Here is a 115,343-nt window from a genome sequence, read left to right on the forward strand (position 1 = left end):
TGGCTTGGATTTTCTGAATAGAACTACTGTCTGCGCAAGAAAAAAAGCAAAGACTGGTTTACAGTAATGTATAGTGGAGCGCATTCTGCTATACATTTCTTTGTATAACAAGCAACTAAATTTGGAGGAAAGATGGGGATTAGATGGAAATTCAAAGAGTATTGACAGTTGCAGGTTCTGACACAAGTGGCGGAGCAGGCCTGCAAGCGGACTTAAAAACATTTGAAGAATATGGCACTTACGGTATTAGTGTGGTCACATCGATTGTGACAATGGACCCAGCGAATTTTTGGCATCATGACGTTTTTCCAATAGCAGAATCAATCATTGAAAAAGAATTGGCAACGGCATTAGCGTGTGGGCCATTTAAAGCAATGAAAACAGGTATGCTTGGAACGGTTGAAACCATTGAACAGGTGAGTCAAATGTTAGAAACAGGTGCAATTGAACAAATCGTGATTGATCCAGTAATGGTTTGTAAAGGTGAAGCAGAGGTTTTACAGCCTGAAAATGTTAGCAGTATGCGTCAATTATTGATTCCCAAAGCAACCATTACAACGCCAAATTTATTTGAAGCCAGTCAGTTAGCAGAAATGAAACCACTTGAAACAGTGGAAGATATGAAAGTAGCCGCTGCTAAAATTATTGCTTTAGGAGCCAAAAATGTTGTCATTAAGGGCGGAAAAGGGTTAACTAGTCAAGAAGCGATTGATTTATTTTATGATGGGGAAGAATTTATGCTCCTAAAATCACCTAAAATTGAAGGGAATCACAATCATGGTGCAGGCTGTACCTTTGCAGCTGCTGTAACTGCTGGTTTAGCCAATGGTTTATCGGCAAAAGAGGCTGTGATAAAAGCAAAAGACTTTGTTTATTGTGGCATTGAAGAAGGATTTGCCTTAAACCAATTTATTGGTCCAGTTTGGCACGGAGCGTACTCAAGACGTTAATTTATTAGGTGAATGAAAAGAGAAGAAAGGAAGCGCAAAAGATGAAGAAGGATGTAACGATTAAAGAAGCAATGTTTCTTTTAGTTGTTTTATTAGCAATGATTGGAACTTGTATTATTGGCTTTAAACTGCCAGCTCATGTGGCGATTTTATTTGCCTTAGCATTGGTCATTTTATTTGCTGCAGTGAAAGAAGTATCTTGGAAGACAATTCATGAGGGCATTCAGGAAGGGATTACGCCAGGTTTGGTTCCGATTATTATTTTCATTTTGATTGGTGCGTTAATCAGTGTTTGGATTGCTGCAGGAACGATTCCCACGATTATGGTGTATGGATTTAGCGTCTTGTCTGTTAAATTCTTTTTGCCAACAGTTTTTATTATTTGTGGAGTTGTTGGTGCAACGGTAGGAAGTTCCTTTACGACGATTTCAACAGTGGGGATTGCCTTTTTTGGAATGGGACAAATCATGGGATTTAATCCAGCTATTACAACTGGAGCAATTGTTTCCGGAGCTTTTCTAGGGAACAGTATTTCTCCTTTATCGGATACAGCAAATCTTTCAGCAGCAATTGCTGAAGTTGATCTATTTGAGCATATTAAAAATGAGTTGTGGACGGTTTTTCCAGCCTTCGTTCTTTCTCTTATTGCGTTTATTTCTCTTGGTTTTCATCCAGTAAAAGGTGCAGCTGGTGATGATTTACAAGTTATCACAGATACGCTGCATCAGTTTTATACGATTTCTCCAATTACGTTACTTCCTGTTTTAGTTTTATTTATTGCCGCATGGCGTAAAGTGCCTGCGATTCCTACTCTTTTAACGAGTATTGTACTGTCAATTGTGGTGCGTTACATTTATCATCCATCTACTACAATTGCTTCTGTTGGTTCTTGGATTCAAGATGGGTTTGTATCGAAAACAGGGGTTGAAAATGTCGATACGCTATTGACTCGTGGTGGGATGCAAAGCATGATGTGGTCGGTTTCATTGATTATTTTAGCCCTGTCGCTTGGTGGACTGTTAGTGAAATTGCGTATTATAGAAACGATTTTGCAACAGGTAGAGGATTTGATGAAGACAAAAGGGTGTTTGATTTTAATGACGGCTTTAAGTTCAATTGGGGTCAATTTATTGATTGGCGAACAATATCTCTCTATTATTTTGCCAGGTAAGGCTTATAAAGAGAATTATCGTAAAATTGATTTACCTGATAAGTATCTATCTAGAACCTTGTCAGATGCGGGAGCAACCTTCAATCCACTAATTCCATGGGGCGTGAGTGGTGTATTTATTGCAGGGACGCTTGGAATTGGTACGTTGCAGTATTTACCTTTTGCGTTTTTCTGTTATTTGACACCTTTATTTACCGTTTTGGTTGGATTTATGAAAAAATCTGAAAAATAAGAAGAAGCAACTGGGAATTTTTCCTAGTTGCTTTTTCTGTTGTAGTGTTTTATTTCATGTTTTAATAACCATTCCTTACGATCTACGCCTCCGCCATAGCCTCCTAAGGCGCCAGTTGTATTGATAACGCGGTGACAAGGGACAATTAAAGAAAGCTGATTTGTACCATTTGCACGGGCAACGGCACGGTAGCCTTTTGGATTGTTTATTTTTTCAGCAAGTTCTTTATAGGAAAGAGTCGTGCCAGCTGGTATTTTTTGAAGTTCGTCCCAAACACTTTTTTGAAAATCAGATCCTAGGTAGTGGATGGGAGTCGTAAATTGGGTTAGTGTGCCATTGAAATAGTTGGTTAAATCGGAGGAAATCTGTTGGATAATGGAATTGGCTCCTGGAATAATAGCAGCATGTGCTCGTTTTCGTAATTTTTCAATTTCAGTTTCCAAGCCCCTACGGTCAACAAATTCCAACAAATAAAGCGCATTTTCATCAGCGATTGCTAGCATCGATCCAAGAGGTGTTTCAATCCAATGAGCAGTGAGCAATTTAATATCAGCAGATTTTGTTGGAACGGTGCCCATTGTTCGTGTGAAGGCGTCTCGAAAGCCATTGCTTGATTCGTAACCAGTATTAAGTTGTGCGTCGATAAAGGAGGTTCCTTTACGAATGTGTTCAAAAGCAAACCCTAACCTTCTTGAACGAGCATATTCAATAAAGGTCATACCAAATTGCTTTTTAAATTGTCTGCGAGCAGTGTTTGCACTGATGGAAAGCGCATCGAAATCTCTATCTGTCCATTTTCGTTCTGGATTTTCTTCAATTGCGCGGACCAATTTTTTTACTTCAGGGGATAAGTGACTTGGATTTGAAAGAGGCAAGCATCTTTTGCAAGGGCGATAAGAAGCTAAGGTTGCCTCTTTGGCAGTTTCGAAAAATTCACAGTTTTCTTTCTTAGGTTTTCGCGCGGGACAAGTAGGGCGACAAAAAATGCCAGTTGTTTTGATTCCAGCGTAAAAGACACCTTCGAAAGTTGAATTTTTTTCAAGGAGCATTTGGTAATAGAGGTCGATTTTTGCTTGATTTGTTATCATCTGGAGCCCTTCCTTTCATTGAATAGTATAAACCGATTTTAGCATGTTCCATGTGGCGATGTACCCAAAAAATTAACATGGATATTTGATTGTTCGCTACATTTGGATTAAAAGAACGAATATAAAACGTGATTGTGATAAGAATGCTAAATGATGAATAATTAAAGTGTTCTTGTCACTAAAAAGTAGTATAATTTAACTAATATAAGTCATTGTAAGTGGAGGTAAAAAATGAAAGAGATTGTTCTTAGCAAGTCTGTTGATTTAACTGAAGGTGGATGCAATGCTTGTGGGATTGTGAAAAGTGTTTGCTATACGTTATTGGTAAATGGCAGAGAAATAGCATTAGATGGCCTGTCAGTCAATACTGTTGTAATGACGATTGTCTTAACGGAGGGGTGGAAACAGAGTTTTGAAGTTCAGATGATGGAAGAATTCACCTTATTTACTAAAGGCGTGCAACAAGTAAAATTAATTGAAGCGTACGATCAATTCATTTACGAAGGACATAAAACAATCGAATGTTCGAATAAAATCAATGAAGTCAATCAATTATTTAACCAAGTGGAAGAAATTTTAAGGGAGCTATTTGAATTAGACAACTATGTATTTAAAATCTCTGATGAAATGGAATCGAAATGAAAAACGATCTATTCTTAACTAATGATGTTTAGTTGGGAATAGATCGTTTTTTGTTTCAATTAATTGATGATAGCAATTGCTTCTATTTCAACTAAAACCCCAAGAGGTAAATCTTTTACTGCTACGCAAGAGCGAGCGGGTTTGTGTTCGTCAAAGGAGAACTCATAAACTTGATTGAATTCAGCAAAGTCTGACATATTTGCTAAGAAGCAAGTTGTTTTGATAACGTGTTGTAAATCACTGTTGCCTTCATTTAAAACAGCAGCTAGGTTTTTCATGACTTGTTCAGTTTGCTGGGAAATTGTAGCTGCGACAACTTTTCCAGTGGTAGGATCAACTGGGATTTGGCCAGATGTGTAGAGTGTGTCGTCGACAGCAATCGCTTGAGAATAGGGTCCAATCGCTGCTGGTGCTGAATCGGTATGGATTTTTTTTAACATGGAAATGCCTCCTTCTTTTTGTAAAGGTTTTCTTTTAATTTAAACAAGTATTTAAAAGAATAGCAATAGAAAAAAATAAAAAACCATCCGATAATGAGTCAGATGGCGAAAAATATTCAGGAAACTGCTTTTTAGTTAAATTTTACAAGAATCTCCTTCACAATTAGCATCAGTAGAAGCGATGGGTGCTGAAGTTGCTGATTTTTCTTTAATTTGAGCCAAAACAGATTTAAAGGTTTCAATTGGTTGAGCACCACTTAAAGCGTATTGGTCATCAATTAAAAAGAAAGGAACACTTTGAATGCCCAATTCCATTGCTTTGGTTTCGTCGACCCGAACAGGCGCTGTATATTCTGTTGAATGGATGATTTCACGAGTTCTAGCTTCGTCCAATCCCACTTTTTTAGCGATAGCAACTAATGTTTCTTCGTCATTCAAAAAAGCGGCTTCGGTAAAGTAAGCATGCATACCTGCTTCAACAAATTCATTTCCAAGTCCTTGTTCTTTAGCAAATTGTGCTAAACGATGGATGGTGAAGCTGTTCGTTGACTGCATATTGTCAAAGTCATAATCTAACCCAACGTTTGCAGCCATTTGTTGAATGTGAGCGTTATTTGCTTTGGATTGATCGTAACTAATCCCGTATTTTGTGGCAATCAATTGGTGAATGTCTTCATCGTGATGGATAGCGGTGTTTGGATCAAGTTCAAAGCTGTGAAAAATAATTTCAACATCTTTTTCATCTCCAAGAGCTGCTTCTAAATGGCGTTTTCCGATATAACAAAATGGACATACAAAGTCTGACCAAATATCAATTTTCATAGTAGAGATACTCCTTTAATTAAAAGTTTATAACTTACAAATAGTAAGCTTTTATTCATCATACAACTAAAGCATAAACCTGTCAATCAATTAAACTGAAATCAAAGTATTCGCTAATTAAAGTGCAGGTTTGTTATAATAAGTAATATTTTTAAGAATGAATAGGAGGAGAGAACTATGGGTTATTACGCTAAAATTTATCTCACAACAGTTTTTGTTTTTTTGATTATTGATTTAATTTGGTTACTATTTATTGCTAAAAATGTCTACCAAAAAGAAATTGGTCATTTGATGGGTCAAACTAAAGTACTACCAGCAGCTATTTTTTATTTGTTATTTATTGCAGGATTGATTTTCTTTGTAATCAATCCGTCACTAGAAAAAGGTTCCTTACTCACAGCGCTCATTACAGGTGGTTTTTTCGGCTTAATTTGTTATGGAACATATGATTTAACCAATTTGGCGACGTTGAAAGATTGGTCGACACTAGTTACGATCCTTGATTTGATTTGGGGTACGGTTTTAAATAGTGCCACAGCTGGGGTTGTTTATTTGATAGCAAAACATTTTCAATGGCATTAGAATAATTAAGGCAGGGAGTAAAGATGGGGGAACTAATGGAATCTAATAGAGTAATTGATAAAGAACAACTAAGATTAGCTTTTCAGCAAGGAGCTATTTCTGTTATTAATAAAAAAAAGTCACTCAATGATATGAATGTATTTCCAGTAGCAGATGGGGATACCGGAAGCAATCTGGCTTCTTTAATGCAGGGGATTATTGAAGAAACTGGACAACAATTCCAGTCTATTAAGGAAGTTTTTGATGCTGTTGCAGAAGCTGCATTAGTGAGTGCTAGGGGAAATTCGGGTATTATTTTTGCCCAATATTTGAATGGATTTGCAAAACAAATTGAAAAAGAAGCGTTATTTTCTTCATTGAATTTTGTAGAAAGTGCAAAGGCGGCTGTTAAAGATGCGTATGCCGCGATTGAAAATCCAATGGAAGGCACGATGATTACGGTTATTCGAGCTTGGGCAGAATCACTTGATGCAAAAGAAGCGGACTTGAAAATAACATTAAGTAGAGGGTTAGACAACGCGCGATACGCATTAAAGGAAACTCCAAAGCAGTTAAAAATTTTACAAAAAAATAATGTTGTAGATGCTGGAGCAAAAGGTTTTGTTTTGTTTCTCGAAGGTTTTACGGAGATGATTTGTCGACAAGGAGAAACAGAATCAATCATTGATTCAGCTCTTATTCAAGAACAGTTGAGTGTAGATGTAAGTCAGTCGCATCACCAATTTGATAGCGTTCCACTAAATCGGTATTGCACTGAGGTTTTAATCGAAGGAGAAGATCTTGTACAGGAAGAAATAAAAGCGTTACTTCAAGATTTGGGAGATTCGATGGTAGTAGCAACTGGGTCTAAAAAAGCACGTATTCATATTCATTCCAATCAACCTGCAGAAGTGATGCGCCGTCTACGCAAGATGGGGCGTATTTTGCAGCAAAAAGCGGATGATATGCTGTTGCAATTTGAAGTGAATACCAATCAAAAATATCCAATTGCCCTTGTAACGGATTCAATTGCTGATTTACCAGCAGAGTTCGTTTTAAAAGAACAAATCCATGTATTGCCTATGAACTTGATTATTAACGATGTTAATTATTTGGATAAACTCACCATTCAGCCAACGGAATTTTATGAAATGAACCGCGTCGAAAATGGCACTGCAAGTTCCTCCCAACCGAGTCTTAAAGCGATTGAAAATCTTTTTTCTTATTTAGAAACAAGGTATCAAGAAATTATTGTTGTCACAGTTGCGAGTGCTCTGAGTGGAACTTATTCTTCAATCAAAGAAGGCGCAAAGAAGTTTCAGAAAAAAGGAACCAAGATAGCTATTATTGATTCTAAGCAAAATTCGGCTGCAGAAGGGTTATTGGTGATGGAGGCAGCGGAGTGGATTGCAAAAGGAGAATCCTTTGATACAATTGTTGCCAGGGTAGTTGATGCACGTGCTACTACTAAAATTTTAGTGAGTGTGAATCAATTGGATGCTATGATTCAATCGGGAAGGTTACCTGGTATTGTCGGGAAAATTGCTCAAAAAGTTCACTTAAAACCAATTGTCAGCTTGAATGAAGAAGGTGGCGGATCTGTGGAAGGTGTGACTTTTAGCACAAAGTCAAATGAAAAACGTTTATTGAAGGAAGTAAAAAAAATGCAACGACACCATTCAATTAAACGCTATGCGATCATTCACGCAAATGATGAAAAACGGGCAAAACGGTTTGCTAATCAAGTGAAAGCTGAACTAGGATTTGAACCTCACTATTTAATGGAGATTTCTACAGTAGTTGCAATGAGTGCAGGGGAAGAATGTATTGCTATCGCTTTGTCGATGGAAGATAGGGAAATGGAGGAGATTTAAATGGGAAATGCTTATGTGTTAAGTGGTGTTTTATTAGTTATTTATTTTACGATATTGTTTATTATTGCCCAGCTATTAAATAATAATTCAATTGTTGATTTGGCATGGGGACCGGGTTTTATTATTGTGGCGTTAGCATCTTATTTTTCAACTGGAACGCCAACCTTTGCTGGAATGTGGGTAACTCTGTTAGTCTTGATTTGGGGGATGCGATTGTTTTATCACCTAGCTCGTCGTAATATTGGGAAGCCGGAAGATTATCGTTATGTTAATATGCGCAAACGCTGGGGAAATCATTTTCCGCGATTAAAAGCGTATTTAAACGTTTTTGTTTTACAAGGTGTGTTGCTTTACATCGTTTCACTGCCTATTTTATTGATAAATACGACAAAAGTTGATTCTTTTTATTGGTGGAATACAGTGGGGATTGCGATTTGGGGAATTGGTTTCTTCTTTGAAGTTGTAGGTGATTGGCAATTAACAAAATTTAAACAGCATGCTGAAAATCATGGACAGTTATTGACAACTGGGCTATGGTCATTGACTCGTCATCCCAATTATTTTGGCGAAGCTCTTAGTTGGTGGGGGATTTATGTTATCACACTAACAACAGTAGCTAACTTGTGGGGAATTATTGGACCAATTATCATTACCTTGTTGTTATTATATGTATCTGGTGTTCCACTATTAGAAAAAAAATACAAAGATCGTCCTGATTTTATCGAATACGCTAAAAAAACAGCAAAATTCTTCCCAGTTATTGGACGAAAAGGATTATAAAAAAAGTAGGTTTTCTTAAGGAATTATGAAAATTGTCTTTGATCAAATTTAGGCAGAACGCTCATTGAATATGTTAAAATAAAATTCTGTAAGAAAATGCTCTTATTTGTATCCTTAAGGAGGAATTGTAATTGATAAAAAAAGGAATTGCTGAATTTATCGGAACGTTCGTTTTGGTATTATTTGGTACAGGAACGGCCGTTTTAGGTGGAGGAATTGAAGGTGTTGGTACGTTAGCCATTGCAATGGCATTTGGTTTATCGATTGTAGCAATGGCTTACAGTATTGGAACCATTTCAGGCTGTCACGTTAATCCAGCTGTTTCAATCGGTTTGTTTGTTAATAAACGTATTTCAGCAATGGAGCTTGTGTACTACCTTGTTGGTCAAGTACTAGGTGCAATCGTTGCAACTGCAGTATTAAAAAGTATTTTAGTAGCATCTGATTTATCTGTTTCAAACTTAGGTCAAAACGGCTTTGGTAACTTAAACGCAATGGGTGCTTTTCTAGTTGAATGTATCTTAACTTTTGTTTTTGTACTGGTAATCGTGATGGTAACGGGTAAAAAAGGCAACCCAGAATTTGCTGGATTGGTAATTGGTTTAACACTTGTATTGATTCACTTGCTAGGTATTCCATTAACAGGAACATCCGTTAACCCAGCTAGAAGTATTGCTCCTGCAATTTTTGCTGGCGGCGAAGCATTGTCGCAACTTTGGGTCTTTATTGTGGGACCAATTGTTGGTGGTGTATTAGCTGCTGTTGTTGGGAAATTTGTTTTAGATAGTGAAGTAAAGTAAAAGCATACTAAAAGTAAAACCATACTGGATTTTAATTCAGTGTGGTTTTTTTAGTCACTCTATTTGGTTTGAAAACTTAAAATTAAACACATACAAAAGCTGTACCTATGTTACGCATCTGTAACAATCCATCCATTGAAAAGGGCTAAAACCCATCAAAACATAATTCATCCTTTAGTCCTATTTTAAAAATATTACATTTGTGAGTCATCTTTGAGAATTGCTAGGCGTTGAGGTGAGGGTATGATACAATATTTTAAGGTTAAATAACCGCTAAAATTTAAACATAAACTTAAAAAATATACCTATAAAAACAACGACATTTGGAGGAATTTAGTGTGAAAAACAGAATCATGACCTTTGTATTAGCAGGAACGTTGACATTATCAGCTTTAGCAGCACCAATTAGCGCATTAGCAGACGACTTATCTGAAAAAATTGAACAACAAAATTCAAAAATTAGTGACTTATCAGGTCAACAAAAAGAAGCAACAACAAGTTTAGAAGCTGTTACAAAAGAAATCGTAGTAGCAGAAGAAAAAGCAAAAACATTGGTTGCACAAAGTGAAGCGACTCAAAAAGAAAAAGAGAAATTAGAAGCAGAAATCAATGATTTAACTGCTAAAATTGACCAAAGAACAGAACAATTGAAAAAACAAGCAAGATCAGTACAAGTAAATGATGGAGATAGCTACATAGATTTCATTATCTCAGCTGAATCTTTATCTGATGTAATTGGCCGCGTTGATGTTGTTAGCCAAATGGTTTCAGCAAATCGTGAATTAGTTAAAGCACAAGCAGACGATAAAAAAGCAGTAGAAAGTAAAAAAGCAGAGACAGATTCTAAAATCGAAGAACAACGTCAAGTTTCTGGTGAATTAGAAAAGTTAAAAGGTGAGTTAGAAACGAAAAAAATCGCACAAGAATCAGCAGTTGCAACTCTTGCAGCAAGTAAAGCTACAGCAGAAGGCGAACGTGATCAATTCTTAGCTGAAAAAGCAGATGCTGAGAAAAAAGCAGCTGACCTAAAAGCACAACAAGAAGCTGCTGCTAAAGCTCCAAAAGCAGTTCCAACTTCAACCGAAACATCAAAAACAGAAACAGCAAATACCAATAATGCACCTGCAGTTGATCCAGGCGCAGGTAGCGTTTCTGGAAATACTATTTCAGCAGCCGAAGGAGCAGCAGTTGTTGCTGAAGCAGCACGTTATCTAGGCGTTCCTTACGTATGGGGTGGGAAAAGTCCTGCAGGATTTGATTGTTCTGGTTTAACAGGCTATGCATTTAGTCGTGTTCTAGGAAAATCAATCGGTGGTTATACAGTTCCTCAAGAATCATCAGGTGTTCAAGTGTCAATGGGCGCTTTACAAGCTGGAGATTTGTTGTTCTGGGGACCTCGTGGAGCTACTCATCACGTTGCAATTTATGCAGGTGGTGGACAATACATTCATGCTCCACAAACAGGAGACGTTGTGAAATACCAAAGTATCAGCGGATATGCACCTTCATTTGCAGTTCGTGTTGTAAAATAAAACAATTGAAAGCCAGTAGCTGATCGTTATTCAGTTACTGGCTTTTTTAGTTAAAGCAAAAAGTCAGCTTTTTATGTATAAGAGCAGTATACTAAAAGTAGTGTATCAGTGAAGGTAGGAGGAACAAAAAATGAAATTAAGTGTCTTAGACCAAGCTCCTGTAACTGCAGGGAATCAAAGTGCGGGGGCAATTATAAAAGCCGTGGAATTAGCGTTACTAGCAGATGAATTAGGATATCATCGCATGTGGTTAGCAGAACATCACAACACAACAACCTTCGCAAGTTCAGCTCCTGAGATTATCATTGCATATTTATCTAGTTTGACTAAAAACCTCAGATTAGGGACAGGTGGAACGATGATGATGCACTATTCACCACTAAAAATGGCAGAAGTATTTAAAACACTAAGTGCATTGAATCCAGGGAAAATTGATTTTGGTGTTGGAAGAGCGCCAGGTGGAGATATGAAGGCTATTTATGCATTATCAGAAGGTGCACGTCCTGAGTTGCGTTATCTATATAAAAAATTAGAAACAACCTTAGAGTTAATTAAAGATGCGCTTCCTAGTGATTCGCTGTATCAAGAAACAATCGCTTCTCCAAGTCAAATAGTATTACCCGAAGCGTGGCTATTAGGATCAAGTGGAGACAGCGCTAGAGAAGCTGCTAGAATGGGTGTTGGCTATTCTTTTGCTCAATTTTTTATGGGGTCTTTATCAAAAGAAATACTGGATTTGTACAAATCAAGATTTCAGCCGTCTGATTTTATGGAAAAACCAGAAATCAATGTTGCTTATTTAGCAACGGTTGCAGAAAGTTTGGAAGAAGCAGAGTATGAGGCAGCACCAGCCGATATTCAACGTTTGATGATGGCTAAAGGTGAAAAACCAGTTATTTTAACACCTGAAGCAGCAAAAAGCTTGCCTTTAACAGAGCTAGATCGAATGAAAATCCAAGAAAATCGCAAAATCCACTTAGTAGGAACACCGGCTGTCGTTGCTGATAAATTACTTCAAGAAGGAACAACGTATGGTTTTGATGAAGCGATGATTGTGAGTATTACTCATAGCCAAGAAAAGCGGTTAAACACGTATCGATTATTAGCGAAAGAAATGATATAAAAAATACCAACTAAGTAAATAAATTTTACTTAGTTGGTATTTTTAGGTTCATTCGTTTTTCTTTGATAGGCAATTTTCATTTCAACAAAATAAGGTTCAATACTTTCAATGAGCCCCGAGCGCCCAATTGTTTTACATTTGCCCCCATGAAGGATGCAACTGACAGGTAAAAGCTGATAATTTTCTTGCAAGTCATGAATATCAAAGGTTCCGACAGTTTCAATGCTGCCGATAAGTTGTTGATCTAGGATATTTAATCCGGCGTAAACGTGCAGTTGATTTTCCTCTGTCACTATTTTATAAGAAGGAATTAAGGCGTGAGTTCCGATAGCATCAAATGCAATTAGATTGCTTTTTTTTAGGAAATCGGTTACTTGTTGATCATTTAGCCCTTGATAATTTTCTTGAATGTGATGGGTTTCAAGCAAATGATCCGCGATATGTTTGAGGACTTCTCGTTGAGCATCGGTACTAGTTAGCGTTGCAGAAATCAGATTGTTCTGATCATAAATTCCAACAGGGTCATACATAACAGGAGTCCCCGGTTGTGTATGAAAAGGATTAGGAGAAATGGGTGCTGAAATATCGGCATCTTTAGGTTTTCCACCAAATATTTTTTCAATATGGGGAGAAATGTCTCCTTTAACCGTTTTGGATGTAAAGTAGTAAACAAGATTTAAAATTGAAAAATAAAGAAGCACGAGAAAAATCAGTGCAAATAAAAAGCCACGCAAGTAAAGCTGATTTTTAAATAATTGAATCGCTAAATGCAACAAATACCAATTCCCAATAAATCCCATTATCGTATAAATCTGATTTTTCAACTTAAGATTAAAGTTAAAAAAACCTAAATAATGATTGATAGCATCAAATAAACTAAACATGAACATTCATCTCCTTTCTATTGATTAGCTGTTGGATTTGTCGTATTTGTTTGTTGCTGAGTTGTATCTTTTTGTGTATTCGGCGTTTGATTAGATTGACTAGAGTCAGTCGAGCTATCAGTGGGAGCAGACTCACTTGTACTTGTGTCACTTGTTGCAGGCTCTTTTTGACTAGAATCCGCTGTGCTGTCAGAAGTTTTACCATCTTCTGTGGAGTCCTTTTTCGTAGGTTCTTCTGAGCTTTTAGTTTCTGTTGAACTAGAAGAATTTTCAGACTCATTCTTTTCAGAAGTAGCGCTGTCTATTGTAGAAGAGTCTTTTTGAGTAGGTGTTTCTTGACTCTCTTTTTGTTCTTGCCTTGGTGCCGGAGGGCTAACCCGGTTTACAATCGTGTTCGTCGCACTTAGCCCGATAACGATTGAAACAATTGCAAATGGTGTTATAAAGGGTGGTGTTCGATAAGACATAATTAAACCTTCTTTTCTTTTTGTCATTCCTATTTAGTGTAGCATATGTTTTTCAAAGGAATCGTGAATCTTTTCTTAATAAAGCAATAAGATTGTTAAAATAATTCTAAATCCAGCTGTTGAGGCAAGAGTCCAATGAATGTTACATTCATTAATTTTTGCAAGCTTTTCCCGTTGCTTGCTGCGTGCCCTCCCGAGTTGTTATTAAAGATAACAGCAACTTCATTTGATTCTTCTGTAAGCGTCAAAATATCCTGTTTAATACCTTCTAGTTCTGCTAAATTATAGTTGTAAAGAGTCCTTTTCTTTCGCCAATCAGGTCCAGAGGCATTCAACCAGCCATCAAAATTACGACCATGAAGACGATATAAAGTTAAGGCAGAGTTGGTTACTGATAAAACTTTAGGAACGCTGTTTGTTGGTGTTTGAGGTTGATCAACTACTGTGTGAATAAAGTTGAGTTCCTTTAATAATTGAAGAGTTTGTTGCTGATAGTCAATGGAATACCAAGTGTTGTTGCGGAATTCAATTGCAACTGGCAAATCTTTCATCCAAATTCGAATGTTTCTCAAGTAGGCAACATGTTCTTTTGTACAGGCGAAATACGGTGGAAATTGAAAAAGAACGGCTTTCAACCGATTTGCTGAAACCATGGGTTCAAAAGTAGCTAAGTAAGTGTCGAACATGTTTTTCTCACTCGGATAGAAATCACTCCAGTCACGATGTTTAGTCATGGTTTGCAGTGCTTTAGGTATGAATTGAAAAGTGTTAGGCGTTTTTGCTAACCAACTTTCAATACTCGAAATAGCGGGCAATGCGTAAAAACTTGTATCCAATTCTACAAATGGGAAATGAGACGCGTAGTTTTCCAATTTTTGTTGTTTGTTTAAAATCAATGTTTCGTGGTCTCCCCAACCCGTTAAACCAATGGTAATCATAAAATACCCCCTATTTTATTGGATTCTTACTATTATTGTAACGCAACTTTATGGAAATTGAAAAGAAAGGCAGGGAATTATTTCCTAGGAAATAATCCTCTTTAAAAGGAAAGCGTTTCAAGTGAAAGATTATCAGTTTTCTACTGGGCATCAATAAAAACTGATAATAATATCAGGTTCTTTTTATGTTAAGATGTACTGTAAAACTTTGTGCATTTTTAGGAGTAAAGGAATCAAAAATGCTTTAAATCCACATTTTTAAGTATCTATGATAAACTTTTACTATTAAGATAACATGGGGGCAGAAAATATGAAAAAATGGTTGGGATTTTTGATAATTGGACTTGTTTTGTTAGGAATAGTAGGCATGATGGTATTTAAAACAAATCAGAAAAGTGAAGAGAAGTTAGTCACTATCAATAATCAAGCCTTTTTAAATGTAGTTGATACTAAAAAAAGTGGGATTTTTTATATTGGACGTCCAACCTGCGCTCATTGTCAGGCCTTTCAACCTAAATTGGAAGAAGCGTTAGAAGCGACTAATAAACAGATTTTCTACTATAATACGGATGAAGCTAAAAAAGAAGACAATGTAGCATTTGAAAGAATTATTAAAGCAACTAGTATTTCTTCTGTTCCGGTGGTAATTGTGGTAAAAAACGGTGTTGTTATCAAAAAATTAGCAGAGTATAAAGATCAAGCAAAAATTGAAGCTTTCTTAAAAAATGAAGCAACGTTATAAAAAAGAGGAGCAATAACTATGAAAAAGAGTCATTATTTTCTGATTAGCGGTTTGTTAATAATTTTTTTAGTGATTGGCCTTATTTTATTAGTTCTATTACCTAAATCATCTCCTTCACAACAAAATAATTCCTCAAGTGAGGCCTCAATCATCATGAAAGAAGAGCAGACAATTAAACCTAAAAATCATTTTGGAACAAAGGACAATCAACATGAGCAAGCACTGAATCAGTTTATACAAACTAAAATGACAAGTGAGTATGGGATTGTTACCAATTATATAGATACCGATCAAGTAGCGGAAACCGCAACTGGTCATGAGATTTTAAGTGAATCTGCAGGCTTAATGTTGCGTTATTTAGCTTTAACTGGCCAGAAAAAAGAATTTGGCAATGAATGGAATTTAACCCTTAAAACAGTCGATGATGGAACTCAATTTAGTTATCGATACAGTCCTAAGTTAGCCAAACGATATGACGTGAACGCGTCGGTGGATGATTTGCGTATTTTGCGTAGTTTGAAAGAAGCAGGGAGTAAATTTCATGATATTGAGTACGAAAAAGATTTTGAAAAATATGCTAATCGCTTCATCAAAACATCCATTAAAGAGAATGAACTTTATGATTTTTATGACAGCAAAACAAAGATGAATAATGATTTTATTACGTTATGTTATATCGATTTAAAAACAATCAGTCTGTTACCAGGCAATCAAACAAAGTTGCTAGAAAATCAGACAACTATTCTTCAAAATGGCTATCTAGGAGATACCTTCCCATTTTATAAAACTCGCTTTAATTATTCAAAAAATGATTATCAAGATAGTGCTGAAATCAATGTCATTGAGTCATTATTAGCGATTCTACATCTAAGCGAAGTGGGTTTACAAGAGCAAGCGAGTATTGATTATTTAAAAGAACAAGTAAATGACGGTACCTTATCGAATCGTTACGATAGCAAAGGCAAGCCAATTGATTTAAACCAATCACCAGCGGCATATGGCATTGCGGCAATGATTGCCTCAGAAGCTGGAGATGAAGAATTTTATTTAACGGCGATGAATAAAATGGAAACTTATCAAATTATGGATGAAGCAAGCCCGTTATATGGCGGTTACGGGGATACAGAGACAAACCAAGTCTATTCATTTAACAATTTAATTGCATTATTAGCGTATCAATATTAAATCACACTGAAATAAGGATAAGAGGGTGACTTTTTGAAAAAAGGATTACGAGTGATTAGTAACGAATATACAAAAGCGGTTAACTTTCTTGATCGTTTTATTTCGCCCGCGGTATTCAGTGCGTGTTTAGTAGCGATTATTGCAGGAATCGTTTTGTTTGTTCCTCCTTATAACGGAATTGCAGATAATGGTGATTTTTTTAGGATGATTTATAGTAATGGTCTGTATCATTTACCAGGCTATTCAGATCATTATTTTGTAGATGTTGTTAAAAAGTTAGGAATTATGCAGTATTACAATGAAAATATAGCGACGATTTTTTCTTCGCAACCATTATTTATTAAATTAGCGATTTTTGTAAACAAGCTTTTTTATAGTCAAACAATTTTTGACCTACGATTTATGGGATTGATTTATTATGTGTTCTATTTAGGTGGTATTTATTTATTAGTAGAAGGATTAACGTATCGTGTAGCGAGTAATAAAGCTTACTTGATTGGGTTGATCACGGTATTTATTTTCGGAGATACTGCGTATACAGTTTATTTCAACTCACTGTACAGTGAACCCATTATATTTATAGCGATGCTCTATATCATCAGTGGGACATTATTACTATACCGTCATCGCTATAATGACACAGCAATGGTGACCTTGGTGACAGTCAGTTCGATTATTTTAGTAACGGTTAAGCAGCAAAATGCACCACTAGCAATTTGTTTGGCTTTTCTTTATATCGCATTTTGGTTTGTTCGCAAGGAACGTTTTTATCGAATTGGAGTAGCTGCTGGATTGGTTCTCGTTTTAATTTCTGGTGTGGCTACATACAAACTAATCACTTCTGAATTTGAAAAAATCAACCAATACCAATCATTGACGCGAGGCGTTTTATTAGAATCAAAAGAACCCGAAGCGGCTTTAGCAGATGGGGATGTGAGTGAACAATACGCGTTGTTAAAAGGCAATACTTTTTTTCAAAAATACAAGGCAATTGATGTAAACAGTCCATATTTGTTTAAGCATTTTTATAATGAATATGGATTTGGTTGGATTTTAAAACATTATCTCTTTCATCCAGATGAACTGTTTACCCTATTAGATATTGCGGCTCGTGATATTCATGAAGTGCAACCAAGAGAAATGGGGAACTTTGAAGCCTCTGCCAAACGCCCAGCTCAAGCTCAAGTAACGTATTTTACAGGCTATAGTTCGATTAAAAGAATGTTTTATCCTAAGACGATTGGTTTTATTGTTATTTGGATGTTGGTGTATTTAGGAATATACGGCGTATCAGCGTATCAAAATTTTAAAGAAAAACGTTATCGTGGGCTTGTGCGTTATGGGTTTATTATTGCCTTAATCACGATGGTTCCAGGAATTCTATTGATTTCTATTATTGGAGATGGAGATGCAGATTTAGCCAAACATCTTTTCCTAGTAGCCGTTATTTTTGATGGATTGACGTTAATGACGATTACGGATGTTTTAACGAATCATTTATGGTCGGATGAAGGCAACTTATTAAAGGATGAAAAGGGGCGCTAATGAAATGAATCGAATTCAAAAAATGATGTGTCTCTTTTTCTTTTTATTCGTTTCATTAGTAATTGGAGCGGAAAATACAAAGGCTGAAACGATTGATCATCCACATAAAACGATTTTATTTGTCTATGATAGTTTAGATGTGTCAGGATCAGGTGAAAAATCAATTGAAAGTCTACAACGTTTGTTAACAAGCTTGAATATCGCTGTTTTCACAGTCAGCATCGATCATTATCAAAAAAATCAACTTCAAGAGTTTGACGGCATGATTGAATTAATGAATGCTCCTGATTTAGAGATTCAAAATAAAGAGTTTTTAGCAGACCGAGACGATTACCAAGGTTTGAAGCTTCATATTGGCGATAACTTACCAGTTAGTTGGCAAGAAGAAATGGGCATTCAATTGAAAAAAATTCCAAAGCAACGTTTTAAACTGAGCAGTCAAGAGTTAGAGGCGAGAGAACTGATTTTGGAACCAGCAGAAGTTACAGTAAATGCAACGGATGCAACAACTGATCTGGGGTTGATTTCATTTGAAAACCAACAGACAACGTATTCCTACGGGACGTTGAAAGGTAAAATTGCCTATCTACCCTATTTTCATGCAACGGGTTTAAGTCAAGAATTAATGGTAAAGCTGTTACAGAAATGGTTGAATATCACCTATCAAAGTCAACCGGTATTGGTGATTACCGGTGTCACACCATTCTCCGATTTGGCTCTATTGGAATATATGGGGGATCAACTCTTTAAAGAAGGAATACCCTTTGCAGTTAGTGCAACTAGTGTTTGGCAAAATACAGATTTAAAGGCTTACGATAAATATGTGGATACGTTGCAATACTTGCAATTTCGAAATGGCTCCATTTTATTGCAAACGCCAGTAGCTTCACAAGCGAATAAACAAGATGATAGTGAGTTAAAAGAGATTATGAATACAACGATTGATAAATTGGTTGAGCATGAAGTATACCCCATCGGGATCGCGACACCAGCTTATTGGAATCAAGACCAAGGCTATCAAGAAGACGCCTTAGGTTTAAGTGATAGTGTATTATTGTTGCCGAATCCTCAAACAATAGCAAAACGTGTTGTAGCAGAAAAAAGTGGTGTTTATCAAAAGGCCTATTACGCTTTGCCAGCAGAAAATTTAGATGGAATTGAATGGACCGATACTGCTTTAGGGTATAAATTTTCATCTCCAACTGCCATTACGTATGATTTTCCAGATACATTAAAAAAACTTAACAGCATGTTAAAAAAAATAGACAATCTGCCGATGATGGCAAGAGATATCCGGAAAAGTGAACACCATGTTGCAACTTCGGCAAGTGTGATTGATGTAAAAAATGGTCAAGTACGTGTTAATGGCGAGTTAAAACATTTGCACACATTGCCTCAAGAAAGTAAGAAAGTAGTTCAAAAGCAAGCAACAGATAAAGGGAGTTTGGCTGGCTTTTTTGCTTTTCAAGATAAAGTGTTAACGATTATTATTGTTGGAACACTCTTTATTTTAGTTTTATTCTTTATTGTTGGTTATAACTTGTATCGTGGTAAATATCGCACTAAAAAGTAAGGAGGGAATAGTGATGACAATAGCAGACTATCTTTTACTCATTTCAACGATTTCAATATGGAGTTTACTATTAGTAAACGTTGTCCTGATTATTGCGGGGTATATTTACTATATAAAGACAGAAAAAAAAGCAGTTCCACAAATTCAAGGCGAAATACCATTTGTTTCAATTATGGTGCCTGCCCACAATGAGGGAATCGTAATTGTAAAAACAGTCGAAGCGTTACTGCGTTTTGATTATCCACATGAACGATATGAAATTATTGTCATCAATGATAATTCTTCTGACAACAGTGCCGAATTATTAGCTGCGATTCAACGAAAAAATCCAACTAGACAATTGCACATCGTAAATACAGATGCAGAGACTGGTGGAAAAGGAAAATCCAATGCGTTGAATATTGGCTTTAAACAAGCAAAAGGAGAGGTCATTGCAATATATGATGCTGATAACACACCAGAAAAAACAGCCTTGCGCTATTTAGTAGCAGAATTGACAAATGATGAACGCCTTGGTGGGGTAATTGGCAAATTTAGAACCCGAAATCGTGATGCCAGCTTGCTGACTCGTTTTATCAATATCGAAACGTTATCCTTTCAATGGATGGCACAAGCAGGCCGTTGGCAATTATTTGGGTTGTGTACCATTCCAGGTACGAATTTTATTGTCAGACGCTCGATCATTGAGGCAATTGGGGGTTGGGATGAAAAGGCATTAGCTGAAGATACAGAAATTAGTTTTCGAATTTACATGATGGGCTATCGCATTAAATTTCAACCAAAAGCTGTTACTTGGGAGCAAGAGCCTCAAACGCTGAAAGTATGGTTTAGACAACGGACGAGATGGGTAAAAGGCAATATTTATGTGATTGTTAAAAATACACCGTTATTATTTGACCGTAAAGCTAGGAAAATTCGTTTTGATATTTTGTATTTTTTATCGATTTACTTTTTACTAATGACCTCTTTAGTAGTTTCAGATACTTTATTAGTGATGAATTTAATGGGTTACCTCACAACAACCTTAGCTGGTTTTAGTGGACTATTATGGCTCTTAGCCATTTTGTTATTTATTGTAGGGACCTTTATTACCATCACCACTGAAAAAGGCGAGATGACGCTAGGAAATGTGGGCATTATTATGTTGATGTATGTCACTTATAGTCAAATGTGGTTGTTTGTTGCGGCGTACGGTATGGTGATGTTTATCAAAGAATCCGTTTTGAAACGTGAAGCTAAATGGTACAAAACCGAACGATTTTAAATGAAAAATAGAAAAGGAGTGACTGTTATATGAAGCAGTGGATTAAAATGGGATTGATTTTAGCATTTTTATCAATGAGTGTACCAATGTTAGCCCACGCTGAGGGCGAAGAGGCGGCAGCAGATAAAGAAACCTTTATTACAAATTTTCAAAGTACGAAAAGCTCCTTAGTTGGAAGTGCACCTACAAGTAACCTTTATTTTAAATTATTAGATTATTGGGATGTTGATCAAGTGACGCTTAATTTAGATTACAATGTGTCACAGTTAACAAAAAATGAAGCGTCAAGCATCACGATTTCAGTGAACGGGACGAAATTTTATTCATTTAGACCAACGGAATCAACACAAGAAAGACAGAGTCTAACATTGGAAATACCCAAAGACCTTTTGAGGAAAGGTGAAAATGAACTGAAAGTTGAAGGTGTCATTGTAACCAAAGAAACCCAAGATGTTTGTAGTGTTACACAATCTGCAGCTGATTGGTTGCACATTTATAACGGTTCAAATGTAGGGGTTGCTTATACAAAACAGCCTATGTCAACGACTATTCAACAGTTCAACAGTTATTTTGGTGGCATGGACACGACGATTCAGAAAAAAGTAGCAGTCTTAGTCCCAGATAAAGCCAATGAAACAGAGCTACAAAGCGCGGTGTACGCGTTGTCTGGTTACGCAAAGAAAAATGAAACAGATGGAGCAACTATTCCTGTTAGTACATTTTCAGATACGTCATCAATGGGTCTGCCTTATACAATAGTGGTAGCTGAATATAAAAATTTACCAACTGAATATCAAAGTAAAATCGATGCTGAAAAAGTGGAAAAAGATGCAGTGATTCAATTGCTTAAAATCGAAAATAAAGCGGTATTAATTGTAACGTCAAATGACCCAAAAGCACTCATTAAAGCAGGGCGTTTTGTAGCAAATGATGAATTAATGTCTCAAATTTCTAGTGACCAAAAAGTAGTCACAACGACTACTGAAACGGCTAGCCAACCCTTAAAAATCAACGATGAACTTGCATTAACAAAAACAGGAGATGAAGTGCGAGGAGCAGGGCATCAAGAGAAAAAATATTTTATGAGTTTGCCAGCAAATCGCTCAATCGCTGAAAATAGTGAAGTGAATTTAGCCTTTAGATACGCTAAAAATCTAGATTTTGATCGTTCATTAGTTACGGTTTCTATCAATGATATTCCAATTGGAAGTAAAAAACTAAATAAAGAATATGCGGATTCAGATACGGTTTCTTTTAAAATGCCAGCAGATTTATCCGTTGTTGGAAATTATACCGTCACAGTCAGCTTTGATTTAGAGATGAAGTCAGTTCCTTGTGTTGCTGACAGCAGTCAAACGCCGTGGGCTTATATTGCACCAGAATCAACGTTATTGATTAATACACAAGACCGAACAGATTTATTGTTTCAAAATTACCCATTCCCATTTTTGCAAGATGGAAGCTACAATCAAATCGGTATTGTGTTACCTGATAAAATGGATCAAAATTATTATCAGAGCTTAACCAACGTCATTAATTTATTAGGGAACTATGCAGAAGACAATACAGGGATAGTAAAATTCTTCCCAACGACTGCAACTAAAGCCGATTTGAAAAACTATAACCTTATTTTGATGGGTTCTCCAAAAGATAATCCAGTCATCAAATCACTCAATAAGGAATTGTATTTCCAATACGATAAAGCTGGAAATGGGTTTGTCTCAAATGAAAAACTTAGTATTGAGTCTGATTATGGCAAACAAATTGGAACGGGTCAGTTGATTCATTCGCCGTATAATGAAGGATCTGGAGCCTTGATATTAACAGGAGCAACATCTGAATCTGTTTATCTAGCTTCAAAAGAAATGGCAAGTCAAACAAGCGTAAGTAAACACAGTGGCGATGCGTTTGTGATTGATAAGGATAAAAACAGCTACGCATATCGCTTTAAAAAATCAGAAGATATTGGCGAAAAGAAAACCTTTGTTGAAAAAGTTCAGAAAAATTCAACCATAACCATTTATTTACTAGCGGTTACCTTAGTTGGAATTTCAGTGATTGTGGGCTTATTCTTAGCCTTCCGTAAAAATCGCAAAATGAAGGGGGATTATGATGAAAAATAATCAATTATTATCAGATTTATCTTTATTAGGTTTTCTGTTACTAAACTTTATCGTCGCCATTTTTGTCGGAATGAACCCTGAACGTTTTGCGCAAAATATTATTTTTATGAATATCGCGATGATTTTAGCGATTATCACGTATTTCACCACTATTACAATGGGACTTGTCCTAAATTTATTGTTTATTTTTGGTCAAGGGAGTTATGCGTTATTTCTAGCAACCACTAACAGTCAATCAGTCAGCTTGAATTTGTATTTTTGGTTAGTGATGACTCCCTTATTTTCAGTGATGGTCTATCTGTTTAGCTATCATACTAAAGAGCTACAGGCAGAAAACCACCAACTAGAGCGCAAAACGCGACAATTAGGAACGCTTGATGAAGAAACAAGATTACGCACGATGACCGCTTACAAAGAAGATGCGTTGGTATTCATGTCGACGTCAAGACGTTTTAATTTGCCTGTTTCAATGGTTGTGATTCAAGTAAAGTATTGGAATGAACTGCAACGAATGTTGGATGATGAACAAATTTCAGAAGTGATTAAACGCGTCACAAGATCGACTAAAGAAGCGATAAGAGACAATGATGTTCTTTATGTATTGGATCGTGAACATTTAACTTGGGGCTTATTATTATTTACAGATCAAGACGGCAGCAAAATTGTAACCGATCGAATTAAAGAATTCTTTGAAAAGTCAGCAAAAGAATTTTCAGATCTTCACACAGTTGATCTTGTAATTCAAGCAGGAGCTGCACAATTTGATAAAGAGACGATTCATACACCCTATGACTTTGTCGAAGCGGCGATTAAAGAATTGGAGTACGATGTTTAAAAAACAATCTAAAGAAGACAACTTAGTATGAGAATACAAAGTTGTCTTCTTTTTTATAAATTAGGACTAAATTTGGATAAATAACATAATTTAAGTCTATTTTAATGTATCAAAAATAAAATTGAGCTATGATAGTATTGTGAGTATTTCAATCAATTTTTTTGATGTTAAATAACAAATCAGAAAAGGTGGAGTGATTCGTGAAATTTAATTATTTAACTCCGTTGTTAATGGCAATTTCATTTATGATCGCCATTTTTACTTCTTACAATGCTGTCAGTATGGATTATTTTTTGAGTAGAAAAAAGAAAGTTAATTGGCATGTATGGATAGTATTAAAAGCACTAGGTGTTAGTTTTGGTATTTGGGGAATGCATTTTATCAGCATGATCTCGTTTCAACACGCAGTTTTTGATTCTTACAATACTCAATTAGTTATTTTATCTGGACTGGTTGTTTTTATTGGAACATACGGATCGTTTTTGGAAATTTGCTCACCAAAATTCAAATCCAACGATTTAACAAAAGGAACGGTTATGTTTGGGACTGGACTCATCTTGATGCATTATATCGGAATGGCTGCAATGATGCCTTTAGAGCTAGAAAAACATCCGATTGTTTTGTTGGTTTCACTGATCATCGGATACGTCTCAGCTTATTTAACCATGAAAGCGATTCGAATTGAACATCACTCTTTTAAAATAATCAAAGATCTTAAACAAGTATTGATTTTGGCAGTAGGTATTTTTTTGTTTCACTATTTAGGAATGTTTGGAATGATGACGCCTCATAGTGTTGGAGAAAATCATGCGAACTTAGCTTTTTTATCAGTCAGCTTAAGCTCAATGGTTGTTTTAGCAGAGGTACTATTAATCTTTAGTAGCTTAATCAGTTACATTTTTGATACAAACAGACTAGAAATCAGTAAATTAAAGGATACCAGTTTAGCACTATTAAAAAGCAATCCCGATCCTGTTTTTCTACTAAATACAAATGGAGAATTGGTGACCGCAAATGAAGTTGCAATTGATTCTTTTCAATTAAATTTAGAAAAAGATAGAGAACATCCAGTTCGTCAATTTATGCGAGATGAGGATTATACAAACGCGGTTCAATGTTTTCAAGAAGTAATTGAAGCGGGAACAAGCATGCATTTAGAAGAACAAATAAAACTAAAAACCAATGAATATCGTGAATTTAAAATTAAAATGATCCCGGTAGTTCCTGACAATCATATTGTAATGGAAGTCTTTATTATTGCTATTGACGTAACCGAAGAAAATGAGATGAAGCGTCAAATTCGTCAAATTGCTTACCATGATAGCTTAACCAATCTTCCCAATCGTTATTATATGAATGAATTTGTTCATCAAGAACTTGAGATTTTTGAAAAAAATTATGATTGTACTAAAAAGAATTCTTTCGTTATTTTCTATATTGATTTGAACGAATTAAAGAAAGTCAATGATACACTTGGTCACCATATTGGGGACGCATATTTAGAAAACATTGCAAAACGGATGCGTGACTATATCGGTCACCACTACTTTCTTGCGCGCACTGGTGGCGATGAATTTGCATTAATTTACATTGAAAAAAATGAAGCAGAAACAAGAGAAGTAACTGAAAATCTTTTAAGAGCCTTTGACGAACCTCTTATTGTTGAAAAAATGGTATTGAATCCAACCGCAAGTATTGGCGTTGTAAAAGCCTTTGAAGATGGGTCTGAATTAGAAGAGTTGCTAAAAAAAGCAGATATTGCGATGTTTTCAGCTAAGCAAGAAGTGAAAAATTCAGGGAAAACGATGATTGTTTCGTATTCTGACTATCAAGTGCAGTTGAAAAATGATTATCAAAAAGAATTAGAATTGATTCAAGGTATTGAAAATCAGGAATTTATTTTACACTACCAGCCTAAAGTATATGCAGATAGCGGTCGTTTTTATGGGGTAGAAGGCTTGATTCGCTGGCAAGTCACTGGTGAAGATCGGTTGCGTTATCCAGATGAATTTATCCCCTTAAGTGAAAAGACGGGACATATTTTAGAGTTAACCAAGCAGTTAGTGGAAATGAGTGTGAAACAAATAAAATGTTGGCTTACAAAAGGCTATGAAGTTCCTATTTCTGTCAATGTTTCCGCTGAACATTTTCAAGAAGATGAGTTGGTTGCACTAATTGAAGAATTGCTAAAAAAATATCAAATTCCACCCTATTTACTCGAGTTAGAAATTACGGAAACGGTCTTAATGGAAGACGTAACGGAATCAAAAAATATTCTATGGCGTTTGCATCGACTAGGCGTCCATTTAAGTGTGGATGATTTTGGAACAGGCTACAGTTCATTACGCTATTTAATGGAATTCCCTATTCAAAGCTTGAAAATTGATCGAAGCTTTACCGAAGCGATGAATATTGATAAAAAAGTATTTATCGTGACAGAAACAATTATTCAACTAGCCCAAAAACTTGATTTACAAATTATAGTTGAAGGCGTTGAAACCAAAGAACAGTTAGCAACTTTAAATCATATGGGGAATTTTTTAATTCAAGGTTATTACTTTAGTAAGCCGATTCCTTATGATGAAATTGAAGAAACGTGGTTGAAAAAATAAAAAATAAGAAATCCCATGAAATAACCACTATGGAGGGTTTTTACATGGGATTTTTTCTATTTTTTATTTTTAAAATTTAACAAGCAAACAGGCAACCATATGATTAAAAAGTAAATGATGTATATGAGTAATCCAATTTTTAAATCGAAAGGCAATAACAGTAAGAGAATGAAGCCTATGATGCTGAAAAGTAGATGTTTAATAAATTTCATTTCCAACATGTAACTACGGCACCTATAATGCCACCGCCTCCAACTACAACAATTCCTGCTAGGCATCCAGCACAGATTGGAGGAGCTAGCGAGCAAGGAGCTCCACATAGTTTAAGAATAACTCCAATAACACCACCAGAAGCTCCAACAACCGCTGCAAAACAAGACATATTTAGACCTCGTTGGGTACTTAATTGTTGAATTTCTTTAATAGCAGTTTTTGTTTCTTCATTTGAAACATAGTCAATAGCTAAATCTTCATTACGAGCTTGTTTTCCATCAATGAATTGATTAATCCAAAATGTATTGTTTTCTGATTTTGTCAATTGCTGTTCCGAGTAGTTAACGACTTTATCATTTTTAAATGCAATCGTGATATTACTTAAGACATTGAAATGACTGTCTTCTTTAAAAGGAATAGTTAACAACATAAAACCGTCGTATTCTGTCAATTTACTTGCTTCAAAATCTAAATTAGATATAGTTGTTTTTAAATCAATACTTTTATCAAGCATTCCCACCTTAGCTAAATTCAGATACTTTGAGAATTGTTTTTGATCAGTCTCAAAATTGATTTCTTTAATCATTTTAGACATATTATTTGAATTTGTGGAATTCACGCTAGCTGCGCTACTTATGAAAGGCATAGCAATAAAACTTAAGACGATACCTAAAATTAAAGTTAATTTGAATAATTTTTTCATTGTGTTTCCTCCTCAATGTAGTTAGTGATTTTTTTGTAATTATTGATTTCTTCACTAGAAAATTGTCTTTTAATTTCTCCATCTTCTAGTTCAATGATTGTAGGAACAAAAGAAATTCCAACTTTATCAGTAAATTTTTCAAATCCTAAATCGTCCCTAGCATAGTCTGTGTCATAATAGTAAACTTCTCCGTATTTTTTGGCACTGTGCATGACTTTATTCGTTTTAGAGATAAGGTTGAGACAATCAGGACATGTTTTTCTACCAACATAAATAAAACGTCTTTCTTTTTTTTTAATCAAAGATTCAAATTCATTGGTATTAATTTTTGTTAAGCTCAATGTTTTTAGAGTGTAATTAAAACTAGTTTTATTGTTTAATATGAAGATACCAAAAAAAACAATTAATAAAATAGTTATAACTGAAAAAAATGTAAAAATTTTCTTGTTTTTCATAATTTACCATAGGGGATTAATCTAACTAACTCTAAAATTGTTGGTTCAAACTCAATCATATTAACCTACTCCTTTCAAGTTTTATTAATACGTATTATAATTTTATATTAACACATGAGATTTTAATTTATTGCAAAAAACCCATATTTGATATAAAATGTTCATATATATCAAAAAAGGAGTGATTAATTATATATGAATATTGGTGGTACTTTAAAAAAAATAAGAGAAGCCAAAAATTTAACACAAAAAGAAGTTTCGGAAGATATTCTGTCATTAAGTTTCTACAATAAGATAGAAAATGACAAAAATTCTTTAACTATTGAATTGTTTTTTAAAATACTCAATAGATTAAATGTAGATTTTGATGAATTTTTCTTTATACATAATAATTACTCAAAAAGTATCTATGATAATTACTGGTATAAAATATATAGTTTTTACTACTTATCAGATTCAAACAGTTTAGAATTACTGATAAATTCTCTGTCTCTCGACTATAAGAAAACAAAAAATATACAATTTTATCAACTTTCACAAATTGCTCATGTAGTGAGTTGTAGAATTAAAGGAATCCCACCTAAAGAAAAGGTAGTTAATGAAATTTGTACATATCTAATATCGATAGAAAGTTGGACAAAGCACGAAATAAGTTTATTTATTTCAACTATGGATGTATTTAATTTTGATATTCTTCTTATTTTGTCAGAAAAAATATTGAAAACATTGCGTAACTACTCAAAAAATCAAGATTATGCTCATTTTATGAATGGTGCTCTTATAAATTTAACTGTTATTTGTTTAGAATCAGATAAAATAAATGATAGTCACTATTTTCTGAACTTATTAAAATCTCAAAATCTAGATGAAAAAAATTTGTATGAAAAAAATGTCATTAACTTTCTTGAGGGAATTTATAGATTAAGTACAGGTGATAGGAAAGGTGAGGAGAGGGCAAAAAAATCAATTGAAATTTTCGAGTATTTGGACATGAAAGAGCATGCAAGTAAATATGAACTATTTTTAAAGAAAATAAAAAATCAAATTGACTTAAATTAAACAAAAGAAAATAGAAGCAATTACTGAATAAGGTACAGTTTGCTGCTACCTTATTCAGTTCTACAGATAAAAACTAATACCCAACCTTTTTATTTTGCTATCAAATAGAGTACAATAAACTTAAATCAAATCAGTTTTAAAAAGGAGCTAGTTATGTATAAAATCATCTTTTTTGATATTGATGGCACTCTTTTAAATGGCAAGAAGCGCATTCCAGAATCAGCAAAAAAAGCAATTGCAGAATTAAAGGAAGCCGGAATTATTCCTGCAATTGCAACAGGTAGACCGCCTTTTAGGATTCACGAAATCTTAGCAGAACTAGAGATTGAAACCTATGTGAGCTTGAACGGTCAATACGTTGTTCATCAAAATGAAGTTATTTATCAGAACCCCATGAAAAAAGGAGCTGTTAAGCGAATTGCAAAAGCAGCTGAATTAAACAATCAAACAGTTGCCTTTTGTGGTTCAGACAAAATTTTAGGCAATTCATTGGTAAGTGCCAGCAGTAAAGGCTGGAAGAAAAAAATCAGCAACCATCTCCCCTTTACACCGCCTCACTTTATCGTGAACTTAATTTTTAAATATGGAGATAAAAGCAAAAAACCCATTTTAAAAGAATATTATGAAAATCGGGTTATTTACCAGTGTATGTTACATGCAACTGAAAAATACGATGCCTACTACGCAAAAGAATTTCCAGACTGTAATTTTATGCGATGGAATCCTTATTCAGTTGATGTCTGTCCAGAAGGCGGTTCAAAGGCGGTCGGAATCATTAAACTACTAGAACACTTACACATTCCCATTGAAGCATCAGCTGCTTTTGGCGATGGGTTAAATGATATAGAAATGTTGAAATTGGTTGGAACAGGTATTGCAATGGGAAATGGACGAGAAGAATTAAAACAAGTAGCAGATAAGATTACAGAAAGCCCAGAAAAAAATGGCATTCAAATTGGGTTGCAAGAAATTGGAGCAATAAAAAATAAATAAGACTTTTTAAGAGCGGTTTGATGTTGAAAAATTTGCAGTTTGAAATAAAAGATAAATAAATAAAACAGCTCCCAAAAATATTAAAAGGCCATTCAGAAAGAAAATTCTCTGGAAGAAACTAAAAGGTTTTTGGCTCACTTACTCAATAAAAAAAACGAAAACTATATAATTTTCTGTTTTGCCATTTATTTTTTAATAACTGTATGTTTTAATAATAAAGAACATTGGTTTTTATTTATAGTAAATGTTCCACTATTAAAACAAAGGGGGATTTTAAAATGGGAGTGGTTCAAAGTAATTTTAATCAAGCAAGTTCTTTAGCTACAGAATTAAGTAATGCAACACAAGCCTTCTCTCACTCTAGTTCAATTTCAAAAGCTTCAGCTACGACCGTATCTGGCAACCAAAAAGCAAGTCTGACGATTGATCAATCTCAATCATTGTTGACGAGCTTTCTAGGTGCTTTACAACGCGACAGCCAAAATATCCAAAGTATTGCGACGGATTTTGAAGCGATGGATCAAAAACTAGAAAAATCCTTATTAAACTTAAACTAACGTTTGGAGGAATGAGGATTGGAGCAACAACCAACTATTGAAGGGCTACAAGAACAATTAAAGGTTGTAACGGAAGATCGCTACCAAGCAGAAACATCTTTCCATAAGCTGGAACGAAATACAGAAGACGTCCAGTCTATTTTTCAAAAGATCCAACAGCTTTTTAATGAAATGCGTGAGACCTGGCAAGAGGGTGAAATGAGTGCCCAAATTGCAGAATTACAACAAGAAACGGTGTATCAGCAACAGGGGTATCTCTATGAAAGCGAAGAGGATTACGAGAAGTTACAAAAGAAAAAACATGCTCTTATGGATAAAGAAGATGAACTCTATTATCAAAAATTGAATCTGAGCCGTGAGGAGCAAACACATGAGCATTAATCTGTTTGTCGGCGAAATGAACACACAAACGAAGGCCATTAAAAGCTACTGCAACAGCGTGATTAGTGGCATGACACACGTCCAAACGGCTTTAAGTAAAATCATCTTAGAACCTTCCCTGAAGGGAAATACATATGATTCTGCGAAAGGTTATTTCCAAACGGCTTATCTCCCAGCAACACGAGGCTTTATTCTAGTTTGCGAAACAGCAATTCGTGCCAATCAGCAGTTTATCAGCGACTACAAATCCAACGTGGACGCCAATAGCCTACAAGAAGACGTCCTCATTTCTCAAATTTCACGCTTAGATTCTATGTCTAGCGCCTTAGATTCGATTGCGATTCCAAAGGTTTTCACTCAAAATATTGTTGATAATTTACAGAGTGCTAAAGAAAAAACAGCGAAAAAATTAGATAAATTGAGAGAATTCAATCACACATCTGTTTCTATTTTTGATGACTTAGAACAACAGTTACAGAACCTAGAAACGGGTGTTACAATGATTGCGGAAGGAAAAGCCTGGAATGGGACTACAGGAACCTTTTCGACAACTGGGTTAAACATGGAATGGGCGCAAGCAATTGATCAAGCTTGGGAGGAACGTCTGAAAGAACAAGCTAAAAAAGATAAACCGAAGAAGAAAAAAGAAAAAATTCCCTGGTGGGAAAAAACAATGACTGGAGCACTAGACTTTTTACAAGGTGCTGGAATTGCAGTTGTTGAAAATAATACTGGAGAAAAAGCCAAAAAAGTAAATCAAAAGTTTCAAAACAATCAAAATTATCACTATGGAAAGCTATTTGGAACAGGATTAACAGGAATTCAATCACTGACTGAAATGTATCAAGGCGCTAATATGGCGATTAAAGGTCTTCAAGGAATAGCTGGAGCAACTGTTATGAGTGGTGGAGCTCTTGCACCAGGAGCTGGAGCAATTGCTGGAGCTGGAGCCACAGTTGGAGCTGGAGCACTGGCTCACGGTGGGCTTGTGTTTAGTAACACGATTCAGAACGGCATGGATAACATTCAGCAAATGCAAAGTTCTGGTGGCGGAAGAGTCCAACCAGTAGGTAACATGAGTGAATTCTTTAAGAGTAAATTTGGGAAGAAGCTTAAAGATTGTAGTAACAAGACAAGTAAAATGGTAGATGGACAGAGCGTCTATACTGTCACTGAAAAAACGAACATACCTGGTTTAAAAAAAGGGGATCAATTTTATTTAGATGGGCTGCATAAAGATCACATTGAAGTATTTGATAAACGTGGAAATATAAAAGACGTATTGAACTTAGATGGAACTTCTAATCCGCAAAAATTTAAAAATGCTATGGGAAGGACAATAAAATAATGAAAAGTGAAATTGAATCTATTTATAATATTTACGATAAATTGAACAAAAACTTTGATAACAAATTAATAGATGCAAGTGAACTAAGAGATTTAAAGGAGAATGTTATAGATTGTCTAGAAATGGACTTTGAATATTTAAAAAAAGGACTTGCAGAATTTGAAAAGTTAAATTTTGAAGAGCTTACTTCTTCAAAGGATAGCTTATATACATTAGGAGTCGTTAATTTAAGTATGGGGTTAGTAAATATAATTGGAGATTTACAAGATTTAGAGGAAACTCTTAACAACATGAATCGTAAATTCATGCTGCTAAGTAATGAAATCACTGAAGAAGAGTATAATAAATCCTTAGAAATTATAACAAAAACAAATAAATCCAATTAGCGTTATTTAACTTAACTATTATTTTCTAATTTTCACAAGAATTCCCTTTCTCTAAAGATTGATTTCTCAACGTTCTTAAACTAGACCAATTGCGTTTCACAATCTTTCGTTGGGAATCGGTTGGGGGACGGGATACTTGGGTTAATTGGTGATTATGTACAACAGCATTTTTATATTGATTAATATCTAAAAAAAACAAAATTATTAGTATTTTTCTTGCTTTTTACTTATCAGATTAGATTGGAGTGTTAGACATGAAAAAAGGATTATTAATATTTATATCTTCACTAGGTGTAGGAGCATCTGGTGATACTGGATTTACGTACCTTGATTACTCTAAAGCAAATAAGATTAAAAATATATTAAATAAAGAACTAAAAAAATCCGAAATTAATATTGAAATACTCCTTGATGACGATGAAAATAAAAATACTGACTATAAGTTTTACATTGTGACTCCTTTTGTAAATAGTAAATATAAAACGAAAGAATTAAATGGAAAGCCGGTTTTCCAATTTTCTAAATTAGACTATCACACCAAAACTGTAGATAATATTTTATTTGATCTAAAACAATTCTACGTTGAAAGCGTAGTTTAAAATAAAAAATGAGAGAATAATTGTTATATAAACGAGTTTCTTCTTTTTCAATAAAAGCATTTGTTGATGTAGCTGTGTTATATTATTCCGAATCGATAATTAGATAAGAGCAGATAGATTGACCGGCAGTTTTTTTAACGTTATCCTTATTGTAATCGTTCTGTTTTTAGAATGATAATAAATAAAGATGGATAGGGGAAAAAGAATGACTAAAAATTTAGATCCAACAAAATCAAACTTAACAACCGATCAGGGAGCTCCAGTTGGCGACAATCAAAATTCAATGACAGCTGGCGTACGAGGACCTGTTTTAATACAAGACGTCGCCTTATTAGAAAAATTAGCACACTTTAACCGTGAACGAATTCCTGAGCGTGTGGTACATGCAAAAGGAGCAGGAGCTCATGGTTATTTTGAAGTAACCAATGATTTAAGCCATTATACGAAAGCTGATTTATTTTCAAAAGTAGGCAAAAAAACGCCGATGTTTGCTCGTTTTTCAACGGTAGCTGGCGAAAGTGGTTCAGCAGATACGCTTCGTGACCCTCGTGGGTTTGCATTGAAGTTTTACACAGAAGAAGGCAATTACGATATTGTAGGGAACAATACACCCGTATTTTTCATTCGAGATGCAATCAAATTCCCAGATTTTATTCATACTCAAAAACGTGATCCACAGACTCATTTAAAAAATCCAAATGCTGTTTGGGATTTTTGGTCATTATCACCAGAAGCACTTCATCAAGTAACGATTTTAATGTCTGACCGAGGCATTCCAGCTACTTTCCGTCATATGCATGGTTTTGGTAGTCATACCTTTAAGTGGACGAATGCGGAAGGAGAAAGCGTTTGGGTGAAATACCACTTTAAAACAGAACAAGGAATCAAAAATTTAACGGCTGATGTGGCGGAGCAAATTGCCGGTGAAAATCCAGATCATCATACCGAAGATCTATTCAATGCTATTGAAAATGGAGACTTCCCAGCGTGGAAAGTATGTGTCCAATTAATGCCATTAGCAGACGCTGACCACTACCGATTCAATCCATTTGACGTGACTAAAGTATGGTCACAAAAAGATTATCCATTAATTGAACTAGGTCGTATGGTTTTAAATGAAAACCCGGCAAATTATTTTGCTGAAGTAGAACAAGTGACTTTTTCACCTGGAAATATTGTACCAGGAATTGATTTTTCACCAGATAAATTACTTCAAGGTCGTTTATTTGCATATGGTGATGCTCACCGTCATCGTGTTGGAGCAAATAGTCATTTGTTGCCAATCAACCGTTCTAAAAATGACGTAAACAACTATCATCGAGATGGTGCTATGCGAAGTGATGCCAATGGAGGTGGTTCCGCATATTACGAGCCTAATAGCTTAGGTGGACCAACAGAAACACCAGAAAATAAACAAGCAAGCTTTGAAATTCATGGCGTAGCAGATGCAGTTCCTTATGACGACGACGATCATTACACGCAAGCGGGTGATCTTTACCGTCTTTTACCTGCAGATGAGAAGACTCGTTTGATAGAAAATATTGTGGCAGCGATGAGCCCAGTGAAGGACGAGCAAATCAAGATTCGCCAAATTGGGCATTTCTTAAAAGCAGATCCTGAATATGGCGCACGTGTTGCAGAAGGTTTAGGAATCAAGATTTAAATTAAAAAAGTTGTCTGGGTACCTTTCTTCTGAGGGGTATCTAGGCAACTTTTTTTGTTAGCGGGAGGCAAGATTTTTATTTGATAGGGTAAAAAAAGTGGGAAATTATGGGAGCTAAACACAAAGTAATTGTACTGGAGTAGACTCCATAGTTTATACTAAACTTATAAAGAAAACTAGGAGGGGAGTTAATTATGAAAAAATAAGGTTAGCAGATGGAGTACAAGTTCCAACCCTACTTACTATGATTAAATGGAGGGCAACTCGTGAAACGAAGCTATCTAAAAGTTTTTCTAAAAAAGGCACTCTCCAAAACGAAAAATCAATTAAATCCTATGAAAAGAGGTAAATAAATGACAACACTCTATTTAGTGAGACATGGACAAACTCTATTCAACGCTCAACACAAAATACAAGGATTTTGTGACTCCCCTTTAACTGAACTAGGAATTAAACAAGCTAAGATGGCACGAGCGCATTTGGAAAAGGAAGGCATTCAGTTTGATGAGGCGTATACTTCCACCTCTGAAAGAGCCATTGATACGCTTGAACTGCTGACGGATCTTCCCTATGAACGTATCAAAGATCTACGAGAATGGAATTTTGGTTCCTATGAAGGAGAAGGGGAACATTTAAATCCCCCACTTCCATACAATGATTACTTTGTGCAATTTGGTGGCGAATCCCAAGAGGAAGTAGAAGCAAGAATCAGTTCAACGATAAAAAAAATTATTGAAAAAAGTCATGCAACAAATAGTTTGATTGTTTCCCATGGTGCTGCAATTGCGAACTTTTATCGTCACTGGGAACACACAAGTCCAGTTAAAAAAAATGTCAAAATTCAAAACTGTTCGTTGTTTAAATACACGTATAGTGACAACCAATTTATTTTAGAAGATATTATTGAGCATGATTTTAGTTCTATTTTATAAACATTAAGTCGTCATTTGAATGATGAAAAATAACAAAAAAAGCCCCTTTTAACTGAGCAAATTATGCTAGCTTAAAAGGGGCTTTTGCTGTCATTAAGTTGATTCTCCCTGAATTAATTTTACAGGAAGTGTGTAAAGCGGTTCTAAGGCGACGTCTTTATCTGTGATTCGTTGGACAAGCAAATCAATTAAGAGGGTAGCACAATCCTCAATAGGTTGTACAATGGTTGTCAATTGTGAAAAATACTGCTGCATGAAAGTAGTCCCATCATAACCAATAATTTTCAATTCTTCAGGAACTTTTAATCCTAACTTCACCGCTTCGTTCATCACTAAGATTGCCGTTAGATCATCCGTACAAAAGACGCTATCAAGCGCTTCTTCCTTTAAAATCTTTTTAATTTCAAGCGATTTTAAAGCAGGAGAGTAATGAGAATCAAATTCAAAAACATAAGGCTCTAATTGATTTTTTTTAATCGTTGCTAAATATCCTTCTAGTCGACTATTTGTGGGAGAGTTAGAACGATTGGTTCCTGTAAAAATAGCAATCTTCTCTCCACCAGATTGAATCAATGCCTGAGTAGCGATTTGCCCACCATGAAAATTATCACTGCTGACAATAGGAATATTATCGGCTAAAAAACGGTCAAATGAAACGATAGGCAAACCAACTTTTTCGTATTCTTTAATACCTAAATTATGGGCGCCAGCAATAATGCCATCTACCTTATTGGCAGCGAGCATTCTTAAATAATCACGTTCCTTTTCTTTATTGTCCGCACTATTACATAAGATAGTCTTGTAGCCTTTTTCGAATAATTTATTTTCTAATTTTTCAACTAATTCGCCAAAAAAGGGATTGCCTACAGATGAGAAAATCAAGCCAATTAATTGTGTGTTTTTACCTTGCAAGGAGCGGGCAAGGGAATTAGGTTGATAATTCAATTCTTCCATCGCTAAATGAACCTTATCAATGGTTTTTTGACTTAAATAGCCATAATGATTAATGACTCTTGAAACAGTTGTTGGCGAAACACCTGCTTTTTTTGCAACATCGGTTAATTTGATTGTCATTGATTTCCATCCTTTTATTGACTAAGTAATTCCCAGAACTTTCCTTGATAAGAACCTTTGCCAGAACCAGATAGCCACAATTGAGTTTGGTTGGCTGCAGGGAAAAGTCTTAGTGTGATTACTTTAAGTCCATTATTGATAAAAATTTCGCAGACTGAATGGTCAACAAAGATAGAAAGCTTAAGGGCCTCGTGTCTTGGAATAGTTATAGAGCGAGTATTGCCGAATTCTTCTGCGAATGGGACACCAGCTAGCGTTCTATCTACTGTTAGTTTACCAGATATTGTATCAAAAGATAGGCTTAAATAGCGTGCAGCGTCCTCATCTGCAAAGAGTTTCAACTCACCACGTTCGTCTTTTGGCAATTCTAGCTCTAGTTCATATGAAAAAGACGCATTTTCAAGTAATTGTTGCCCTGAGGAAAGAAGCTGACCTTTAAAAGAAATCTCATTTTGGCGTAGTGTTTGAGTTTCAACAACAGGAAACTGATAAAGATGCCCGTCTTTAATGGATAGCTCCTTAACCAAGCTTAGACAATGTGCCCAGCCATCAGAAAAAGTAGGGTACTCAATTTCTGGAAGACCAATCCAGCTAACACTTAACGCTCGACCATCTGGTGCGTTAAAAGCTTGCGTTGCGTAAACATCGAATCCTTCATCTAAGTTTTGAAGAGTTGTCGGATTTTCAATAGTTAACGTTTCTTTATTGAAGCGGCTTCCTAAAACGTAGGCATTTGGATAAATTGTTTGATAATCCAGTAAGGAATGATCCATACCTTGTGGACAAAAAAGTAAAACAGGTTGCTCGTCGATAAATACTAAATTGGGACATTCTACCATATAACCCATCGGTAAATCGGTGTAAGTTAAATTTCCAAGGTAGTGCCAATCATGACTATTTTCAGACTGATAAACAGCGACTCTTCCTTGTTTGTTCGTATCTTGTGCACCGATAATTGCTAAATAAGTATTTCCGTAGTTGAAAATTTGCGGATCACGAAAATCATGTGTGTACTGAGTAGTATCCGTTTCAATTAAAGGTTTTGTCATTTTTGTGAGTTGTCCCTCTTGGTCGAGCCATGCTCCCAATTGGAAAGCAGAACGATTCCAATCAGCATCTCGCACATTTCCTGTATACATTAAAAAAAGCTTGTCCTCAATTGGAAGAGCGGAGCCAGAATAAACCCCGTGGCTGTCATATTCGTTGCTTGGTACAAGTGGGATACCTTCATATTCCCAGTGGACTAAATCGGTGGAAGTCATATGAGCCCAAGATTTCAATCCATGCACGGGGCCAAATGGATAGGCCTGGTAAAATAAGTGCCACTTGCCATTAAAGTAAGAAAAACCATTTGGATCATTTAATAAACCTGATGTTGGCTGGATATGATACTGCAAACGCCAAGGTGCAGCGTTCACTTTTTCTGTTAATGCAGATAAATAGGTGGAATCCCAAGCATTGTATTTTTTGTAACGTAAATCGGTTGTCCAATTTTCAATTAACTTTGACATAAAAAAACCTCCAGTAGAAAGCGTTATCTATTTTTAGAATACGGTAGTTTTCAAAATATGTCAATCGTTTGTCATTTTTTAAAAGCTTTATATAAAGGTAATATATCGTTTTTATATTTATTAACTTAAAATATGATATACGTTTGACATAAAAATAAAATCGTGTATGATAGAACTATAAAAGCGATTTCATAGGAGGAGATAAGATGAATCACAAACAAGTTGCAAAGGATATTTTAACGGCATTAGGAGAAGATAATATTCAAGCTGCGGCCCACTGTGCGACAAGATTGCGCCTTGTTCTAAAAGACGATAGTAAAATCAATCAGCAATTATTAGATAATCAAGCGGATATCAAAGGAACGTTTAAAACGAATGGCCAATTTCAAATTATAGTTGGGCCAGGAGATGTGGATGTCGTCTATGACGAACTTGTAAAGTTGACCGGTGTTCGTGAAACGTCAACAGAGGATTTAAAAGCTGTTGCAAGCGAAGGAAATAAGCCGAATCCTTTAATGGCATTTTTTAAAATTTTATCTGATATTTTTGTACCAATTGTTCCAGCCTTAGTTGCTGGTGGTTTGTTAATGGCATTGAATAATTTATTGACAGCACAACATCTATTTGGACCTCAATCGGTTGTTGAAAATTTTCCAGCGATTAAAGATTTAGCAGATATTATTAATTTAATGGCCTCAGCGCCCTTTGCCTTTTTACCAATCTTAGTTGGTTTTTCAGCAACAAAACGTTTTGGAGGAAATCCCTATTTAGGTGCAGCCATGGGAATGGTGATGGTGATGCCAAGTTTAGTAAATGGATACGGCGTGGCAAATGCTATTACAGATGGAAGTATGCCTTACTGGAACATCTTTGGTTTGAATGTAGCTCAAGCAGGGTATCAAGGTTCTGTTTTACCTGTTCTGGCTGTTTCTTGGATCTTAGCAACATTAGAGAAGTTTTTCCACAAACGAATTTCAAAGGCTTTTGATTTTACCTTTACACCGATGTTGGCCATTATTATTACGGGATTTTTAACCTTTATCCTAGTCGGACCTTTGATGCGTATTGTGAGTGATGGTTTGACAGATGGACTTGTTTGGTTGTATGAAACAACAGGATTTCTTGGTATGGGGATTTTTGGTTTGTTTTATTCACCGATTGTTATTACGGGACTACACCAAAGCTTTCCAGCAATTGAAACGACTCTTTTGGCAGAAGTTGCTAAAACAGGAGGTTCCTTTATTTTCCCAGTAGCGTCAATGGCAAATATTGCGCAAGGGGCGGCTTGTTTGGCTGTTTTCTTTATTACAAAAAATGATAAACAAAAGAGTTTGGCTTCTTCAGCTAGCATTTCAGCACTTTTAGGTATTACGGAGCCAGCTATTTTTGGGATCAATTTAAAATTAAAATTCCCGTTTGTCTGTGGGATGATAGCTTCTGGAATCGCCTCTGCTTTTATCGGATTATTTCATGTTTTAGCAGTAGCAATGGGACCAGCCAGTGTGATAGGATTCATTTCCATTTCACCAAAATCAATTCCAGTCTTTATGATTTGCAGTGTCATTAGTTTTGTTTTAGCCTTTGTGTTTACTTTTATGTATGGAAAAAAAGTATTGAATGTGGAAACAGGTACATCAACAGCTCAAACAATTAATGAAGACCCATCAGAAGTGGCGCAAGGTGTGCAGGATGAAGTAATTTACGCACCTGTTTCCGGTCAAGTCGAAAGCTTACGTCAAGTAAAAGATCAAGTTTTTTCAGCAGAACTTATGGGAAAAGGTGCAGCCATTATTCCTTTAGACGGGACGATTTACGCGCCTTGTGATGGCGTGATTGAAGTGGCTTATGAAACCAAGCATGCTTATGGGATTAAATCAGCATTAGGAAGTGAGTTGTTGATTCATGTGGGAATCGATACGGTAGAATTAAAAGGTACTGGCTTTACCCAACAAGTAACCCAAGGTCAAGTAGTTAAACGGGGGGACGTATTAGGTACCTTTGATAAAGAGCACATTCAATCGGCTGGTTATGACGCTACAGTAATGGTTATTGTGACCAACACTTTGGCTTATGGAAATGTTGAAGAGATTACTAAGGAGGAAGTTGGAGCAGGTGAAGCACTGATTGCCTTAACCCAACCAGTTAAAAAAAATGACTAAAAAATGGTGGCAAGATGCAGTTATTTATCAAGTTTATCCAAGGAGTTTTCAAGATAGCAATGAGGATGGAATCGGAGACATTAAAGGAATCATCCAACGTTTAGATTATCTAGAAAAACTAGGGATTACAGGCTTATGGATTAGTCCAGTCTATGCATCTCCAAATGATGACAATGGCTATGATATTAGCGATTATCAAGAAATCCAACCGGAATATGGCACAATGGAAGACATGGATGAATTGTTGAACGAGGCGAAAAAAAGAAACATCAAAGTGATAATGGATTTAGTTGTCAACCACACTTCAGACGAACATCGCTGGTTTACTGAAGCTAAAAAAAGTAAAGAAAATCGATACCGAGATTATTATATTTGGCGAGATAAGCCAAATGAATTAACTTCAGATTTTGGTGGCTCTGCTTGGGAATATGACGAAGTTACCCAACAATATTATCTACACATCCACTCTAAAAAACAGCCAGATTTAAATTGGGAAAATCCAAAAGTGCGACAGGAAATATGGAAAATGATGACCTTCTGGCTGGACAAAGGAGTAGGTGGATTTCGGATGGACGTGATTGATTTGATTGGCAAGGAACCTGAAAATTTAATCACCAAAAATGGACCGATGCTGCATCCATATCTTCGAGAAATGAATGAACAGTCTTTTGGTCAGTATAATGTTGTAACAGTGGGTGAAACATGGGGTGCGACTCCAGAAATTGCTAAAGAGTATTCACATCCAACACGTCAGGAATTATCAATGGTTTTCCAATTTGAGCATATTAATTTAGATAAAGTTCAAGGACAGCGGAAATGGGATTTAAAAACCTTGAATCCAGCAGAACTGCATCAAGTATTTTCTAAGTGGCAAGTTGAACTAGGAAATGAAGGTTGGAATAGTTTATTTTGGAATAACCATGATTTGCCTAGAATCGTTTCAAGATGGGGAGATGACGGCGAGTATCGTGTAGAAAGTGCTAAAATGTTGGCTATTTATCTCCATGGAATGAAGGGAACGCCCTATATCTATCAAGGCGAGGAAATTGGGATGACAAACTATCCAATTACAGAAATTAGTGAAGTGGATGATATTGAAAGCAGACGAATGTATGAGGAGCGATTGTGCCAAGGATACGCGAAAGAATCATTAATAAAGTCGATTAATGCCAAAGGTAGAGATAACGCAAGGCATCCGATGCAGTGGGCGAATGAATTGCATGGTGGTTTTACAAAAGGAACACCGTGGTTACCTGTTCATAAAAATTCTCATACAATTAATGTAGAAAATGCCTTGGCAGATTCAAATTCAATTTTTTACACGTATCAAAAATTAATTGCGTTGCGGAAAGAAAACTCAATTTTAGTTGAGGGGGATTATCAGCAGATAGAAACAGGGAATCCTGTTGTATTAGCCTATCTACGAACAGATCAATCAACCAAATGGCTGACGATCGTCAATTTTTCAAAAGAAAGGAACTCTTATCAACTCAGCCAAAAGTATGCAGTTCAAGAAATCGTGATTTCAAATTATGAACATGAGAGAACGCATTTATTCAGTGGAAAATTAGAACCGTTTGAAGCGGTTACCGTAGTCGTTTAAACTGCTCTTTTAAGAGCAGTTTTTTTTTTACTCTTCATTTAGCAAATTGAGATCCATTGATGATATAATGGGATTTACTAAAGGGTGGAGGGTTTATGGAGTATGAAGATAAAAAATTTTTTAAAAATAGTTGGTGGAGTTTTAGGGGTTATCTTGTTAGAAGTTTTGATTTATGTAGGTTATGTTTACTTTAGCTATGATAGATTAGCTGACCAGTTACCTGCAGAAATCAAGCAAAACGCAGTAGCTAAAGAAATAAGTTCAAATAAAAAATACAGCGTTACGACTTTTAACATCGGTTATGGTTCGTATAGTCCGGAGTACTCTTTTTTTATGGACGGAGGAAAAGAATCAAAAGCGTATAGCAAAGAAAGTGTATTAACCAATGTAAATGGTGCGGCAAAAACCATTCAAAATGTTAATCCGGATTTTGCACTGTTTCAAGAAGTGGACGTAAAAGCAACGCGTAGTCGAGGAATCAATGAAATCAAACAACTAAGTCAACGTTTCCCAACCTATTCAAGAAGCTATGCAACAAATTACGATTCAGCGTATCTAATGTATCCAATCTTGGATCCGATTGGGAAATCAAAATCTGGAATTGTCACAATGAGTGATGTTCAGATAACCGAAAGCACGCGCTACAGTTTGCCGATTGAAACAAATTTTAATAAGTTTTTTGATTTAGACAGAGCCTTTACGGTCTCGAAGATACCCGTAGAAAATGGGAAGAATTTAATGCTCTACAATGTTCATTTATCTGCCTATATGAAGGATAAAAAAGTACAAAAAGAACAGATTGCCAAATTATTTAATCATATGGAAGTCGAATATAAAAAAGGGAACTATGTTATTTGTGGTGGTGATTTTAACCATAATTTATTAGATACGTCCTCAAAAATTTTTAAAAATAATCAAAAGGAAGACTATACCTGGTTACAAGCATTTCCAAAAAAAGACTTGCCAAAAAATTTATCACTGGTAAAACTGAGTGACGTGAAAACGCCAGTTCCAAGTGTACGCAATTTAGATAAACCCTATGAAAAAGATAAATCTTTTGTTGCAGTGATTGATGGCTTTATCATTTCTAATAATGTAACGAATTATCGTACAAATGTGATTGATGCTGGATTTGAACATTCTGATCATAATCCAGTTAAAATGACATTTGAATTGAAATAACTAAAAAGATCCGTAACCTAGTTTAATTGGGGGACGGATCTTTTATAAATTATAGAAAAATTAAACGTATAACTAATAGAACTGTTAGCTACAGTAGATTTTGTAAAAATAGATTGGAACTATCTAATAATAAAAGTTAAATATAGAGTTTTTCTAATTTAAGTAGGTTAAACTAGAAACTTATTTTAAATAGTGGCAAATTGGTTTAAAAGATAGACAATTTATTTTTTTAAATGCTTCTCTTTGTTCTACGATAACAATATTTTTAAATTTATTTTCTAAAAGAGCGCAAAAGGAATGTAAAGCGCTTTCAAAAATATTTATATAAATGAAACTAGATGTTAGTATTACATGTAATGTTAATTAAATTTATTTGAAAGGAAGAATGTTAAATGAAAAAGCAAATTTTTACTGTAGCTATGGCAACTTCATTAGCTTGTGTACCGCTTTTAAATAATTGTCTTGATGATAATTATGTACTGGCGACGAACTTAAGCGAGAGCTCAAGTATTGGTTTATCAGATCGTGGAACGTTAGTACCAGTTATTCCAGCTAAGTCTGTAATTGGTCAGGAAACAGCAATTAACTTAAATGTTAATCTGACAAATCCTGCAAAAATCAATGTTATGAGAATATTAGCAAACATTGAAGGTGATGCAGAATTTGTGTCAATAGGTGATAACCCTAGGTACTATAATATTAAACCTGATGGCTCATTAATTTATATTAATGATGCTTTGGAGGATTATAAGACAATACCTTTGGTGCTAAAAGTAAATGGATCAGGTCCAGTTAAAGTAAATTTAACTGTTGAGTATGCTGATGCAGAAAAAGAGTCATCCAATTCAACTTCTGTAAATTTAAATGTAGTAGCAGATGATAGAAGTTTAGAAGTGGCAAAAGAGGAAGCAAAAGTAATAATTAATGATTTATCTAATTTATCAGATGATGAAAAATCTAATTACACACAACAAGTTGATAATAGTAAAACTGTGGAAGAGGTTAATAGTATTGTTTTAGATGCACAAAATAAGGATCGAGATAATGCAAAAGCAAAATTAGAAGCAGCAAAAGAGAAAGCAAAAGAACAAATCAATAATTTACCTAATATATCAGATTCTGAAAAAGAAGAATATAATATAGCGATTGATCTTGCAGGAAATGAAGAAGCTATTAATAAAATTGTTCATGAAGCCGAAACTGCTAATGGTTTAAATGAGAATAAAGATCCAAATGAGAATAAAAATCCGAATGAGAATAAAGATCCAAATGCAAACAAGGATCCAAATGAGAATAAAAATCCAAATGAAAATAAAGATCCAAAAGAGAACGAAGATTCAAATACTTCTGAATTAAAAATAAAGAATAAAGATACTGATAAAAATAAAGAAATTTCAAATTTAACGAGACAAAATAATAAACAAGTTGACAATACTAAAAATTTACCTGTAACTGGAGAAAATTTATCCAATAAAGGAATATTAAGTATGTTAGGAACAGGGATTATTGTTTTAGCATCTTGGTTTGGATTCAAGAAATATAAATAAGAATGGGGAAATAAAAAAATGAATTTAAAAAAATTAATTACAGTGGGATTAGTAACAACTACATTATTTAGTACAGCACCAATAGGTTTGATTAGCCCTGTAGTATTGGCTAATAAGGTTGATAACGATAAAACATATAGTATTACAAGCACTGATGAAGCATTTATTTTTGGTGACTTTGCAAGTATGACTTTCAAAACACCTAACAATATTAATTTAGATGGAACATCTTCTATTTTGATTGACAGTAACTGGAATGATCCACAACTTTCCCATGTAGCTAGAGTAGTTATGGAAGTTACGAATGGATCTATGATTTTTGAGTCTGTAGACGGTTTAGCGGCTAGGTATTATACCATAAGTAATGCAGGCAAAAAAATAACTATGATCATTGATAACCAACCAGAATTGTTAAATGTTCTTGTAAAAGGGCAAGCGTTAGGGAAAGTAGACATGTCCGTAACTATTGATTACGCTAATGAAACACTTAACGATGACATGACTGGACAAAAAGTTTTATCAACGACTGTGATTGATGGAGTAGCCCTACAAGCAGCGAAAGATGAAGCAATTAAAGAGATTGACGGCTTACCAAATTTAACAACCGAAGAAAAACAAGGATTTAAAGATGCAGTAAATAAATCAGAAACTACAGATAAAGTGGCACAAGTAGTACAAGAAGCAAAAGATAAAGATGCACAAGCATTACAAACAGCAAAAGATGAAGCAAATAAAGAAATCGATGCCTTACCAAACTTAACAGCTGAAGAAAAACAAGGATTTAAAGATGCAGTAAACGGTTCTAAAACGACAGATGAAGTAGCACAAGCGTTGCAAAATGCAAAAAATAAAGATAAAGAAAATGCAGATGCACAAGCATTGCAAACAGCAAAAGATGAAGCAAATAAAGAAATCGATGCCTTACCAAACTTAACAGCTGAAGAAAAACAAGGGTTTAAAGATGCAGTAAACGGTTCTAAAACGACAGATGAAGTAGCACAAGCGTTGCAAAATGCAAAAAATAAAGATAAAGAAAACGCAGATGCACAAGCATTGCAAACAGCAAAAGATGAAGCAAATAAAGAAATCGATGCCTTACCAAACTTAACAGCTGAAGAAAAACAAGGGTTTAAAGATGCAGTAAACAGTTCTAAAACGACAGATGAAGTAGCTCAAGCATTACAAAATGCAAAAGATAAAGATGCACAAGTCTTGCAAACAGCAAAAGATGGAGCAAACAAAGAAATCGATGGTTTGCCAAACTTAACAGCTGAAGAAAAACAAGGGTTTAAAGATGCAGTAAACGGTTCTAAAACGACAGATGAAGTAGCTCAAGCATTACAAAATGCAAAGGACAAAGATGCAAACAATAAAAAAGAAAAAGAACTTGAAGCGATAAAAGAAAAAGAAAAAGAAGCGATTGATCAATTACCAGGTTTAACAGATGAGGAAAAAAATAAAATTAAAGATGATATCAACAATGCAAAAACTGAAGAAAAAATTAAAGATATTGTAGACAAAGCGAATGAAACAAGTCAATTACGTGAAGAAGAAAAAGCATTACAAGATGCAAAAGATAAGGCTAAAGAAGCGATTGATCAATTACCAGGTTTAACAGATGAAGAAAAAAATAAAATTAAAGATGATATTGACAATGCAAAAACTCAAGAAAAGATTAAAGATATTGTAGATAAAGCGAATGAAACAAGTCAATTACGCGAGGAAGAAAAAGCGTTACAAGATGCAAAAAATAAAGCAAAAGCAGCTATTGATGCATTGCAAAATTTAACAAATACAGAAAAACAAAATTTTAAAGATTTAGTAGATAGTGCAAAATCTCAAGACCGTGTTTCTCAAATTGTTTCGGATGCAGTTATTTTAGATAACAATAACTTGAGTGCAGCTAAAAAAGAAGGAATTGCTACAATTGAAGGGTTAAAAGAGTTAACATTAGAAGAAAAAAATAGTTTTATTACCAAAGTAAATGATTCAAAATTAGTTTCAGAAATTAAAAACATTGTAGATGAAGCAATAGCATTAAATAAAGCGAATTATGTTTTACCAGGAGATTTAAATGCAGACGGACATGTTAAATTATCAGATTTATCATATCTTCTAGCATATTTAAAAGACGAGACAATTCCAAGTATTATTGTAGATAAGAAAAAATTCTTGAAAGCCGCAGATTTTAATGGAGATGGTAAAATTTCTTTGATAGATTATGCTAAGCTTCAAAATTATTTAATGTCATAAGGTGCTATCAATACAAAAAATGAGGGAAACGATGAAAAAGAATAAAATTATTTCAAAATTACTATGTATGACATTAATCTTAGGATTATCGCCACTTACTACTATTTCTTCAGTTTTTGCTGAAGAAATAGTAGACAATACAAAAAATGCTATTGTTGATGAATTTGGTTTTGTTTATTCTGACGATAGAAAAAACGCTATTATAGGATATAATGGTTCCTCAAAAAATATTAGAATTCCATCACATGTTATTGGAATTCAGCAAAAAGCATTTATGAATAAAAATATAGAAAGTGTTTATATTCCACGTACTTTAAGATCTATATCTGATAGTGCTTTCAGATATAATAATTTGAGAAATATAACGATGGAAAGCAGTCTAGGAGTACTTGGAGATTATGCTTTCTCAGATCAAAAATCAACCTCTGAAATTGAGGATAAAGATTTAGTAGATCAATATGGTAAAAAAATGTTTTCTATGAAAGATATTAATTTTTCTATTCAGGTACAAGGAAGTGATGATAGAATTGACGTTGTTAGATTATCCAGCAACGAAGTATCATTCAAAGATGGCGTATTTACTATTAGCTCGCTAGATGAATTAGAACAAGATACTTTTGAATTTAAATTTTCATGGGCAGCAAAATCTCTCTATAATACCTATTTTAACGGTGAAGAAACGGTAACCATAAAAAATATAAAGCCGTCCCAATTTAAGCGAGATAGTGTGAAAGATGAAATTAATAAATTATTAAATTTAGATACAACAGAAAAAAATTATTATATTCAACAGGTAGATCAGGCAAATTCTTTTAGCGAATTGAAAAAAATACTGGCAGATGCACAAAGTGCAGATAGAAATGCTTTGAATAATGCTAAAATAAAAGCAGTTGATCAAATTCAAAACTTGCCAGGTTTAACGAATTCAGAAAAAGAATTTTATAAGAATAAAGTAGACCTTTCTGTGTCTATAAAAGAAATAGAACAAATTGTTAAAGAAGCTTTAGATAAGAATAAAATAAGTATATTCCAAAAAATGAAAGAGGAAGCTAATAAAGAAATTGATAAATTACAAAATTTAACAGATAAAGAAAAAGAAGGCTTTAAAAGCGCAATAGACAATGCTGAGACTACAGATGAGGTAATAAAAGTTTTACAAAATGCAAAAGATAAAGATGCACAAGTATTACAAATTGCCAAAGATAAGGCAAATAAAGAGATTGATAGATTACAAAATCTGACAGATAAAGAAAAAGAAATTTTTAAAGATTTAGTAAATAGCTCTAAAGTTACTGATGAAGTAGCACAAGCATTACAAGCTGCAAAAAATAAAGATGCACAAGCACTGCAAGTAATTAAAGAAAAAGCAAATAAAGAAATTACTGAGTTGCCAAATTTAACAAATAAAGAGAAACAGGAATTTCATGATAGAGTTACGGAAGCGAAAAATAAAGATGAAATAGAACAAATATTAGAGGAAGCAAGAGAGAGAAATGATGAGTATGACTTAAGTTCCTTAGAATATTTAAAAGTAAAGCCTACTATTCCTGAAGAGATGTATCAAAATGAAGATGGAATACTGCGCTTTGACTTTGAATGGAAAGATAAGTCATTGTCTAATATAGCTAAAATTGTTTTAACTATAGATGAGAATAGTGCAGCTGTGTTTGAAATAATTAAAAATGTTCCAAATAATTATTATTTAATTTCAAATGATGGGAAAAAAGCAACTATAATGTTAGATCAATTTCAAGATTACATTGAAGTATTACTATCTGATAAAAAAATAGAAGATGTTTCAATTTCTATGTATCTTGAGTATGCTAATGAAAATTTACCAAAAGAAATTATCAAACGTCAAGTATTTAATACAAAGTTTGTAGAACGTAAAGTCATTTTAGGAGATCTTAACGATAGTGGTACGGTGACTGTTTTAGACCAATCATTGCTTCTTAATTATTTACTGAAAAATAAAATACCGCCATCTTTAAATAAAGAAAGATTTTTAAAAGCAGCTGACTTTAATCAAGATAATAAAGTTACAATGATAGATTATGCGTTATTAGTGACCTATATCATGAATCTGTAAAACAGAATAACTAAGTCATAAACATACGTACATTGCTGAGTATATAGAAGTTTTTGTTAATTAGTGGTATATAAGAAAGCAAGATAATTCTCTAAATATAAGAGAATTATCTTGTTTTATTTATCTTGGGTAGATTAGTATAGTTCTGATAATATAGCCAAGCTATTTTTAAAATTATAAAAAAAAGAAATTTAAATCCGGTTTAATATTAAAATTAACTATTTTTATGTCCGTGGGAAAAATGCTATTATTGTAAATAATCTAGTAGTCATGAATCCTAGTTGTACGTATGATAGCAATCAATAATTAATTTTTGTGAAAATAAAAATTCAGTGTATTCTGTAAAATAATTTGGATGACCTAAATAAAACAAAGGGATGATAGTTTTGATTGATATATCTATATATATAATAGAAGATAACCATCAATACTCGAAATTAATAGATAAAATAGTATGTGATTTTTTTGAGACGAAAAAAAATATTAAACTAACAAAGTATATCATAACTGATTTTTTTAACTTTTATAGAAATATGGAAGAAAGTTCATTTAAATCAACGGATATTTATATTATTGATATTGATTTAAATATAAAATTAACTGGAATTGATATAGGTAGTAAAATAAGAAAGTATAGTATAAGCTCAAAAATTATTTATTTAACGTCTCTTGAAGATAAAGCGATAGAAATAATTAACGAAAAAATTAGACCAGAAGGATATCTTATTAAAGATATAGATGCTTCAGCAATAAGATTGAAGTTGATTAATTTGATAGAAGATATAGTATTTAACATGTACAATGCTGAAAATAGCATTGTCGTGAACTCTAAAACAAATAAAAACATCATTGCCTATGATGAGATACTATATATAGCAGTTTTACCAGGTGAGAGGAATAAGTTAATAGCATACACAATTTTAGGAGAAATAATTTTCAATGGTAAAATTTCGGATATGAAAAAAAAATTACCAAGTGATTTTTTTATACTTAATTTAAAATCTTATGTTATTAATTATAAAAAAATAGATTCTTTCTCTTACAAGAATGAATCTGTTATTTTTGAAAATGGCAGTGAAATATATGTTGGGAAAAAAATTATTAGAAAGATCGATCTTCATAAGAAAGGATTAAGCATATGAATACATTTACTGTGCTATTATCACAATTTTTATTTTTTGTTTTTTTCATTGATTTTAATATAATGTTTACAAAAAAATCAAAATTACTTATAACGATATTCATCATCATTTCAATCGTATATATACAAAATAGTGTACCTAATGATGTGTTGGATTTATCTATAGGGATAAACATTTATATTTTGTTGTTTGTTTGTATGTATATTAACAATAAAAGCGTAGTGTTATCAACTATGTTTTTATTATTTTTAAATAATGTGCTTTCATTTATATGGACATTTACGTATGATATTCCAAATAAAGTTTCTTATAATTATAAGATTAGTTTTAAAGTTGTGGCTATACAGTTTTTAATTTTAATAGTCATTAAATTTATTGTTAATGAAATGAATAAAAGGAATTTCATGGAGAATGTTGTTTATTTAACGAATGGAAAATATCGTTTTTTTTCTATATGTATGGGTATATTTGATTGTGTTTTAATAATATCAAGACCCATTTTTTTGATTTTAAATAATCATTTCAATTATTTTCTAAGTACTTTCCTACTGTTTCTATGTTTTATTTTTTTTACGATATTTATATTAATTTTGAACAAAAATATTGAAAATGAAATCATGTTAAAAGTGCAATCGAAAAATGCGATTTTTCTTACGAATCAAATAGAAACTTCTCGAGATTTTCGACATGATTATAAAACTTTTGTGTACAGTATTAAAAGTTTAATAGATAATAACGATTTTTATGAAGCTAAATTATATATGGATTCTATGGTTAAAGAATCTAAAATTATAATGTGGATAAATCACTATCCTGTTATAGAAAAAATTTCAAATTCTGCCTTACAAGGAGTATTGTTAGACACAATTAATTATTGTGACCAAAACAACATCAATTTCATTTTAAACGTGAAGAAATTTCCGGCATATATTGATATGGATTTATTTGATTTTATCAGATGCTTTTCACTTCTTATTAATAATGCTAAAGAATATTGTTTGAGTATGGTAAATGTAGAAATAATCGGCAGCTCTTCAGAATTAAGAATAACTGTAGAAAATGACTGTGCAGGAAAAGTTAATGTGGAAAAAATATTTAAAAGAAATTATACAACAAAACAAGATCATCAAGGGATCGGTTTATATATTTTAAAAAAGACAATAAAAAAATATAGTAATGTTGAATATTTTGTGGAAACAAAAAGAGACGTAATTTCTTTTTCAATAGTAATTAGTAATGTTCGTAATAGATTAAACTAAAATGTAATGTATGTGATGATGTGTATAGGGTATTTCTACAAACGATCACTTACTTTTTATACACTATTTTGCTACAGTGCATGGTAAGGGTAGCTATTTTTTAAATACGTAGTTGTAAGAAATTAACTATTTTGAAACTATTTTTATTTCAGAAATACCATTTGTACTAAAAAAAGAGAGTCATAATCAAGAAATTGATTGTGACTCTCTTTTTAGTTAGTCTCCTTTAATCACTGTTTCTTTTCCATCATTTAGAACAAGAGCTGTTTGAGCAGCAACTTTCACACCATCAGCTTCATAATCAGTATCAGAAAAATTAGCGATGACAGACAGTTTATCTCCAAACTGTGTTTTTTGGACTAAACGATCAGCTGTTAACATACTGAAATCAGTCATTTCATGTTGTAAAGCTGCTTTTTGGAACGGCGACCAAGTTTTAGCATTTTGGCTTAAATCAGATTTATGTTCTTCCCAGCTTGCTTTATCTAAATGGGCCATCGGCGGAGTGTTATATAAATATTCTGTCATACGACGCTCGCCAACTTGATCCTTGATTTTGTAGCTATCCCATTCCCAATGATGAGACGTGATAACAGAGCGATTGTAGACAAGTTTATACAGTGGTAGCGAATAAACAGGATCTGTGTAAATAGCTTTATATTCTTCTTTGATAGGGACTACTTTATTATATTTGCTAGGGATGCCGCCATCAAGAGCAGCGTAACTTCCAACATAATAGGGGCTGTCTTTATTTTCACGCATATCAGGATCTGACCACATAATTACGGGTGTTTCTAATCCATGAGCAAAAACCATTTCTTTTGAGGCAAAATCATTTCCACCCTCAGAGCCAACGACCATTCCTTGTTGATCGAAATAATCCATTCGTTGTAAACGTCCAGCGACATCTTCGTTTTTAGTTGTTAAGTGATCTTTACTGTAATCATTATAAATTTCACCTGCAGCATCGGTATCTAAAAACCAAGAATTAAAGGGAATTTTATTTTTAACGATGCCAGTAAAGCGCTCTTTGACATCTGGGAAAATAAGCGTTGGATTTAGCTTCCGTCCTTTACCTAAGAAACCAGCCACTTTGTCACCATTTTTTTTGGAAACCGTTGCTTGCTCGTATAGGTCCTTATTAGGAAAAGAAGCTGTGTTCCAGTCAATACTTGCATTTTCTTGAATCGATTGATAAGAATCATAGGGGCCAACTAAGTAGCCTTGGTCATTTGCTGTTTTAACCATCGTTGGATTCATCAAGCCATTCGCCCAATTTGGCAAACCAATCCAAGCATTTTCAATGCCACTGGCTTTCATATCTTTTAAAACATCCGTAGAAGAAGCTTGTCCCCATGAATTAAGTTCTGGTGTCAAATCCGAAAGAACCCCAGCTAATAAATGTTTATTTAGCGTGTAGCGTTCTTGTTCACTCAGGGAATCAATTCCTTTATCCAGTAACTGTTGAGCTATCTTATCAGGATTTTTAAAAATAGCGTCGTTGTAAAATTGAGGATAAAGTAAAGTATAATTAATCGCTGTTAAAATAGTATTTTTTTCAAATGTATACCCTTCATGATTTTTAAAGGCAGCTAACGCATTTAAATATTCTTCGGAACCATCTTCGCCATATTGATCCAATAGTTCGCCAATCCATTTAAAAATAGGTTCGTCGACTTTATCGGGAAGCTTGTTCCATTTGATATCTTCGGTATTTAAAATACGATTGTTCCAATAATAAACTTGAATCGCACCTGCCATTTTTTTGATTTCCGGATTTTTTTCAGCTTTTTCATCAAGGGTTTTAAACTCCCCACGCTCCATCCGGTCCATTTGGTAGGTTTTGGCAATTGCAACAGGATCATTATCGGTTACATATAAACGGTAATTCAAGGTTTTATTTGGATTAAACCCAATAAAATGATGCGCATTTTCAAGTGTTAAATGAGGCTCTGTTTGAGCAATCAAATCACTATCAAAGGTATCATCCATCACAAAAGTAGTAGCGAATTTTTGTTGATTGGTTGTGAAAAAGTTCATTGAAAAAGACTCACTCATAGCTAATTCGTCATTTTGTTTAAAATAAGCTAGCCAATCTTTTTGGTCATTGGGAATGGTCTTTCCTTCAGCAATCGGCAACGTATAGTTTGTTGCGTCTAGCTTTGGCCAATTAAAGGTGCGGTCTTCCTTATCCGAACTTGTGATGGCAATAGCCAAATGATTTGCTTTTTTCTGAATATCAACGTGTATTTGTTCGGTTGGGTAAGTCCAACTGATCTGCTTTTTCTCTTTTTTTAAATCGGTAACTTTCTTAGCTTCCAATGGTTGTGCAACAATTTCTTTTGTCCCATTTTCTGTGATTGCTACTTGAAAGGTTTCAGGAACAACGTCAAAATCAAAATCCTTTTTCGCGTAGGATTTATTTTTTTCGACCTCTTTGTTTACGACGGCAGCGTCAACTGTTCCAGCTTCTTTTGAATTTGCCAAACTACAGGCAGGTAATGACAGTGAAATCATTGCTAAACTTAAATACACTCCAAATTTTTTCATAATTGTCCTCCTTTAAGATGGACTTAGTGTAGCAAGGGAATGTTACAGAAAAATGGCGAAGGTAAAGTAAAGATGATAAAGGAGGATTGAATGGATTGTGTATTTTAAATAAAAAAAATTCCCCATCTCTCTATTTAAAATAAAGAGATGGAGAAAGAGTAAAATGATTCAGAAAAAAATTATTTGTATTTTACGGCTGTTCCATAAGCTGCAACGGACTGCATATCTGTTCCAATCGAACCGGAATCAAAGCGCATCATCACAACGGCGTCTGCTCCCATGTCCTTAGCATTTTGTTTCAAGCGTTCAATCGCTTTTTCACGAGATTCTTCCAACATTTCCGTGTAGGCTTTTATTTCACCACCCACAATGTTTTTCAAATTAGCGCCAATATTTTTAAATACATTTTTGGATTGTGTAGTTAGTCCAAAAACTTCCCCGATTACTTCATAGTCTTTTCCTGGTATCGCTTCAGTAGTTGTTATTAGCATGTAAAGCCTTCCTCTCTTGTCGTTGATTTTAGAAATGATAGAACAAAATTATATCATACCATACCTACATGATAGATTGCGCCACAAATAATGCAATGATATCTACTAGCATATGGGCTACCCAAGAGCCCCAAATACTATTTCCTGTTTTCAAATAAATGAAGTTAAAAATAATTCTAGCAACACCTTGCAAAAGTAAAACATGCAATACGGTTGAAAATAGACTGCCATCCCAATATGGAATCACATGCAGTAAACCAAAAATTACAGCACTTATTAGTGTACTTATAGTGATGGACAATCTTTTTTTTCGTGCAACTTCTAAAATGCCTATGCCCAACAACTCTTCTCCCATTAACATAATAGGAAGCATGAAGATGAGTTCGTTAAGATGACCAACTGCGGGACTACTTGCCCAATGTAGTCCAAGTGCTTTTGCAATTACGCCGACGACAATTCCAACAACAAAATAAAGCAGGACACCTAATGGAATAACCCACAATTTTTTTGGAAAATGAAACGATTCACGTCCAGTAGTACCAAAAACAATTATCCAAGCGATCGCTCCTCCAACAAATAGTCCCCACCAAGCCCAACTGTAAACCATGAGTAAGGTAAATCCTATCAATAATAGAAGGGAACCGATAATGATTTTTCTTCCAGATAAATTTTCTTTTAATTCATACATAATGATGCTCCTCCTTGTACGTAATACTTACACGACTTATTATAAATAAAAAAAGCAATAAATGCTTAAAAGTACCTTATTTAACACTTTTATTTTATAATAGTTAGTAAAAAAGAGAAAAGAGTGATCTTTTGACATACGGTGAGTTAATTCGAGAAATTAGAATTAAAAAAAATATAACGCAAAAATACTTATATCAATCGATTATGTCAAAATCATATGCGATTCGATTTGAACAAGGAAAACATGAAATTTCTTTTTTTTTGTTCAATCAAATTTTAGAAAAAATCCCAATGGAAGTCGATGAATTTCTGTATATTTACAATCATTACCATGAGTCGCAATCGGAATCTTTTTATAATGAATATGGACATTACGGAAATATAAATGATATTACGGGTCTAGTGAACCTGAAAAATAAAATCAGCAACGCAGTCGATAATAATCAGATTAACTTAAAAATAGCTGAACTAACTGCTCGAATAGATCAACTAAATGATTATAATGAAACTGGGTTATATAGCAAAGAAAAGATAGATGAACAAGCCTTAAATCTAATTACGGCACATTTAGAAAATATACAAGATTGGACAATTGACGAACTGCGCTTTTTAGCCAACACGATTGACTATATTGATTATAAAGAACGGCTCGATTATTTTAAATTGCTACTTCCAAAAATCAGAAAATATAAAGAATTTGGGAGAGGGAAAAAAGTTATCTGTACATTACTAATCAATGCTGTTCGCGAATCGATTCTGTTGCTTGATATTGAAACGGCTAAAATCCTTTTGAAAGAGTTAGATTATTTTTCTAACGAGATTGAAGAACTTTTCTTTAGAATTAGTTATTTTTATTACATTGGCTTAATTTTAATTTATGAAAATGAGTTGCTTGATGGTGAAAAAAAAGTAAACAATGCAATCGATACTTTAGAAAATTTGGAATTCCATTATCAAGCCAATTTGTTTAAAGAAACCTATACTCAATTTAAAAAAATAGTTGCTATGCAGGAACACTAAAATAATGTGAGCTCTCTTTTTATTAAAAATGAGGGTTCACATTATTTTTTAGCTATAAAATTAACTGTTTTTTGTTTCATTTTTATGAAAAGTCAACGTAAACACTAACAAATGATGAACTAATTTTGCTTCAATACTGAATCCATGTTCTTCCATAATTGATTTGATAATCGGCAACCCTAACCCCGTCCCTGATAAATCTTTGTTTCGAGACTTTTCATAAACGTAAAAAGCTTCCCAAAGTTTATCTACATCGAATCCAGTCGGTAAGTTTGTTTGATTGCTAATAGAAAATTCAATCAATGTAGCAGTTTCTCGCCAAGTTACTTGGATTTCCTTATCGGTTGTGTATTTAATACTATTTGTTAGAAGGTTATCGAAAACACGTTTAATAAGTGTTGGATCAGCTTCAATAGTAGATAAGGGTTGATCCGTTTTGGCTTCTAATAATAAGATATGCTCTTTTTTCATCATCGGAGTTAACGCCATAGCACTTTGATTCCAACACTCACTTAGCTGAAGGGAATTTTTTTGAAGAGGCTGGGATTCAAGCTTGGCATAGGTTAACATTTGGTCTACGATTTCATTTAGACGTTGGGTTTGTTGCAAGATAACGCTGAGATAGGTCCCATCATCTAAACCGTCTTCAATTCCTGAACCATAGGCTTTAATCACTGCAATCGGAGTTTTTAGTTCATGGGTCAAATCCGCTGTAAATTGCTTTAATTGTTTATTAGTAGCTAATAAATTTTGTTGGTAACGTGCAAGTGCGTGACTCATTTTATTGATGCTGATGGCTAATTCACCAATTTCATTGCTAGGGATATCTGTCGTTGTGACAAAGGTTAACGTAGAAATTTCTTCAGCAATGGTTTTTAAATTAACTAAAGGATCAGTTATTTTTTTTGCAGAAAAATAAATTAAGACAATAATAATAAGCAAGGTCACGCTTAAAGAGATTAAATTGAAGGTATTAATAATTTCAACGGTTTCTGTAAAATCCACTGTTGAAACGCCAACGAGATAAAAAGTGTCCTTCATCATTGCCATCTCTACTAAGAAGCTTGATTTTTGTTTTCCTTGATCGAAGATTCGCTGGATAGATGAAGGGCTTTTTTGAAGTTGAGTTAAAGTTTCTTCAGTAATCCAAAACCGATTTAAGGCAACTCTTTTGCGATTAAGTTGTGTATTTAAAGCTTCATTAAAATCATCAATGTTGGCAGGGTCATTTTTTAACTTTAAAATAGTTACTTGTTGGGTATTTTCTAACTGATTTAATGCATCTGTTGTTCTTTTTGTATCAGGTAAGGCTTTAATAGATGTCATCACCTGACTTACTTTATCTTCCATTTTTGAAAAATAGTAATGAGGCAAAATCAAGGTGTTGAGAAGAAACATTAAAATAAAACTAGCAATTAAAATCGACGATAGAGTCACGGTTAACGTAGTACTTATTTTTTTAGATTTCATTTTCAATGGTATATCCCACTCCTCGTTTTGTATGGACGATAGAGGTTCCAACTTTTTCCCGGAGTCGTCTGATGTGAGTGTCGACAGTTCGTTCAACGCCATCATATTCCATTCCCCACACGCCAATTAACAATTGTTCTCTGGTTAAAATAGTGCCACGATTTTTAAAAAGCATCATCAATAATTCAAACTCTTTTTTCGTTAAATCGATGGTTTCATCTTTTTTCCAGACTTTCATATTGGTAGGATCAATCATCAAATCTTGAATGAGAATTGTTTGAGCCAAACCTAATAATTTTTTGATGCGCAACATTAAGACTTGCGGATGGAAGGGCTTCGTGATGTAGTCATCGGCGCCACTTGTTAATGAAAGAAACTCGTCAGCACCTGTATTTTTTGCAGTCAACATCAGCACTTTTACAGGACTTTCTGCTTTAATCGTTTTGGTGACTTCGATGCCATCTATTTTAGGCATCATCCAATCAATAATGGCTAAATCAATTTTTTTTTGATAAAAAATATCTAGGGCTTCTTCACCGTTGGATGCTGTAAATACACTAAAACCATCTTTTTTTAAATAAGCACTGACAATATGGACAATTTCTGGACTATCATCGGCAATTAAAATATTCATTGAGTAACTTCCTTTCAAAAAAAGATAGAATCCAATTAATGGATTCTATTCTTTCCTTAATTATACTGGCTTTCCTTAGTACTTGTAAACTGATACTCTTTTTTATCACGCTCATCAGCATCATCTAATTTTAAAGAAACTCTCAAACGATGGCTGATAAAATCAAGACTGTCTGGAAATAACTCCACCATACTTGCACCATCTATTGTAACATCTCCCCAGTCAAAGACATAAGAAGTAAAATGATAAGGTTTCCCTAAGGCAGTTTTTCCTAAATCAAGGATATCGTTAAATGTTAAATCAGTTTTCATGTTTTTGCCAATAACGTTTAAAATACTTGAATATTGCTTAATTGATCCAGTGTCCATTGCTTTTTTTGCGATAGCTTCAAGAACAAGTTGCTGGCGTTCGCCACGCTTGACGTCATTATCGATATGTCTAGTTCTTGCCAGTGCTAATGCCTCTTCACCAGTCAAATGCTGTTTTCCTTTTTTTAAATGAACTTCACCATTTCCAAGAGTATTGGTGTCCGTAAAAGTAACGGGAACATCAACCTCAATACCGCCCAATTGATCAACAATTTCAAGAAATGAATTAAAATTGAAGGTAGCATAATAATCAACGGGAGCATTTAACAGCTTCTCCACTGTTGGAACCGTGATTTCCTCTTGTCCATAAGCGTAGGCAGCGTTGATTCTTGTTTGATAAGTAGTTTGCTTTGTTTTTATTGTTGTATAGGTATCACGAGGAATACTGACCATATCAACCGTATGATTTTTAGGATTTATAGTCAAATAAATTAGAGCGTCTGTCCGAGCACTGCCTAAATTACGTTCACTCGTATCATCAATTCCCATCAATAAAACAGAGAATGGATCTTTCTTTGAAAGTGATTTTTTAGTTCCTTCATCTCTTTTTAATTGCTGAAAAGAATGATCAATAGTTTGCTTCGTTTGGGTTAATAACTTAGCGCCATAAACAGCACAACTCGTTAGAGCAATTGCTAAAATAACAATGCATCCAAACAGAAATTGACGACGTCTTTTTTTGATAGTAGTTCGTTTGTTCATGATAAACTCCTTTGTTGGTCATATTTATTTAACTTAAACTGCTCAATCAGTTCGATTAATTTTTCAGCATAATGAGGGTCAGTGGCATAGCCACCATTTTGTAAGGCGTAAGCTGCTTCTTTGTAATCCGTACTAGTTTTAACAGCTTCATACGTTCCGCCATTTAGAAAATCAATGTGATCCACCATGGATTCTTGGATAGTGTCATATTTTTTAAAGCTAGCCTCAATTGTAATACGTTCTCCATTTTCAAATTCATCAGTTGGAAGAGTGCTAGATTGATCGTTGAAACTTCCTTTGATTCCAAATAGATTATGAGAATCAACTGCCAAATCACTTCGTCCCCAGTCAGATTCTAAAATTGCTTGAGCAATTGTAATACTTGCAAATAAGTTTGTTTGCTGTTGAAGAGCTTGGGCTTCCAAAACTATTTCATCAATGAATTTTTGTTGATAAGCTGTTGAATAGTCATGTTGTGTGAGTGGTACTTCCTTTTTTTGTGTGTTATTTAGAACGAAAGATAGACAGAGTAAGAGAGATAATACAAGGAAAATAATCGGTAAGAATTTTTTTTTCGTGATACTTAAAGGTGCCATAAATAAGATTCCCCACTTCTTTTGTAGTTGTTAAAAAGAGTATAGGATGTGAATGTTACAAAAGAATGGCGAAATCAATAATAGGATGACTTTTTGCTATTGAATTCTTTTTAAAATTGTAAAGATTTATGGTAAAGTAACAAAAAAAGTATAAAATTAGTTACTTGTAATAATAGCAAAATGGGGAAGGGTGATGGTAGAAATGAATCAGAAAATCTACGACTACTTAAAAAAACACGATTTAGAGTTTATTGATTATTGGGTAAATGAATATTACATTTACTCAAATGAACATACACTAAGGGCTTCTGAGAAGGACTACTTGATTGAATATCGAAAAGAATGTTTATTTTTATTTCATGCTAATCTAGATACTCAAATGCAAAAAACAGATTTATCAGGTATTTGTCAGGGCATAGGAGAAGATCGTGCCGCGATGAGTACACCATTTAAGGAAGTTTATTTTAATTTTTTCGATTATTCAAAAGCAATGCTTGAATTTTTGATTCAACATAAGAAAGAAGAAAAAATAGCAGTAAGTTATGAAGAATTACTAGAATATATGTTGCTAGTACGTAAGCATGAAACAGAAAATTCCTACGCCATTTATTCAGGCTATATGGATTACACATTTAAAGCAGTATTATAGAAGGATAAATTAAAAAATAAAAAACTCAAATAAATGGATGAAATGCTACATCCCCCTATTCTGAATGGTTAGATTTAAAATCAACAATCCTTACAGATAGGATTTCAAATAATGATTGCGTTTACTATTTTCTTTTTTAGAAATCTATGGTTTAACAATAAAGAACATCTGTATTTTAAAAATCAAATGCGCTATTATTAAACTAAAGGGGATTTTAAAATGGGAGTAGTCCAAAGTAATTTTAATCAAGCAAGTTCTTTAGCTACAGAATTAAGTAATGCAACACAAGCCTTCTCTCACTCTAGTTCAATTTCAAAAGCTTCAGCTACGACCGTATCTGGAAACCAAAAAGCAAGTCTGACGATTGATCAATCTCAATCATTGTTGACGAGCTTTCTAGGTGCCTTACAACGCGACAGCCAAAATATCCAAAGTGTTGCGACGGATTTTGAAGCGATGGATCAAAAACTAGAGAAATCCTTATTAAACTTAAACTAACGTTTGGAGGAATGAGGATTGGAGCAACAACCAACTATTGAAGGGCTACAAGAACAATTAAAGGTTGTAACGGAAGATCGCTACCAGGCAGAAACGTCTCTCCATGAGCTGGAACGAAATACAGAAGACGTCCAGTCTATTTTTCAAAAGATCCAACAGCTTTTTAATGAACTGCGTGAGACCTGGCAAGAGGGCGAAATGAGTGCCCAAATCGCAGACTTACAACAAGAAACGGTGTATCAGCAACAAGGATATCTCTATGAAAGCGAAGAGGATTACGAGAAGTTACAAAAGAAAAAACATGCTCTTATGGCTAAAGAAGATGAACTCTATTATCAAAAATTGAATCTGAGCCGAGAGGAGCAAACACATGAGCATTAATCTGTTTGTCGGCGAAGTGAACACACAAACGAAGGCCATTAAAAGCTACTGCAACAGCGTGATTAGTGGCATGACACACGTCCAAACGGCTTTAAGTAAAATCATCTTAGAACCTTCCCTGAAGGGAAATACATATGATTCTGCGAAAGCTTATTTCCAAACGGCTTATCTCCCAGCAACACGAGGCTTTATTCTAGTTTGCGAAACAGCAATTCGTGCCAATCAGCAGTTTATCAGCGACTACAAATCCAACGTGGACGCCAATAGCCTACAAGAAGACGTTTTAATTTCTCAAATTTCACGCTTAGATTCCATGTCTAGCGCCTTAGATTCGATTGCGATTCCAAAGGTTTTCACTCAAAATATTGTTGATAATTTACAGAGTGCTAAAGAAAAAACAGCGAAAAAATTAGATAAATTGAGAGAATTCAATCACACATCTGTTTCTATTTTTGATGACTTAGAACAACAGTTACAGAACCTAGAAACGGGTGTTACAATGATTGCGGAAGGAAAAGCCTGGAATGGGACTACAGGAACCTTTTCGACAACTGGGTTAAACATGGAATGGGCGCAAGCAATTGATCAAGCTTGGGAGGAACGTCTGAAAGAACAAGCTAAAAAAGATAAACCGAAGAAGAAAAAAGAAAAAATTCCCTGGTGGGAAAAAACAATGACTGGAGCACTAGACTTTTTACAAGGTGCTGGAATTGCAGTTGTTGAAATTAATACTGGAGAAAAAGCCAAAAAAGTAAATCAAAAGTTTCAAAACAATCAAAATTATCACTATGGAAAGCTATTTGGAACAGGATTAACAGGAATTCAATCACTTACTGAAATGTATCAAGGCGCTAATATGGCGATTAAAGGTCTTCAAGGAATAGCTGGAGCAACTGTTATGAGTGGTGGAGCTCTTGCACCTGGAGCAGGAGCAGTTGCTGGAGCGGGTGCCACAGTTGGAGCTGGAGCACTAGCGCACGGTGGGCTTGTGTACAGTAACACGATTCAGAATGGCATAGATAATATTCAGCAAATGCAGGTATCTGATGACATTAATAATGCAATTAAAGATGGTGTACCTGCAAAAAAACATAAGGTAATAAGTGATCAAAAGAAATTAGAAGGTACAGGTGAACCTAATTCTTCTTCTGATTTATTAAATGAAGATGGTAGTGTCAAACAAAGACGCTGGTATGGTAAAGATGGTAAAGCCCTTGAAGATATTGATTATAACCATACGGACGATGGAACGCATACTTTTCCTCACAGACACAAATGGGATTGGTCTAAAATTCCGCCAAGACTAAAAGACTAAGGAGCAAAATAATGAACTCAATTCATGATAATGAAATTCTTTCTTACGAAGTAAACCTACGAAATAAAAAAATTATATTAAATACTCTTACATCAAATACTGAAAAAAAAGTGAAAGTTAGCTTTACTGATGTGTATGCTCATAGTTTTGAAGATGAACTCTTTGGAAGTATAATTCTTGATATTGAAAAATCTACACTGACTAAATTTATAGAATCAAATAGTGAGTTATTAGATCAAAGAAAAAATTACTTATGGCCTACGATTTATGAAACAACTAATGAATTACTTCAAAAATTAGAATCTGAAAATATTTCATACTATATTATTTATTCATCGTATGGATTGAGTGGCTGGGTATTATCTAAAGATTTGACTATCACTAATGTTACTCAAGAATGATTCTTTATAAGATACAAATGCTAGTATATTGTTATTTTACTAGCATTTTATTCATTTATTTTCACAAGAAAAATCTGCCTGTAAAAGCTGATTTCTAAACGTTCTTAAACTAAATCAATTACTTTTCATAATCTTTCGTTGGGAAACGGTTGGGGGACGGGGACCTTGGGTTAATGGGGATTATGTAAAGCACCTCCCAAAGAAGGTGCTTTTTTATTTTACGACTAGCTAGATAGTTTGTAGAACAACACTAAAACTACATTCATTCTCAAAATTATTTTATCTAAAACAAAGGAACGCCTTCTAACTGAATTTAATCCCCATTAAAATTTTTTTAGCCAAGTCTTTGAATCATCAACGTACAGCGCCCAACGCTAATTTTCTTACCTGTATCGGTAGAAACAACCGCTTGCCACACATGAGTTTGCTTTCCAGTATGAATCGGTGTAGCGGTCACAATCAAGTGTCCTTTTTGGAAACTAGCCAAATGATTGAGGTTAAGCTCCAGCCCCACCGCGACTTCTTGAGTAGTATCTAAATAAGTATTTGCACCAATACTTGCAGCCGTTTCAATTAAAATACCAGATATGCCACCATGCATGAGACCAAATGGCTGTTGGTGCTGTTCTGTAATTTCGAGAGTCAATTGAACTTCTTCTTGATTCGCCCTTTTAGTGACGATACCTAATGCTGTTAATAAATTCATGGTGAGTCTCCTTTTGTAAAAATGATTTGTCTTCATTATAATCAATTTTACGAAATTAAACGAATGAAAATCTAAAAAAACAATCATTTATCGTGTTTTTTCGTCAATAATCAGTTAAACTAGATAGGAAGATGTTATTAAAGGAAAAGGAAGTGTCACCAAATTATGGTAGAAAATTGGAAGACAATTAAAGAATATAGCGAAATATTATTCGAAAAAACAGATCATATTGCAAAAATCACAATCAATCGTCCACAAGTGCATAATGCATTTACCCCAAAAACAGTTTCTGAAATGATTGACGCCTTTACAATCAGTCGTGAAGATTCTGATATCGGTGTGATTATTTTAACAGGCGCAGGCGACAATGCCTTTTGTTCAGGCGGCGATCAAAGTGTTCGTGGAAATGGTGGCTACGTTGGCGAAGATGAAATTCCACGTCTAAATGTATTAGACCTACAACGCTTAATTCGTATTATTCCAAAACCAGTGGTTGCAATGGTTAAAGGCTGGTCAATCGGTGGTGGGAATGTTTTACAACTTGTTTGTGACTTAACAATTGCTGGAGACAACGCTAAGTTTGGACAAACAGGACCTAACGTTGGAAGTTTTGATGCAGGGTACGGTTCTGGCTATTTAGCACGCGTGATTGGACATAAAAAAGCGAAAGAAGTCTGGTTTATGTGCCGTCAATACACAGCAGACGAAGCATTGGAAATGGGCTGGATCAACACCGTTGTACCTGTTGCAGAAGTTGAAAAAGAAACAATGGCATGGGCAAGAGAAATGTTGAAGAAGAGCCCAACGGCTTTACGTTTCATTAAAGCAGCAATGAATGCTGATACAGATGGACTAGCAGGAATTCAACAATTAGCAGGAGATGCTACTTTGTTATATTATACTTCTGATGAAGCAAAAGAAGGTAAAAATTCATTCCTAGAAAAACGTGATCCTGATTTTGATCAATTCCCTAAATTCCCATAAATCGATTATTAGATAATAAAATAGGAAGCTGTTAGAAGATTCGAGTTGAATTTCTAACAGTTTTCTTTTTTGAAAGGAGAAACAATGATGGAAAATTGGTTAACAAAACGAGTCTTATTATCCCCACATAAACCAGCCCTTGTTTTTGATAATAAGACGCTGACTTTTGGTGAACTACAAAAAGACGTTTTGCAAACAGCGGCTAAATTAAAAACATTAGGTATTGAAGAAATGACAAAGGTCGCTATTTTAGGTAAAAATAACGCTACCTTCTATGTCTTAATCTTAGCTTTACAACAATTAGGCGCAACAATTATTTTTTTAAATAACAGATTAACTACCCGTGAACTTAGTTATCAAATAGAAGATGCAAAGTGCCAATTGATATTGTACGATTCAACTTACTCCGCTAAAACTAAAGATTTTCCAAAAGAACAAACCTATTCTTTTGGTCAAATTGAAACACTAACGCCAATGGATTTTCAACCAGTTTTAACTTTTGATTTAAATCAAGTAACGACAATTATGTACACCTCTGGTACAACAGGACGACCAAAAGGTGTTCAGCAAACATTTAACAATCATTGGTGGAGTGCAGTTGGATCAGCTTTAAATTTAGGGTTGTCAGACAAAGACAGTTGGTTGTGTGCAGTTCCCTTGTTTCATATCAGCGGATTTTCAATTATGATGAGAAGCTTGATTTACGGCATGCCAGTCTACTTAATGGAGCATTTTGAGGCACCAACAATCAACCATTATTTAAAAAATGGCGAATGTACAATTATTTCTGTTGTGTCCGTCATGTTAAAACGGTTAGTGGCAGATTTAGAAGAGGCACATTATCATCCTGATTTTAGATGCATGTTATTAGGAGGAGGCCCCATTGATCCCCAAACACTCGAAACATGTGTCAAAAAAGAAATTCCAGTTATCCAATCGTACGGTATGACAGAAACAGCTTCTCAAGTCGTCGCGTTAAACAGCCAAGTGGCGACAGCGAAAATCGGTTCATCAGGTTTGCCACTTTTTCCAGTAGAATTGAAAATTAGTAAAGAGGGTGCTGAAATTTGTGCCCCTTATGAAAAAGGCGAAATTTACTTAAAAGCGCCCAATATCACAATAGGTTATTTAAACCAACCAGAATTCCCCTTAGATTCATGGTTTAAAACAGGGGATATCGGTTATTTAGATGATGAAGGCTATCTTTTTGTAGTAGATCGGTTAAAGGACTTGATTATTTCAGGTGGCGAAAATATTTACCCTAGTGAAATCGAGCATTGTTTATTGGAACATCCAGCAATCAAAGAAGTCGTTGTGGTAGGGGAAGAAGATCAAATATGGGATCAAATTCCAGTTGCCTATCTTGTTTTTGAAAAAGATCAACTCGTTGATTTCACAAAAATTCAAGAGTTTTGTCAGGAAAAGCTCGCTTCCTATAAACTGCCAAAAAAATATTATGAACTATCAGAATTACCTCGCAATGCTGCGGGAAAAATAATGCGTCATCAATTGATAAAGAAGTAAGTTTAATAAAAGTGACAAGCGAAAAAAATGAGCAATAAAAAAAGTTCCCAAGCCATTCCATTAAAGTATCGGAATAGCTTGGGAATTTGTATTTATTTAACAGTTACTTTAATTGGAAATAAGCCACAATCTGAGAGGCTGTTTCTGTAGGGGAAAGAAAAGTATTATCTAATTTAAGAGAGTGTACATTGGGAAACAATTCATTCCACTCATTTTCATTGCTTACCATCCGATGTTCCTTCATATCCGTTAGCAACTCATTTTTCGAAAATTCAAGATTCCTTTTCGAAGGTTTTTCAAGAAGACGTTCTTCATGAACATTGCGTTTTAACCGCTCGTCTAAATCAGTAGTTAATTCAACAAAATAAACCGACTCCCCTTCATTTAAAAAGAGCGAGCTAATTTCGGTTAGAAAATCAATATCATCTGGTTGGTCAAATTGGATTAACACAGTAAAAATAATAGAATTTGTAGCATTGTTCCCTTTGTTTTTTACAAATGCTTTAAAAAGGTCTTTTCGTACATTAGAAGATAAAGCAAACGTATCGTCGGTATAACCTAAATAAGTAGCAAATAAATCAATCGTTTGATGATTGAATAATAATTTTGCCTCAATTTGTTTTTCTAATTCTTTCCCAACAGTCATTTTCCCGACAGCTTGAGCACCGATTAATACGATTAAAGACATCCGTATCCCTTCTTTCTCGTAAGTATATAGAAGAGATTATAACATAAAAATCAGTAACAAAAGTTTCTACAGAGCATTTTATTGAATATAATCATTTCTTTATAAAATTGTCAAGAGTTGTTCATCAAAGCAGTAGGTAGGATTTATTTTTAGAATAATTCATGTGATTTTAATGGAGTGCAATGTTATAATAAGATCTGTTATCAGGTAGGGAAATACATAGATAAAAGGAGAGAATTAAAAATGAAATACAGTATTGAAGGCGATACATTACCAGTCGTTATTTGTGAATTAGAGCAAGGAGAAGTTATGATAAGTGAAAATGGCGACCGTAGTTGGATGTTAGGGGATATTGTGACAGAAACAACAACAGGCGGTGGAGCAAAAAAAATGCTAGGCAGAATGTTTTCAGGAGAAAGTATGTTTTTAAGTCGCTATAAAGCGAACTCTGCAGGAAAGATAGCATTTGCTTCTTCCTTTCCAGGAAGTATTGTAGCAAAAGAATTAGGTGCTGGAGAAAGTATTGTTGCTCAGAAATCGGCTTTTCTTGCAGCAACAGAGGGCGTTGAATTAAGTGTGTTTTTCCAGAAAAAAGTATCATCAGGTTTATTTGGTGGCGAAGGTTTTGTTATGCAGAAAATTACAGGACCAGGAACGGTCTTTTTAGAAATTGATGGAAGCGCGATTGGCTATGACCTTTCTCCAGGAGAGCGTCTGGTTTGTGATACAGGATTAGTTGCGATGATGGATGAAAGCTGTTCATTAGATACTCAAACGGTTAAAGGAATCAAAAACATGGTTTTCGGTGGCGAAGGTCTATTTGACACAGTTGTCACTGGACCTGGACATGTGGTATTGCAAACAACAACAGTGGGGAGTTTTGCTGCAATGCTACATCCATTTATGCCTGTAAAAAAATAAATAAGAGTCAAAAAGTTGAGCTTATCTTTAAAGGATAGGCTTAACTTTTTTTCTATTTAAAAGCTTAATTCTAAAGGTTTCTTACAACTTATCCCCCTAAGTCAATGGAATTTATGTTATACTATCCAAGAATAGGAATTTTGACGAAAAATTTAAAAATCAATCAAGGAGGCACTTTACGTGACTGAAAAAAAACCTTTTTATATTACAACACCTATCTACTATCCAAGTGGTAAATTGCATATTGGAAACTCCTACACAACCATTGCTTGTGACGTGATGGCACGCTATAAAAGAATGCAGGACTTCGATGTCTTTTATTTAACAGGCAGCGACGAACATGGTCAAAAAATTGAAAACAAAGCTGCAGAATTAGGAATCACACCACAACAATACGTGGACGATATGGCAGCAGATATGAAAAAAACATGGGAATTATTAGAAATTACCAACGATAAATTTATTCGTACAACCGATCCCGCTCACGAAAAGGCCGTTGCAGATATTTTTGAACGTTTCTTAGCACAAGGAGATATTTACTTAGATGAATATGTAGGTTGGTACTCTGTTTCAGATGAAGAATTCTTCACAGAAACACAACTAGCTGAAGTGTATCGTGACGCTGATGGCAATGTAATCGGCGGAAAAGCGCCTAGTGGCCATGAAGTTGAACTGGTTAAAGAAGAGTCTTATTTCTTTAAAATGAGCAAATACGCTGATCGTTTATTAGCTTACTACGAAGCACATCCTGATTTTATCCAACCAGAATCACGCAAAAATGAAATGATCAACAACTTCATTAAGCCAGGTTTAGAAGACTTAGCTGTTTCACGTACAACTTTTTCATGGGGCGTAAAAGTACCAAGTAATCCAAAACACGTTATTTACGTTTGGATTGACGCATTGGCAAATTACATCACTGCACTAGGATACGGCAGCGAAGACACAGAACTATTTGACAAATACTGGCCAGCTGATGTGCATATGGTTGGGAAAGAAATCGTTCGCTTCCATACAATCTATTGGCCAATTATGCTGATGGCACTAGAATTGCCATTACCAAAGAAAATTTTCGGACATGGCTGGTTGCTAATGAAAGATGGCAAAATGTCTAAATCCAAAGGAAACGTTGTTTATCCAGATATGTTAGTAGAACACTTTGGGTTAGATGCCTTACGTTATTATTTAATGCGTGAAGTGTCATTTGGTAGCGATGGCGTATTTACTCCAGAAGATTTCGTTTCTCGCGTGAACTATGACTTAGCTAACGACTTAGGCAACCTATTAAACCGAACAGTTGCAATGATTAATAAATATTGTGGTGGAAATGTTCCAACTTATCAAGGTGACGTGACAGCATTCGATGCATCCCTAAAAGCATTATCTGAAGAAGTGGTAACAAATTACCAAAAAGAAATGGACAATATGCAATTTAGTACAGCATTGAGCGAAGTATGGCGTTTAATTTCTCGTGCCAATAAATACATCGACGAAACTGAACCATGGAAATTAGTAAAAGACGAAACAAAACAAGCAGACTTAAATAGCGTCATGGTTCATTTAGCAGAGAGCCTACGTGTTGCTGCAACGTTATTACAACCCTTCCTAACTCACGCACCAAAAGAAATCTTCACTCAATTAGGAGTGACTGGGGACGTGGCAGGCAGTTTTGAAATGGTTCAATTTGGTTCATTCCCAGTAGGAATTGAAGTTGTTGCCAAGGGAACACCAATTTTCCCTCGCTTAGATTTAGAAGAAGAAGTAGCCTACATTAAAGAGCAAATGTCAGGAAAAACTGCAACTGATCAAGACGAAGCGGAGGAAGATGAAAACATGTGGAATCCAGAAAATACAGAGTTAATTTCAGCAAAAGACAAAGAAATCAAATACGAAGACTTTGATAAAGTTGAACTAAAAGTCGCAGAAGTAATTGACTGTCGTAAAGTTGAAGGTGCTGACAAGCTATTAAAATTCCGCCTAGATGCTGGCGATAAGGATCACCGTCAAATTCTTTCAGGAGTTGCAGAATGGTATCCAAATCCAGAAGAATTAATTGGGAAAAAAGTTGTAATTGTAGCCAACCTAAAACCACGTAAAATGCGTGGCGAAATCAGCCAAGGAATGATTCTTTCAGCTGAAAAAGATGGGAAATTACAAGTGATTGAAGCCCCATTAGAAGCAGAAAACGGTTCAGAAGTAGCCTAAAAAAAGAAGCGCCCTGCTAATCATCTTAGCGGGGTGTTTCTCTAAAATTAACTAAAAGGAGAGAATATAAAAATGTTATTTGACACGCATACTCACCTAAATGATGAAGCTTTTAGTGGCGAAGAAGCAGAAGCAGTAGAACGAGCAATTGCTCATGATGTGAAGCGCATGGCAATTGTCGGCTTTGATGAAAAAACAATTGAAAAATCATTAGAATTGAGTCGTGATTTTTCAGAAATTTACAGTATCATTGGCTGGCATCCTACAGAAGCTTATCTATATAATGATAAAGTTGAAGAAAAATTAATTCAACAATTGCAATTGCCAAAAGTAGTTGCAATGGGTGAAATGGGCTTAGATTACCATTGGGATACTTCCCCTAAACAAACTCAAAAAGATGTCTTTAGAAGACAAATGCAAATTGCAAAAGAACTTAAATTACCAATCAGCATTCATATGCGTGATGCAATTGAAGATACGTACCAAATTTTAAAAGAAGAGCATGTTGAAGATATCGGCGGAATTATGCACAGCTTTAGTGGCGACACCTTATGGATGGAGCGATTCCTAGATTTAGGAATGCACATTTCCTTAAGCGGCGTTGTAACCTTTAAAAAAGCCGTAGAAGTTCATGAGGTGGCTAAAGCTGTTCCATTCGATAAGTTACTAGTGGAAACAGATGCTCCTTACTTAACTCCCGTTCCATATAGAGGAAAACGTAACGAACCTGCATATGTGAAATACGTTGCAGAAGAAATTGCCAAATTACGTAATATCTCTTATGAGGAAGTGGCGCAACAAACGACAACGAATGCCAATCGCTTGTTTAGGTTAAATTAGATGAAAAAAATTAAAGAAATTATCGTTGTTGAAGGAAGAGACGATACAAGACGTATTCAAGAGTCTTTGGAAGCTGATACAATTGAAACTAGAGGTTCCGCAATTAATGATGAAATTCTTGAAATGATAGCTAAGGCGCAAGCTACTAGAGGGGTAATTGTCTTTACAGATCCAGATTTCCCAGGTGAAAAAATCAGAAAAATCATTTCTCGAAACGTCCCCGGTGTCAAACATGCTTTTTTAAAAGTGGAAGATGCAAAACCCAAAGGCAAAGGTAGTTTAGGGATTGAGCACGCATCACCAGCAGCTATTTGCGAAGCTCTTTCAAAAGTGTATACAGAAACGGTTGAGAAAGAATCACTGATACCAAGAGAACTCTTGATTGATGCAGGACTATTAGCAGGAACTTCTTCTAAAAAACGCCGAGAAAAATTAGGAGAACATTTAAATATCGGTTATACTAATGGAAAACAATTGGAAAAAAGGTTGCAAATGTTTCAAATTACACCAACAGAAGTAATCAAAGCCATGAAACAAATTTTGGAGGAAGAAAATGACCCAACGTAAAGATATCGCAACGCCTATTAGAACAAAAGAAATTTTAGAGAAACATGGTTTCTCTTTAAAGAAAAGTTTAGGTCAGAATTTTATCATTGATCCTAATATTTTAGTGAATATTGTCGCTGCCGCAGGTTTGACAAAAGAGGTCAATGTTGTGGAAGTAGGACCAGGAATTGGGGCTTTAACAGAGCATTTAGCAAGAGCAAGTAAAGAAGTCGTTGCCTTTGAAATTGACGATCGTTTACTGCCTGTTTTAGCGGACACATTGAGTCCTTATCACAATATATCGATTATCCACAGTGATGTGTTAAAAGCGAATTTAAAGGAAGTTCTAGCAACAAAAATTGATTTGGAAGAACCTTTGATGGTTGTTGCAAACTTGCCTTATTATATTACGACACCAATTATTATGTATTTCTTAGAATCAGAAGTACGAATTGATGCCCTAGTGATTATGATGCAAAAAGAAGTAGCAGAGCGTATTACAGCACGACCAGGAACAAAGGCATACGGCTCCTTGTCAATTGCCATTCAATATTACATGGAAGCAGAGATTGCTTTTATCGTTCCTAAAACAGTTTTTGTTCCGCAACCAAATGTGGACTCAGCTATTATCAAATTAACAAGAAGAGCAACACCCAGTGTTAAAGTTAAGGATGAAACCATCTTTTTCCAAGTTATCAAAGCAGCCTTTGTCCAACGTCGTAAAACATTATGGAATAACTTATTGACTCGCTATGGAAAAACAGATGAGATTAAAGAAAAACTAATAAAAGCGTTAGAAGTTGCAGAAATTGATCCAAAACGACGTGGTGAAACACTTGATTTAGCCGAATTTGGTCGTTTGTCAGATGCAATTGGAGAGTATGTATGGAATGAAGTGACAGAAGATTGAAAAGTATACCTTTTCAATCTTTTTTTTATAGATAATCATGAAGAAAAAAATAAATATAAAAAAATTAAAACAGCTAGAAAGCCTATTATACCGCAATTAAAATGAGAAATTTATTAGTTGCTATCATGGTTGTCATATGGTATACTTGTAAAATTTATTATTTTATGGTATACTTAAAACCAGTGAGGTGAATCTAATGCCAATTACGTTAGCAAGTATCAAAAAGAACTTGGATTGTCAGTTAGGTAGAAAGATTATGTTAACCGCTCAGACGGGACGCAAAAGAAAGACCGAACGAAAGGGAATTTTACGTGAAACGTATCCCTCTGTTTTTGTTGTAGATCTAGATCAAGATGAAAATGCATTTGAACGTGTATCATACAGCTATACGGATGTATTGACTCAATCAGTTGAGATTCAATTTTTTAATGAAGAAAGTTGCGAGTATGCTTAAATAGTATCACCACGAGCTGATGAGGCTCGTTTTTTTTATCCATTTTTTTGAAGAACAGTCAATCCCCTTTTCAAATCAGTATTTTTAAGCTACTATATTTGAAGATACTAAATAGGAAAAGGTACTGGTGAAGAGATGGAAATCATAGAAAAAGCTCCAGCAAAATTAAATTTGACCCTAGACGCCTTGTATAAACGAGAGGACGGGTACCATGAATTAGAAATGGTCATGACTACAGTAGATCTAGCGGATCATATTACGTTAAAAAACTTACCAGAAGACGAAATTATCATTCGCACAACAAGTGGCGTGTTGCCTCTAGATAAACGAAATCATGCTTTTCAAGCAGCCAAATTGATGAAAGAAACGTTCCAAATCAAAAAAGGTGTAGAGATTACTATTGAAAAGAAAATTCCTATTGCAGCCGGTTTAGCTGGTGGAAGTAGTGATGCCGCAGCGACTTTAAGAGGATTGAATCGATTATGGGAACTGAATTTAAGCCTAGATGAACTAGCGGATTTAGGCGCAAAAGTAGGTTCTGATGTACCGTTTTGCGTATACGGAGGAACTGCCTTTGTAACAGGACGTGGAGACCAAATTCAACACATAGGTACGATGCCTCAATGCTGGGTCGTATTAGTTAAACCAAGAGTCGGTGTTTCTACAGGGACGGTCTTTAGCGCATTGTCTTTTGAAGAGTTGGTTCACCCGAATACAAACGAAATGATTGCCGCCATTCAAAACGAAGACTATCAAGAAATGATTCAAAATGTTGGAAATGTTTTGGAACACATTACGATTGCACGCCACCCAGATATCGAACGTATCAAATACAAAATGTTAAAATTTGGTGCAGATGCAGCTTTAATGAGTGGCAGTGGACCAACTGTATTTGCCTTGTGTGAAAAATACTCAAGAGCCCAAAGAGTTTACAATGGATTAAAAGGATTCTGTAAAGAAGTTTATTTAGTTAGAACACTTAAATAGCATAAAGAACGAAGAACAAAGTTAAACGAGGTGAAATAAAATGGAAAAGAGAAAGCGCCGGATTGGCTACGTGGCACCATTTTTAATAGGTGTCCTAATGGCTCCAGCTATTATCACGAGATTAACACCCGTCCCTGTTTCAAAATTATTAAGAAAACGTTTTGAACGACCAAAAGAATTTACTCCTCGAAACCATGAAGAAATCCAAGCTAAAACAACCTCAGTCAAGGATATTGATTACCGCTCAACGTTGGCAAATGGAAAGATGGATGTGATTATGCCTAAAGATTCACTTGGAAAAGCTCCTTTAATTATTTGGGTTCATGGTGGAGCTTACGTTGGCGGGGATAAAAGAGATATTACGAGCTATGCAGAAAGTATTGCGAGCTATGGCTATGTGGTTGCTAACATCAATTATGCATTAGCACCTGAGCAAATTTATCCAGGCCCATTAGTTCAGTTAACTGAAAGCTACCTTTATTTAAAGGAGCACGCAGAAGAATTTGGAATTGATTTGGATCAAGTGCTTTTTGCAGGCGATTCAGCAGGAGCACAGATTGTTGCACAATTTTTAGCAATCCAGACTAATCCAATTTTAGCGGAATTAGTCGCAATTCAAGCCGTCGTACCAAAAGAAAGTATCAAAGGCGGTCTACTATTTTGCGGACCCTTCAATATTGAAAAATTAGGAACAGAAAGTAAATCAAGGTTAATGAATATCTTGATGAATCAAGTTGCATGGGCGTATGTAGGAGAAAAAAACTGGTTAAAAGATGAGCGCTTAAAACAAGTGGCATTAGATTTACACATTACAAAAGAATATCCGCCAGTTTTTGTAACAGATGGCAATACAAATTCTTTTGAGCACCACGCGCATGAATTTATTGAACAATTAAAGGCAAAACAGATTGAAGTGGAAAGCATTTTCTTTGATCGAAAAGAAGCAAAAACAGAGCATGAATATCAATTTCTTTTAAATACAGAGCCAGCCAAAATAACTTTCAATAAAATGATGGAATTTATTGAAAAACACGTATCTTAATAGTAATGGGAAGAAATCATGTTTATCTAATTGACTTAGGTGAACATGATTTTTTTATTTTGTTTCATTTTTTACTTGACCAATGTTTCAGATAATGATAAGCTCTTAATGCGTTGGTAAATAGTAATCATTACGATTTGAATAGAATCGTTTAATTTCGTCATCGCACTGAACATAGAACATAATAAAGCACTTATATAGGAGGATTTACATGAAAAATAAAAAAATAATGGGATTCAGTATTTTATTGCTTAGCATCTTATTTGTTGTAGCGGGGTGTGGCAATAAACAAGAAACAGCAAAAACAGATAAACTACAAGTAGTGACGACATTTTATCCAATGTATGATTTTACAAAAAATGTGGTAGGAGATAATGGCGAGGTTTCTGTTTTAATGAAAGCTGGTACAGAACCACATGATTACGAGCCTAGCGCAAAAGACATCGCCAAAATTGCGGATTCTGATGTTTTTGTTTACAATAGTGAAGAGATGGAAACTTGGGTTGGTAGTGTATTGAAAAATATTGATACGAAAAAGACGGTGGTCATCGATGCAAGTAAAGAAATTAAGTTGCTTGAAGGAAGCCACGAAGAAGAAGACGAAGATCATGATCACGACCACGAAGGTCATAGCCATGCCCATGATCCACATGTTTGGTTAGATCCAGTTTTAGCCAAAGAAGAAGTTAATGCAATTAAAGAAGGTCTCATTCAAGCAGATAAAACAAACAAAGCAAGCTATGAAAAAAATGCCAAAACCTATTCAGATAAATTAGATGCTTTAAATGAAAAATTTGAAGTAGGCTTAAAAGATGCGAAAAATCGTACCTTCGTTACACAACATGCAGCATTTGCTTATTTAGCAGCACGATACGATTTAAAACAAGTTGCTATTTCCGGTATTTCCCCAGACCAAGAGCCAAGTCCTGCTAAATTAGCAGAGTTAAATGATTTTGTGAAGGAAAACAACATTAAAGTAATTTATTTTGAAGAAACGGCTTCTCCTAAAATTGCCAAAACATTAGCTAAAGAGACAGGTGCAACGTTAGCTGTTTTAAGCCCAATTGAAGGCATTACAAAAGAAGATCAAGATCAAGGAATTGATTACATCAAAGTAATGGAAAATAACTTGAAAGCCTTACAAGAAACCATCAAATAAGGTAAACTATAAAGAGCAAAAAGAAACTGAGCGAAGTACAAGAGAGAAGGGACATGTGTGCATTATATAGAAGTAAACGATTTGACTTTTTATTATGATGAAGAGCCAGTCTTAGAAAACATTTCCTTTACTGTTGATCCAGGAGAGTTTGTTATGCTGACAGGAGAAAATGGAGCAGCAAAATCAACTCTGCTTAGAAATATTCTAGGATTGTTAAAGCCGGGAAAGGGAAGTGCAACGATTTCTAAGGTGAATAGCGCTGGTGAAAAACTAAGCATTGGGTATATTCCACAACAAATTGCCTCGTTTAATGCTGGATTTCCTAGTACAGTTTTAGAGTTAGTACGATCAGGCCGCTATCAACAAGGTCGTTGGTTTAAACGCCTGACGCCAGAAGATCATGAACATGTGGAACGGGCCCTCCTATCTGTTGGAATGTGGGATATGCGTCATAAAAAAATTGGTGAGCTATCAGGTGGGCAAAAACAGCGAATTTGTTTGGCTCGAATTTTTGCGACAGATCCAGATTTGTTTGTGTTAGATGAACCAACAACTGGAATGGACGTAGAAGCACGAGGCGAATTTTATAAGCTACTAAAACACAGCAGTCAAGTTCATGGAAAAGGAATTCTGATGGTAACCCATGATCATGATGATATTAAAGAGTACGCCGACCGTCATATTCAGTTGATTCGAAAGGAGGACTCACCATGGAGATGTTTCGCCATGAATTCATGCAGCACGCCTTCCAAGCCTCTTTCTTAATTGCTGTGATTGCGCCATTGTTAGGCCTCTTTCTTGTTTTAAGAAGACAGTCTTTGATGGCAGATACACTTTCGCATATTTCTTTAGCAGGTGTAGCATTAGGAATGTTTTTAAATATCAATCCAACATTCACAACGTTAGTCGTTGTTGTCATTGCGGCGTTGATTATAGAATACGTTCGCAGTATCTATAAAACCTATTCGGAAGTATCCATTGCGGTCTTGATGTCTGCAGGTCTATCGATTGCATTGGTACTTATGAGCTTAGATCAAGGAAGTGGAACAGCAAGTGTACAGCAATACTTGTTTGGTTCAATCGTAACCATTAGTCAAGAGCAAGTATACTTATTAACAGCATTATTTGTTATTGTTGTAGTTCTATTCTTCTTATTTAGAAAGCCAATGTATGTTTTGACCTTTGATGAAGATACGGCTTATACAGCTGGCTTACCAGTTCGTTTAATGTCTCTATTATTCAACGTGATTACTGGTGTAACAATTGCAGTGATTATGCCAATAGCTGGAGCTTTATTGGTTTCTGCTATTATGATTTTGCCAGCAGCTATCGCGATGCGATTAAGTAAAAGCTTTAATTGGGTAATGGTAATGGGAGTCATTGTAGGTCTGGTGGGGATGTTTGGTGGATTAACAACCTCTTATGAATTTGGGACTCCACCTGGGGCTACGATTACCTTAATTTTTATCCTTTTATTTATTATAAGTGGTGGATGTATTGCTATTATTTCAAAACTTCGCTATCGAGAAAGTCGTAAGTCCTAAACTATGTAAAAGAGATACCCTTCAGTGGGAATGAAACGATTCTATTGGTGCGTTATTTGAGGGTGTCCCCTTACGGGACATACTTCGGATAACGTTTTTTTTGCGGGATACTTCAAAAAATTCTTTTGAAGTATAGGTTGAACCTTGATCACTATGCAAAATGGCTCCTTTTGGAAAAGATATCTGTATTTTATTTAATAAACTGCACTATATTTTCAGCTATCATCCTCTTTCTTGAGAAAAATATTTTTTTAATAAGTTTAGCTCTTTCGTTACTTTATCTAATTGTTCAGATACAGGAATATCCTTTTCTAATCGTCGTCCAAAAGAACTTTCTAGACTTATTATCTCACCATTTAGGTACCAATCTTTCCATTTGTAAAGAGTTCCTCTACTAGGAATTTTAAATTCTTCACGAAGTGAAGCTGCGCTTTCACCATTAAGAAATCGATTAATAATTTGAATCTTTAATTCAACAGGATAAAAATTATGTTTTGACATCAGAAAACACCTCCAAATTTATTTTACTAAATTTGAGGTGCTCTTTTATAGTTGTATCTAATTATAGTGGCAGTTCCGTTGAGAAGTGTCTTTTTTTTTTATTTAATTACTTGTTGGATAGTTCCAGAAATAAGATTGTCATTTGATGAAAAGTCTAACGTATTTACTCCTGTTTCGTGCCAAGTTAATTGATTGTTAACAAAATCACCTAAAGCATTCCATTTAAGAACAGGCGCGTCATTTTTTGGAAGGTATAAACTTACATGAGTACCTAGTCCAACTGTTCCTTCAGGTAGGGAAATAGATTGATTTTCAGCAGAAAATAAATCATCGTTATGACTGTCAACTTTAGTCGCTGTCAGTGGTCGGAAATCTACAATATGATTGTCTTTAACGCTTAATCCTTGTAAATCTTGTAAAGGTCTAATAAATTCAAGCGATGAAAGAGCAAGATTATTCATCGAAAGTTTCGTTAGTGCTTTATTTTGGCTAATATAAGTTAATTGAGAAGTAGCATCAAGAGGCAAGTTGTTTAAAAATAAGATATCTAAATCGTACATATTTTTTAGAAAATCTAGGTTAGAAATTGCTGTATTGTTAATACTTAGTGTTTTGAGATGTGTAAAAGCTCCTAAAATGTTGTTGTTATCAGTTAAATGAGGATTGTCTTCAAAGCTCATACCCACCATGTTTTTGGATAGATTTTTTAAAGGCAATAGATCTGTAATGTTCGCTTTACCGACATTTAATTCAGTTAGCTCTGTCAAACCTGCAATAGGTGCTAAATTACCATCAAACTGTTGAACATGATAAAGATAAAGTGTTTTTAAAGAATGAGCATTTTCCAAGCCTTCAAGTGTTTTGATGGCAGATTCTGAAACATTTAAATCAGTTAACTTTTGAATGTTGTCATAAGTGATTTCTTCATCAGGTGTAAGATTTAATTGTTTTTTGATGGCTTCTTTTAAAACGGGGTCTTTAATTTCGACAATCTTATTTTGATTAATTTTCATTGTACTTGCTTGTGTTGACATAGGAGACAATAGGGTTCCAGAAGTTGTAAATAAAATCGCTCCACAGGTTAATAAAATAGCATTTCTTTTCAAGTTCATCAAATTCCTCCAACAAAATAATTTTTAATTACTATTTCATATTACTTTTAGTTTTCGAATAAAACAATAAAACTATCATATATGTAATAAAACAACTCATAAATGCTAGTTCGTTTAAAATGAGTCAAAAAGTATAAAAAGCGAAGGTTGAAATCAAATTTTATGAGAAAATAATAACAAAAACGAACATTTTAACAAAAAACAATAGAAATAACTACCTTTTTTTTGTTTTAAGCCGTATAATAGGAGAAGTGTAAAATTTGGTTTTTAATATTAAGAAAGAGGTGACCATTTTGAAGGTAAAAAGAAGTGAACGACTGATTGATATGACCCGTTACTTATTGGAAAGACCCCATACATTAGTTTCTTTGACATACTTTGCAAATCGCTATGATTCAGCAAAATCTTCTATCAGTGAAGATTTAACAATTGTAAAAAAAACATTTAGAGAACGTGGTACAGGAACGTTAGAAACCGTACCAGGAGCAGCAGGCGGCGTCAAGTTTATTCCTGCTATCCAAGAAGCAGAAGCAGCCGAATTTGTGAAAGAGATGTGTTTACGCTTATCAGAACAAGATCGATTACTACCAGGTGGGTATGTTTATTTATCTGATTTATTAGGTGAACCAGACATCTTGCGTCAAGTTGGAAAAATTATTGCGACGCAATATTTAAATCAGCCAATTGATGCTGTAATGACAGTTGCAACTAAAGGAGTTCCAATTGCTCAAGCTGTTTCAAGCTATTTGAATGTTCCTTTTGTGATTGTACGTCGTGATTCAAAAATTACAGAAGGCTCAACAGTAAGCATCAACTATGTGTCAGGTTCATCTGAACGAGTTGAAAAAATGGAACTATCAAAACGTAGTCTAAAAAGAGGATCTCGCGTTTTAATCGTAGATGACTTTATGAAAGGCGGCGGAACGGTTAACGGGATGAAGAGCTTGATTGAAGAATTTGAAGCAGAACTCGTTGGGATTACTGTTTTTGCTGAATCAACTTTTAGTGGAAATCGTATGATTGAGGATTATTCATCTTTACTATGTGTAGATGAAGTTGATATCCGCGATAAAACGATTCATGTAAGCCCAGGAAACTACTTTAAGTAAAAAAAGCCATCGATTCAAGAAAATTTCTCTTGAATCAATGGCTTTTTTTTGATGAATAGAATAGTAGGAATGACGCCAATTAAGCACGATTATAAACTAAATTTCTATTAAACAAGAAAAAATAAAAAAGTAAAAAAGTAAACTTATTGATATAATTAATCACAGGTGAAAAATCATTTTATGATTCGTCATTAAGTGGATTTTTATCAACAGAGCCTATCAATTAGTCAATAGATAAAAAACATTGATTTAATGAATAAACAAAGCCTTTTTAAAGGGGAGGCTCATGTTTTACTTAAGAATAGGGCGCTGTCAGTTGTAAAAGCACAACAGAAATTTTCTGTTGTGCTTTTTGTTATGCAGATGGTAATTCAAAGTAAGCTAATTTTTTGATAATGCCACTATGATTTGGATAATCTTTTAGGAGCTCTTTTTGAGTAAACAACTCAAAGTCATGATAATCAAAACCAGGAGAGACCATACAACTAACTAAAGAAAAGCCATCTTTTTCTTCAACGCTAGATCCAAAAATGACATTTTTTGGAACAACAGCCTGTAAGACTTCCCCTTTGGAAGGGTCTAGACCTAATTTTATTTCTTCATAACGACCATCAGGATGCAATAAATGAACAGATAATAGCGAACCTGTATGGTAGTACCAAATTTCATCCGATTTTAAACGATGAAAGTGAGAAGGACTTTTAGTATTTAAAAGAAAATAAATACTAGAATAGTGGTGTCTTAGTCGTTGGTCTTCTGTAATGAAGGTCTCTTTCGAGTGGAACATTTCCTTGAAAAATCCACCTTCAGGATGGGGCGTTAATGCTAGTTTTTCTATCCAATCATTTTCAGAACTGAATACCATAATAAAATCCTCCTAAACATAGTTGTATTGATTTCAGTATAGCCTATTTTAAGAAGGGATAAAAGCGGTTAAATAAAGAAGTATTTCAATAAAGAAGCTAAGAACAGTTGTAACCGATTAAAATGGCGATTATAATAAAGAAATGGAGTTTGAAAATGACGAGGAGGAGTGAAATGCAAAAGAAGAAAATTCAATTAATTGTAACAGGAGCATTAGTTTTCTTTACCGTCGGTGGTATTTTTGTGAATGGCAAATATGGCCATATTGCGCCTAAAGTAGAAACAAGTGAAAAAAAGGAACCGTTAAAACATTCAGAGAAAAAAAAGAGTGCTAAAAAAGACTCTGATTCTCAAAAAATAAAAGAAACAACAACTACAGAAAAAGAAGGCACTTCTCTTGATGATAAAAAAACAGCATCTAAAACAGAAAGTAGTGCAATAGCGAATCCAATTCCTGAAGTGAGTCCTGAAACGCAAGTAGCTCGTGATCCTTCTCAAGAATCTAAAAAACAAGAAGAAACAAGCAGCGAATCGACACCAGAAGAACCCCAAAAATCAGATTCTACGAAACCAGTGAAACCTGCGCCAACCCCAGCTCCAGAAGTTGTTGAAAAACCAACCGTTAACCTTTCAATTCGTGGAACAACGGCTAATTCTAGTGCTTACTTGCGCACTTCACAAAAAGTTGAAATAGAGGAAGGCGAAAGCGTGATGTCCGTTTTAACTCGTTTTTGTAAAACAAATGGTATTCAAATTGAAGTAACCTTCGGTGGAAGTTATGTAGCAGGCATTAATAACCTTTACGAAAAGGATAAAGGGCCTGAAAGTGGTTGGTTATACGCAGTCAATGGTTTATTTCCTGGATATGGCGCAAACAGTTACCCTTTAAAAAATGGCGATCAAATTGAGTGGAAATATACAGAAAATCTAGGGCAAGATGTTGGTGCCCCACAAGGATAACTAAAAATGGAGGAACATCATGAAAAATAAAATCATTCAAATCGTGGTAGCAGGGATTTTCCTGTTAAGTATCTCAAGCAATAGTGTTCATGCAGAAAGCAATTCGAATGTTCAGGAAGCTGAAAATCGAGGAGTAGCAAAAATGATGGAAAAGGAAAAAATAGGCGGTGACTGGGAAGCCTTAGCTCGTGCACGTTCCCTGCAACCTGCTAGTCAAGAAATGAGGCAAGCGCGCTACAGTGAGGTAGTGACCTATCTAAATACAGCCAATCGTTTAGCCTCGACAGATTATGCTCGAACATTGATTGGTTTAGTTGCAATCGGCGCTGACCCTACATCTATCCCAGAAGCAACAACTCACAAAAATTTAGTGGCCGAAATGTATCAAAATAAAAATCTTTTAAATGAAGGCATCAATAGCATTATTTATAATCTAATTGCACTTGAAACAAAAAGTTATACCGTACCAGAGGATGCAGCTTTTACATTGGATCAATTAGTCGATAGGCTATGCTCTCTTCAAAAATCAGACGGCGGTTGGGCCCTGTTTGGGACAAAAAGTGATGTAGATATTACGGGAATGGTCATGACGTCATTAGCTAATCATCGGGATAAACCAGCAGTTCAAGAATCAATTAATAACGCTGCTCGTTATTTAGCAGCAGTTCAAGAACCTTCAGGTGGTTATAAATCGGCTGGGTTTTGGGGCGAAGAAAATTCCAATACAATTGCGCAAGCATTAATGGGGTTAACTAGTAATCAAATAAATCCAATGGATCCGCTGTACACGAAAGACGCTACGATGGTTGAAGCATTACTGACTTATCAGTTAGCAGATGGTGGCTTTAAATGGGTTGCAACGGATACTGCCAATAATGGTGCAGCGTTAGAACAAGTTATTTATGCCCTTGCGCAATATCGTTTCTTCCAAGAAGAGAAAGGTTCTATCTATGATTTCGAAAAAAATCCCGTCCCTTTATTAACCCAATCAGAAGCTAAACCAACTCCTGATCCAGAACCAAATCCAATACCAGAGCCAGTAGAAAAGACACCATTACCAATTCCAGAAAGTGGTTATTATACAGTTACTGCAGGAGATACGCTTGCTTTAATTGCAACTCGTTTTGGGTTAGCGATTGAAGACATTCGTAGTTGGAATCGTTTGGAAAATGACGAAGTAATGGTTGGTCAACGATTATCATTAGTTGAGCCAGTGATAGAGTTACCAAAAGAAGAAGAAGCTGTTCAAGTTCAAGTACCTCAAAAAAATGAGAGTGAGCCATTAGCGACTAGTCAACAAAACCAAGAAAAACAGGTGACTACGCAATCTAAATCGGCACTTCCTAAAACAGGTGAAAAGATAACCTGGCAAAATCATGGGTTGAATGTCGGATTATTTTTAATCGGAACAAGTGGAATTGTTTTGAGTAGACGTAAAAAAGCATAGCATAAATTAAACCAGTCGAAATTAGCTTATTAATTTTGGCTGGTTCTTAGTATAGAAAAGAGGTGAAGTATGAAGACAGTATTGGACGAAATACATCCAGCTATCAGTACAAGCTATTATTTAGGATTGTTCATTTTAGTGATATTATTTACACAACCTGTCATCATTTTAACAGAGCTTCTTCTGTTGCTATTGCTAAATATACTTCAAGGAAATACCGAAAAAGTAAAAAAGATGTTTAAACAATCCTGGATACTCTTATTGGCGATTATTTTATTCAATGGACTTTTAAATCATCGAGGTACTTATTTTCTTTTTTATTTAGGTGCTAATCCAGTTACTTTAGAAGCTGTGCTGTATGGATTATTAATGACAGTGGTTTATTTAAATTTAATGCTGATTTTTATTTCTTATAATCAAGTCATAACTGCTCATAAATTTTTATATCTTTTTTCACGAATTTCGCCACAGTTAACCTTATTAACGATGATCACAATTCGTTTTGTTCCGCTATTTTTGAGAAGGCTGACTACGATTACAAGAGTGCAAAAAACGAGAGGCATTCAAATGGAAACGGGAAAACTAAGAGAACGTGCTAAAAATGGTATGAAATTAGTTCAAGTTTTATTGATTTGCTCGCTAGAAGAAGCCTTGCAAACAGCAGATTCAATGGAAGGAAGAGGATACGGTGTTGCTAAAAGAACAAGCTATTTACGATATTTTATGGAAGTGAGAGACTGGTTCATAGGAGTAATCGGAGGGACGCTCTTCATTACGATTATCAGCTGGAAAATAAAGGGGATAGGTGTGTACAGCGTATATACATCCTTTAGCAACTGGGGATTCACCACCTTAAATGAATGGTTCCTATTCATTTTTATTAGTTTGTTTATTGGAATTCCATTATTTTTAGAAGGGAGGGAAAGAATATGGTGGCGCTGGTTGAAACACGACAATTAAATTTTAATTACCCAGATGAAGCAAAAAAAGCGTTAGACAATATCTCATTTAGTGCAGGTAAAGGGGAATTTGTTTTAATTGCGGGCGCCTCTGGAAGTGGAAAGACGACATTGTTAAAACACTTAAAAAAAGAGTTGTCACCAATCGGCAAGCGTTCTGGAGAACGTCTTTATAAAGGGCAACCCTTTTCAACACTAACCCCAATTCAATCTGCCAAAGAAGTCGGGATGGTCTTTCAAAATCCAGACAACCAAATTGTAATGGACACCGTGATGGGCGAGCTGGCATTTGCTCTCGAAAATTGTGGGTGTGCTCCTGATATTATCAATAAACGCATTGCAGAAATGGTGAGCTTTTTAGGCTTTCAGCATTTAATGGAAGAGTCAATTCATACATTATCTGCAGGACAGAAACAAATGATTAATTTAGCAAGCGTCTTAATTTTACAACCTGAATTGGTGTTGTTAGACGAGCCGACGGCGCAACTTGATCCAGTAGCAACGAGAGATTTTCTGACGTTATTAAAAAGAGTTCAAGAGGAACTGGGAATGACCATTATAATTAGTGAGCACCGTTTAGATGATATTTTACCGCTTGCAACGCGGTTAATCTTTATGGAATCAGGAAAAATTAGTTATGAAGATAAACCAAAAAGAAGTGTTTTACAGTTAGCAAAGACAGCTCCTAGTAAGTTGTTCATCCCTCAAATCCCCAGATTGTTTATTGAATTAGGGAAGGGAGAATGTTATTTTACTGTGAATGAAGGCCAAAGGAATTTGCCAACTTTTAAGCCTGTTCAGCCAGTTGAGATTCCAGCGAACGTTGAAAAAGAACAAGAAGCTAACCTTATTGCCAGAAAGCTAACTTTCCAATACGAAGCGCAAGGTCGTTGTATTTTAAGAGAGTTAAGTCTGTCCTTACCAAAGCAAGGGAGTTTAGCACTTGTAGGTAAAAATGGAACAGGAAAATCAACGTTATTACTAGTGTTGGCAGGATTATTAAAACCAAGGCGTGGTAAAGTTCGTATCGATAAACAAGCTATTTTAAAACTTGATTTAGCAACACGTTACCAAAAAATTGGTTATCTGTCACAGAATCCAAGCTATCATTTTGCTAATGATACCGTATTAGCAGAATTTGTTGAACGGGGAGCACAGCTTGCGTTAAAAGACACTAAAAAAACTGCTCAAAAGATGTTGGAGAAGCTAGAAATTGAACATCTAGCTCTACGTAATCCTTTTGATTGCAGTGGTGGGGAACAACAATTAATTGCGTTAGGAATCACTTTGTTATCAAATCCGCAAATTTTACTATTAGATGAGCCAACGAAAGGTTTAGATCCAGTTAGAAAAGCTACTTTAGGAATTTATCTAAAAGAGTTAGAAAAGGAAGGAGTTCTGATTATAGTCGCAACTCATGATTTAGAATTTGCAGCGCGTTATTTTAATGAAACTGCGATGCTATTTGATGGCAGAATTATTTCAAAAGCACCCACTAAAGAATTTTTTAGTGATAATTTCTTTTACACAACAAGTATCAATCGGTTAGTTCGACATTCACTGCCAAATGCTTTGATCTGGGAGGATGTATTGCCATATGTTGAAAATTAAGCCTATTTTAGCTTCGATAATTGGTATGACTACTTTGTTGATTAGTTCATTATTAGTGAGCGGGAAACAGTATCTATTGCTGAGCTTTATCTTTTTAGCAATGGGAATGTACCCTTTGTATCAACGGTTTGAACGGCGAAAAATGACTGCTAGAGAAATCGTTTTTATTGCAGTTTTAGCAACGATTGCGGCAGTGAGCCGAGTTCCTTTCGCGATGCTCCCAAGTGTTCAACCAACGAGCTTTGTGATTATTGTTGCAGCGATGATTCTAGGTAAGGAATCTGGGTTTATGATTGGCGCAACAGCAGCGCTAGTTTCTAATATGTTTTTAGGACAAGGGCCTTGGACTTTATGGCAAATGTTTTGTTGGGGATTGATGGGATATACGGCTGGTTTATTAGGAAAGACTCCATTCTTACAAGAAATGTGGGGACGCTTAGTATTTGGATTTATTTGGGGATTTATTTTTGGTTGGATTATGAATTTATGGTATGTAATTGGCTTTATTCAACCCCTAACAGCATTAACTTTTTTACAAGCTTATGCTGCAAGCTTTTATTTTGATTTGGCGCATGCGTTATCAAATGTTTTTTTTCTTTTTTTCTTTAGCGCATCATGGTTAAAAATTATTCAACGGTTTCAAAAAAAATATGGATTGCTGGATTTTGAAGAAAATCATTTTTGAAAAGGCTTATTTTAATTGGTATAGTTCTGTTTCAATAGGAATTACCTTTATAAATGAGTAGACTGAACAAAGACGTAGCCTGAGTTGTATGTTGAAAAATAACTACATTTAGGCTATTATTGAATAGTTGAGTATAAATAAAATATGTGAAAAAAACAAAACTAATCAGTTAGGAGTCATTAAAATGACAAAACGAAATGCAATCATTTTAGCAGCAGGTCAAGGCTCAAGAATGAAATCAAAATTATATAAAGTATTACATCCAGTTGCAGGTAAACCAATGGTAGAACACGTTGTTGAACAAGTAGAATTAGCAGGTACAGATCGCGTAGTAACCATTGTTGGATTTGGCGCAGAAAAAGTTAAAGAGTATCTAGGCAATCGTTCAGAATATGCCTTACAAGAAGAGCAATTAGGAACAGGACATGCGGTACTTCAAGCAGCGAGTCTATTAAAAGATCAAGAAGGTGTCACTCTAGTCATTTGTGGAGATACGCCGTTGTTAACATCAGAAACGTTAAAAGATCTGTTTGACTATCATCAAGAAAAAGGCGCAAAAGCAACCATTTTAACTGCTTTTGCAGAAGACCCAACAGGCTATGGTCGTGTGATTCGTGATGAACTAGGAATTGTGGAGAAAATAGTAGAGCAAAAAGATGCTACTCATGAGGAAGCCCGTGTTCAAGAAATCAATACAGGAACCTACTGCTTTGACAATAAAATGTTATTTGATGCTTTGACTAAAGTCGGAAATAAAAATTCCCAAGGCGAATATTATTTGCCAGATGTGATTGAAATTATGAAAGATAACAATCAAATTGTTGCGGCATACCGCATGAAAAATTTTGATGAAGCTTTAGGGGTTAACGACCGTATTGCCTTAGCTGAAGCGAACCGCACGATGCGTGAACGAATCAATTACAACCATATGAAAAATGGGGTGACCTTAATTGATCCAAAAGGAACGTATATTGATAGCGATGTTCAAATTGGGAGCGATACGATTGTTGAAGCTGGTGTTATCTTAAAAGGTAAAACAATCATTGGTGAAGATTGTTTTATTGGAGCACATTCAGAAATCAACAATTGCCAAATTGGAGACCGCGTTCGAGTAGTAAGTTCTAATCTTGAAGACTCTAAAATGGCGAATGATAGCAATATTGGACCATACAGTCATTTACGACCAAATAGCACGATTGGGGAGCGCGTTCATTTAGGCAATTTTGTTGAAGTGAAAAATGCTGTTATTGATGAAGATTCTAAAGTAGGACATTTAACATATGTTGGAGACGCTGACTTAGGGAAAAATATCAATGTCGGATGTGGCACCATTTTTGTTAATTATGACGGAAAAAACAAACATCGTGCAACGGTAGGCGACAACGTATTTATTGGCTGTAACGCGAATTTAGTTGCCCCCGTTTTAGTTGAAAAAAACACTTACATTGCTGCAGGTTCAACCATTACCAGTGATGTTCCAGAAGGCAGTTTAGCCATTGCAAGAGCTAGGCAAGAAAACAAAGCAGATTATTTCAAAAAACTTCCACATTAAAAATTAAAAAATATTTAAGAGATTTACTTGATTTCTCTGTGAAAAATGACTAGTATTATACTGATAAGATAACTAAAATTTTTGATACAATAGAAAGTGGAGGCCATTATGTCAGAACATTATTTTGATCCGAAGTTAAAGATTTTTGCATTGAACTCAAACCGTCCCTTAGCCCAAAAGATTGCGGATGAAGTAGGAGTAGAATTAGGAAGATTATCTGTGGATCAATTCAGCGATGGAGAAATTCGAATCAATATTGAAGAAAGTATTCGTGGGGACCATGTGTATATCGTGCAATCAACATCAAGTCCAGTCAATGATAATTTGATGGAGTTATTGATCATGATCGATGCATTAAAACGTGCAAGTGCTAAAACAATCAATTTAGTTATTCCGTATTATGGATATGCTAGACAAGATCGTAAAGCTCGTTCAAGAGAACCAATCACTGCCAAGTTAGTAGCGAATATGATTACAGCTGCTGGCGCTGACCGTATTTTGACATTAGATTTACACGCTTCACAAATTCAAGGATTCTTCGATATTCCAGTTGATCATTTAATGGGGGCACCATTACTTGCAAACTATTTCTTAACACATAATATTGCAAATGAGGATGTTGTAGTTGTTTCACCGGATCATGGTGGTGTAACACGTGCTCGTAAATTAGCTGAATTCTTAAAAGCACCGATTGCAATTATCGACAAACGTCGTCCAAAAGCAAACGTAGCGGAAGTCATGAATATTATTGGAAATGTTGAAGGAAAAAAATGTATTTTGATTGATGATATGATTGATACAGCGGGTACAATTACTCTTGCTGCTGGTGCTTTAGAAGAAGCTGGCGCAACAGAAGTATACGCTTGTTGTACTCACCCAGTATTGTCAGGTCCTGCTTTAGAACGTATCCAAAGTTCTGTTATCAAAGAACTGATTGTAACAGATTCAATTTATTTACCAGAAGATCGTAAGTGTGAAAAAATTGTTGAAGTAAGTGTTGGTAGTTTAATGGGAGACGCGATTAAACGTATTCACGAAAACAAATCAGTAAGTCCACTTTTTGAAAAAAAATTCAAAACTAAAAAATAAACTTAAAAAGCCAGTTGCTAACCACTTTAGAGGCAACTGGCTTTTTATGATTTAATAGCCCACTTTCTTTTTCAACTTGTTATAAAAAAATTGGAGAGACATGCTATAATACAAGTAATAAAGTTGATAGGAGTCGCCAAAATGAAACGATTAAAACAGCATTATGAATTGGTCAAACCATTTGATTGGATTATTGTAGCATTATTAATGCTTGCTTCTTTTATTCCAATTGTGATTTTTACCATTCAAAATAGCCATGTTTCTGCTGACAGTGAGATTGTAGCCGTTATTTCCATAAATGGAAAAGAAGAAAGGCGCATTACGTTGTCAGAATCAACCAAACATGAAACCTTTACGTTGCATCCAGCAAAAGGGCAATACAATATTATTGAAGTAGATGGTACGCGAATTCGAGATAAAGAAGACAATAGCCCAGATCAAGTAGCTGTGAAAACAGGATGGATTAGCAAACCCGGTCAAACCAGTGTTTGTTTGCCACATAAAATGATTATTGAAATCCAAACAACAGAGAAAACGGAAGAAATCGACGATACGATTATTCCACTTTAAAACATTAAACGTACATTCGTTTAGTGTTTTTTTGTATACATCTCTATCTTAATATACATAAAATATACGTTTTATACATACTTTTATTCATTTTAGCCATTTTTAAACAAAATTAGTGAATGAACTTGCATTTTTTTGAATAGTTGTGTATGATAGTTAAAACTTTGGAATACACAATTACTAAGTCATTTAATCAACTAAAAGTGACAAAAAAATGGGGGAGTAACAAATGAAAAGAATTCAAAAACTTGTATTTTTATCCGCTTTTTTAGTGCTATCAGGGTGTCAGCAAGACAATCAAGAAGCAAGCGACACGAGTTCTAGCAACCAAGAAACAACAGAATTGCATTTGAGTGTGCCAGCAGAATTGCCAACAATGGATCCAGCCTTAGTACAAGATGCGATTAGCTTTACAGCAATCAATCAAGTCATGGAAGGTCTGTACCGTTTAGATAAGGAAGAAAAACCTGCTCCAGCTCTTTCTGATGGAGATGCGACAATCAGTGCAGACGGCTTAACGTATACATTCAAGTTAAAACCCAATTTAAAATGGTCAAATGGTACCGCGTTAACGGCTAAAGATTTTGAGTTTGGTTGGAAGCGAGTAGTCAATCCAAAAACAGCAGCTAATTATGCTTTCGTGATGAAGCCGGTAAAAAATGCTGCGGCGATTATGAATGGAACGGCTCCCGTAGATAGCTTAGGGATTAAAGCCTTGGACGACTCGACTTTAGAGGTCCAATTAGAAAAACCAACAGCGAACTTTCTGTCGGGAATTACACGAGGTACTTTTTTTCCACAGAATGAAGATTTTGTTACAAAACAGGGTGAAAAATTTGGAACCGATAGTGAACATACATTGTACAATGGTCCCTTTACACTAAGCGAGTGGGATGGAACAGGTTTATCGTGGACATACAACAAAAACCCTGATTATTGGGATCAAAAGAATGTTGCCCTAGCAAAAATCACCAATGAAGTAACCAAAGAAACGGCGACAGGAATTAATCTTTATCAGGATGACAAGCTTGACTTAGTTCGATTAACAGGAGAATATGCAAAACAATATTTGGCAGATCCTGAATTTATTGCTCCTTTGACAGCCCGTTCTGTATATTTAGAAATCAACCAAACCAATATTTCCGCATTAAAAAATGAAAAAATCAGAGAAGCATTAGCGTTAACAATTAATCGTAACGAGTTAGTAAATGAAATTATTTCAAATGGTTCAGAAGCACTGGACGGATTAGTCACTAAAAATTTAGCTAAAAATCCAAAAACAGGAGAAGATTTCCGAAAAGAGTCTGGTGAGTATCTAACCTATAACAAGAAAAAAGCGAAACAACTCTGGGCAGAAGCTAAAAAAGAAACAGGTATTAAAGAAGTGGAAATCGAACTAGTGACGGATGACGACGAGACGAGTAAAAAAGTGAGTCAATTTATTCAAAGTAGTGTCGAAAACGAGTTGGACGGAGTGAAAATCAAACTTAAGAACGTACCCTTTAAAAATAGAATTGAACTGGGTGATTCGGGACAATTTGGCTTGCTATTATCAGGCTGGGGCGCAGATGAAAACGATCCAGATGCTTTCTTAAATTTATTCTTATCGGATTCTGTTTTTAATGGCGGAAAGTACGCTAATCCAAAATACGATGAGGCTGTTAAAACGGCAGTGACTACAGCAAATGAAGAAGAAAAATACCAAGCCGATTTAACTGCTGAAAAGATTATCCTAGAAGACGCAGGGATTATTCCGTTGTATCAAAAAGCCGATTCAATGTTAGTCAAAAATTATGTAAAGGACTATATTCAATATCAAATTGGTTCGCCAAACTACAAATATATTACCATCGATAAAAATTAAAACAGGTTAATAGGGGGAAAGTTATTAATGAAATCAATTATTACAAAGATTCATCAAGAGGCAAGTACAAAAGCCTTAGCTCGTCTAATCAATCACCCATCTGTCAATACCTCTGACGGGACAACCAATCCACCTTTTGGACAAGGCATTGCGCTATGTCTAAAAGAAGCGTTGCAAATTTGCAAAGAACTAGGCATGACCACATATGAAGATCCAGCTGGTTTTTATGGTTTTGCAGATTATGGCGTAGGCTCAGAGTTAGTGGCAGTTGTTTGCCATTTAGATGTAGTGCCAGCAGGAGACTTAACCCTTTGGAAGACAGATCCATTTGTTGCAACCATTAAAGACGGCGTGATGTACGGACGTGGAAGTCAAGATGATAAGGGACCAACCATTGCTTCTCTTTTCGGATTTAAGGCAGTCGTTGATGCAGGCTATCAATTTAATAAACGGATTCGTTTTATTTTTAGTACGGATGAGGAAACCTTATGGCGTTGCATGGCAGCCTATAATAAAAAAGAAGAACAGGCTACTATGGGCTTTGTACCTGATGGCAGCTTTCCGTTAGTTTTTGCTGAAAAAGGATTATTGCAAGTCGAGTTGATTGGTCCAGGAAGCCCTAATATTCAGTTGAAGGCAGGAGATGCGTTGAATGTAGTTCCAGCACAAGCTCGTTATCATGGCTCAGAACTGATAGCGGTAATGAAAAATTTAACGCAGCTAGGCATTGATTTTGATTCAAGCGAAACGGAAGTAACAGTAAAAGGCAAGGCAGTCCACGCAAGTGTGGCACAATTGGGAGAAAATGCGATTAATTTATTAGCAATGGGACTTGCTCCAGCAGTCTCTCATTCAACGCTGACATTCTTAGCGGAACAAATTGGTAAGCAAACAAATGGGGCCACCTTATTTGGGGAAATCTCAGATGATGTAAGTGGCGAACTAACATTTAATGTAGGACTGTTAAATGTTTCTGATGAGAGTTCGACCATTGGCATTGATATGAGAATCCCCGTTAAAAGTGACAAAGAAGCTTTGATGAAGCAATTGGCTAAGGTTGCTGAAAGCTATGGTTTAACCCTAAAAGAATTTGATTATGTTCCTGCTATCTATGTACCTAAAGAAAGTTCATTAATTCAAACGTTATTAAAAGTGTATCGTGAAAAGACAGGTGATTTGACAGAACCAATGACATCAGGAGGAGCAACATTAGCTCGCACGATGGACAATCTTGTAGCCTTTGGCGCTCATTTTCCTGAAAGTAAAAGCTTGGCCCATCAAGCGAACGAAGGGCAAGTATTAAGTGAAATGTATCAAGCAATGGATATTTACGCATCAGCGATTATTGAATTGGCGTGTGAAAAATAATGAAAATCTCCAAAGAATATATTCTTTGGAGATTTTTTTTTAGAAAAGTAGATTTAAAAATCGGCTAAATACTCTAAAAACGCTGTAGCCATCTTTGATAAATAACGTTCTTCTAGCCAAATCACCCCGAAAGAAGTTTGAAATAAAGGGTCTTCTAGTAAGTGTGTTTCCACTTGATAATGCGGATACATATTTAAAACCGTTTCAGGAACAATACTTGTGCAAAAACCTTGTTCAATTAAGCTAAATAATAAACGAATATCACTACAGGTTGAAATAGAGCCAGGATTCAATTGATACTTAGCCAAATATTCAATAATTGAATGATAAACGCCTAAACCTTCTGTACTTGGCAACATTAATTTACTACCGGCAATTCCATGAAAGTCATCAGGTGCAGGACCTTTTTTCGCACTCCCATCACAGACAAAATAAAAGGGCTCCGATTTCAAAAATTTCATAGAAAAACCCTTTAAATCCAATGGATAACGAACAATTGCTAATTCAATCTTGCGCTTGCGAACAAGCTCGCAAAGTTGCTGAGATTCTCCTTGATGAATGGCAAAGGTAACGTTTGGAAAATCTTTTTGAAAATCCATCAAAGCCTGTGGGAGTAAATTGTCAGAAAGGGTATTAACACCAATTTTTAATTGTCCCTTTAACCCATCACCAGTCTCCCTCACCAATTGCTCAGATTCTGCTAATTGCTCCACTAATTTTAATGCTTCATAGTAAAGAGCTGTTCCAGCTGCAGTTAAACGAGTTTGCCTAGGAGTTCGTTCAATTAATGGCGTACCTAACTCTTCTTCCATTTGTTTAAGCTGTTGACTTAAAGGTGGTTGTGCCATATGTAAACGTTCGGCAGCGGCAGTAATTGTTTTTTCCTCGGCTACAGCAATAAAATAGTTCAATTGTCTAAAGTCCATTTATTTCACTCACCTATCTATACTTTTTTCGTATCGTAATTCAATTATTTTCGTAGTGTTTACAAATAGCATACCATGATAAGCTTTCGTTAACGAAATAAAAGATTTTTACTTTAAACGAGCAGAGGTGAATAAAGATGAAAAAAGAGAATTATCGGCAAATAGGGATCGCCTGTTTCATTGTTATTATTTTGTTAACGATTACAACTAAATTAAAAGAAGATAAAAAAACTGAAAGGGTACAATCTGAAAGTACGCTGAATTCCAGCCATTCATCTAATAAAAAAGAATTAAAATCAACTGACTCTGTAGTAGAGTTAAAAAAAGAACCACGAGCCACTCCTGAATTAAACCAAGAGCTTCTAACTAGAGCACGTATTGGAACGACAGAAAGCATTCAAAAGCTGATTGAGGATGGAGCAGACTTAACGACAATTAACGAAAAAGGAGCCTCCGCTTTACTGATAGCTACCCAAGAAAATAATATCGCAACAGCAACAGCTTTATTAGAAGCAGGTGCAGATGTGAATCAACAAGATCAGCTGCAAGACAGTCCTTTTTTATATGCAGGAGCTGAAGGAAGATTTGAAATACTTACATTAATGTTAGATAAAAAACCTAATTATAACTTGTTAAATCGTTACGGTGGAACCGCATTAATTCCAGCAGCTGAAAAAGGGCATGTGGACAATGTCCGGCTATTACTTGAAAAAACACCAATTGATGTCAATCATATCAATCAATCAGGTTGGACAGCGCTATTAGAGGCAATTGTACTAAGTGACGGAGGTGAAACGCAACAAGAAATTATTCAATTGCTACTAGAACATGGAGCTGATCCAAATAAAAAAGATAGTAGGGGGATTTCACCATTGACTTATGCAAAGCAAAAAGGCTATGGAAGGATTGCAACGATGTTAGTTGAATATGGGGGACAAGAGTAACTAAAAGAAGCGGGGGAATGAAAATGAACAAGGTTAAGGTGATTGTGGCGTTAGTGGCTAGTTTAGTTATTAGTATTTTAGGTGTCCAACAAGTATATGCGGCTGAATTAGGGGCAGCCAAAGCAGCAACGGGATTTTACGCTATTTTAACGATTATTCCATTAATTTTAGTATTAGTATTGCTTTTCTTAAAGGTTGATATGATTGTTGCTGGTTTAAGCGGTGGCGTTTTAGCCATGTTGATTGGAGGTATCGGATTAGCTGAAGCGAACAAGCAGTTTTTAGAAACCATTCCAATGATGTTAAGCATTACCGTACCAATTGTCAATTCAGCGATTGCGATGGCTGTTTTTAAGGCAGGAAGCTATACCGCAGCCTTAACATTAGTCAAACGAGGAACAAAAGGAAAGGTTGAATATGTTTCTGGTTTTATTGTTATTTTATTAGCAGCCGCAACTTATATGTCTGGAATCGGTGGAGGAAGCGCGATGGTCATTGCGCCACTAGCTTTTGCAGCAGTCGGGGCTGTACCAGAATTAATCGCGGCCATGTCGATTGCCGCGGCTGTTTCTTTTACAACATCCCCTGCTTCTTTAGAATCAAGCATCGTTTCTAAATTAGGGAATATTAAAGTTGGTGAATATGTAGCCATTATGCGACCTTATTGGCTTATCTTTGTTTTAGCTGCTGTACTATTAGCTTTTTGGGGGACAAAACGCAGAAAATTGGGCTTTAAAGAAGAAGAAGCTTCGATTTATGAAACGATGAGTAATGGACGATTATTTAAAATTACACTGCCAGCTATTTTTCTTTTATTCGCAGTTATTTTTGGCCCATTAGTCAATCAAGTTTTAGGGGTTCAAATTTTTACGCCGCTTGTTTATATGGTAGTTACGTTGGCATTAATTTATTTTTGTACAGCCTTTAATTTAAATGAGTCTGTAACCGCGATGGTAGACGGTTCAACCTATATTTTAACACGTTTATTTCAAGTCGGAATTTTCTTAGCGTTTATTAATATAATTGCTAAAACGGGAACCTTTGCAACGATTGCTGGAGTTGCAAACGCGGCTCCTGCAATGATTGTGATACCGGTTGCTGTTTTAACGGGGATTTTGATTGGTGTGCCAGCAGGAGCCTACGTGGGATCCGTCTTAACCTTAGTTTTACCAGTAGCAGTGTCATTAGGTTTTTCACCGCTAGCACTAGGATTTGTCACAATTGGTGTTGGATTTGGGAGTCAAATGAGCTTTGTGAATATTACGATGCAAGCCTTATCTTCCGGTTTTCAAATTCCGATTATTGACGTTGTGAAAGGAAATATTAAATGGCTAAGCATAGCGTCTGTTGTTTTGCTAATTTTATCATTAGTAGTAGCTTAAATAAAAAAGAGGAGTGGTAGAAATGTTTGATTTAGTCATTAAAAATGCACGTATCAATGATGGTGAAACACTGAAAACAATTGGAATCAAGGAAGGCCGAATCAGCCAAATTACTGAAAATAGTATCGAAGAAGTTAAAAAAACAATTGATGCTAAAGGAAATGTTGTGATTCCAGGTTTTGTAGAGGGACATATTCATTTAGATAAGGCGTTAATTGCAGAACGTAAGCCAAATCAATCAGGAACATTACAAGAAGCAATTAAAGTGACTGCTGAATTAAAGCCAACGTTTACCAAAGAAGACATTGAAGAACGAGCAAAAAAAGCATTAGAGATGTTGATTGTTAATGGTGTTACAACAGTTAGAACACATGCCGAATTTGATCCAGCGCAAGGGTTTACCGGTTTTGAAACCATTATGAAATTAAAAGACGAATACCGAGAATTGATTGATATCCAAGTCGTTGCATTCCCCCAAGAAGGAATTTTTAAGGCACCTGGAACAGAGGAAATGATGCATCAGGCAATGATAATGGGAGCCGATGTAGTCGGAGGTATTCCCTACAATGACTTACCAGCTGAAAAGCACATCGATTTGATTTTTGAAATTGCTGAGAAATACAATAAACCAATCGATTTGCATCAAGATTTCAGTGATGAAGCAGACGCCTTGTCAATTGAGTATCTGTGTGCCAAAACGATTGAAAAAGGGTATCAAGGGCGAGTAACGGTTGGACATTTAACAGCCTTACATGCTTTACCAAAGCTAGAGTTGGATAACATTATTTCAAAAATGGCACAAGCAGAAATAAGCGTAATGGCATTGCCTGCAACGGATTTACATCTAGGAGCTAGGAAAGATGTGTTCAACGTGAGACGAGCGGTCACCCCCATTCGCAAATTAAGAGATGGCGGCGTAAATATGTGCTTGGCAACGAATAATATCCGCAACGCTTTTACACCTTACGGCAACGGCGATATTTTACAAATTGCCATGCTAGCCATTCCTGTTGGGCATTTGGGAGGGGCAGCGGATTTACCAACAGTGTTGCCAATGATTACTGAGAATCCAGCTAAAGCATTAGGTTTAACGGATTACGGCATAGAAGTTGGAAAAAAAGCCGACTTAGTTATATTAGACACAATTTCTAAAGCGAATGCTATCATTGATTTACCGACGCGTTTAGTAGTGATTAAAAACGGTCGATTAACGGTTGAAAACACTAAAGAAACGATTATTCACGCCTAACCAAAAGGAGGAATCACATGTATGAAACGCTATTAATTAAAAATTGCCGATTGGAAACTGGCTTTAAAAAAAGTGGGAATACCGTTAGTCAAACTGAGACAGCCTTGGTTGATCTTTTAATTGAAAAAGGAAAAATTAGCCAGATTATTCAAGAGGGAAAAGGACAGCTAGCAGCTACTACGGTTTATGACGCCAAAGGACAACTCGTATTGCCTGGTTTTGTGGAAAGTCATAGCCATTTAGATAAATCAAGATTAGGAACGCCGTGGAAAGCGGTAAAGCGCGTACCTTCGATTATTGAACGTTTTGAAGATGAAATGATTGAGTTAAAGCAATTAGACAAAGGGGTTCAAGAACGAGCAAAAATCTTACTAGATACGTATCGTCAAAATGGGGTAACAGCTATCAGAACTCATGTAGATGTGCATCCAACAGTGGAGCTAGAACATTTAGTGGAAGTGATGGATGCGTTGACGAATCAGCAAAAAATGGATTTTGAAGTAGTGGCCTTTCCTCAACACGGCTTGTTACGTAGCAATAGCGTAGATTTAATGAAACAAGCCTTAAAAAAAGGGGCAACAATAGTAGGCGGTGTAGACCCAACAGCTGTCGATCAGCAAATGGAAAAATCATTAGCTATGACATTTGAACTAGCAATGGAAAACAACGCAAGAATTGATTTGCATTTACATGAACGAGGAGAAATGGGAATTAAAACATTTAACGAGCTGATTCGCTTAACAAATCACTATCATTGGCAAGGAAAAGTAGCGGTCAGTCATGGATTTGGATTAAGAGACGTGACGGGTTCTAGAAAGGAAGAATTATTTCAATCCTTAAATGAAGCTAAAATCGAGATTATTACAAGTGTGCCGATTGATCCAGTGATTCCACCAATGCTTAAATTAGCCAGTAAAGGGGTTACGACTAAAATTGGGTGTGACAATATTTTTGATAATTGGTCCCCCTACGGAAATGGTGATATTTTAGAGCGAGCAAGTCGTTTTGGCGAACTATTTAATCAAGTGACAGAATTTGAACTAAGTAGAACACTAGGTTTGATTACCAATGGCGTTACGCCGCTTAACGATGAAGGCGAACAAGTATGGCCAAAAATTGGAGATAAGGCTACCTTTGTTTTTACAAATGCCAGTTGCTCAGCAGAAGCAGTAGCTAGAAGAACGTCTCCAACGGTGACAATGTATCAAGGCCGAATTACGTCAGGAGTATTTTAGCCAAAAAGGGAATACAACGATTAAAAAAATAACTTGGTGAAATTCAGATTAGCTGAAAATTACCAAGTTATTTTTATTTTTTCAGCTCTTTCTAACAATAATTTAGTTGAGTGTAAAAGTATGGTAACAAATAGTATTAATTTGACGGGACTCTCTTAGCTTTAAAAAAAGTGATGGATTAAATGTGTTGAACAGTGGAATCCCACTCCCAAGTAAAACAGGAACTGTAGCAATCCGATATTCGTCAATCAAATTCTTTTCAACTAAGGGCATAATTACGCTATTTCCACCAACAATCCAGATAGCCTTCCCAGGTTCGTGTCTTAATCTTTCTACAAGATCTACTACACTCTCATTTGAGAAATTAATGTCAGCTCTATTATCACCAACTTTACTAGTTAACACGTAATTAATTTTATCCTCGTAAGGATAGAAGTCTGGCGATAATTCATTTACCACTTGATTATAGGTTGTTCGCCCCATGATAACCGTATCTATCTCCTTATAAAATACATCATAGGTTGTATCGATATCTTTTGCTAAACCAGAAGTTTCACTTGCTGATAGCCACTCGACTCCTCCGTCAGTATCTGCAATAAATCCATCAATACTTGTAGCAATATAAAGGATTACTTTTCTCGTCATCGTGTCTTCCTCCTTTTATTCAGTGTACGTTTATATTATACTGTTAAGCATAATATAAAAAGAGACAAAATTGAATTTTGTCTCTTTTTGGAACAGCAATGAAATAAGTTTCTTAGGAGGTTTACGATGAAAGCAATGAATCAAAAAAATTATATATGGGAACAATTTTATTTTCTTCTTACAAATGAAGAAGACACATTTTCTAAAATTCCTATAAATAAAATATGTGAACAATCAGGGATACATCGCTCGACCTTCTATAGACTTTTTCATGATAAATACAATTTATTAGAATTTGGAACTTCAATTTTATGGAATCAATTTACGGAAATAACTATTCATGATAGAATCCATCGACCTTTTCAGACAGCGGACTCTTTTTATAAATCTTCTAAAGCTAGAACATTAATTAGCCATCATGTAAATGATGAACCCTTCAACACCTTTTTAACAGAATATTTATTAAAATCATTTGAAATAGAAATGAAGCACTATTTCGAAGAGCTGTCTCTAAATCATTTTGATCCTTCTTTTGCTAGTAAATATGTCATTTCGAACATAAATTTTTTAGATAACTGGAATAAATCATTAAATAAAAAATTAACGCCTAAAGAATTAGATTCCTTATACAATAAAGTAATCTTAAAAGACTTATTTCAATCAACTATGTAGCACAATAGTTTGTATTGTATCGATACAAGAAGTTTAGCAACGGTCACAAAAATTTAGACTCGAATCATTAAATAAAGTTACAGAAGCGGGCAACTTTAGTGAGGTTCCAAGCAACTTAAGGAATGATGACAAATGAGTGGAAATTGATCTAATCAAAAATAAGAAACAGCATGAAATCCTCTATTTTTAAAATAGAGGATTTCATGCTGTTTCAGTCCCTTTTAATACAGAAATTCACTAAAATTTTTAATCTTCTAATTGTTCAAAGGCATCATTTAAAATTTGTTTTAATGTATTGGCAGAAAGTGCCATCTTTTCTTTTTCAGAGTCAGATAATGGAATTTCAATGACGTGTTTAATTCCTTGACGATTTACAACCGCAGGAGCTCCGATAAAGACATCCTCTTGACCATATTCGCCATCTAAATAGACTGACAAGGGTAAAATGGAGCTTTCATCATTTAAAATCGCTTTTGTAATTCGTGCTAGAGCAACGGCAATGCCATAGAAGGTTGCGCCTTTCTTTTCAATAATTTCATAAGCAGCGTCGCGAACTTTGAAAAAGACATCTACTAAAGCTTCTTCATCAACATCAGGATTGTCTTTGACCCACTCATAAATTTGTAAACCGCCAATATTTGCATGTGACCAAACAGGAAATTCTGTATCGCCATGTTCTCCTAAAATATATCCATGAACATTACGAGCGTCTACGTGGACTAATTCAGCAATCGCTTGACGGAAACGTGCACTATCTAAAGAAGTTCCACTCCCAATAACGCGATTTTTAGACATACCAGAGAATTTCCATGTAGCATAAGTCAAAATATCAACAGGATTGCTGGCAACTAGAAAAATCCCATCAAATCCACTCTTCATAATATCTCCGACAATTTTTTTAAAGATTTTAAGATTTTTGTTAACTAAATCCAAACGTGTTTCACCGGGTTTTTGAGCAGCACCGGCTGTAATGACAACGATATCCGCATCATGACAGTCTTCATAGCTAGCTGCATATATTTTTTTAGGCGACGTAAAAGCAAGAGCATGTGACAAATCAATCGCGTCACCTTCTGTTTTATCGCGATCAATATCAATGATTCCAATTTCTTGCGCAATATTTTGAGTTACAAGAGCAAAAGCATAACTTGAACCAACAGCACCGTCACCGACGATAATTACTTTTTGATGATCTTTTATATCATGTTGTATCATAGTTGGGATTCCTCCTGAAAATTATTTTAATCAAATTCAGTATAGCATTTTATGAGAAAATATTAATGAAGGATGCTTAGGAAATCAACTGTTTTTTTAGAAAGGGAACAAAATGTCACGAATTTGTTAAATTTTAATGGAAAAAGAAGAGTGTTTCCTTATCTCTTTGCAAATATGGTATACTGTCTTAAGCAACACAACTGGGCGACTATTCGTGCAGCATTTTTTTGCGTGGAAAAAAAGAAGCTCAGAACCAAATTATAATTAAAATGAGGCGACAAAATGAAAATGATTGTTGGCTTGGGGAATCCAGGCGCTAAATATACTGGTACAAAACATAATATAGGCTTTATCACAATGGATGAACTTGCCTTTCAAGAAGGTCTTACATTCAATAAAAGTAAATTTGAAGCAGTTTACGCAGAAGCCTTTATTGGAACTGAAAAAGTTATTCTTGTTAAACCACAAACCTTTATGAACGATTCAGGCAGATCTGTTCGACCGTTAATGGATTATTTCAATTTAGGAATAGACGACTTGGTTGTTGTCTATGATGATTTAGACTTACCAACAGGCAAGATTCGCCTTCGTCAAAAAGGAAGTGCGGGAGGACATAACGGCATCAAGAGCTTGATTCAGCACCTAGGTACATCTGAATTTAATCGAATTCGCATCGGAATTGATCGTCCAGTCAAAGGGCAAACCGTGATTAACCATGTTTTAAGCAATTTTCCAAAAGAAGTACATGAAGAGATGTTATTTGCCGTCAAAGACAGTGCAAAAGCAATCAAATATTGGGTAGAAGGTCATACTTTTCTAGAAACCATGAATGAATTTAATAAAAAAGCATAATTAAAAACAACCAATAAAGAAGTAGAAGCTGAGAGAAATTCTGAGCTTCTTTTCCCTTACTTAGAAATAATAGAATAAAGGAGCATTTAAATGAGTGATATTAAACAACTTTTAGCAACGACTCCTGATATAGCGAATTTACTTGAATCGATTGGTCAAAATACGGTTCAATTAGTTACTGGTTTATCAGGGTCCGCAAGAACACTAGTCATCAGTACGATTTTAGAACAAAAGAAAAAACCGATTGTTATCGTCGCGCACAATTTATTTCATGCCAGTCAACTGATTGAAGATTTTTCAGGATTTGTTCCAGAAGACCAACTACATTTATTTCCTGTAGATGAAATGATTCAAGCAGAAATGTCCGTCTCGTCCCCTGAATACCGAGCAGAGCGGGTAGCCACATTAGATTTCTTGCTGTCAGGTAAAAAAGGCATCATTATTATTCCATTATCCGGCGTTCGTAAGCTATTGCCACCAAAAGAAATTTGGAAAGCAGCAAGATTTAAAATGAAACAAGGTGGCGAATTAGATCCAACCCATTTAGCTGAACAATTAGTGAATATGGGCTATACAAGAGAGCATTTAGTAGGGAAACCAGGTGAATTTAGCATTCGTGGTGGGATTGTCGATATCTACCCACTAACAGAAGAACATCCTATCCGAGTTGATTTATTCGATACTGAAATCGACTCACTACGCTATTTTGAAGCAGATACCCAACGCTCAATTGAAAATATTGAGAGAATCACTATTTTGCCTGCAACGGATGTCTTGTTTACCAAAGAGCTTTTACAAAAAGGCGCAACAGCATTTAGTGAAGCAGTTGAACGAAACCACGATTTAATTATGGATGCAAGTGAAAAAGAGATTTTTCATCAACAGCTAAGCCCAATCGTGGATGCTTTTGATAAAGGCGAGCCAACGGATAAGTTAGTGATGTATACCGATTTTGTCTATCCAAAACATACAACTGTACTTGAGTATATTCACAAAAACAGCTTAATCATTATGGACGAGTACCCACGTATTTTAGAAACCGAGCGTCGACTAGTTGAAGAAGAAGCGGAGTGGATGACGAATAAGCTAGCTGAACGCAAAATTTTACGAGATCAAGTCTTTTCAAATGAATTAAGAAGCGTAATGAAAAATCAAGAACAAGACATTCTATACTTCTCACTATTTCAAAAAGGTATGGGAAATCTTCGATTTGCTCAAATTCATCCCTTCCAATATCGAAGTATGCAACAATTTTTTGGCCAAATGCCTCTATTAAAAACAGAAATGGAACGCTGGACGAAGCAAAAAAATACGATTATCGTAATGGTTCCAGACAACGAACGCGCTAAAAAAGTCCATCAAACCTTTAAAGATTTTGAAATAGTAAGCAAAGTCGTTAAACCTAAAAAATTAGAAACAGGACTCGTTCAAATTACCACAGGCGAAATCCACAACGGATTTGAATTGCCAAAAGAAAAAATTGTTGCCCTAAATGAACGCGAAATGTTTAATAAAGTGACGAAAAAAACAGCTCGCAGACAAACCTTATCCAATGCAGAGCGTTTAAAAAGCTACACCGAGTTAAACCCAGGTGATTTTGTCGTCCATGTCAATCACGGAATCGGAAAATACACTGGAATGGAAACTCTTGAAATCAACGGCATTCATCAAGATTATATGTCAGTGATCTACAAAGACGATGCCAAGTTATTTATTCCCGTAACTCAAATTAACTTACTGCAAAAATACGTTTCCTCTGAAGCGAAAACTCCAAAAATCAATAAATTAGGAGGCGCAGAGTGGGCGAAAACGAAGAAAAAAGTAGCCGCTAAAATAGAAGACATTGCCGACGATTTGATTGAGCTATACGCAGCCAGAGAATCCGAAGTAGGGTATGCCTTCTCACCAGATGATGGCTATCAAGTTGAATTTGAAAACGCCTTTCCATACTCAGAAACCGACGATCAACTACGTAGTGCAGCTGAAATCAAACACGATATGGAAAAGAAAAAGCCAATGGATCGCCTATTAGTTGGAGATGTAGGATATGGAAAAACCGAAGTCGCTATGCGTGCTATTTTTAAGGCCGTACAAGATGGCAAACAAGCCGCGTTCTTAGTCCCAACAACCATTCTAGCTCAGCAACATTACGAAAGTCTTGTTACCAGATTTGAAGATTTTCCAATTGAGATAGGATTGTTAAGTCGTTTTAGAACGAAAAAACAACAAACGGAAACAATTGCAGGCATTAAAACAGGGAAAGTGGATGTCGTCATCGGCACTCACCGAATCCTTTCAAAAGATATTGATTTTCATGATTTAGGTTTATTAGTAGTTGATGAAGAACAACGATTTGGCGTGAAGCACAAAGAAAAATTAAAACAGTTAAAATCACAAGTGGACGTGCTAACGTTAACAGCAACACCAATTCCAAGAACCTTACACATGTCAATGTTAGGCGTACGTGATTTATCAGTTATCGAAACACCACCAGCAAATCGCTACCCTGTTCAAACCTACGTGATGGAGCAAAATCCAGGAGCTATTCGTGAAGCCATCGAGCGAGAGCTAACACGTGGCGGGCAAGTCTTTTATCTCTACAATCGTGTTGAAACAATTGAGAAAAAGGTAGATGAACTGCAAATGCTCGTTCCAGATGCTAAAATTGCCTATGCACATGGTCAAATGACAGAAGGACAGTTGGAAAGTATTTTATACCAGTTCGTTGAAGGTGAATACGATGTTCTTGTAACGACGACGATTATCGAAACCGGCGTTGATATCCCAAATGTGAACACCTTATTTGTTGAAAATGCCGATCATATGGGCTTGTCTCAACTCTATCAACTAAGAGGACGAGTGGGCCGAAGCAACAGAGTAGCCTACGCCTATTTCATGTATCAAGCAAACAAGGTACTAAATGAAGTCAGCGAAAAACGACTGCAAGCCATCAAAGACTTTACCGAGTTAGGTTCAGGTTTTAAGATCGCGATGCGCGATTTATCCATCCGTGGGGCAGGAAATTTATTAGGTGCACAACAACATGGCTTTATTGATTCCGTCGGATTTGACTTGTATTCTGAAATGCTAAGTGAAGCCGTGATGCGAAAACGTGGCGAAGAAGTTAAGGAAGAGAAAACACAGGTGGAAATTGATTTGGCAATCAATGCCTATTTACCAGGCACGTATATAGAAGATGAACGTCAAAAAATTGAAATCTATAAACGCATTCGTGAATTAAAAGACTTAGAAGAATATACTATGCTACAAGATGATTTAATTGACCGATTTGGCGAGTATCCAGATGAAGTAGCTGATTTACTATCGATTGGACTAATTAAAATGCATAGCGAAAAAGCCTTAATTGAATTTATTAAACGTAACAACAATCAAATTGACGTCACTCTTTCTCAATCAGGCACTGAAAAATTGCCAGCTGAGGAAGTATTCAAAGCACTGGGCGATATTCCATTAAGAGCGAATGTCGCTGTTAAAAAAGAAAAATTAGTCGTAACCTTCCAATTAAACAATGAGCCAACCTATCAATGGTTAGATTATTTGCAAAAATTTGCAGCAAATGTTGCAGCTTACTTCGTAGAAAAAAGTGAAGCATCTGAAAAATAAAGCAGAAACTTCAGCTTTTCTTAAGAAGTTAAACGTATAATTCGATAAAAAGAACGAAAGTCAAAATTTATTTTAAGACTTAACGAATGTAGGTGTATAAATGGGAAATAAACAAATGAAGCATATGATGAATGGCGCAGTGATTTTATCTGTAGCTTCATTAATTGCTAAAATACTAAGCGCCGTTTATCGTGTTCCTTTCCAAAATATGGTAGGAAATACAGGATTCTACGTGTATCAGCAAGTTTACCCACTCTATGGAATCGGCATGACCTTTGCTTTATCAGGCTTTCCAATCTTTTTATCAAAATTAGTAGCAGAAAGAAAGTCACAGAGCAGTCAAAAAGAATTACTCAAACGAACTTTCGTCATTCTAAGCATTTTTTCAATCGTGTTATTTGCTGGAATCTATGGTTTTGCTGGAAAAATTGCAAGTTTAATGGGAGACAGCGGACTAACACCCCTCGTCCAAGCGGTTTCCTGGATGTTTCTATGTATGCCTTTTTTAGTTGTTTGGCGAGGGTACTTTCAAGGAACCTATCGCATGCTGCCTACTGCCGTATCTCAAGTCGTTGAACAGGTTGTACGCGTTGCGGTCATTTTGATTGCTGCTTTTCTCTATCTGAAATTAGGCTGGACAGACTATCAAATGGGAACCATTGCGATGAGTAGCGCGTGGATTGCAGGAATCGCAGCGTTATTGGTATTAGCCTATTATTATTATGTAAAAAAAGAAGCGAATTTTATAGCGCCAGCTTTTGAAAAACAAGGAAGCGAAGAATTGTATCAACCAACAAGTTATTCAACCTTGCTTTATCGTTTTTTGACAGAAGGAACAGCTATCTGTATTTTAAGTGCGATGTTGATTTTATTGCAGTTAATTGACTCCTTTACATTATACAAAGGGATGACCTTAAGTGGAATTTCTCCTGACGTAGCTAAGAACTTAAAAGGAATTTATGACCGCGGACAACCGCTTGTTCAATTAGGAATGGTTGTAGGAACTGGATTCGCAGCTAGCTTGGTACCGATGCTAAGCAATTATTATGTTTCAAAAAGAGAATTTGAATTCCAGCGCACAGCCGTTTCGCTTCTTAGGATTACGACAGCTTTTGCGATGGCGGCGACCTCTGGAATGTTGGTTTTATTGCCTTATATTAATCACGTTTTATTTGGAGATCGAGCAGGAAATGGTGTTTTAAGCATCTACCTGCTATCAATCATTTTGGCATCGTTAATTGGGGCGTACAATGCTATTTTACAAAGTCGCAACCAACACCGTTTAGCAATGATTGCACTTCTAGTCGGTTTGGTAGTCAAAGTTTTATTTAACGATCTTTTGGTGAGGGCTTTTGGAACACTAGGGGCAAGTCTAGCAACAGTCATGAGTTTAGCGGTTATTTTAAGTTGCCTATGGATTGGTTCTCCTGTTGCACTTAAAGGCAGTATCTTACGTGGCGGATTTTTGGTAAAATTAGTATTATGTTGTTGGGTGATGACATTTGTTGTCTTGCTGACAGTGCTATTTTTAAGTCTATTCCCACTATTTTCCGGACGAAGTGGCGCAATTCTAGTCACTTTCATTGGGATAATTGTCGGAGTCAGTATCTTTGGCTTTAGTATTTTAAAGTGGAAACTGTTTACAATTAGAGAATGGCTCTACATGCCCTTTGGCAAAAAGCTATTAAGAAAGTAGGAAATTATTATGGGAGAAATCCTTGTTGTTGGTTTAGGCCCAGGAGATATAGAGCAGTTGCCTTTTGGCGTCTATCAACTATTAAAAGCAGATTACCCTGTTTATTTACGAACAAAATTACATCCAGTTGTTGCGAATTTAGAAGAAGAAAATCTTCAATTCACCTCCTTTGATGAGATTTATGAAGCAAACGACCAATTTGAAAATGTCTATGAAACCATTGTCGGAAAATTAATTGATAGTGCGCAAAAAACAGAAAAACCAATTGTCTATGCCGTACCAGGCCATCCAATGGTCGCTGAAAAATCAGTTCAATTATTGCTAGCAAACACAAAAGGCATCCAAGTGACAATTAAAGGCGGAAAAAGCTTCTTAGACGATTTCTTTCAAGCAGTGAAGATAGATCCAGTTGAAGGCTTCCAATTATTAGACGCACTAGCTTTAAGACAAGACGAGATTCAAATGAGCCAACACGTTATTATCATGCAAGTCTTTAATGAATTTATCGCAAGTGATGTGAAGCTGACCTTAATGGAAATCTATCCAGACGATCATCAAGTGGCACTCGTTCATTCAGCAGGAAGTAAAGAGGAACAAATTGACTGGTTGCCTTTATACGAAATCGATCGAATGGAAGGCGTCCATAATTTAACGTCCCTTTACGTTCCTCCGTTAGAATTAGACGAGCGGGTTGCTTCATTTGCTACCTTGCAAACCTACATGGATGCGATTACCGGTGAAAATGGCGATATCTGGATTCAAGAACAAACCCATGAGATCTTGATTCCTTATTTAAAAGAGGAAACCGCAGAATTAATTCAAGCAATTGAAAATGAAGATACAGAAAACACCATTGAAGAATTAGGAGACGTTTTAATGCAAGTCTTGTATCACACAGGATTTGGCGAAAGAGAAGGCTATTTCACATTAGAAGATGTCCTCACAACACTGAATAAAAAATTGCGCAGAAGACACCCCCATGTTTTTGATGGCGTGGAAATCAATACAATCGAAGAATTAGATAAACTTTGGCAAAAAATAAAAGCAGAAGAAAAGAGGGAACAACCATGAGACTAGATAAATTTTTAAAAGTATCGCGAATTATCAAGCGTCGTACAGTAGCAAAAGAAGTAGCAGATAAAGGTAGGATTCAAGTTAATGGACTTGCGGCAAAATCATCAACAGATGTAAAAATTGGCGATGAATTAAGTATTGCTTTTGGCAATAAAACACTAGTTGTAAAAATTGACCGTATTATCGAAACGACTAAAAAAGATGAAGCGAAAAATATGTACACAATTATTAGCGAAACGTACAAAGCAGATACTCCTGATGGGGCGGACTCTTAATAGACAAAGCTGCGACTTTCTTGTACTATTAAAGAGACGAGTAAAACGAAGCTAACAACTTTATCCAAGTGCAAAAGACTCTTAGTTTTTTCAAATCGAGGAGTGGAAAAATGAAGAAACACAATCACCAACCAAGCAATGTCGAAAACTTGAAAAATGAGTATACCCAAGAAAAAAATCTTCAAAACCATCGTGAAAAGAAGCAAAAACGACATATGCGAAGAAGAATCTTTCTTATTAGTTTAGTTGGAGCGATTATCATCGTGGGGCTTTCGATTACAATTTTAGTCAACCGTCAAGAAGTTGCAAAAATGAATCGAGAAAAAGTGCAAGCAGAAAAAAACTTGAAAAAAGTTCAAGCCGAACAACGTTTATTAAACAACCAAATCAATCAATTGAAAGATGATGACTTTGTTACTAAGCTTGCTCGTAGCAAGTATTATCTATCAAAAGACGGTGAGATTATCTTTAGCTTACCAGAAGATAACGCAGCCAAGATATTGGAAGAAACAAAAAAGAAATCAGAAGAAACTGAAAAAAATAAATCTAGTGAAGAAAAAAAGGATAATAAGCAAGAAAACAGCTCTAACTAAGAGTTTTAAGTGTATTATTGATTAAATATTTACAAATTTAACAAAATTTGAGTAAATAGTCTTTTGAAGTAGCCAAGTAGCGTGCTATAATGAGCTTACAAGTTTTAAGGAGGAACATATTTTTTATGTCAATTGAAGTAGGAAGTAAAATTTCAGGAAAAGTATCAGGTATTACAAATTTTGGTGCATTTATTGATTTAGGTGAAGGTAAAACAGGTCTTGTTCACATTAGTGAAGTATCTGATACCTTTATTAAAGACATTAAAGATGTTTTAAAAGTAGGAGATGACGTAACGGTTAAAGTAATGTCTATCGGAGACGACGGCAAAATTGGTCTTTCAATTCGTCGTGCAGTAGACAAACCCGAATCAGCAGCTCCAGCAAGACGTGAGTCAAGCTATCAAGGACGTCGTGAAGGTGGCGGCGGAAGAGACAGCGGTGGCGGACGTAGCAGTGGTGGTTATCAAAACCAAAGAAATGACCGTAACAATCGCAACGCAGTTCCTAAAAAAGAAGATTTTGATTCATTGATGACTTCATTTTTAAAAGATAGTGACGATCGTTTAACTTCATTAAAACGCAATACTGAAGGAAAACGAGGCGGACGAGGCGGACGTCGTAACTAAAATAGATGATAAGGATAAGGAAACTTATCCTTTTTTATGTTTATTCAAAAAAAGAATGATCCTGAAGGGGGCCATGCAGATGCTCGAAAGCAATTTTTTAAGTGAATGTTACAAACAAACCTTTTGGAAAAAAAACGATCGACTTTTGCTGGCTGTGTCAACAGGTGTAGACTCGATGGTATTGCTAGATTTAATTATGAAGTTGCCATTAAAAGTAAAACCGTGGTTTGCAGTAGCCCATGTTAATCATCAGCTACGAAACGAATCTCAAAATGAAGCCGCTTTTCTAGAAGCTTTTTGTTTAGACAACGGGATCCCTTATTTTTCAACAAAATGGGAAAAATCCGAGCAACCAAAAACAGGAACTGAAGCCGCTGCCAGAACTTTTCGTTATGAGTTTTTTAAAAAAATAATGGCTGAAGAAAAAATCAGCCATTTAGTAACAGCTCATCATGGAGACGATCAAGCAGAAACGATTTTAATGCGTTTAGTGAGAGGTGGATATCTTGAAAGCATTGCAGGAATTCAGACAGACCGAGAGTTTTACCATAAACAGCTCGTTCGTCCGTTACTTGCTTTTACAAAAGGTCAACTTCTTGAATATAGCAAAAACCATCAGGTCGTCTACTTTGAGGATAAAACAAACCTTGATGATGGATACACAAGAAATCGATATCGTAACCATATTCTGCCATTGTTGAAGAAGGAAAATCCGCAAGTGATTCAACATTTTAATGATTTTTCAAATGACTTACAACAAATACTTGAGATTGCTCAACTACAAATAATGACAAGCTATCAAAAAGTGGTTAAACAAGAAAGCAAAGGAACTTGGAAACTAACCATTTCCGATTTTCAACAGTATCCTTCTAGTTTAAGAAAACAAATCTTAAACCATTTTTTACAAGAATTATTGAAGCAAACCACCTTTAGTTATCAACGAAACCATCTAGCAAAAATACTCGAATTAATAGAAAGTCAACAACCAAATGGAGAACTTCATTTTTCAAATCAATGGTACGGCGTTAAAAGCTACGATTCATTTTACGTAACAAACGAAAAAATAATCAGTAAATCCAGTTTTTATTCAACCGAATTGCCATTGAATTCATGGGTTGACCTACCAAACGGTGAGCGCGTTGGTTTTTTTAAAACAACAGATTACAAAGAAAAAGAAACACCCAATCAATTGGTGATCTATCTTAATCCAGCTTCGCTAGAATTACCGCTAACCATCCGAAATCGGTTGCCTGGTGATAAAATGAGCTTAAAAGGAAAAAGCAGAGGTCACAAAAAACTTAAAGATATTTTAATAGATCAAAAAATACCGCTAGAACAGCGTAATCAAGCATATTTGATCGCCGATAATCAAAAAAAAATTATTTGGTTGATAGAATATAAGGAATCCCAATTGTCTATTGCTAAAGAAACTGATAAAATACAATACATACTCGTTTACGATAAAAATGAGGGTATTGAAAAGGAGAAAACGATAAATGCAAAATGATATTGAACGTATCCTCTTCTCAAGAGAAGAATTGGCTACTAAAACCGTAGAACTAGGTAAACAGTTAACAGAGGAATATCAAGGTAAGAATCCGCTTGTAGTAGGTGTTCTTAAAGGCGCAACTTTCTTTATGTCAGATGTTGTCAAAGAAATTGATACCTATTTAGAAATGGACTTCATGGATGTTTCAAGTTATGGAAATGATATTGTTTCCTCAGGAGAAGTAAAAATCATTAAAGACTTAGATACCAATGTAACTGGACGTGACATCTTGATTGTTGAAGATATTATCGACAGCGGCAGAACGTTAGCTTACTTAGTTGACTTATTTAAGTATCGTCAAGCCAAATCAGTTAAAATTGTGACGCTTTTAGACAAACCAGAAGGACGCGTTGTGGATATTACAGCGGACTATGTTGGCTTCTTAGTACCAAATGAATTTGTCGTAGGCTATGGCTTGGACTATGCAGAACGTTATCGTAATCTACCTTATATTGGAATTTTAAAACCTGAGATTTACCAAGAGAAATAAATGGTCAATGAAGGTCAAATATGTTATGATAGTCTAGAATTGAAACAATACTATAAAAAGTAAAATTAACCATACAACATGAGACAGACTCATGTGTAGAAGGAGGGCGAATATGAAGAAGAATGGACTCTTTAAAAGTGGCGTCTTCTATGCAATTGTTTTCTTAGGAATCATTGGAATTGTAACTTGGGCAACTGGTGGATCAACTGGCGAACAAAGTAACAAGCTTTCAGGAAGTGACTTCGTAACTCAATTGAAAGACGGCAAAATAGCAAAATTTAACATCCAACCAAGTGGTGGGGTTTATAACATCACTGGGGAATATCGTGACGAACAAAAAGTGAAAGACAGCTCGTCTGGACTAAAAATCTTTGGTTCAACAGACGCTAAGAGCAAGAACTTTACAACAACAGTCTTACAAAATGACTCGATTGTTAGTGAAATTAACGGTATTGCTCAAGATAAAAAAGTAACGATGACACCATTAGAAGAGGATACTCCAGGAATCTGGTTAACTCTATTAATGACAATGGCGCCAATCATTATTTTGATTTTCTTCTTCTATCTAATGATGGGACAAGGCGGTCAAGGTGGACAAGGCGGCGGACGTGGCGTGATGAGCTTTGGCAAATCAAAAGCTAAAGAAGCTGACAGTAAAGCCAACAAAATTCGTTTTTCAGATGTAGCAGGAGCTGAGGAAGAAAAACAAGAATTAGTTGAAGTAGTTGAATTCCTTAAAGACCCAAGACGTTTTGTTGCTTTAGGAGCTAGAATTCCAGCAGGTGTTCTATTAGAAGGACCTCCCGGAACTGGTAAAACTTTACTAGCAAAAGCCGTAGCAGGTGAAGCTGGCGTTCCTTTCTACTCAATCTCAGGTTCAGATTTCGTTGAGATGTTTGTAGGGGTCGGTGCAAGCCGCGTACGTGATTTATTTGAAACAGCGAAGAAAAATGCTCCAGCAATCATCTTTATCGATGAAATCGATGCAGTTGGTCGTCAACGTGGTGCAGGTATGGGTGGCGGACACGATGAACGTGAACAAACCCTAAACCAATTATTAGTTGAAATGGATGGATTTACAGGAAATGAAGGCATCATTATCATTGCTGCAACCAACCGTTCAGACGTATTAGATCCAGCCTTACTTCGTCCAGGTCGTTTTGACCGTCAAATCTTAGTAGGCCGTCCAGATGTTAAAGGACGTGAAGCAATTCTTAAAGTCCACGCTAAAAACAAACCTTTAGCAGATGACGTAGATTTAAAAGTAGTAGCACAACAAACACCAGGCTTTGCAGGTGCGGATTTAGAAAACCTATTAAATGAGTCTGCATTAGTTGCAGCTCGTCGAAATAAAACTAAAATTGACGCGCTAGATGTCGATGAAGCACAAGACCGCGTTATTGCAGGTCCAGCTAAAAAAGACCGCGTTATCAGTAAAAAAGAACGTGAAATGGTTGCGTACCATGAATCAGGACATACCATCGTTGGTATGGTACTAAGTGACGCACGCGTTGTTCACAAAGTAACCATCGTACCTCGTGGCCGTGCTGGCGGATATGCCATTATGCTTCCAAAAGAAGATCGTTTCTTAATGACTAAAACAGAAATGTTTGAACAAATTGTTGGATTGCTTGGTGGACGTACAGCGGAAGAAATGGTCTTCGGCGTTCAATCGACTGGCGCAAGTAACGACTTTGAACAAGCAACAGGCTTAGCTCGTAGCATGGTAACTGAATACGGAATGAGTGATCGTTTAGGTCCCGTTCAATATGAAGGAAACCACCAAGTCTTTGTTGGTCGTGACTACGGTCAAACAAAAGCTTATTCAGAACAAGTTGCATATGAAATCGATGAAGAAGTACGCAAACTGTTAAATGACGCTCACGTGGAAGCTCGTCGTATCTTAGAAGAACATAAAGCACAACACAAATTGATTGCTGAAAAACTTCTAGAATTAGAAACATTAGACGAACGCACAATCAAGAGTCTATTTGAAACAGGCGAAATGCCACTAGCAAAAGGTCAAGAAAACCCTGAATTTCCAAGTGAAAAAGGTGCAACCTTTGAAGAGGCAAAAAAGGCGTTAGAAGCTAAAGAAGCTGAAAAAATGAAACAAGAAGAAGCTGAACTAGCGGAACGTAAGCAAGAACTTCATGAAGAAGAAGTGGAAGAACAGGTTGAAGCCAAAGAAGCTTCTGATGAAGTGAAAGCAGAACAAAAAGAAAAAACGGAGGAAGAAGCTAAGTCTGAATACGACGACAACAACTTCTCAGATCGTTACAAATAAAAATTAAATCGTTCAAAAAGAGGATACAACATTTGTTGTGTCCTTCTTTTATCAAAATATGAGGTGAAACAGAATGTCAGATTATTTATTAAAAAGTGTGTGTTACGAGGGGCAAATTAGAGCATACGCACTTTGTGCAACAGAAACCGTTAGTGAAGCTCAAAAAAGACATGATACATGGAGCGCATCATCTGCTGCATTAGGAAGAACGATGGTTGGTGCACTGTTGTTAGGTGCAACTTTAAAAGGTGACGACAAAATGACTGTCAAAGTGGATGGAGACGGACCAGTTGGGCACATCGTTGTAGACAGTAATGGCCGAGGTGAAGTAAAAGGCTATATTGCTAATCCAAGTGTGAGTTTACCCCCTAACGCTGCAGGGAAAATCGATGTTCGCGGTGCAGTCGGAACTCAAGGGACGCTAACAGTAACAAAAGACTTAGGTTTAAAAGAAGCCTTTTCTGGACAAGTTCCGCTAGTTAGTGGCGAACTAGGCGAAGATTTCACCTACTATATGGCTAATTCAGAGCAAGTGCCTTCAGCAATTGGATTAAGTGTTTTAGTAGACACAGACGATTCCATTAAAGCCGCAGGGGGATTTATGATTCAAGTAATGCCAGGAGCAACAGATGAAACGCTTCTTGCAATTGAAAAAAATATTGCTGAAATTCCGTTGGTATCAAAATTAATGGATGCAGGAGAGCAACCAGAAGAAATATTAGATCGTCTATTAGGTAAAGAAAATGTGAAAG

105 protein-coding genes and 1 pseudogene (1 of these 106 running past the window's edge) are annotated in these 115,343 nt (G+C 35.3%); 80 read left to right on the forward strand and 26 right to left on the reverse strand.

Translation table 11 applies throughout. The features are described from left to right. The first annotated feature begins 143 nt into the window (after window positions 1-143). Window positions 144-950, forward strand: coding sequence for a bifunctional hydroxymethylpyrimidine kinase/phosphomethylpyrimidine kinase (thiD, locus tag BR52_RS11800; RefSeq protein WP_034573084.1), 807 nt, complete (start codon window positions 144-146; stop codon window positions 948-950). Between the two features lie 41 nt (window positions 951-991). Then, on the forward strand, window positions 992-2,353 hold the full coding sequence (nhaC, locus tag BR52_RS11805) for a Na+/H+ antiporter NhaC (RefSeq protein WP_034573086.1): 1,362 nt from the start codon (window positions 992-994) through the stop codon (window positions 2,351-2,353). Window positions 2,354-2,376: 23 nt separating this feature from the next. On the opposite strand, the gene BR52_RS11810 is transcribed toward nhaC, so the two are convergent. Further along, the gene (locus BR52_RS11810; protein WP_034573088.1) at window positions 2,377-3,441 is read right to left on the reverse strand and encodes a bifunctional transcriptional activator/DNA repair enzyme AdaA; all 1,065 of its coding nucleotides are present in this window, start codon (window positions 3,439-3,441) and stop codon (window positions 2,377-2,379) included. Window positions 3,442-3,672: 231 nt separating this feature from the next. Here BR52_RS11810 and BR52_RS11815 point away from each other — a divergent pair, with 231 nt between their 5' ends. Next, on the forward strand, window positions 3,673-4,083 hold the full coding sequence (locus BR52_RS11815) for a DUF4809 family protein (RefSeq protein ID WP_051915720.1): 411 nt from the start codon (window positions 3,673-3,675) through the stop codon (window positions 4,081-4,083). 59 nt (window positions 4,084-4,142) lie between these two features. Here the strand turns inward: BR52_RS11815 and BR52_RS11820 are convergent, their stop codons facing one another. Further along, a complete protein-coding gene (locus BR52_RS11820) occupies window positions 4,143-4,523 on the reverse strand; it encodes a RidA family protein (protein WP_034573090.1) in 381 nt (126 codons plus the stop codon). Between the two features lie 135 nt (window positions 4,524-4,658). Continuing rightward, complete coding sequence (locus tag BR52_RS11825) at window positions 4,659-5,345, reverse strand: DsbA family oxidoreductase (protein ID WP_034573092.1); 687 nt, start codon at window positions 5,343-5,345, stop codon at window positions 4,659-4,661. Window positions 5,346-5,522: 177 nt separating this feature from the next. On the opposite strand from BR52_RS11825, the gene BR52_RS11830 reads away from it, so the two are divergent. The 6 genes from BR52_RS11830 to BR52_RS11855 all read left to right on the forward strand — a co-directional run bounded on the left by BR52_RS11830 (window position 5,523) and on the right by BR52_RS11855 (window position 12,015). Continuing rightward, a complete protein-coding gene (locus BR52_RS11830; RefSeq protein ID WP_034573093.1) occupies window positions 5,523-5,927 on the forward strand; it encodes a DUF2177 family protein in 405 nt (134 codons plus the stop codon). Between the two features lie 35 nt (window positions 5,928-5,962). Next, window positions 5,963-7,780: a DegV family protein gene (locus tag BR52_RS11835; RefSeq protein WP_034573925.1), complete on the forward strand. Its 1,818-nt coding sequence runs from the start codon at window positions 5,963-5,965 to the stop codon at window positions 7,778-7,780. Further along, window positions 7,781-8,560 (forward strand): DUF1295 domain-containing protein, encoded by a 780-nt coding sequence (locus BR52_RS11840; protein ID WP_034573096.1) that lies wholly within the window; start codon window positions 7,781-7,783, stop codon window positions 8,558-8,560. It abuts the gene before it with no gap. Between the two features lie 134 nt (window positions 8,561-8,694). After that, entirely contained in the window at window positions 8,695-9,360 is a 666-nt protein-coding gene (locus BR52_RS11845; protein WP_201785272.1) for an MIP family channel protein, read from the forward strand. Window positions 9,361-9,698: 338 nt separating this feature from the next. Beyond that, window positions 9,699-10,892, forward strand: coding sequence for a C40 family peptidase (locus BR52_RS11850; RefSeq protein ID WP_034573100.1), 1,194 nt, complete (start codon window positions 9,699-9,701; stop codon window positions 10,890-10,892). A 130-nt stretch (window positions 10,893-11,022) separates the two neighbouring features. Further along, complete coding sequence (locus BR52_RS11855; protein ID WP_034573102.1) at window positions 11,023-12,015, forward strand: MsnO8 family LLM class oxidoreductase; 993 nt, start codon at window positions 11,023-11,025, stop codon at window positions 12,013-12,015. A gap of 29 nt (window positions 12,016-12,044) precedes the next feature. Here the strand turns inward: BR52_RS11855 and BR52_RS11860 are convergent, their stop codons facing one another. The 3 genes from BR52_RS11860 to BR52_RS11870 form a co-directional block, all read right to left on the reverse strand. Then, window positions 12,045-12,899: a DUF6681 family protein gene (locus BR52_RS11860; protein ID WP_034573104.1), complete on the reverse strand. Its 855-nt coding sequence runs from the start codon at window positions 12,897-12,899 to the stop codon at window positions 12,045-12,047. Between the two features lie 17 nt (window positions 12,900-12,916). Beyond that, window positions 12,917-13,366, reverse strand: a complete 450-nt coding sequence (locus BR52_RS11865; protein ID WP_034573106.1) for a hypothetical protein — start codon at window positions 13,364-13,366, stop codon at window positions 12,917-12,919. Window positions 13,367-13,461: 95 nt separating this feature from the next. After that, the gene (locus tag BR52_RS11870; RefSeq protein WP_034573111.1) at window positions 13,462-14,304 is read right to left on the reverse strand and encodes a DUF72 domain-containing protein; all 843 of its coding nucleotides are present in this window, start codon (window positions 14,302-14,304) and stop codon (window positions 13,462-13,464) included. Between the two features lie 310 nt (window positions 14,305-14,614). On the opposite strand from BR52_RS11870, the gene BR52_RS11875 reads away from it, so the two are divergent. From BR52_RS11875 to BR52_RS11910, 8 genes are all read left to right on the forward strand, one after another. Next, the gene (locus tag BR52_RS11875; protein ID WP_034573112.1) at window positions 14,615-15,046 is read left to right on the forward strand and encodes a DUF6568 family protein; all 432 of its coding nucleotides are present in this window, start codon (window positions 14,615-14,617) and stop codon (window positions 15,044-15,046) included. An 18-nt stretch (window positions 15,047-15,064) separates the two neighbouring features. Beyond that, window positions 15,065-16,231, forward strand: coding sequence for a hypothetical protein (locus BR52_RS11880; protein ID WP_034573114.1), 1,167 nt, complete (start codon window positions 15,065-15,067; stop codon window positions 16,229-16,231). A 33-nt stretch (window positions 16,232-16,264) separates the two neighbouring features. Continuing rightward, window positions 16,265-17,776, forward strand: coding sequence for a YfdI family membrane protein (locus BR52_RS11885; RefSeq protein ID WP_236707186.1), 1,512 nt, complete (start codon window positions 16,265-16,267; stop codon window positions 17,774-17,776). A 4-nt stretch (window positions 17,777-17,780) separates the two neighbouring features. Beyond that, window positions 17,781-19,349 carry a DUF2334 domain-containing protein gene (locus BR52_RS11890; RefSeq protein WP_034573116.1) on the forward strand — a complete coding sequence of 523 codons (1,569 nt, stop codon included), beginning with the start codon at window positions 17,781-17,783 and terminating at the stop codon, window positions 19,347-19,349. A gap of 13 nt (window positions 19,350-19,362) precedes the next feature. Beyond that, window positions 19,363-20,613, forward strand: a complete 1,251-nt coding sequence (locus BR52_RS11895) for a glycosyltransferase family 2 protein (RefSeq protein WP_034573118.1) — start codon at window positions 19,363-19,365, stop codon at window positions 20,611-20,613. A 29-nt stretch (window positions 20,614-20,642) separates the two neighbouring features. Further along, window positions 20,643-22,736: a cellulose biosynthesis cyclic di-GMP-binding regulatory protein BcsB gene (locus BR52_RS11900; protein ID WP_034573120.1), complete on the forward strand. Its 2,094-nt coding sequence runs from the start codon at window positions 20,643-20,645 to the stop codon at window positions 22,734-22,736. Then, window positions 22,726-23,571: a GGDEF domain-containing protein gene (locus BR52_RS11905; RefSeq protein ID WP_034573122.1), complete on the forward strand. Its 846-nt coding sequence runs from the start codon at window positions 22,726-22,728 to the stop codon at window positions 23,569-23,571. The genes BR52_RS11900 and BR52_RS11905 overlap by 11 nt, the downstream gene beginning before the upstream one ends. Window positions 23,572-23,771: 200 nt before the next feature. Then, entirely contained in the window at window positions 23,772-26,183 is a 2,412-nt protein-coding gene (locus tag BR52_RS11910) for an EAL domain-containing protein (protein WP_034573124.1), read from the forward strand. Between the two features lie 208 nt (window positions 26,184-26,391). On the opposite strand, the gene BR52_RS12650 is transcribed toward BR52_RS11910, so the two are convergent. Together BR52_RS12650 and BR52_RS11920 are read right to left on the reverse strand one after the other, a co-directional pair. Further along, window positions 26,392-27,099: a hypothetical protein gene (locus BR52_RS12650; RefSeq protein ID WP_051915721.1), complete on the reverse strand. Its 708-nt coding sequence runs from the start codon at window positions 27,097-27,099 to the stop codon at window positions 26,392-26,394. Further along, window positions 27,096-27,554, reverse strand: coding sequence for a thioredoxin family protein (locus tag BR52_RS11920; RefSeq protein ID WP_034573126.1), 459 nt, complete (start codon window positions 27,552-27,554; stop codon window positions 27,096-27,098). Before BR52_RS11920 ends, BR52_RS12650 begins: the two co-directional genes overlap by 4 nt. 195 nt (window positions 27,555-27,749) lie before the next feature. Here BR52_RS11920 and BR52_RS12655 point away from each other — a divergent pair, with 195 nt between their 5' ends. The 9 genes from BR52_RS12655 (at window position 27,750) to BR52_RS11965 (ending at window position 35,472) form a co-directional block, all read left to right on the forward strand. Further along, window positions 27,750-28,613, forward strand: coding sequence for a helix-turn-helix domain-containing protein (locus BR52_RS12655; protein WP_051915722.1), 864 nt, complete (start codon window positions 27,750-27,752; stop codon window positions 28,611-28,613). A 153-nt stretch (window positions 28,614-28,766) separates the two neighbouring features. After that, the gene (locus BR52_RS11930; RefSeq protein WP_034573128.1) at window positions 28,767-29,606 is read left to right on the forward strand and encodes a Cof-type HAD-IIB family hydrolase; all 840 of its coding nucleotides are present in this window, start codon (window positions 28,767-28,769) and stop codon (window positions 29,604-29,606) included. A 278-nt stretch (window positions 29,607-29,884) separates the two neighbouring features. After that, the gene (locus BR52_RS11935) at window positions 29,885-30,163 is read left to right on the forward strand and encodes a TIGR04197 family type VII secretion effector (RefSeq protein WP_034573130.1); all 279 of its coding nucleotides are present in this window, start codon (window positions 29,885-29,887) and stop codon (window positions 30,161-30,163) included. Window positions 30,164-30,181: 18 nt separating this feature from the next. Beyond that, window positions 30,182-30,544 carry a DUF3958 family protein gene (locus BR52_RS11940; RefSeq protein WP_034573132.1) on the forward strand — a complete coding sequence of 121 codons (363 nt, stop codon included), beginning with the start codon at window positions 30,182-30,184 and terminating at the stop codon, window positions 30,542-30,544. Beyond that, window positions 30,534-31,892: a T7SS effector LXG polymorphic toxin gene (locus tag BR52_RS11945; RefSeq protein ID WP_034573134.1), complete on the forward strand. Its 1,359-nt coding sequence runs from the start codon at window positions 30,534-30,536 to the stop codon at window positions 31,890-31,892. The genes BR52_RS11940 and BR52_RS11945 overlap by 11 nt, the downstream gene beginning before the upstream one ends. Then, on the forward strand, window positions 31,892-32,278 hold the full coding sequence (locus BR52_RS11950) for a hypothetical protein (RefSeq protein WP_034573136.1): 387 nt from the start codon (window positions 31,892-31,894) through the stop codon (window positions 32,276-32,278). The genes BR52_RS11945 and BR52_RS11950 overlap by 1 nt, the downstream gene beginning before the upstream one ends. Before the next feature lie 254 nt (window positions 32,279-32,532). Continuing rightward, window positions 32,533-32,877 (forward strand): hypothetical protein, encoded by a 345-nt coding sequence (locus BR52_RS11955; protein WP_034573138.1) that lies wholly within the window; start codon window positions 32,533-32,535, stop codon window positions 32,875-32,877. Between the two features lie 205 nt (window positions 32,878-33,082). After that, window positions 33,083-34,540 (forward strand): catalase, encoded by a 1,458-nt coding sequence (locus BR52_RS11960; RefSeq protein ID WP_034573140.1) that lies wholly within the window; start codon window positions 33,083-33,085, stop codon window positions 34,538-34,540. Window positions 34,541-34,893: 353 nt separating this feature from the next. Next, window positions 34,894-35,472: a histidine phosphatase family protein gene (locus BR52_RS11965; protein ID WP_034573142.1), complete on the forward strand. Its 579-nt coding sequence runs from the start codon at window positions 34,894-34,896 to the stop codon at window positions 35,470-35,472. A 93-nt stretch (window positions 35,473-35,565) separates the two neighbouring features. Here BR52_RS11965 and BR52_RS11970 read toward each other — a convergent pair whose 3' ends face one another. Then, window positions 35,566-36,546 carry a LacI family DNA-binding transcriptional regulator gene (locus BR52_RS11970; RefSeq protein WP_034573143.1) on the reverse strand — a complete coding sequence of 327 codons (981 nt, stop codon included), beginning with the start codon at window positions 36,544-36,546 and terminating at the stop codon, window positions 35,566-35,568. A gap of 14 nt (window positions 36,547-36,560) precedes the next feature. Further along, entirely contained in the window at window positions 36,561-38,057 is a 1,497-nt protein-coding gene (locus tag BR52_RS11975; RefSeq protein WP_034573145.1) for a sucrose-6-phosphate hydrolase, read from the reverse strand. Between the two features lie 206 nt (window positions 38,058-38,263). On the opposite strand from BR52_RS11975, the gene BR52_RS11980 reads away from it, so the two are divergent. From BR52_RS11980 to BR52_RS12015, 8 genes are all read left to right on the forward strand, one after another. Further along, on the forward strand, window positions 38,264-40,216 hold the full coding sequence (locus tag BR52_RS11980; protein WP_034573147.1) for a sucrose-specific PTS transporter subunit IIBC: 1,953 nt from the start codon (window positions 38,264-38,266) through the stop codon (window positions 40,214-40,216). Next, entirely contained in the window at window positions 40,209-41,819 is a 1,611-nt protein-coding gene (locus BR52_RS11985; RefSeq protein ID WP_034573149.1) for a glycoside hydrolase family 13 protein, read from the forward strand. The genes BR52_RS11980 and BR52_RS11985 overlap by 8 nt, the downstream gene beginning before the upstream one ends. Before the next feature lie 102 nt (window positions 41,820-41,921). Then, window positions 41,922-43,001 carry an endonuclease/exonuclease/phosphatase family protein gene (locus tag BR52_RS11990; RefSeq protein ID WP_051915723.1) on the forward strand — a complete coding sequence of 360 codons (1,080 nt, stop codon included), beginning with the start codon at window positions 41,922-41,924 and terminating at the stop codon, window positions 42,999-43,001. A 392-nt stretch (window positions 43,002-43,393) separates the two neighbouring features. Further along, the gene (locus BR52_RS11995) at window positions 43,394-44,548 is read left to right on the forward strand and encodes a GA module-containing protein (protein ID WP_034573151.1); all 1,155 of its coding nucleotides are present in this window, start codon (window positions 43,394-43,396) and stop codon (window positions 44,546-44,548) included. A gap of 18 nt (window positions 44,549-44,566) precedes the next feature. Continuing rightward, the gene (locus BR52_RS12000) at window positions 44,567-46,801 is read left to right on the forward strand and encodes a dockerin type I repeat-containing protein (protein WP_034573153.1); all 2,235 of its coding nucleotides are present in this window, start codon (window positions 44,567-44,569) and stop codon (window positions 46,799-46,801) included. A 31-nt stretch (window positions 46,802-46,832) separates the two neighbouring features. Continuing rightward, window positions 46,833-48,890 (forward strand): leucine-rich repeat protein, encoded by a 2,058-nt coding sequence (locus BR52_RS12005; protein ID WP_034573156.1) that lies wholly within the window; start codon window positions 46,833-46,835, stop codon window positions 48,888-48,890. A gap of 386 nt (window positions 48,891-49,276) precedes the next feature. Continuing rightward, window positions 49,277-50,032, forward strand: a complete 756-nt coding sequence (locus BR52_RS12010; protein WP_034573158.1) for a LytR/AlgR family response regulator transcription factor — start codon at window positions 49,277-49,279, stop codon at window positions 50,030-50,032. Beyond that, window positions 50,029-51,291, forward strand: a complete 1,263-nt coding sequence (locus BR52_RS12015) for a sensor histidine kinase (RefSeq protein ID WP_034573160.1) — start codon at window positions 50,029-50,031, stop codon at window positions 51,289-51,291. Before BR52_RS12010 ends, BR52_RS12015 begins: the two co-directional genes overlap by 4 nt. Before the next feature lie 216 nt (window positions 51,292-51,507). Here BR52_RS12015 and BR52_RS12020 read toward each other — a convergent pair whose 3' ends face one another. The 3 genes from BR52_RS12020 to BR52_RS12030 all read right to left on the reverse strand — a co-directional run bounded on the left by BR52_RS12020 (window position 51,508) and on the right by BR52_RS12030 (window position 55,020). Then, a complete protein-coding gene (locus BR52_RS12020; RefSeq protein ID WP_034573162.1) occupies window positions 51,508-53,841 on the reverse strand; it encodes a glycoside hydrolase in 2,334 nt (777 codons plus the stop codon). A 179-nt stretch (window positions 53,842-54,020) separates the two neighbouring features. Beyond that, window positions 54,021-54,332 carry a heavy metal-binding domain-containing protein gene (locus tag BR52_RS12025; protein WP_034573164.1) on the reverse strand — a complete coding sequence of 104 codons (312 nt, stop codon included), beginning with the start codon at window positions 54,330-54,332 and terminating at the stop codon, window positions 54,021-54,023. Between the two features lie 64 nt (window positions 54,333-54,396). Further along, a complete protein-coding gene (locus BR52_RS12030; RefSeq protein WP_034573166.1) occupies window positions 54,397-55,020 on the reverse strand; it encodes a CPBP family intramembrane glutamic endopeptidase in 624 nt (207 codons plus the stop codon). Window positions 55,021-55,151: 131 nt separating this feature from the next. On the opposite strand from BR52_RS12030, the gene BR52_RS12035 reads away from it, so the two are divergent. Beyond that, on the forward strand, window positions 55,152-56,042 hold the full coding sequence (locus BR52_RS12035) for a helix-turn-helix domain-containing protein (protein ID WP_034573168.1): 891 nt from the start codon (window positions 55,152-55,154) through the stop codon (window positions 56,040-56,042). 60 nt (window positions 56,043-56,102) lie between these two features. On the opposite strand, the gene BR52_RS12040 is transcribed toward BR52_RS12035, so the two are convergent. From BR52_RS12040 to BR52_RS12055, 4 genes are read right to left on the reverse strand one after another with little or no spacing between them, the layout of a single operon-like run. Next, the gene (locus BR52_RS12040) at window positions 56,103-57,512 is read right to left on the reverse strand and encodes a sensor histidine kinase (protein WP_236707195.1); all 1,410 of its coding nucleotides are present in this window, start codon (window positions 57,510-57,512) and stop codon (window positions 56,103-56,105) included. Then, window positions 57,502-58,146: a response regulator transcription factor gene (locus BR52_RS12045; protein WP_034573172.1), complete on the reverse strand. Its 645-nt coding sequence runs from the start codon at window positions 58,144-58,146 to the stop codon at window positions 57,502-57,504. Before BR52_RS12045 ends, BR52_RS12040 begins: the two co-directional genes overlap by 11 nt. Window positions 58,147-58,202: 56 nt before the next feature. Then, on the reverse strand, window positions 58,203-59,216 hold the full coding sequence (locus BR52_RS12050) for an LCP family protein (protein ID WP_034573174.1): 1,014 nt from the start codon (window positions 59,214-59,216) through the stop codon (window positions 58,203-58,205). Further along, a complete protein-coding gene (locus tag BR52_RS12055; protein WP_034573176.1) occupies window positions 59,213-59,812 on the reverse strand; it encodes a glycoside hydrolase family 73 protein in 600 nt (199 codons plus the stop codon). The genes BR52_RS12050 and BR52_RS12055 overlap by 4 nt, the downstream gene beginning before the upstream one ends. Window positions 59,813-60,005: 193 nt before the next feature. On the opposite strand from BR52_RS12055, the gene BR52_RS12060 reads away from it, so the two are divergent. From BR52_RS12060 to BR52_RS12080, 5 genes are all read left to right on the forward strand, one after another. Continuing rightward, the gene (locus BR52_RS12060; protein WP_051915724.1) at window positions 60,006-60,461 is read left to right on the forward strand and encodes a hypothetical protein; all 456 of its coding nucleotides are present in this window, start codon (window positions 60,006-60,008) and stop codon (window positions 60,459-60,461) included. Between the two features lie 219 nt (window positions 60,462-60,680). Then, the gene (locus BR52_RS12065; protein ID WP_034570078.1) at window positions 60,681-60,959 is read left to right on the forward strand and encodes a TIGR04197 family type VII secretion effector; all 279 of its coding nucleotides are present in this window, start codon (window positions 60,681-60,683) and stop codon (window positions 60,957-60,959) included. An 18-nt stretch (window positions 60,960-60,977) separates the two neighbouring features. Then, entirely contained in the window at window positions 60,978-61,340 is a 363-nt protein-coding gene (locus BR52_RS12070) for a DUF3958 family protein (RefSeq protein WP_034573178.1), read from the forward strand. Continuing rightward, on the forward strand, window positions 61,330-62,655 hold the full coding sequence (locus BR52_RS12075) for a T7SS effector LXG polymorphic toxin (RefSeq protein WP_034573180.1): 1,326 nt from the start codon (window positions 61,330-61,332) through the stop codon (window positions 62,653-62,655). The genes BR52_RS12070 and BR52_RS12075 overlap by 11 nt, the downstream gene beginning before the upstream one ends. 11 nt (window positions 62,656-62,666) lie before the next feature. Beyond that, a complete protein-coding gene (locus tag BR52_RS12080; RefSeq protein WP_034573182.1) occupies window positions 62,667-63,056 on the forward strand; it encodes a DUF4325 domain-containing protein in 390 nt (129 codons plus the stop codon). A gap of 334 nt (window positions 63,057-63,390) precedes the next feature. Here BR52_RS12080 and BR52_RS12085 read toward each other — a convergent pair whose 3' ends face one another. Next, window positions 63,391-63,798: a PaaI family thioesterase gene (locus BR52_RS12085; protein WP_311918569.1), complete on the reverse strand. Its 408-nt coding sequence runs from the start codon at window positions 63,796-63,798 to the stop codon at window positions 63,391-63,393. A 129-nt stretch (window positions 63,799-63,927) separates the two neighbouring features. Between BR52_RS12085 and menB the strand changes: the two genes are divergently transcribed. Both menB and BR52_RS12095 read left to right on the forward strand, forming a co-directional pair. After that, window positions 63,928-64,746 carry a 1,4-dihydroxy-2-naphthoyl-CoA synthase gene (gene menB, locus BR52_RS12090; RefSeq protein ID WP_034573186.1) on the forward strand — a complete coding sequence of 273 codons (819 nt, stop codon included), beginning with the start codon at window positions 63,928-63,930 and terminating at the stop codon, window positions 64,744-64,746. A gap of 87 nt (window positions 64,747-64,833) precedes the next feature. Then, complete coding sequence (locus BR52_RS12095) at window positions 64,834-66,270, forward strand: o-succinylbenzoate--CoA ligase (protein WP_034573188.1); 1,437 nt, start codon at window positions 64,834-64,836, stop codon at window positions 66,268-66,270. A 103-nt stretch (window positions 66,271-66,373) separates the two neighbouring features. Here the strand turns inward: BR52_RS12095 and BR52_RS12100 are convergent, their stop codons facing one another. Then, a complete protein-coding gene (locus tag BR52_RS12100; protein WP_034573190.1) occupies window positions 66,374-66,958 on the reverse strand; it encodes a DEAD/DEAH box helicase family protein in 585 nt (194 codons plus the stop codon). A 243-nt stretch (window positions 66,959-67,201) separates the two neighbouring features. On the opposite strand from BR52_RS12100, the gene BR52_RS12105 reads away from it, so the two are divergent. The 11 genes from BR52_RS12105 (at window position 67,202) to BR52_RS12155 (ending at window position 77,566) form a co-directional block, all read left to right on the forward strand. Further along, window positions 67,202-67,879, forward strand: coding sequence for a TIGR00266 family protein (locus BR52_RS12105; RefSeq protein WP_034573192.1), 678 nt, complete (start codon window positions 67,202-67,204; stop codon window positions 67,877-67,879). Window positions 67,880-68,059: 180 nt separating this feature from the next. Next, the gene (gene metG / locus BR52_RS12110) at window positions 68,060-70,084 is read left to right on the forward strand and encodes a methionine--tRNA ligase (RefSeq protein WP_034573194.1); all 2,025 of its coding nucleotides are present in this window, start codon (window positions 68,060-68,062) and stop codon (window positions 70,082-70,084) included. 72 nt (window positions 70,085-70,156) lie between these two features. Beyond that, on the forward strand, window positions 70,157-70,924 hold the full coding sequence (locus BR52_RS12115; protein WP_034573196.1) for a TatD family hydrolase: 768 nt from the start codon (window positions 70,157-70,159) through the stop codon (window positions 70,922-70,924). Then, on the forward strand, window positions 70,925-71,491 hold the full coding sequence (gene rnmV / locus BR52_RS12120; protein WP_034573198.1) for a ribonuclease M5: 567 nt from the start codon (window positions 70,925-70,927) through the stop codon (window positions 71,489-71,491). Further along, window positions 71,478-72,380 carry a 16S rRNA (adenine(1518)-N(6)/adenine(1519)-N(6))-dimethyltransferase RsmA gene (gene rsmA, locus BR52_RS12125; protein ID WP_034573200.1) on the forward strand — a complete coding sequence of 301 codons (903 nt, stop codon included), beginning with the start codon at window positions 71,478-71,480 and terminating at the stop codon, window positions 72,378-72,380. The genes rnmV and rsmA overlap by 14 nt, the downstream gene beginning before the upstream one ends. 196 nt (window positions 72,381-72,576) lie before the next feature. After that, the gene (locus tag BR52_RS12130; RefSeq protein ID WP_034573202.1) at window positions 72,577-72,834 is read left to right on the forward strand and encodes a Veg family protein; all 258 of its coding nucleotides are present in this window, start codon (window positions 72,577-72,579) and stop codon (window positions 72,832-72,834) included. A gap of 135 nt (window positions 72,835-72,969) precedes the next feature. Beyond that, the gene (gene ispE / locus BR52_RS12135) at window positions 72,970-73,821 is read left to right on the forward strand and encodes a 4-(cytidine 5'-diphospho)-2-C-methyl-D-erythritol kinase (protein ID WP_034573204.1); all 852 of its coding nucleotides are present in this window, start codon (window positions 72,970-72,972) and stop codon (window positions 73,819-73,821) included. A gap of 40 nt (window positions 73,822-73,861) precedes the next feature. Beyond that, entirely contained in the window at window positions 73,862-74,863 is a 1,002-nt protein-coding gene (locus BR52_RS12140) for an alpha/beta hydrolase (RefSeq protein ID WP_034573205.1), read from the forward strand. 211 nt (window positions 74,864-75,074) lie between these two features. Further along, on the forward strand, window positions 75,075-76,022 hold the full coding sequence (locus BR52_RS12145; RefSeq protein ID WP_034573207.1) for a metal ABC transporter substrate-binding protein: 948 nt from the start codon (window positions 75,075-75,077) through the stop codon (window positions 76,020-76,022). 57 nt (window positions 76,023-76,079) lie between these two features. Next, window positions 76,080-76,787 (forward strand): metal ABC transporter ATP-binding protein, encoded by a 708-nt coding sequence (locus BR52_RS12150; RefSeq protein WP_034573209.1) that lies wholly within the window; start codon window positions 76,080-76,082, stop codon window positions 76,785-76,787. Beyond that, window positions 76,733-77,566, forward strand: coding sequence for a metal ABC transporter permease (locus BR52_RS12155; protein WP_034573211.1), 834 nt, complete (start codon window positions 76,733-76,735; stop codon window positions 77,564-77,566). The genes BR52_RS12150 and BR52_RS12155 overlap by 55 nt, the downstream gene beginning before the upstream one ends. Window positions 77,567-77,593: 27 nt before the next feature. On the opposite strand, the pseudogene BR52_RS12810 reads toward BR52_RS12155, so the two are convergent. From BR52_RS12810 to BR52_RS12165, 3 genes and pseudogenes are all read right to left on the reverse strand, one after another. Continuing rightward, window positions 77,594-77,752, reverse strand: a pseudogene (locus tag BR52_RS12810) (IS3-like element ISLmo1 family transposase); the annotation flags it as partial. 36 nt (window positions 77,753-77,788) lie between these two features. Continuing rightward, on the reverse strand, window positions 77,789-78,067 hold the full coding sequence (locus tag BR52_RS12160) for a helix-turn-helix domain-containing protein (protein WP_034573213.1): 279 nt from the start codon (window positions 78,065-78,067) through the stop codon (window positions 77,789-77,791). Between the two features lie 98 nt (window positions 78,068-78,165). After that, entirely contained in the window at window positions 78,166-79,179 is a 1,014-nt protein-coding gene (locus BR52_RS12165) for a leucine-rich repeat domain-containing protein (RefSeq protein ID WP_034573215.1), read from the reverse strand. A gap of 293 nt (window positions 79,180-79,472) precedes the next feature. Between BR52_RS12165 and purR the strand changes: the two genes are divergently transcribed. After that, window positions 79,473-80,288: a pur operon repressor gene (gene purR, locus BR52_RS12170; protein WP_034573954.1), complete on the forward strand. Its 816-nt coding sequence runs from the start codon at window positions 79,473-79,475 to the stop codon at window positions 80,286-80,288. A gap of 355 nt (window positions 80,289-80,643) precedes the next feature. Here purR and BR52_RS12175 read toward each other — a convergent pair whose 3' ends face one another. Beyond that, window positions 80,644-81,153 (reverse strand): cupin domain-containing protein, encoded by a 510-nt coding sequence (locus BR52_RS12175; protein ID WP_034573217.1) that lies wholly within the window; start codon window positions 81,151-81,153, stop codon window positions 80,644-80,646. Window positions 81,154-81,326: 173 nt separating this feature from the next. Here BR52_RS12175 and BR52_RS12180 point away from each other — a divergent pair, with 173 nt between their 5' ends. The 10 genes from BR52_RS12180 (at window position 81,327) to BR52_RS12225 (ending at window position 93,257) form a co-directional block, all read left to right on the forward strand. Continuing rightward, window positions 81,327-82,112, forward strand: coding sequence for a DUF4430 domain-containing protein (locus BR52_RS12180; protein WP_034573220.1), 786 nt, complete (start codon window positions 81,327-81,329; stop codon window positions 82,110-82,112). 19 nt (window positions 82,113-82,131) lie between these two features. Then, on the forward strand, window positions 82,132-83,559 hold the full coding sequence (locus tag BR52_RS12185) for a LysM peptidoglycan-binding domain-containing protein (RefSeq protein WP_051915725.1): 1,428 nt from the start codon (window positions 82,132-82,134) through the stop codon (window positions 83,557-83,559). A gap of 69 nt (window positions 83,560-83,628) precedes the next feature. Beyond that, window positions 83,629-84,519, forward strand: coding sequence for an energy-coupling factor transporter transmembrane component T (locus tag BR52_RS12190; protein WP_034573222.1), 891 nt, complete (start codon window positions 83,629-83,631; stop codon window positions 84,517-84,519). Continuing rightward, window positions 84,489-86,129 (forward strand): ABC transporter ATP-binding protein, encoded by a 1,641-nt coding sequence (locus BR52_RS12195; protein ID WP_034573223.1) that lies wholly within the window; start codon window positions 84,489-84,491, stop codon window positions 86,127-86,129. Before BR52_RS12190 ends, BR52_RS12195 begins: the two co-directional genes overlap by 31 nt. After that, window positions 86,116-86,814, forward strand: a complete 699-nt coding sequence (locus tag BR52_RS12200) for an ECF transporter S component (protein WP_034573225.1) — start codon at window positions 86,116-86,118, stop codon at window positions 86,812-86,814. The genes BR52_RS12195 and BR52_RS12200 overlap by 14 nt, the downstream gene beginning before the upstream one ends. A gap of 184 nt (window positions 86,815-86,998) precedes the next feature. Next, a complete protein-coding gene (glmU, locus tag BR52_RS12205) occupies window positions 86,999-88,366 on the forward strand; it encodes a bifunctional UDP-N-acetylglucosamine diphosphorylase/glucosamine-1-phosphate N-acetyltransferase GlmU (protein WP_034573227.1) in 1,368 nt (455 codons plus the stop codon). A 108-nt stretch (window positions 88,367-88,474) separates the two neighbouring features. Beyond that, entirely contained in the window at window positions 88,475-89,455 is a 981-nt protein-coding gene (locus BR52_RS12210) for a ribose-phosphate diphosphokinase (protein ID WP_034573230.1), read from the forward strand. A gap of 141 nt (window positions 89,456-89,596) precedes the next feature. Beyond that, window positions 89,597-90,025 (forward strand): NusG domain II-containing protein, encoded by a 429-nt coding sequence (locus BR52_RS12215; protein ID WP_034573232.1) that lies wholly within the window; start codon window positions 89,597-89,599, stop codon window positions 90,023-90,025. A gap of 229 nt (window positions 90,026-90,254) precedes the next feature. After that, complete coding sequence (locus BR52_RS12220) at window positions 90,255-91,889, forward strand: peptide ABC transporter substrate-binding protein (protein ID WP_034573235.1); 1,635 nt, start codon at window positions 90,255-90,257, stop codon at window positions 91,887-91,889. 27 nt (window positions 91,890-91,916) lie between these two features. Further along, a complete protein-coding gene (locus tag BR52_RS12225; protein ID WP_034573237.1) occupies window positions 91,917-93,257 on the forward strand; it encodes a M20 family metallopeptidase in 1,341 nt (446 codons plus the stop codon). Window positions 93,258-93,310: 53 nt separating this feature from the next. Here BR52_RS12225 and BR52_RS12230 read toward each other — a convergent pair whose 3' ends face one another. Continuing rightward, entirely contained in the window at window positions 93,311-94,183 is an 873-nt protein-coding gene (locus BR52_RS12230) for a LysR family transcriptional regulator (RefSeq protein WP_034573240.1), read from the reverse strand. Between the two features lie 137 nt (window positions 94,184-94,320). Here BR52_RS12230 and BR52_RS12235 point away from each other — a divergent pair, with 137 nt between their 5' ends. From BR52_RS12235 to BR52_RS12250, 4 genes are read left to right on the forward strand one after another with little or no spacing between them, the layout of a single operon-like run. After that, window positions 94,321-95,127: an ankyrin repeat domain-containing protein gene (locus BR52_RS12235; protein ID WP_051915726.1), complete on the forward strand. Its 807-nt coding sequence runs from the start codon at window positions 94,321-94,323 to the stop codon at window positions 95,125-95,127. Between the two features lie 23 nt (window positions 95,128-95,150). After that, the gene (locus tag BR52_RS12240) at window positions 95,151-96,509 is read left to right on the forward strand and encodes a hypothetical protein (RefSeq protein ID WP_034573243.1); all 1,359 of its coding nucleotides are present in this window, start codon (window positions 95,151-95,153) and stop codon (window positions 96,507-96,509) included. Between the two features lie 22 nt (window positions 96,510-96,531). Next, window positions 96,532-97,758, forward strand: coding sequence for an amidohydrolase family protein (locus tag BR52_RS12245; RefSeq protein ID WP_034573245.1), 1,227 nt, complete (start codon window positions 96,532-96,534; stop codon window positions 97,756-97,758). Window positions 97,759-97,775: 17 nt separating this feature from the next. Then, entirely contained in the window at window positions 97,776-98,993 is a 1,218-nt protein-coding gene (locus BR52_RS12250) for an amidohydrolase (RefSeq protein WP_034573248.1), read from the forward strand. Between the two features lie 102 nt (window positions 98,994-99,095). Here the strand turns inward: BR52_RS12250 and BR52_RS12255 are convergent, their stop codons facing one another. Continuing rightward, window positions 99,096-99,638 carry a dihydrofolate reductase family protein gene (locus BR52_RS12255; protein WP_034573250.1) on the reverse strand — a complete coding sequence of 181 codons (543 nt, stop codon included), beginning with the start codon at window positions 99,636-99,638 and terminating at the stop codon, window positions 99,096-99,098. Between the two features lie 126 nt (window positions 99,639-99,764). On the opposite strand from BR52_RS12255, the gene BR52_RS12260 reads away from it, so the two are divergent. Continuing rightward, complete coding sequence (locus BR52_RS12260) at window positions 99,765-100,310, forward strand: helix-turn-helix domain-containing protein (protein ID WP_034573252.1); 546 nt, start codon at window positions 99,765-99,767, stop codon at window positions 100,308-100,310. Window positions 100,311-100,556: 246 nt separating this feature from the next. Here the strand turns inward: BR52_RS12260 and BR52_RS12265 are convergent, their stop codons facing one another. After that, on the reverse strand, window positions 100,557-101,525 hold the full coding sequence (locus tag BR52_RS12265; RefSeq protein ID WP_034573254.1) for an L-lactate dehydrogenase: 969 nt from the start codon (window positions 101,523-101,525) through the stop codon (window positions 100,557-100,559). A gap of 282 nt (window positions 101,526-101,807) precedes the next feature. On the opposite strand from BR52_RS12265, the gene pth reads away from it, so the two are divergent. The 11 genes from pth to hslO form a co-directional block, all read left to right on the forward strand. Next, complete coding sequence (gene pth, locus BR52_RS12270) at window positions 101,808-102,377, forward strand: aminoacyl-tRNA hydrolase (RefSeq protein ID WP_034573256.1); 570 nt, start codon at window positions 101,808-101,810, stop codon at window positions 102,375-102,377. A 90-nt stretch (window positions 102,378-102,467) separates the two neighbouring features. Next, window positions 102,468-106,001, forward strand: a complete 3,534-nt coding sequence (gene mfd, locus BR52_RS12275) for a transcription-repair coupling factor (RefSeq protein WP_034573259.1) — start codon at window positions 102,468-102,470, stop codon at window positions 105,999-106,001. A gap of 100 nt (window positions 106,002-106,101) precedes the next feature. Beyond that, entirely contained in the window at window positions 106,102-107,697 is a 1,596-nt protein-coding gene (locus BR52_RS12280; RefSeq protein ID WP_034573261.1) for a putative polysaccharide biosynthesis protein, read from the forward strand. A gap of 9 nt (window positions 107,698-107,706) precedes the next feature. After that, window positions 107,707-108,768 carry a MazG nucleotide pyrophosphohydrolase domain-containing protein gene (locus BR52_RS12285; RefSeq protein WP_034573263.1) on the forward strand — a complete coding sequence of 354 codons (1,062 nt, stop codon included), beginning with the start codon at window positions 107,707-107,709 and terminating at the stop codon, window positions 108,766-108,768. Continuing rightward, window positions 108,765-109,046, forward strand: a complete 282-nt coding sequence (locus tag BR52_RS12290; RefSeq protein WP_034573265.1) for an RNA-binding S4 domain-containing protein — start codon at window positions 108,765-108,767, stop codon at window positions 109,044-109,046. The genes BR52_RS12285 and BR52_RS12290 overlap by 4 nt, the downstream gene beginning before the upstream one ends. Before the next feature lie 110 nt (window positions 109,047-109,156). After that, window positions 109,157-109,639 carry an FtsB family cell division protein gene (locus BR52_RS12295; RefSeq protein ID WP_034573267.1) on the forward strand — a complete coding sequence of 161 codons (483 nt, stop codon included), beginning with the start codon at window positions 109,157-109,159 and terminating at the stop codon, window positions 109,637-109,639. A gap of 125 nt (window positions 109,640-109,764) precedes the next feature. Further along, a complete protein-coding gene (locus BR52_RS12300) occupies window positions 109,765-110,265 on the forward strand; it encodes a S1 domain-containing RNA-binding protein (RefSeq protein ID WP_034573269.1) in 501 nt (166 codons plus the stop codon). Window positions 110,266-110,344: 79 nt separating this feature from the next. Beyond that, window positions 110,345-111,772, forward strand: coding sequence for a tRNA lysidine(34) synthetase TilS (tilS, locus tag BR52_RS12305; RefSeq protein WP_051915727.1), 1,428 nt, complete (start codon window positions 110,345-110,347; stop codon window positions 111,770-111,772). After that, window positions 111,762-112,304: a hypoxanthine phosphoribosyltransferase gene (gene hpt / locus BR52_RS12310; protein WP_034573274.1), complete on the forward strand. Its 543-nt coding sequence runs from the start codon at window positions 111,762-111,764 to the stop codon at window positions 112,302-112,304. Before tilS ends, hpt begins: the two co-directional genes overlap by 11 nt. Before the next feature lie 112 nt (window positions 112,305-112,416). Then, window positions 112,417-114,591 (forward strand): ATP-dependent zinc metalloprotease FtsH, encoded by a 2,175-nt coding sequence (gene ftsH, locus BR52_RS12315; RefSeq protein ID WP_034573277.1) that lies wholly within the window; start codon window positions 112,417-112,419, stop codon window positions 114,589-114,591. A 73-nt stretch (window positions 114,592-114,664) separates the two neighbouring features. After that, on the forward strand, window positions 114,665-115,343 hold the 5' portion of the coding sequence (gene hslO / locus BR52_RS12320) for an Hsp33 family molecular chaperone HslO (protein WP_034573279.1). It continues 206 nt past the right edge of the window; 679 of the gene's 885 nt are visible here — the first part of the coding sequence; its start codon is at window positions 114,665-114,667; the stop codon falls past the right edge of the window.

The sequence above is a fragment of the Carnobacterium divergens DSM 20623 genome (assembly GCF_000744255.1).
GTDB lineage: Bacteria > Bacillota > Bacilli > Lactobacillales > Carnobacteriaceae > Carnobacterium > Carnobacterium divergens.

What these genes read in the sequence shown, in the direction of transcription:
- BR52_RS11945 (WP_034573134.1), top strand. Translation starts at nt 30,534, where the DNA reads ATGAGCATTAATCTGTTTGTCGGCGAAATGAACACACAAACGAAGGCC.
- BR52_RS12215 (WP_034573232.1), top strand. Translation starts at nt 89,597, where the DNA reads ATGAAACGATTAAAACAGCATTATGAATTGGTCAAACCATTTGATTGG.
- BR52_RS11900 (WP_034573120.1), top strand. Translation starts at nt 20,643, where the DNA reads ATGAAGCAGTGGATTAAAATGGGATTGATTTTAGCATTTTTATCAATG.
- BR52_RS12255 (WP_034573250.1), bottom strand. Translation starts at nt 99,638, where the DNA reads ATGACGAGAAAAGTAATCCTTTATATTGCTACAAGTATTGATGGATTT.
- menB (WP_034573186.1), top strand. Translation starts at nt 63,928, where the DNA reads ATGGTAGAAAATTGGAAGACAATTAAAGAATATAGCGAAATATTATTC.
- BR52_RS12235 (WP_051915726.1), top strand. Translation starts at nt 94,321, where the DNA reads ATGAAAAAAGAGAATTATCGGCAAATAGGGATCGCCTGTTTCATTGTT.
- BR52_RS12180 (WP_034573220.1), top strand. Translation starts at nt 81,327, where the DNA reads ATGCAAAAGAAGAAAATTCAATTAATTGTAACAGGAGCATTAGTTTTC.
- BR52_RS12200 (WP_034573225.1), top strand. Translation starts at nt 86,116, where the DNA reads ATGTTGAAAATTAAGCCTATTTTAGCTTCGATAATTGGTATGACTACT.
- BR52_RS11855 (WP_034573102.1), top strand. Translation starts at nt 11,023, where the DNA reads ATGAAATTAAGTGTCTTAGACCAAGCTCCTGTAACTGCAGGGAATCAA.
- nhaC (WP_034573086.1), top strand. Translation starts at nt 992, where the DNA reads ATGAAGAAGGATGTAACGATTAAAGAAGCAATGTTTCTTTTAGTTGTT.
- BR52_RS12015 (WP_034573160.1), top strand. Translation starts at nt 50,029, where the DNA reads ATGAATACATTTACTGTGCTATTATCACAATTTTTATTTTTTGTTTTT.
- BR52_RS11990 (WP_051915723.1), top strand. Translation starts at nt 41,922, where the DNA reads ATGAAGATAAAAAATTTTTTAAAAATAGTTGGTGGAGTTTTAGGGGTT.
- BR52_RS11955 (WP_034573138.1), top strand. Translation starts at nt 32,533, where the DNA reads ATGAAAAAAGGATTATTAATATTTATATCTTCACTAGGTGTAGGAGCA.
- ftsH (WP_034573277.1), top strand. Translation starts at nt 112,417, where the DNA reads ATGAAGAAGAATGGACTCTTTAAAAGTGGCGTCTTCTATGCAATTGTT.
- pth (WP_034573256.1), top strand. Translation starts at nt 101,808, where the DNA reads ATGAAAATGATTGTTGGCTTGGGGAATCCAGGCGCTAAATATACTGGT.
- BR52_RS11965 (WP_034573142.1), top strand. Translation starts at nt 34,894, where the DNA reads ATGACAACACTCTATTTAGTGAGACATGGACAAACTCTATTCAACGCT.
- BR52_RS12290 (WP_034573265.1), top strand. Translation starts at nt 108,765, where the DNA reads ATGAGACTAGATAAATTTTTAAAAGTATCGCGAATTATCAAGCGTCGT.
- BR52_RS12075 (WP_034573180.1), top strand. Translation starts at nt 61,330, where the DNA reads ATGAGCATTAATCTGTTTGTCGGCGAAGTGAACACACAAACGAAGGCC.
- BR52_RS12045 (WP_034573172.1), bottom strand. Translation starts at nt 58,146, where the DNA reads ATGAATATTTTAATTGCCGATGATAGTCCAGAAATTGTCCATATTGTC.
- BR52_RS12210 (WP_034573230.1), top strand. Translation starts at nt 88,475, where the DNA reads ATGTCAGAACATTATTTTGATCCGAAGTTAAAGATTTTTGCATTGAAC.
- BR52_RS12065 (WP_034570078.1), top strand. Translation starts at nt 60,681, where the DNA reads ATGGGAGTAGTCCAAAGTAATTTTAATCAAGCAAGTTCTTTAGCTACA.
- BR52_RS11895 (WP_034573118.1), top strand. Translation starts at nt 19,363, where the DNA reads ATGACAATAGCAGACTATCTTTTACTCATTTCAACGATTTCAATATGG.
- BR52_RS12285 (WP_034573263.1), top strand. Translation starts at nt 107,707, where the DNA reads ATGGGAGAAATCCTTGTTGTTGGTTTAGGCCCAGGAGATATAGAGCAG.
- BR52_RS11920 (WP_034573126.1), bottom strand. Translation starts at nt 27,554, where the DNA reads ATGAAAAACAAGAAAATTTTTACATTTTTTTCAGTTATAACTATTTTA.
- BR52_RS12300 (WP_034573269.1), top strand. Translation starts at nt 109,765, where the DNA reads ATGTCAATTGAAGTAGGAAGTAAAATTTCAGGAAAAGTATCAGGTATT.
- BR52_RS12000 (WP_034573153.1), top strand. Translation starts at nt 44,567, where the DNA reads ATGAATTTAAAAAAATTAATTACAGTGGGATTAGTAACAACTACATTA.
- BR52_RS11905 (WP_034573122.1), top strand. Translation starts at nt 22,726, where the DNA reads ATGAAAAATAATCAATTATTATCAGATTTATCTTTATTAGGTTTTCTG.
- BR52_RS11930 (WP_034573128.1), top strand. Translation starts at nt 28,767, where the DNA reads ATGTATAAAATCATCTTTTTTGATATTGATGGCACTCTTTTAAATGGC.
- BR52_RS12280 (WP_034573261.1), top strand. Translation starts at nt 106,102, where the DNA reads ATGGGAAATAAACAAATGAAGCATATGATGAATGGCGCAGTGATTTTA.
- BR52_RS12160 (WP_034573213.1), bottom strand. Translation starts at nt 78,067, where the DNA reads ATGTCAAAACATAATTTTTATCCTGTTGAATTAAAGATTCAAATTATT.
- BR52_RS11810 (WP_034573088.1), bottom strand. Translation starts at nt 3,441, where the DNA reads ATGATAACAAATCAAGCAAAAATCGACCTCTATTACCAAATGCTCCTT.
- rsmA (WP_034573200.1), top strand. Translation starts at nt 71,478, where the DNA reads ATGACCCAACGTAAAGATATCGCAACGCCTATTAGAACAAAAGAAATT.
- BR52_RS12005 (WP_034573156.1), top strand. Translation starts at nt 46,833, where the DNA reads ATGAAAAAGAATAAAATTATTTCAAAATTACTATGTATGACATTAATC.
- BR52_RS11820 (WP_034573090.1), bottom strand. Translation starts at nt 4,523, where the DNA reads ATGTTAAAAAAAATCCATACCGATTCAGCACCAGCAGCGATTGGACCC.
- BR52_RS12050 (WP_034573174.1), bottom strand. Translation starts at nt 59,216, where the DNA reads ATGAACAAACGAACTACTATCAAAAAAAGACGTCGTCAATTTCTGTTT.
- mfd (WP_034573259.1), top strand. Translation starts at nt 102,468, where the DNA reads ATGAGTGATATTAAACAACTTTTAGCAACGACTCCTGATATAGCGAAT.
- BR52_RS12140 (WP_034573205.1), top strand. Translation starts at nt 73,862, where the DNA reads ATGGAAAAGAGAAAGCGCCGGATTGGCTACGTGGCACCATTTTTAATA.
- BR52_RS12040 (WP_236707195.1), bottom strand. Translation starts at nt 57,512, where the DNA reads ATGAAATCTAAAAAAATAAGTACTACGTTAACCGTGACTCTATCGTCG.
- BR52_RS11840 (WP_034573096.1), top strand. Translation starts at nt 7,781, where the DNA reads ATGGGAAATGCTTATGTGTTAAGTGGTGTTTTATTAGTTATTTATTTT.
- BR52_RS12655 (WP_051915722.1), top strand. Translation starts at nt 27,750, where the DNA reads ATGAATATTGGTGGTACTTTAAAAAAAATAAGAGAAGCCAAAAATTTA.
- BR52_RS11950 (WP_034573136.1), top strand. Translation starts at nt 31,892, where the DNA reads ATGAAAAGTGAAATTGAATCTATTTATAATATTTACGATAAATTGAAC.
- BR52_RS11935 (WP_034573130.1), top strand. Translation starts at nt 29,885, where the DNA reads ATGGGAGTGGTTCAAAGTAATTTTAATCAAGCAAGTTCTTTAGCTACA.
- BR52_RS11825 (WP_034573092.1), bottom strand. Translation starts at nt 5,345, where the DNA reads ATGAAAATTGATATTTGGTCAGACTTTGTATGTCCATTTTGTTATATC.
- BR52_RS12175 (WP_034573217.1), bottom strand. Translation starts at nt 81,153, where the DNA reads ATGGTATTCAGTTCTGAAAATGATTGGATAGAAAAACTAGCATTAACG.
- BR52_RS11815 (WP_051915720.1), top strand. Translation starts at nt 3,673, where the DNA reads ATGAAAGAGATTGTTCTTAGCAAGTCTGTTGATTTAACTGAAGGTGGA.
- BR52_RS12650 (WP_051915721.1), bottom strand. Translation starts at nt 27,099, where the DNA reads ATGAAAAAATTATTCAAATTAACTTTAATTTTAGGTATCGTCTTAAGT.
- BR52_RS12250 (WP_034573248.1), top strand. Translation starts at nt 97,776, where the DNA reads ATGTATGAAACGCTATTAATTAAAAATTGCCGATTGGAAACTGGCTTT.
- BR52_RS12030 (WP_034573166.1), bottom strand. Translation starts at nt 55,020, where the DNA reads ATGTATGAATTAAAAGAAAATTTATCTGGAAGAAAAATCATTATCGGT.
- ispE (WP_034573204.1), top strand. Translation starts at nt 72,970, where the DNA reads ATGGAAATCATAGAAAAAGCTCCAGCAAAATTAAATTTGACCCTAGAC.
- BR52_RS12245 (WP_034573245.1), top strand. Translation starts at nt 96,532, where the DNA reads ATGTTTGATTTAGTCATTAAAAATGCACGTATCAATGATGGTGAAACA.
- BR52_RS11985 (WP_034573149.1), top strand. Translation starts at nt 40,209, where the DNA reads ATGACTAAAAAATGGTGGCAAGATGCAGTTATTTATCAAGTTTATCCA.
- BR52_RS12060 (WP_051915724.1), top strand. Translation starts at nt 60,006, where the DNA reads ATGGTAGAAATGAATCAGAAAATCTACGACTACTTAAAAAAACACGAT.
- BR52_RS11975 (WP_034573145.1), bottom strand. Translation starts at nt 38,057, where the DNA reads ATGTCAAAGTTAATTGAAAATTGGACAACCGATTTACGTTACAAAAAA.
- BR52_RS11995 (WP_034573151.1), top strand. Translation starts at nt 43,394, where the DNA reads ATGAAAAAGCAAATTTTTACTGTAGCTATGGCAACTTCATTAGCTTGT.
- BR52_RS12020 (WP_034573162.1), bottom strand. Translation starts at nt 53,841, where the DNA reads ATGAAAAAATTTGGAGTGTATTTAAGTTTAGCAATGATTTCACTGTCA.
- BR52_RS12155 (WP_034573211.1), top strand. Translation starts at nt 76,733, where the DNA reads ATGGAGATGTTTCGCCATGAATTCATGCAGCACGCCTTCCAAGCCTCT.
- BR52_RS12230 (WP_034573240.1), bottom strand. Translation starts at nt 94,183, where the DNA reads ATGGACTTTAGACAATTGAACTATTTTATTGCTGTAGCCGAGGAAAAA.
- hpt (WP_034573274.1), top strand. Translation starts at nt 111,762, where the DNA reads ATGCAAAATGATATTGAACGTATCCTCTTCTCAAGAGAAGAATTGGCT.
- BR52_RS12145 (WP_034573207.1), top strand. Translation starts at nt 75,075, where the DNA reads ATGAAAAATAAAAAAATAATGGGATTCAGTATTTTATTGCTTAGCATC.
- BR52_RS12195 (WP_034573223.1), top strand. Translation starts at nt 84,489, where the DNA reads ATGGTGGCGCTGGTTGAAACACGACAATTAAATTTTAATTACCCAGAT.
- BR52_RS11890 (WP_034573116.1), top strand. Translation starts at nt 17,781, where the DNA reads ATGAATCGAATTCAAAAAATGATGTGTCTCTTTTTCTTTTTATTCGTT.
- BR52_RS11880 (WP_034573114.1), top strand. Translation starts at nt 15,065, where the DNA reads ATGAAAAAGAGTCATTATTTTCTGATTAGCGGTTTGTTAATAATTTTT.
- BR52_RS11980 (WP_034573147.1), top strand. Translation starts at nt 38,264, where the DNA reads ATGAATCACAAACAAGTTGCAAAGGATATTTTAACGGCATTAGGAGAA.
- BR52_RS12260 (WP_034573252.1), top strand. Translation starts at nt 99,765, where the DNA reads ATGAAAGCAATGAATCAAAAAAATTATATATGGGAACAATTTTATTTT.
- BR52_RS11865 (WP_034573106.1), bottom strand. Translation starts at nt 13,366, where the DNA reads ATGTCTTATCGAACACCACCCTTTATAACACCATTTGCAATTGTTTCA.
- BR52_RS12295 (WP_034573267.1), top strand. Translation starts at nt 109,157, where the DNA reads ATGAAGAAACACAATCACCAACCAAGCAATGTCGAAAACTTGAAAAAT.
- BR52_RS12085 (WP_311918569.1), bottom strand. Translation starts at nt 63,798, where the DNA reads ATGAAGACAAATCATTTTTACAAAAGGAGACTCACCATGAATTTATTA.
- BR52_RS12055 (WP_034573176.1), bottom strand. Translation starts at nt 59,812, where the DNA reads ATGGCACCTTTAAGTATCACGAAAAAAAAATTCTTACCGATTATTTTC.
- BR52_RS12080 (WP_034573182.1), top strand. Translation starts at nt 62,667, where the DNA reads ATGAACTCAATTCATGATAATGAAATTCTTTCTTACGAAGTAAACCTA.
- glmU (WP_034573227.1), top strand. Translation starts at nt 86,999, where the DNA reads ATGACAAAACGAAATGCAATCATTTTAGCAGCAGGTCAAGGCTCAAGA.
- BR52_RS12240 (WP_034573243.1), top strand. Translation starts at nt 95,151, where the DNA reads ATGAACAAGGTTAAGGTGATTGTGGCGTTAGTGGCTAGTTTAGTTATT.
- tilS (WP_051915727.1), top strand. Translation starts at nt 110,345, where the DNA reads ATGCTCGAAAGCAATTTTTTAAGTGAATGTTACAAACAAACCTTTTGG.
- BR52_RS12130 (WP_034573202.1), top strand. Translation starts at nt 72,577, where the DNA reads ATGCCAATTACGTTAGCAAGTATCAAAAAGAACTTGGATTGTCAGTTA.
- BR52_RS12105 (WP_034573192.1), top strand. Translation starts at nt 67,202, where the DNA reads ATGAAATACAGTATTGAAGGCGATACATTACCAGTCGTTATTTGTGAA.
- BR52_RS12100 (WP_034573190.1), bottom strand. Translation starts at nt 66,958, where the DNA reads ATGTCTTTAATCGTATTAATCGGTGCTCAAGCTGTCGGGAAAATGACT.
- BR52_RS12025 (WP_034573164.1), bottom strand. Translation starts at nt 54,332, where the DNA reads ATGCTAATAACAACTACTGAAGCGATACCAGGAAAAGACTATGAAGTA.
- BR52_RS11870 (WP_034573111.1), bottom strand. Translation starts at nt 14,304, where the DNA reads ATGATTACCATTGGTTTAACGGGTTGGGGAGACCACGAAACATTGATT.
- rnmV (WP_034573198.1), top strand. Translation starts at nt 70,925, where the DNA reads ATGAAAAAAATTAAAGAAATTATCGTTGTTGAAGGAAGAGACGATACA.
- BR52_RS11835 (WP_034573925.1), top strand. Translation starts at nt 5,963, where the DNA reads ATGGAATCTAATAGAGTAATTGATAAAGAACAACTAAGATTAGCTTTT.
- BR52_RS12190 (WP_034573222.1), top strand. Translation starts at nt 83,629, where the DNA reads ATGAAGACAGTATTGGACGAAATACATCCAGCTATCAGTACAAGCTAT.
- BR52_RS12225 (WP_034573237.1), top strand. Translation starts at nt 91,917, where the DNA reads ATGAAATCAATTATTACAAAGATTCATCAAGAGGCAAGTACAAAAGCC.
- thiD (WP_034573084.1), top strand. Translation starts at nt 144, where the DNA reads ATGGAAATTCAAAGAGTATTGACAGTTGCAGGTTCTGACACAAGTGGC.
- BR52_RS11970 (WP_034573143.1), bottom strand. Translation starts at nt 36,546, where the DNA reads ATGACAATCAAATTAACCGATGTTGCAAAAAAAGCAGGTGTTTCGCCA.
- BR52_RS11875 (WP_034573112.1), top strand. Translation starts at nt 14,615, where the DNA reads ATGAAAAAATGGTTGGGATTTTTGATAATTGGACTTGTTTTGTTAGGA.
- BR52_RS12095 (WP_034573188.1), top strand. Translation starts at nt 64,834, where the DNA reads ATGGAAAATTGGTTAACAAAACGAGTCTTATTATCCCCACATAAACCA.
- BR52_RS12115 (WP_034573196.1), top strand. Translation starts at nt 70,157, where the DNA reads ATGTTATTTGACACGCATACTCACCTAAATGATGAAGCTTTTAGTGGC.
- BR52_RS11830 (WP_034573093.1), top strand. Translation starts at nt 5,523, where the DNA reads ATGGGTTATTACGCTAAAATTTATCTCACAACAGTTTTTGTTTTTTTG.
- BR52_RS12165 (WP_034573215.1), bottom strand. Translation starts at nt 79,179, where the DNA reads ATGAACTTGAAAAGAAATGCTATTTTATTAACCTGTGGAGCGATTTTA.
- BR52_RS11860 (WP_034573104.1), bottom strand. Translation starts at nt 12,899, where the DNA reads ATGTTTAGTTTATTTGATGCTATCAATCATTATTTAGGTTTTTTTAAC.
- BR52_RS12185 (WP_051915725.1), top strand. Translation starts at nt 82,132, where the DNA reads ATGAAAAATAAAATCATTCAAATCGTGGTAGCAGGGATTTTCCTGTTA.
- BR52_RS11960 (WP_034573140.1), top strand. Translation starts at nt 33,083, where the DNA reads ATGACTAAAAATTTAGATCCAACAAAATCAAACTTAACAACCGATCAG.
- BR52_RS12220 (WP_034573235.1), top strand. Translation starts at nt 90,255, where the DNA reads ATGAAAAGAATTCAAAAACTTGTATTTTTATCCGCTTTTTTAGTGCTA.
- BR52_RS12265 (WP_034573254.1), bottom strand. Translation starts at nt 101,525, where the DNA reads ATGATACAACATGATATAAAAGATCATCAAAAAGTAATTATCGTCGGT.